Below are 106,807 nucleotides of genomic sequence, written 5' to 3'. Positions count from 1 at the left end.
TGCATGAGGGCAATTATATGGTAACTGTTAATGCAAAATCCAGTTGTCTGCGTTGTGGAAAAAATTCATTATTAACTGATGAAGTAACAGGTGAGCAATTTTGTTCAAAATGTGGTTATGTAATTAATGAAAAATCTCAAGAGTCTGGACCTGAATGGAGATCATTTCAAAAAGATGGTGGTTCAGATCCTGCAAGAACAGGAGCTCCATCGTCTCTAACAATCCATGATATGGGATTATCCACTGTTATCAATCCATTAAACAAAGACGCATCTGGAAAACCACTTTCTACTTCGATGAAGAGTACCATTGAGAGATTACGAACATGGGATAGCCGAAGTCAAGTTCATGAACCAATTGATAGAAATCTCAGACAAGCACTCAGTGAACTAAATAGACTCAAAGATAAAATTGCAATATCTGCAAATGTCTTAGAAAAAGCTGCTTACATTTACAGAAAAGCTTTGGAGAAAAAATTAGTTAGAGGACGTTCAATTTCTGCCATGATAGCTGCATCACTTTATGCTGCATGCAGAGATACTGAAACGCCAAGAACTCTAAAAGACGTTGCAGATGCAGCAAATGTAAAGAGAAAAGACATTGCACGTTGCTACAGATTACTTCATCACGAATTAGAATTAAAGATGCCTGTAGTTGATTCAATTCAATGTATCGCAAGAATTTCAAGCAAACTGGAAATTACTGAAAAAACAAAACGTTACGCAGTTAAGGTTCTCAAAGAGGCTCAAGAACGTAAAGAGTCTGCAGGAAAAGATCCTATGGGTTTAGCAGCATCTGCATTGTATTTGTCATGTGTTCACAACGGTGTGTCTGTTACTCAAAGAGACATTGCAGAAGCAGCTGGCGTTACTGAGGTTACAATCAGAAATCGCTACAAAGGACTAAAGGCAGAGCATACCCCAAAGGACGAATAAGAACAGTAGATTCTTATCTTAAAATTTTTGGTGCAAAATATGGATAAAATTAAGCAGAATTCTCCTGTATTGTTTTACTTTAACAGCTCAAAAAAATGGTTGGTAAAAATCTCAAAAAAAGAATCTCTTCATACTCACATCGGTGTTCTCAAACATGCTGATGCAATTGGAAAAGAATACGGTTCAAGATTAACCACTAACAAAGACAAGTATGTCTATCTTCTAAAGCCTACAACGTATGATTATGTCATGAAAATTCAACATGGCACCCAGATTGTATACCCTAAGGATCTTGGATACATTGTTGCAAGAGCTGGAATTGAGAGCGGTCAAAAGATTTTAGAGATTGGTACAGGGAGTGGCTCTTTGACCTCCTTTGTTGCAAGTATTGTAAAACCAAGGGGGCATGTACATACATTTGATGTTGATGAAAATTTTATGAAAATTGCTGAAAAAAATATCAAAAAGGCTGGTGTCTCAAAGTACGTAACACAGACAAACTTGGATCTTAAAACAGCCAAAAAAATGCCTTTGGAGAATATGGATGCAGCACTAATTGATTTAGGTGATCCTTGGACTGTAATTCCTCAAGTTCGTAAAATGCTCAAAGGAAGTGGGGCTGTTTTTGCTATCTGTCCAACCATGAATCAATTGGAAAAATTAACAATGTCTCTAGTTGAAAATGAATTTACTGACATAGAATCAACTGAGCACATTCTACGTACAATTGATGCTAGGGAAGGAAAAACTCGACATTCTTTTCAGGGAATTGGACACACCACTTACTTGTGTTATGCTAGAAAGGCGTTTTTTGAAAGAGGCTCAAAAAAGGTTGCTAAAAAATCAGAATCTAAAAAATCTACGGCTAGCAAAACCAATAAAAAAACAATCAAAAAATCATCATAATTAGTCTGGAAAACTTCAAAACAAGATTTATTCCTGTATTTTTTAGAGTATATTGATGAGAAAAAATCTTACTGCTCCCATTGTTAGAAAATTTATCCCTTCAAGAAAATTAAAATCTAGAAAAGGAGATAATGGAACAGTTCTAGTTGTTGGCGGAAGCTACATCTATCATGGTGCTCCTATACTATCTTCCATTGCTGCATTACGATCTGGTAGTGATTTAGTTTATACTTGTGTTCCAAAGATTAACGTAACTCCTACAAGAGCCATCTCTCCGAATCTTATCGTCATTCCATTAGTTGATCAAAAATTAACAAAGGGAGCAGTAAACAAACTTCTCGGTGTCATTCCTCATAATTTAGATTCAGCCACAATTGGCATGGGTCTTGCAATACAAGAAAAAAATTCATTATTACTTCTTGTAAAGTCTCTTTTAGATAGAGATGTAAGGTTGTCCCTTGATGCTAGTGCATTAATTCCTGAAGTTTTACCATTGCTTGCAAACAAAAATGTAGTAGTTACTCCACATGCTGGTGAATTTAAGAGATTATTTGGTCAAGCACCATCTAACTCAAAAAATGAACGAATCAAATTAGTAGAAAAATTTGCAAATGAATTTGGAATTACTGTTTTACTAAAAGGACCAACTGATGTTATATCTGATGGCTCTATGACTTATCTCTATGAAAAGAAGATACCTGCAATGACAGTTGGAGGAACTGGTGATGTCTTATCTGGATTGGTTGCTGGAATTCTTTCACGAAATAGAAATCCATTGGAATCCGCATCTGCGGCTACCTTCATTAATGGATTGGCAGGAAAGGCAGTTCAAAAGAAAGTTGGTCTTCACATGACATCTGTGGATTTGCTAGAGTTTATTCCAGCAGTCATGAAGCCTTTTGATAAACTTGTGTGACTAGAATGAACGCACTAAAGCACGTAGATTCTCATATGGGTGAATTAATCTCCGATCTTCAGACCCTGATTAGACAACCAAGTGTTTCTGCAAAAAATGAAGGAATTGAAGAATGTGCAACTCTGGTACAAAAAATTCTAAAAAAATCTGGAATCCAATCTGAAATTCTCCGACTAAAAAAAGGAGTTGCACCAATAGTTTATGGTGAAATAAAATCAAAACAAAATCCTACAAAGACTCTGATGTTTTACAATCACTATGATGTTCAACCTGCTGAACCCTTTGATTTATGGGATGATCCTCCGTTTAGTGGAGCAAGGAAAGGAAACAAGATTTTTGGGCGTGGTGCAACTGATGATAAAGGTGAATTAATTACTCGAATCAAAGCAGTTGAGGCTTGTCTTAAAACAACTGGTGATGTTCCTTGCAACATTAAATTTGTAATTGAGGGAGAGGAAGAAACTGGCAGTGCTCACATTGAGGATTATTTGAAAAAATACAAAAAGAAATTTTCATGTGATGGTGTCATATGGGAATTTGGTTATGTTGATGCAAAAAATAGGCCCATCATTGGACTTGGAATGAAAGGACTGTTGTTTGTTGAATTATCTGTCAAAGAATCAAAAATTGATGCGCATTCTAGCTTAGCTGTATTGATCAAAAATCCAGCTTGGAGGTTAATTGAAGCTGTAAATACTCTGCGAGATTCAAATGGGAAAATTCTCATCAAAGACTGGTATAAAGAAGTCACACCTTTTTCAAAAAAAGATTTAGAAATTATTAGTGAAGAACCATTTGATGAATCTGTTTTTAAAAAAGAATTTGGAATTTCATCATTTGTTGGAGGCAAGAAAGGATTAGATGCCAAAAAAGCACTAGTTGGCGGAGCTACTTGTAATATTGCCGGATTTGTTTCTGGTTATACTGGAGATGGAGCTAAAACTGTTCTACCTGGTAGTGCATTAGTTAAGATTGATTTTAGATTGGTCCCTAAAATGGATCCTAAAAAACAGATAATGAGATTAAAAAAACATCTCAAGGATAATGGATTTGATGATGTAGATATCAAAATATTTCATGGTGAGGCAGCTGCTAGAACTGATTCGTCTGAACCCTTTGTTAATCAAGTAAAGATGGCAGCCGATAAGACCTTTGGAAAATCAATTCTAAATGTCTCCAATGCTGGAACAGGTCCTATGTATCCATTTGTAGATATTCTAAAAGCCCCATGCATATCAATTGGCAGCACATACATGTTTTCAAGAATTCATTCGCCAAATGAGTTTGCTAGGGTTGACTTGTTAAAGAAAACTACAAAGTGTATTTGTTTGATTATGGAAAACTTTGGAAAATCCTAGTGAAGACATCTGGGAATTTTTTTAATGATTTGTGCAAGAGATATTCTTCCTGGACCCACAATCATAATTACAAGAACTGATGCAAGTAGAATCAAATCAATCTCAAATCCTTTATCCCCTGTGAGACTTTGAGCACCTTTTACGTGGAATATTGCACCTAACATAATAATGGAGAGTAACGCTGCTGATAATCTACTCAGTACACCTGCAATTAATAATATTCCTGGAACTAGTTCTGCTAATGCTATTGGTATTTGCATCTCTGCTGGAATTCCTAGACTTCCCAAAAAGTTTGCAAATCCTGGATTAAACTTTCCAATTCCATGAACAATAAAGATTACGCCAATGGCAGATCTTAAACCCATAAAGACAACATCATTTAGGATCTTTGGTTTAATTTCAGCCAGTGTCATGCGCTTACATGCAATTCTCAGTATAATTATTTTGCCCATAAATTACGCGTGAAATGTAGAAAGCCCTTTATTATGCTGCAAAATTATTTGAGTTATGTCAATGTACATGCCAGGAGCAACTGCTGTTGGAATTACTTTTGATGGTGGAGTAGTTTTTGCTAGCGAGAAGAGGATCGCATTTGGTAACTTTCTTGTAAGCAAATCTACAAAGAAAACATTTCCAATCACTCCTAAAGTTGGAGCAACTTGCGCTGGTCTTGTAGCTGATATGCAGATTCTTACATTGCAAATTGCAGCACTTGCTAAAATTAGAAAAATGGAACTAAAGCGAGATGTTCCTCCAAACACTGTTGCTAAAATGATGTCAAATATGATGTATGAGAGAAGATACTTCCCATTGTTGACTCAGGTCATAGTTGGTGGAGTCGTTGATAAACCAATAATGTATACATTGGATCCTTTGGGTTCTGTTCTTCCAGATGAATATGCGGCAGTAGGTACTGGTGCTGAAATGGCATTAGGTGTTTTAGATCCACAATTCAAACCAAACATGAGCAAAGACGAAGCAGTTGATTTGGCAAAACGTGCAGTTCGTTCTGCAGCACTAAGGGATTCTGCTAGTGGTGATGGCTTGGATATTCTAGTTATTACCAATGAAGGAACTGAAGAATTTACAGAAGAAATCAAATAATAATATCTAATCGTATATTGTTTTACCTGTTTCCCAAAATTTATCAGAAATATAATGCAAGTTTTTAATCACTTCTCCTTTCTCCATAGTTTCTAACTCTGAACTAGAAACTAGTGCTTTTCCAACTGCCAAAAATTTATGCTGTGATTCTTCTACAATGCATACTAGTTTCTCTTTTTCAAAATCTGTGAATGTTTTAATTCCTGGTCTCATAACATTTGCGCCTTTGCACATGAATTTCACTGCGCCCATGTCTACTGTGACATTTGGAAATCTTTCAAGCATTTTAGTCTCTGATAAAAATGGCAGATAGTCATCATTTACTTTTAGTATCTTCATTCCGTTTCCAGTAATGATTTGTGCTTCATCTGATATCTGATGGACTTTTAGATTCTTTATTTTTGGAAATTCCATTTCCCATCTTTCTGAAATTGTTTTCAAGAGTGCTGATGTCTCGCTCTTTGAAATTAAATTAGATTTCAAGTCCGTGCTATCTCTTGTCTTATTTCAAGCAAATCCCTTAGTATGGAACTGGCAGTTTCCATGCCTCCTGCCCCTTTTCCGATAATGGTTTGTGTTCCTGAATGCTCAGATGTAAATGCAATTGCATTAAGTGTACCATTAACACAAAGTGGATCATCTCTTGAAACTTCCTTGGGAGATACAATGAGATCCTTGTCACATGAAGCAATTAGTTTTACTGCGCAATTATTTTTTTCAGCCTTTTTGATATCATCTTTTGTAATATTTCTAATTCCAGTGCAATTGATATCTGGCATTGTAACTTTCATTCCCATAATCCAGTTTGCAAGAATTACAAGCTTTGCAGCTGCATCTAATCCGTCTAAATCCAAGGACTCATCAGCTTCGACATATCCTTTATTTTTTGCATCTTTTAGGGCCTCATCAAATGACATTCCTGTTGACATGTTTGATAGGATGTAATTTGTAGTGCCATTGAGAATTCCTGCAAATGATGTTATTCTTTCGCCCCTGAGACTTTTTTTAGCATAGTCTAGAATTGGAGTTCCACCACCTACGGTTCCGCTAAATTTGAACATGACCTGATTGTATGTGGCAAGCTCCAAAAGCGAAGGAAATGCTAATGCCAGCGGCCCCTTGTTGACAGAAATTACGTGCATTCCTTTCTTCATTGCAGTAGTGATGTGGGTCATTCCAGGCTCTGCATCTTTATAGTTGCTTGCCGTGGTTTCAATTAGGACATCAGCTTCAACATTCTTTAGCATCTCAATTCCTGACATTGAATTTTTTGAATTTGAATAATTTTTTACTGTCCCAGATTTTTTCTTCACTTCTACTAGTTTGTTAAAGTCTAATCCTGATTGATCTACTGCACTTCCTTTACTATCAAACACTCCTACAACTCTTGGTTTTAGTCCGTATTTTGCATACAAATCCTCTGCTCTGGAATCAAATAATTTCACTAAACTTTGGCCTACTACACCAAATCCACATAATATTATTCTCAAATCTTTTCAATCCTTTTTGGTGTGTTGTTTTGGTTCATTTTATTTCTCTTTTGATTTTCTTATCATTTATTGTGTTTTATTAATAATTTTTGAATAATATTTCACAAAACATAATGTTTGATTTTTGTGACTATAATTGCTCATCAGTATCTTTTTCATGTTTTAATGAAAGTGAATTGATGCAATATCTCTGATTTGTAGGCTGTGGGCCATCATCAAACACATGTCCTAGATGTGCTCCACATTTGTTACAATTGACTTCTGTTCTTACCATTCCATATGATGTATCAGAAATGTACTCTATCTTCTCATCTGAGATTGGTTTCCAAAAACTTGGCCACCCTGAGCCTGAATCAAATTTTGCATCCGATGAGAACAACTCTTCCCCACAACAAACGCATTTGAAGGCACCATCGAGTTTTGTGTTGTTATATTTTCCTGAAAATGGAGGTTCTGTTCCATGATTAATACAAATCTCGTATTGCTCAGGAGAAAGCTTTTCTTTCCATTCTTCTGGTGATTTTTTTATTTTTTCAGTCATGGTATACTTTGTATCTTTTGATATTAGAATATTATTCTATTTTTTCATCTTTTTTCTTTTCTCTTCAGTTCTTTTTTCAGCTTCAAATCTTTCTAAATCATATTCTTTCATGTCTACAAATTTCATAATCTTACTTAATGTGGGATGAACCTTGTTAATTTGATTAAACATTTGTTGTGCAACTCGTCTATAGTCTACATGTCCTTGAGGGACTGTTCTTAATTCAATTAAATGACATGCCTCCCTTAGATTAAACTTTATAAAATAAGGATAGTTGTATGCAAAATTTACCACATACTGTGATTGCTCTGGGAATTTTGTCCTTATTTTTTCAAATGTCTGTCTTGTCTTATCCATACACTCTTTGAAATCTTTCTCTATTCCTAAAATTTTAATTTCATTTGGAATGTTGTACCCGTGATCTGTAGTTAGCAATTGTCTTTCCAATGTTAATGCCCTGTGTCTGTGAAAGTCTCTGAACATTCCAAAATTATTGCATAAATCAAATGTATAGTAGACACTCTCAAAAGCCCTTGATGGTCTGTGTCGTCTATTTGATCTAATCTTTGCAAATTCATTGATGATGTTGGTTTTTTCCTTGCTTGATATTTTTTTGACTTGATTGAAAATATTCTGATATGATGTGCTTGGGGATTGTTCATAAATTACACTTGTAATGATTTTATCAATTGCCGATTTTTCTGATTCATAATCGACTAGCTTTGTAAACGATCCTTTTGTTGGATTTGTTTTGATATGTTTTGTTGCAATTACTTTTGATTTCTTTTTTACATCGTTTAGATATTTTTGAAATGCTTTTCCATATTTGTCGTCTGCCCTTCTGACAAATGACTTGATTGTTGTATCTAGTTCTTTTTTGATTTTTGAGGCTAAATCTTGCTCTTCTTTTAGTTCTGATGAGCCTAATACCGTTAGAAGATATTCAAATGCTCTTCCATTTCCAGTAATTCCCACATTGGTTAAAGTTGATGCTGGAAGTAATCCTCTTAGAATATCTAATGCTTTAGCTTTAGTTGAACCCTTGTAAATCATATTTGCAGATTTAATGTCTCCCTCAAGTTTTAATTTAGAAAATGATTTTTCTTTTCCATCTGATGAGTCTTTGAATGTGTATTTTTCAATTGGATATTTTTCTCTCACATAATTTATCATTGGCTCTATGTTGTCTGAATAAACATCAAATGAAAAATTACAAGTCTCTTCATACATGTCTGCAAATCGTGATTTAGAAATTTCTGGATCTCTGTAAAACCTGTATCTTCCTTTCTCTTTTTTACTCCATGCAACATAACGTGATGATTTTTCTAAATAAGATAAACCAATTCTTCTGTCTTCAATTTTTTTTACGGCAATATTTGATAACCCTTCAATTGCAATCTGTGCTTCTCCTAACTCTGCAACAGAATCATCTCCGTACTCTAGGAGAACTCTATTGTAAAATTCCTCACCTCTGTTTTTGTTTTTTAGAAATTCGTCAAGAAAAATCCGTCTCATGCTTTTGTCTGTTCGACTGTATCTTGACATGAGTGCACCGCGATCAACTTGTCGTGGAGTGATTATTGCAAAGACATTACCATCAGTGTTTGAAAAATGATCTGATAGGATCTTTTTTTCTTTAATTGAAAACTCTGACAATAACAGTTTGAAGGTTCTCAATTATTAATAGTCTATTTCTTTTTTCCAATTTGAATTAGATCGGGACCTTTGTCCTTGTCTTTGTTTTTTCCTTTGGCTTGCCATCTTAGCAACACTTCTTTGAATGCAGCTGCATCTGCCTCGTTTTCTGTATACATCAATGATGTGACCCAAAATCCTTTTTTTGCAGTTCTACCGCCAACAGAATTCATCCAAAAGTCATCTGGCAAATTCTCCATTAATTTACTGTCTGGCTCTTTTGTAACCTCAATCCAGCGATTTCCTACAAAATTCAAAATTTGTTCAAGTTCTTCTCTTTGTATCATATGCCTACTATTATGCCTCTGAATTTTAAAATTACTAAAAATCTCCTCCTGAAAACTTTGTGAATTTAATCTTACTAAAACCAAAAACATTACTTACACTTTGTCGGTTATACAAATCCCTGAATTACCACACATGACAAACGACGATATCGAAATTATCGGTAAAAACGTCAAAGACATGTACGGAACATTCATGGGAAAGGTCATTGGAACAATAACTGACATCGACGGAAGTATACAATCTGTCGGAATTGATTGCGGTTCTCAGGGATTACAGCAAATCCAATATGAGCAACTTGTAGTTCAAGGTGATGTTGTTATTTTTATTCCAAAATGGAGACTAGACTCTCAAAGACTCATTAGAGAAAAACAACTAACTCTACGTCGTCTAAAGGCATTGATTGATATTGTTTCAGAAAATGATGACATGAAAGCAGATGCAGAAATCATTCATGAAAAATACAAGTCGAAACTTGTATCATTAGATGAAACAGAAAAACAAATCAAAGCCAAACTTGAGGCAAGATTGACAGAGCTAGATGAACAAATGAAGTCTGCAAAAATGTTATTGTTTGATGCAAAAGTACAATTCAAGAGCAACGAAATCTCTGAATCAACATTTGAGACTGTCAAGGCATGCACAACTGAGGTAATTGAGCATGTTACACACGAGACATCTGAAATCTCAAATGTAAAGAGTAGAATCGCTGATCTTGCATTAGAAGTGCAAAACATAACAGCTCCTGCACAACCAAACATCCAAGAATCTGCCGTTTCATATCTGGAGACTTCTGAACAACAACAAGTAGTTCAGACAATACTTCCAGAAGCACCAACAGAACCTGTAGTTACATCTTCAGAACCAATTGAAGCTGAGGCAAAACCTGCCCCAAAGACTCCAACTGAAGCTGAAGTATCAATCGCATTCCCAGAACCACCCCAACAGGTGACAGCACAGACTTCAAATGATGATAACGACAATGATTGGCTAGCTAGAATGGAAGCACAATAATTTTTTTAATTTATTTTTTAACATTTAGAAAGATCTTAGCTCATACACTTTTTGATGTCTGAGAAATATGAGATTGGATTAGGCAATCACAACTCAGATGTTAGAAAAAGCGCAAATTCTGATTTTGTATCATTTTGGGGAGAACAGGCAAAACATCTCTCCTGGTTTTCCCCATGGGATTCTATTTTGGATTGGAATCCTCCATTTGCCAGATGGTTCTCAGGAGGCACGATTAATGCCTCGTATAATGCCCTTGATGTACATCAGAAAGACAGGGCTTCAAAGCCTGCCATATTGTGGGAGGGCGAAGATGGGGAATCTCGAATAATTACATATCAGCAAATGTTTATCCAAGTTCAAAAATTCTCAAATGTTCTAAAGTCACTTGGAGTCAAAAAAGGAGATAGAGTCACCATCTATCTTCCTATGGTTCCAGAACTGGTAATTGCAATGTTAGCTTGTGCTAGAATTGGTGCAATACATACAGTGGTCTTTTCAGGATTTAGTGCATCATCGATAAAGGATAGAATTGAGGATTCTCACTCCAAAGTAATCATTACTGCTGATGGCGGATACAGAAGGGGGAAAATCGTAAAACTCAAAGAAGTAATTGATGAGGCAACAAAGGACTTTGATTTTGTTGAACATGTTGTGGTTCTTGAGCGAACAAAAAATCAAATCACAATGAATTCCAAAGACAAACTTTGGAATAAATTAATGGATTCAGCATCTGAAGTTTGCGATGCTGAAAAATTAGAGAGTACTCACCCTCTTTACATTTTGTATACCTCTGGTACTACTGGAAAACCAAAAGGAGTATTGCATGGAACAGGTGGATATCTTACTCATCTGCATTCTACATTCAAGTGGGCTTTTGACATTAAGGATTCAGATGTGTTTTTCTGTACTGCTGATATTGGATGGGTGACAGGACATAGTTATGTAGTCTATGCTCCTTTACTTCATGGCGCAACAGAGATAATGTATGAAGGTGCACCTGACTTTCCTGACCCATCAAGAATGTGGGACATTTTGCAAAAATACAAAGCTACAATTTTTTACACAACACCGACTGCACTTAGAATGTTTATGAAGTTTGGAGATGACATTCCAAACTCTTTTGATCTATCGTCACTAAGATTGCTTGGAACAGTTGGTGAGCCAATTAATCCCGAAGTTTGGAGATGGTATTTCAAAACTATTGGAAAAGAAAAATGTCCTATTATTGATACGTGGTGGCAAACTGAAACTGGTGGAATGCTTATCTCTCCACTTCCTGGCTTGGAGACCATTCCACTAAAGCCTGGTTCAGGAACTCTTCCTATCCCAGGCGTAGATATTGCAGTAGTTGATGAAAATGGAGATGACGTTCCGGCAAATACAAAGGGGTATCTTGTAATTAGAAACCCTTGGCCTGGAATGCTTTTGACGCTTTGGGGTGATGATGAGAAATACCAAAAAGTATACTGGTCAAAATATGAAAATTGTTACTATCCAGGTGACTATGCACTAAAAGATGAGGATGGATATCTTTGGTTACTTGGACGAGCTGATGATGTACTAAAAGTTGCAGGACACAGAATTGGAACCGCAGAGCTAGAAAGCTGCATTGTGTCTCACAGTGATGTGGCAGAAGCTGCAGTATGTGGAATTCCTGACGATGTAAAAGGTGAAGTGATTATTGCTTTTGCAGTTCTAAAAGAGGGAATATCAAAATCATCAGGGCTTGAAAAAGAATTATCTGAAAAGATACGTAATGACATTGGTGCAATTGCAACTCCTAAGCAAATCTATTTTGTTTCACGTCTTCCAAAGACACGCAGTGGAAAAATTATGCGAAGATTGCTAAAAGCAATTGCAAACAATGAAAAAATTGGTGATGTCAGTACACTAGAAGATGGTGCTGCAGTACATGAGATTCAAAATGCATTTGATGAGATTACAAAATCAATTGAAGAATCCTAGTCTATCTCTTTTTTAATTCCTTCAAGTCCACTGCAAGTAGCATCTCAAACATTTTCTTTAATCCGTCATACTCTGACTTTGAATCCTTATCCAAATCATCGTATTCTTTTTCTTTGATTTCATCTAATCTACTATTTGCATCATGAAAAAATTTTTCATATTCTGAAATCTTGTCCTCAGTCATATCAGACAAGTTAAAGATTACAGTATTGCTTCCAATCAAATTATTGTTTTCATCATAAAGACTAGTTGCCTGCAGTAATCCTGGAAAAGTGGTCCCGTCTTGTCTTTTGAAGGTGATTTTCCTGTCTGTTACTTTACCTGTGTCAAACCATGTCTTGAGAGAATCATTCATCTCTGCCCATGACTCCTTTGGTACGTGCTCAAATATCGGCTTGCCTAAAATCTCTGATTTTGCATACCCTAAATTTGTAGCATATGTGGAATTGCAATCAAGAATAATCCCGATTGAGTTAATTCGCCTCCACATTATTGGGGCGTCTTTGAGCGTCTTTCTTGCTTCGGTTTGAGGCATTTTATAAAATTGGAATGACTAGTAATTAAACTCAAATAATTTTAGAACCACTGGTCTAAATTCTGACTCTTCTTCTCTAATGCTTTTTTTAGTCGATTAAGAGTTGATGCAACTCTGTCTTCAGAGAAACTTCGCTCCTTGACCAAATAATTTGTAATTGCATCATAGTCGATTTTATCAAAAACAATTTCATCTACATCTGCAACTTCTGGATTCAAAAAGATCTGTCTAATTTGCTCATAGTCAATCTCCTTTAATTGCTCTTGAATTTGTGGAATGTCTTCTAATCTTGAATGCTGTTTTATCATCTTGAGTGCTGTCTTTGGACCAATCCTCTCAAAGCCATTTGGATTAAAGTCTGTTCCAATTAAAATTCCAACATCAATTAATTCTTCTCGGGTTAATTCCAACTCATCTAAGGTTTTTTGTGTTTCAATAATTTCTGGCAAAATATCGATGTATGTGTTTCTGTTAGGAATCTTTCTTCTTCCACTGTTTGTAAAATTTCTCACCAGTCTTTTTGCACCACACAATATAGAATCAAAATCCTGACTTGCAGATGCATATGCTTGTCCTGTATTGGTAAGATGCGCAGCTGTTGCTTCTCCTTCTGATGGTGCCTCGATGAATGGTATTCCAAAATATGATAACAACTCTTTTGATTCTTTTACCATTCCGTCTTTCATACTAGTTGTTTGCTGTGCATATTTTCTTGCATCCTCCATGTTGCCTTCAGCAATTGCTTTTTCATATTTGACAGTAGCATCCCGCTTGATCTGTTTTCTTCGCTCAATCTCAGCAGTCTTCAGAGATGGAGGCTTGCCATCAAAAACATAGACTGGCTTTATGCCCAATGATAGAAAATTGACATTTCTGTATAGTAACCCACTCAAGTGGCTAGTGATTCTTCCTTCTGAATCTGATAACTGTAATCCGTCTGGGCCCCTAATGCTTGCTAGAAATTGGTATATGGCATTGTATGCATCAATTGCAATTACCTTATTTGAGAATGCCTCAAGTGTAGTCTTTTCTCTTACTACCAAATCTTTTAGGTTTAATCCCATTGAGATTCATTGAATTTTTGTTCTATTTTGTGTTTATCCTTTTGAGTAGATCTATTGTTTTACAAAATTGAATTTAATATGTGAGGAATAATTTCAAAAATACTGCCAAAGCTGAATATCTCTTCTCAATTGGAGGAGAAAATTTTTGATTTAAAGACAGACCATGACGGGATGATTACAAAGATTGTTTCATATTTTCCACTATCTGAGAACGAAAAGAAACAAGTACTTTCATCTTTGGGCGATGATTCTTTTGATAATTTCTCATCAATTTTCTCAGATACTGTTTCTGATGAAGAATGGAATAAAACCAAAGATCAGATCATAAAAAAATTCAATGACGAACTATTTGATATTGATAAAGTCTAGTAAACTATTTTCTGATTTGCTTTATTATGGAGAAAATCCCAGAGTTTGTGCCGGGATAGCCAAGTGGTAAGGCGGCCGTCTCGAAAACGGCTACGCGCAAGCGTGCAGGGGTTCGAATCCCTTTCCCGGCGTGAACATACATGCTTGTGTTTTTTGTTTTTTAATTTGAATAAAAATAGCATGCCACATCCAATTAGAAATTAAAATATTCTTTTTTGTCTATACCTTACTTGTGAGTGCTGCTATCTTGAGTACATCTATTCAAAAATCACACCTGCCATCTGCTCTAGTTAGAAGAGAAATTCCACCCTCTCTTCTAGCTAGAAGGCATCATACAAGTCCTGATTTGATGGGGCTTTCATGCTTGGTGTTTGATGACTTGATAGCAGATTATGCTTAATCAAATAGGAGGAGGTGAGTTCGTAATGATTTACGATATTTTAGAAGACATTGAAAAGTACGTTCCAAATAATATTGAGAAAACAAAGTCAAAGATACTTTTACCAGCATATGGAATTGTCAAATCAATTGATTTTGTAATAATTGCATCAATCATTACTTTACTGGTTGCCATCATGTTTTTGCCTAATGTGTATGGCTACCCACAAGATGAAATTAACAAAAATGGCATCAGAGATGTTAAAGTATACGATTTGAGTCAAAATACAAGCAATGTGACATTTGACTATTGCAAAAACAAGTACAGCCGTGATTCTGTCGGCGTTCTAGTGACTTCTGATCTTGATAGTATTCCAGTTCCAGTAAGTAGTGCTGGTTTCAAGTATAATGATTGTACCAGATATGGAACAAAGATTCTTGCTGATTCTAATGATGTGACACTAAATCTATTTCACAACAATGAGATTGACTTGCTGATTTCATCATTTAGTGCAAAGATTCATGAATTGCAAAATAAACTAGTGCAAACTGAGCAGAAGATAATCACAAACTATAATCAAAACAAATCTTATGATGAGTTAACCAAAAAATCAGAACTCTTACAAAAACAGATAAAATCAGCACAATCAGGAATTAAGACCTTGATTTCAATGAAGAATGGCTAATGCCATTCTGTATTTTTTATATCTTGAAAAGATTTGGTACATATGAATAACTCCATTCTTATGACTATCTGAATCTGTCTTTACTCATATGCTGAATCTCAAATTTATTTACAAGTATGATGACTAGTATTTTATGAATAAAATACTCTATGTGGTTTTTGTCGCATTGAGTTTTGTTTCTTTAAATTTTCTAATGGTTGATGCCCAAGAATGGACTGATAGTAATATCCATGATCCTGGAGTTGCCAGCAAAGCAATTCCTGATTGGATTGATAATAGTTTTAGATGGTATGCTGATGGCTTAATTTCTCAGCAAGAACTTTTGACTTCTTTTAATTGGATGCTAGATAATAATTTCATGCATCTATCTGACAAAGCAGCAAAAGAAGTAAACGATTTACGAACTGAAAATGTAAAACTTCGAGAACAACTCTCTGGTTTAGGACACGAAATGGGTCGTAGTCTTGGAACTCCTGATAGTAAAACCAATCACGATGAAATTATGGTACTACTTAGACCTGCTCCCGGTGTTTACACATTACACGATGAAATTATGGTACTATTTAGACCTGCACCTGGTTATGAAATATCTTTTGATGATGAAGTTGTAATTTTTCTAAAATCTGAGTCAAAGAAAGGTTATGATTACTATCGAGGTGCTGCAAATACTGGAAATGAACATGGTGAATTCTGGTTTGAAGGTTTGAAACCTGGAACTTATGATGGTGAATTTTGGTTTGAAGAACTTATTCCAGGCCATTCTCAAAATAACCAACAACAAGACTGTTCAATACAATGCCTAGTTTATGATCCTGTTTGTGGTGTTGATGGAATTACATATGGATGTGGATTTGAGGATGCAGCATGCCATGGAGTTGATGTTGATTATGCTGGTGAATGCAAAATTGACTCACAAGCTTGTCCAAAAAACTACTCTCCTGTCTGCGGAGTTGATGGTAATACTTACAGCAATGCCTGCTATGCAAAAGCAGAAAATGTAGATGTTGATTATGCTGGTGAATGCAAAATTGACTCACAAGCTTGTCCAAAAAACTACTCTCCTGTCTGTGGAGTTGATGGTAATACTTACAGCAATACCTGCTATGCAAAAGCAGCAAATGTGGATGTAGATTATGGTGGAGAGTGCAAAAACACATGTGAATCAAATGATCAATGTGATAATGAACTTGTTTGCAGAGATGGAATGTGTCAACCTGCCTGCTCAATACAATGCCTAGTTTATGATCCTGTATGTGGCATTGATGGAATTACCTATGGATGTGGATTTGAGGATGCAGCATGTCATGGGGTGGATGTAGATTATGCTGGTGAATGCAGAGATACATCAACACGTGCTGGTCAATGACTAGTCTTTTTGCTCATCTTTGATGTTTTGTTTTAATTCTTCGTAAGATTCAACATATTCTTTTTTCATGAGGTTTTCGGGCTTTGTCTTGTTATTTTTGTTAATCTGCTGTACTTGCTTATTTTGTTTTTTGGTCATGTTATAGTTTACACATAACTCACTAATATTGAAAACAAATTGGGTATGGCATGCCTCAAAATTCAAGTTTTTGGAGCATAAATGGATTTTCTAAAAATATTTAAAATCACATCTCAATCAATGCAATCATGACTAATGAAACTAGTTCAAAAATTGAAAAATCTGGAATCTCAAATGCTGAATTAATTTCACATTTCAGGGAAAAATGCAAGATTTGCGGACATCACAGAATCATGCATGATGATACTGGAAAATGTGAAGGAGTAATGAACAAACCATGCACTAGTGGTTGTGATTCATTTGAACCGGAATAAAAAATTCAAAAAATTCTTCAATCTTTATTAGATGATCTTTCCCATATGATTTATGGCTTCAGAAAAAGAAGAAAAGATTTACCCCTTAGGTTATGAACCCAAAGTTACTCCTGAAAAAACTGATCCCAACGTTCGAAATCAATTACTTGACTTTATCTTAAAGTCTGGACCAACTGAAGTTGTAGACACAGACCTGTTTGCAGTAATGGCAAAGAGACGTTCTACTAGAAAGTTCTTAGATAAACCTGTGGAGACTACAAAGGTCGATAAAATAATTGCAGCAGCTGATACTGCACCTACTGCAGGAAATTATCAAGGGTTTGAAATTTTTTATGTTAAAAGTCCTGAGAAGAAAAAACTTCTAGTTGAGGCTTGCAATAATCAACCATATGTTAATGCACCTGTTGTCTTGGTTTTTTGTAAAAATCCCTCTAGGGTCAAATTTGATTTTCCTGATTATGTTTTAAAAAAATTTGCAATACAAGATGCAACTCTTGCTGCTGGTTATTCTCAATTAGCAGCACAAGCATTAGGGTTGAGCTCAATTTGGATTGGAATGTTTGATGAGAAAAAGGTAATGGATGTTTTAGGGACCGACCTTATACCATCATCTGTATTATGCATTGGATATCCAAAGCAAACCAAATTCCCAAAACCAAGAAGAAATCTCAAAGACTTGGTACATGTTTCTTGGTAAGCTTTACCTAAAATTATTGATCTTTAAATAATAAAGAATCTCTGCTTATTTTATGACTGATGCTTATATAATGTTAAACTGTGAACTAGGAGCTGAAGCAGAAATTATTGAGAAACTAAAAGATCTTGAACAAGTCAAAGATGTCTTTGAAACTATTGGGACTCATGACATGTTGGTAAAATTGCAGGCAGAAAATTTCGAGAAGATTAGAGAGATTGTTTCTTGGAATATCCAAAAACTAGACAAGGTACGATCAACTTCAACCCTAATAAAAAAAGATAATTAAGATTAGAGACTAATTATTCTAATGCCAGATGAGCAAAATGAGATTGAGAAACTCATTGATAATATGATTACAAGTGGAGATGAACTTGTTGCCAATCTCAAAACTGTCTTACCTAATTCCTTAGCTGAATCGATGGTAATGTTCCATGAATCAAATGTTACAAATCTTAAGAAAATAAAGGAATTTCTGAATAAATAATTACAAAGAATTCATTCCTATCAATGATACTATATCTTTTTTAATCATTATCTGCAATTTGGTCTATGACTAGATCCAGGACCATTACTTTTACGGTAAATAAAAAGACAGGTGATGCCTTTGATGCAATACTAAATGTCCCACCAAAGATGATGCCTGATGCAAAAATTAACGAAGATGGATGGTGGTTTTTTACTGGACCTCATGGTAAATCTCAACTAAAATTCAATGAAGACAAATCTCGTGGTATTTTAGATCATCAATATATTGACGAAGAATCTTCCTGGGATGTTCCTATGAGAGTTGTTTCAAGTGGGGATTCCTCTGAAGTTACACTTACTTTGACAAAACCTGATAATTTGACTGATGAGCAATTTGATCAAAGAATGAGTGAACTAAGTGAGTTGATGAATAACATGAAAAAAATCATTGAAAATGATTTTTAATTTTTTGCTCTAAAACTATTAGAAATAAAACTGCCACAATTTTTTAAATTAATGTTTAATTTGCTTAAGTGGATAGAAAAAGACTGTGATACTTTTTCATGTCTTGATAGCATAAACAATGCAACAAACCCTTCAAAAAACATCATACTTCCTTCAATCACACTGATTTCAAAAATTCCTGTAACAAGTAGTGTGACTGAAATGATAATCACAAGTAATATTGCTGAATAATAAATAGCATATCTTTCTTTTTTTGGGTCATGCAATGATGAAAGGATTTTCATCTTAATGACTCCAAATCTGACATTCTTTTTTCATCTCGTTTATTTGCAGTGTATAGTATCAGAATCAAGCAAGCGCTAATTACGGCAATACTAATCCCAATCAAATGAATGCTATAATCACGCGTTTCAGGAAATATTACTGCTAAAAAGTGGAATTGAACACCAACTACAAAGATGATAACCCATGGAACCTTGTCTAATACTGTTTTTAATGACACCTCTCTATCTGATGCCTTTTTCTAGATAATGTTATGACTGTCTAAATAATTTCAGACATACTGAGTATGGCTATACTACAAATCAATCCTTAGGCTTAAATGTAAATTTTGTAATAATATACTAGAAAAAAAATGCCATATGAAGAAGTATATTTTCAAAGATTAGAAGAAGAGTTCTCTGAGGAAGAAAAACAAAACACTCAGAATGCCTCTTTAAAAAATCAAAGGACTAGGTAATAGATTATTTTCTACCTTCTCCTTTATTGTTAATTAAAAAATCACAATGACTCTAATCTTTTTCAGACTTGTCTGATTTTTCATTTTGAGATCCTCCGGGACCTACCATATCTTCAGGCCTTACCTTGTTATCCCAATCTCCTTTGGCACCTTTGATTAGTGAAATTATTCCAGAACCAATAAATCCGATAACTAGAGCAAAAAATAATGTTTGATCCATTATCTTAAATGAACAATTAATCTCAGCTGGTGGCCTGTCATCAAAATATTCATAGCATGTTCCAAACGCCTCTGATTCCAAAGTAGCTGCTTGATAATGGTGTCCCTGGGTTCCAAGAATGATAAATCCCACAAAAATTAATGCAATCCCAATAATGGTAAATCGCATATCGCTCATATTTTGAATCTCAATTTATCATATTTACACTTTAATCCAAACTTTCTATAGTGTTATTTTTCTAATGATGCTTTTAGATTCCCAAGTGATGCCACGTAAAATGAACCCAAATACTCAACAAATTCTGTAAACTGCTTTTTTGTCATTTTCTTGCTATTAAGATATGATTGCCAAGTAAGTTCAATGAGATTTTTTGATTTTACTTTCATTGAGATGGTAGCAACATATGCCCTCAGTGGCAGTCCTTCAGTTGCAATGTATGTGAAATATTCCCCATCTTTCCATGAAACCACATGCTCTTCAATCTTATTTCCATCTGCAAAAGTAATCAGTCTAACTGCACCAATACCCTTTCTCTTCTTTGAGAGATAGACTGTCTTTTTTACATCAATTAGCCATGTTGGCAATCCAATTAGGTTGCTGACTTTTCTCCATACTTTCTCTTTTGATGCTTTGATTTTGATTGTTTTTTTAACTACACCTGTATGAAATGATTTCTTTACTATTTTTCCCATTCATTTCCCTCTCTTTGGTGGGATTTTAAATTTTATTCTGTACAACCATTTTTAATCCCCCAAAAATAATATTATCAAATGGTCTTTGGATGGGGTAAAAAGAAGAAAGAAGAACAACCAGCTGAGGAATTCATTCAAAATAAAGAGATAAAATTATCTGATGTGCGCAAAGTAGTCACTGATCTTCTTGAGCTGAGAACCTCACAAGCTGTTTCTGAAGTTAAACATTTGAGAAATACTACTGCCCCGCTAGTTGATGAATTAATTAAAATTGGAAATCACTTGGAAAAGGATAGCCTTAATGTTGATGATATAGATAAACATCTTGCAATTATTGTAGTTCGTGGAAAAAAACAGGTTATTGATATTATAAAAAAAGGCGTAACGCCATTACCTAAAGTTTCATCAATTGATGATGCTGCAAAATTAAATGAATCATTAAATCACATTCTAAAAAAAATTGGTGATGTACTTGGAAGACAAACTAGAGTTATTCACATATTTGCAAAAAAATATGCGACCCAACTAAAGGAAAATCTTGAAGTAATGAATACCAACCATGCAGAAATTCGTAAAATACTTCAAAACCTTGAAACTTCTAAAAAGTCATCTGAGTATATTCTCAGCACTGTAGATGAGATTGCATCTCTTAAAGAAATGAAAATTGAGACAGCTCAAAAAATCTCTGATACAAATGACAACATAGAATCCTTACAAGAAAAATCTATCTCTCTACTGGATTCAATCGAGGAGATAAAATCATCTAAAGGCTATCAAAACTATATTAAATTAAAAAAGACCTTAGATGATTTTCAATCACAAAAATCACAAATAAAAAATGATATTGACGCTCAATTCACTAAAATTTCTAGACCATTAAGCAGATACGAGTATGCATCATCGCTAGAAAAAGATCAAAAAATAATCCTAACAAAACTTGTCAATAACCCAATTGATGTTTTAAATTCCGATAACAAAGATTCTGTAATTGTTATCCTTGAAAACATACGAAAAGCAATAACATCTGGTTCCATCTCTGTTAAAGATGTAGATAAGACTATGTCTAATCTTACTGAAACTGAGATGGCATTAGATGACTTTGTCAATAGAGTCTCAGACTATCAAGAAAAATATGACAAAATACTAAAGGACATGAAATCTCTAAAGCCTTCAAAATTGGATTCATTGGAATCGGAATTAACTAAAACATCCTCTTTCCGAGAGGACTATCTTCAAAAGTCCAAAACATTACAAAGTGAAATTGATGAAATTGATTCAAAGATTCCAAAACTTTTCAAAGAAATAGAATCAAAACTCAGAGCGTATTCGAATACAAAATATACCTTATTATCGTCTTGAGATTAATTTAGTATGTAGATAGGGTGGTTCTGTGATTTTTAAAACAAAAAAATTTGAACGTAAAGTATTGATGCAAAAAGATGTCCTTGATAGTATTCTCTCTTATTGCCAAATGAAGCATCCAAATGAAGGAATCTTGATTCTTAAAGGCAAATCAAAAAATGGTGAAATTAAGATTGATGGACTTGTAATTCCTCCCTTTAATTATTCAGGTCCTACATTTGCTGGTTTTCCACAATCATTTTTGCCATTTGATTTGAGCTACGTTGGAAGTGTTCACTCGCATCCTAGCGGCTCAGCTGAGCCATCTGTAACTGATCTTCACAATTTTTTTGGCCTGGTATCCATAATTGTAAAGTCACCTTATGATGAAAACTCTATTTTTGCATGGGATAGTAATGGAAACGCAGTTTCATTGTCAATTCAATAAATTAATTATTTCTAGGGTAAAAATGAAAAAAGCTGACAAAACTTTATAACCTTTTTTGGGGCTACTTTCATTGAATTGTTTAGTTACAAGTCATATCTGATATTCTTGTTTGCCTCGCTTGCCATTAGTATTGGCTTGCAAATGGTTCTTCCATTCCCATATGGATTGGGCGCAGCCCTGGCAATCTTCATTGCATTCCCGCTATTGCTACGAAGACGATACATGAGTCGTATGAGAGGATATGGTGGAGAATCCGGAACTGGCGGTGGTGGATTCTTTGGAATGGGTTCATCAGGTGGCTCTTCAGGAGTAAAGTATGTCTGTCTTGTTTGCAATAACAAACACAAAGGCGGTTCTTGTCCTCGCTGTGGCTCAAAGATGCAAAGAGCCGACTTTTAGTTGATGTAAAATGGCATTAGAAGAACTAAGAAAGAAAGTACTTTATCAAAATTCAATTGAGATCTGGATTGGGATTAGCAAGGAGAAAAACATAGACTGGGTAGATACTGAAAATTATAAAAAATTCATTGCATTTCTTTTAAAAAATGAATTAAACATGAAAAAAATGAATATTTGCTTTGATGAATCTGACAAAGCATCTGAAGGCGGTCACAGCAAAAAAGTATTTGCAAACAAATTGGCTGCAATCAATGACGAATACTCGTCATGCTATTCAATAAAATTAAACGACAAAGCAATAGAACTCATTCGCAAATTTGAACTCTAGATTTATCGCTTTAATTTTGGATTAACAATTGCATCCAGAGCATTTCCAATAAAAACAAAAGCCAATCCCGTAATTGCAATCATCACTCCGGGTGGCATTATCCACCACCATAATCCTCTTGAGGCCGCACCAAATGTATTTGCATCATGAAGAATTTGACCCCATGTTGGAAATGATGGATCTCCTAATCCTAGAAAACTAAGACCTGCCTCTGTTGTGATTGCAGCCGGTACTGATATTGCAATACTTGCAAATGCATATGGGAGTAATTGTGGCAAAATATGTTTGAATATGATTTTTGATTTACTCTGTCCCATCATTGTAGCTGCATCCACATAACCACGAGTTTTGATTTGAAGTGACATACTTCTTGCAACTTTTGCAATGCCGACCCATCCAAAAATCATCAAAAATCCTACCATTACAAAAATACTGTTACTAATTGTTACTGAGAGAATTATGAGAAATGGCAATGCCGGAAGTGCGTATATTACATCATTGAATCTCATCATGACCTCATCAGTCTTTTTACCCTTGTAGCCTGCGTAGACTCCGTAGAGCAATCCTGCAATCACTGAGGCAATTGATACTACTAATCCGATGAATAATGCAAGCGGGGTTCCCCAAAGAAGCCCAACTGCCAAATCTCGTCTTAACTCATCTGTTCCCATAACTCCAAATGCCTTTCCTCCGATGATGAGCTTTGATTCTGTAATCTGGTTGTCTTGGTGCACTCCATAGAGATTAATCAAAAAAATGTAATCTCCTTTCAGTGGGGCATTTGATATAGTCTGAGAAAAAATAATGTCTTCCACAGATAATCTGGATAAATCATGATTGAAATATTCAGATTGCAATGAAAGCCTCTTCTTTATTGCCTCATCAGTAGAAAAAATCCTTTCACTGTGAATAGTTTTTGAATCTGAATATGGAAGTGAAAGGGATGAAATGTCTAACTTTATCCCGTCTGGTCTAATCACTGATATTTGGAGCAGTGGTGATCCAGAATATTCTGCAGAATACTGGTAAATGAAATCATTTGGAAAGTCATCATAGATGTAATTGAATCCAAATTGATGTGATTCAAGATAAATTTCCCCCTCTGATATTCTTTGAACAATTGGGTCCTCGATAATTTTGTGCTCTGGAATTTTTTCTGCTAAAAACAAATTAACCCAAATTGGTATTGCAACCTTTGGATAAGAAATCCAATTTCCTGGATTGTTCCACTCTTGAAATGTTTCAATTGGAATCAGAACCATTGCAAGAATTGAAATTGCAATTAATATTCCTAGAATTAAGATTCCTGCAATCCCTAAAGTACTCTTGAAAAATTCTCTCTTGATTTCTTCAGGTGTAATTCCACTCATTGACCTGTCCTCACTCTAGGATCAAAGTAGCCATAAAGCAAGTCTGCAATGAAGATACTTACCAGGAAAAATACTGTGAGAATGTATGTGGCCCCAATAATTACTGGCAAATCCATTACAGTTATTGCCTCAAAATAGAGCCTACCCATACCTGGCCAATCAAAAACTGCTTCTGTGATGATTGCACCGCCAAGTGAACCTGATAGACTCAACGCTAAAATTGTTACAATTGGAGGTGCGGCATTTTTTAGAGCATGTGTGTATATGATCCTTTTTTGATTGATACCAATAGTTTTTTTTGCAATGATGAAATCCTCTTGCATGATTCCTACCATGAAATTTCTTACAAGATAAGCCCATGAGCCAAAACCAATCATTACAATTGTAATTAATGGCAATGCCATATGGTACAGTAACGCTACAAAATATCCAGGATCCGATGATGGAATGTCCGGCGTTGCTCTTGCTGGAAATATTTGGTATGTAAAAGAGAAGAGAAAAATCATCAACATTCCAATCCACCACACAGGAAAACTTGAACTAATAATTGCAAAACTAGACGTTATTCTATCGACAACAGATCCAACTTTGCTACTTGAGAATGCCCCAAGAAAAATTCCTATTATTGAAATTATGATGGTTGCAGTTGTAAAAAGTAGAATTGTTCTTGGAAGTTTCTCAAATATTATGTCTTTGACATTTGATGATCCAGAATCGCTTGTAAGAAATGTTGCATGTCCAAAATCTAAGAGTAGTATTTTGTACATTGTAACTCCGACTCTTTGAGGCGAATACCACGGCTCATCTAACCCGAGCACCTCAATTCTTTGATCAATTTGACTCTGGATGAACTCTTCGAATTCATCTACTGATGAGAAACTCTCTGCAATGGCTGGGTTTTCAGTTACCTCTGCTCTTACCTGAAAAACAATTCCTTGTTTCAATATGGTATCCATATTTGATCCAACTAGGAGGATGGTGATCAGTAGCGTTATCATTAAAACTCCAAACATAGTTGCCATTCTGGTGGCAACATATCTCTTCAGGCCCAATAGAATCAAGTAAGAAAATTAGTTTATAATTTTTTGATATGGTTTGTGCTCAAAAATCACTGATTTTTGGAAATTCTATTTCCCACAGTTTAATTACAGCAGGCGTTCACTCAAGTCAGAAATATGTCATACGATAGAGAACGAGAAATGTTTACTGCAACCTGTGGTGACTGTGGAAATGAATGTCAAATACCATTCAAACCAAAAGACGACAGACCTGTATATTGCAGAGAATGTTTCCAAAATCACAAACCGGCCCCACGTAGTGGCGGCTCTAGATTTGGTGGAAGATCTGGCGGAAGATCAAACTATGGAGACAATAGACGTTCCAGATTTGGATCACGAGATGATAGACCAAGAGAGATGTTTGATGCAACCTGTGGTGACTGTGGAAATGAATGTCAAATACCATTCAAACCAAGAGAAGATAGACCTGTATATTGCAGAGAATGCTTCCAAAATCACAGACAAAGTTAGAACTTGTTTTGAGTAAATTCAAAACTTTTTCATTTTATTAAATTAGTTTAGAAAAAACTGAATTTTTTATTTAAACAAAGATGACGAGAGTGAAACGAATTCCAGGCTCTACTGTTGGCAGAAAAGCAAATCTCTCGTCACATAGTTAAGGTGATAATATAATTTAAGTATTTTATGAATATGTGAGGAATTTTATTAAAATTAAACTGTTTTAACAAAGTTTGGTTTTAAAAATACATGAGCAAAAAACCTGCTTTTGATCCAGACAAGCTCGTTCTGACAAAACCTGAAATTTTGGAATTCTGTGACAGGGTATTGAAAAAATGGAACAAAAACCCTACTAAAAATACAAATAACATTCTTGCAATGAATGCCGTCAAAACTAGTATCATATGGACTGATGATGATTCTCTAAAAGCAATTTGGGGTGAAATACTTTCATGGACATTTGAATTACTTTATGAGAATGCAATGGCCCAAGAGGGAGAAGAATGGGCAAATATTAGAAAAAAATTAAAGAATAAAAATTGATTTACATTTGATGAAATAATGAGTGCAAATACAATAAGAAAGGCAAAAAAGCTTGTAGAAAGTGGCGGGGTTGTAAAGATTGAAGATGATTTGTTTCAGATAAAATCCTCTTCGGATCCTACAAAATCCTACTTTGTGACTTCAGATACATGCGAATGCCCTGGATTCAAAAACTTTTACAAATTTCATCATGGAAAAGGCCTAAAGGCAAATTGTTCTCATTTAGAAGCTATTCGAATATTCAAAAAAGAAAATCCTTGAGATTACTTTATCATTTTTGAGTTAATCTTTCCAACCAATGCTTTGTCTTTTGTAACAATTATTGGACGCAATATCAGTCCTGGATGTTTTACCATTAGCTGAATAATTTGACTATCTGTTTTCTTGCTATTCTCCAAGTCTAACTCTTTGTACATTTTGTCTCTTTTTCTGATCATCTCAGAGGGTTTCTTTCCTGTCATTTTGATAATTTTTGTTAGTTCTGCTACCGTAAATGGATCTTTGAAGAAATCACGCTTTTCAACATCTGCATTCATTCGTTCCAATTCCGTAATGGATTTCTTGCATGTGATGCAACTTGTTTTGTGGTATGCAATTATTTTTGAATTTTTTTCTTGCTTGTTTTTACTCAATATGATTTATCTGACGTAGTTGTATATACATCAAATTTTGGCACTAGGAATTACTGATTAATTTTTGACTTTGAAACAAGAAAGATTAATCCTGCGTATCTCTATATTGGTGGCAATGAGATAAGTGATATCTTGGTCGATTCAAAAATTCCTGGGAGTGCAGAATTAGAAGATAAGATTTCTTATTTGTTAAAAAGAGAAGGACTGACTGATTCGCATTATTCTGAATTATTGTCTTTTAGTTTGAAGAAATTCAACAAACAAAATTTAGATGATCAATACTATGGATTTCATAATGTAAATCACGAGTTGATCGTCACCTATAACACACTTTTAGCATCTCGAGGAGAGGAATTTGAGTCAACTATCTTAACAGATGATTTTAAACATCTTTTTGCAGCTGCATTATTTCATGACTATGAGCCTGATAAAAAACAAGACAAGCCCCATGAAATTTTAGCCTCTAATTTTGTTACTACTGATGATTCTTTGCTAAAGATATTTGAAAAGTGTGGAATTGATTCTAATTTGGTTGCCATTTTAATTTTAAAAACCACATACCCATGGGAATCACAAAAAAATGAAATCATGAAAATAATCTCAAAATATTTTTCAGAATCTGTTTATGCAAATGATTCAACTAAACAAGAACACTATCTCTACTTGGGTTGGTTCTTATCCGTCACAGACAGAATCGGAGCATATGCCTATGGTGAATTTTTAGATTCACTTGCATTGGCAAAGAAGAATGCTCACTCTATGGGATGGAATCCAGAATATTTAGTAAAGCATGCAGTTGAATACTTTGAACAGTTGATGTTCGTTGAGAAAGATATGACAGACAAAGTTCTTCGTTCATTTCCAAAAGAAATGCGTGAGATATTTGTAAACAACGTGTTGTCTTTTTCCAAGCTTCGAGAAAAAGAGATTCAAGTGCGAGCTAGTGTTGTTTATGATAAAATTCCACTAGTGCCATATCATGAAAAAGAAAAGAATTTTGATTCTGAATCAAAGAAAAGATTGTTTGAGATATATGATGAAATTCCAGACACACTACAATTTAACAAAAACGCATTCTTTGAATCCATTGAAGATTCTAAAACAATTTTGGTTACATTGCGATTTGGTTCTGAAACTGGCAAGATTATTGGATTTGCAAAGGGTGGTCCACTTGAAAACTATTCTCTGATAAGAAATATTTCTGATGAAAATTATGGGAAACAAAATACCATATTTTTGGAGCCGTTGGCCCTTGAGATGGGATATTGGGGTCATGGCGGGGGACCAAATATGAGAAAACTCTTCAATGAAATTGCAAAGAACCAGGGGTACACCTATCTGACTAGCCTGCAATTGCGTGATGTCATCCAAAACAGAATAGACAGACATGAAAATATTGAATTTGTGCAAAAATTGAATCCTGAGAGGCTGGATTACTACCGTGTTACCCTGTAATAGGTACAAAATTAATGATTTTTCGGAATTTGCTCAAAATTTTACTAAATAAGCCAGTTCATATAGTGAATAAATTAACCAATATTGGTCTTATTTTTGGTCTTAGAAACAATCAATGCCGACTCAGTATGTCGCAGATGCGGAAAAAAAGGGATGCTCACAGATAATGACACTGGAGAGCGATTTTGTGGTCAATGCGGATATGTAATTACTGAAACCCTTCAAGATTCAGGACCTGAATGGAGATCATTTTCTAAAGAAGGAGGAGCTGATCCTACAAGAACAGGGGCTCCAACATCTCTTGCAATGCATGATAGAGGACTTGCTACAATAATTAATCCAATTAATCGCGATTCATCTGGTAAACCTCTAACATCCACAATGAAAAGTACCATTGAGAGATTAAGAACATGGGATAGCAGAAGTAAAGTAAATGCATCTGCTGATAAAAATTTGCGTCAAGCCCTCAATGAATTGGCAAGACTCAAAGACAAACTATCATTATCTGATTCTGTTATTGAAAAAGCAGCTTACATTTACAGAAAAGCATTAGAGAAAGGCCTTGTTAAGGGACGCTCAATTTCTGCATTGATTGCATCTGCACTTTATGCAGCTTGCAGAGATACTGAAACACCTAGAACACTAAAAGATGTTGCAGAAGCAGGTAACATAAAGAAAAAAGATATTGCAAGATGTTACAGATTATTACATAAAGAATTAGAATTAAAGATGCCAGTAGTTGATCCTACACAATGTGTTTCAAGAATTGCAAGTAAACTTGGAATCTCTGAGAAGACAAAGCGTTATGGAATTAAAGTTCTAAAAGAAGCACAGGAACATAAAGAATCAGCAGGAAAGGATCCAATGGGATTAGCTGCTGCTGCACTGTATCTATCATGTGTAAAAAATTGTGAAGACCGAACTCAACGCGACATTGCTGAAGCTGCAAATGTCACTGAAGTCACTATTAGAAATAGATACAAAGGTCTTAGACTAGATCAGGATATGGAATTATAGGTAGAAAATAATAAAAGATGACTCAAACTAAACCATTAATTTCAATTGTTAACGTTGTTGCCTCTGCTACAATAGACCAAAAACTGGACCTTGTAGATATAACAAAAAAATTCCCTGATGTTGAATACAATCCAGAACAATTTCCAGGAGCTGTCTTTAGACTTCGAAGTCCCAAGACTGCGACATTGCTTTTTAGCACTGGAAAGATGGTCTGCACAGGCGCAAAATCTCATGAATTAGCAGAATCTGCAGTAAACAAAGTAGTAGGGATTCTCAGAAAAGGCAAGGTCAAAATAAAAAACGAACCTGTCGTTACAATCCAAAACATAGTCTCTTCAATTAATTTGGGAGGCAGAGTCAATTTAGAGCAAGCAGCCCGAACTTTGCCTAGAAGTATGTATGAGCCAGAGCAATTCCCGGGACTAATTCACAGAATGCTTGATCCTAAAACTGTGATTCTAATTTTTGCATCAGGAAAACTTGTTTGTGTTGGTGCAAAACTTGAAAAAGAAATCCATCGCTCTGTTCATCAAATTCATAGTCTGCTTGAAGAAAAGAACCTGATGGTTTATGACTAATTCTGCAATTACTCTCATTTAAAATAATTATTGTAATGTTAATTTAGAATCTTTAATACGTTCATTGGGACTCTTTATTGTAATGATTCACAAAATTCGTTATTTTGAAACAAAGCAATTATCGCAAGGCGTTTATTTGCAAGATGTTGTAAATGATTTTCTTGCTGAAAAGGGTGATAACATTATAGCAGTTCATCCTGTAATGGATAATACGATTATAGTTCATTACACCGAATAATTTTTTATTTTTTCTATTCTGATGAGAATTGAAATAGTTAATTTCTGAATCATTGTTTTTGAAAATTATGCCATATTGATAAACAATCATTGTATTATACTGGTAAACATCATTGAATGTATGGCAAATTATTTGGGTGATAAGAACAAAAAACAAGTTCATGATTTACTTAATGAAACTGATGACTGTTTGATGGATGAGATAATGATGGTTCATAAGAGATATTTTATTCCAGATACTTTTTCTCAGGCAAATTCTGAAGGATATCAAAACTGTATCTACTGTATTGTGGATTCAAAAGAATAATCCTTCTTCTTGATTTTGTTTATTCCTCTTTGTTAATTGGTGGAATATAGCAAAAAATAGAAAATGCTGCTATGCACAGCAGATGGATTTTTTAAAATCTTCAGAATTTCTTTCAAAACTGCATTCTTTACACACTTGCCAACTTCGTTTTTTTAGGATTGAAAATGCTGATTCGTAGCAAATTGAATACATTTTTCCGCCACAAGTTGGACATGGTAATGGAATATCTATTTTCATCAATTACATTGATGTAATTTTGAATATAAGGCCCGCGTAGAAATTATCAATCGTTCATTGGTTTTGTGGATTTGAATTTGTTTGATTTCCATCAGCAATTTCTTCTGCTTTTTCATTTAGTTTTTCCTGATTGAATTCTTCAAGAACTTCTTTTGGAATGCTAATCAGACTCAGATATACTGCTCTTGCCTCTTCATATGTTCCACCGTTTTCAAGAATATGATCCCTGACACTTTGTGCTTGCTCAAAATTATTTTTTGTAAAGTTTAACTGGCTTGCTATTAATTCACGTATCTCTGGATTAACACCATTGATGTAATCCTCATATTGGTATCCTGAATATACTCCAGGACGTGGATTGAACTCCTTAATTGCTTGATCACGAAGTGAATTTGAAATTTGGCGTTGTTGCTCGATGTAAACTTGGTCTGCAATTGGTTTTCTTGCCTCCTTTTGTTCTAAAATTAATTCATCCAGTAAACCATGATAATATTTGAATAATGTTTGACCGATTGGGTCTTTTGCAAAGTCATTTGCATCTGCACTCAGATACCTTACTGCTTGCTCCGTGTTTAATTTCTCTTGGAGTGCTGATATTTGTGAAATCTCTCCTTTAACTTGAATCTGTGTGCTTGTCAATCCCGTCATTCCATACCATGATGCTACTACGTTGACAGTGTATACTCCTGGTGTTCTCTGAAAGTCTTTGAACTCTGCTCTGAAAACCCCCCATGGGTCAGTAAATGTTTTAGTGGTGTCCGAACCTGTTCTGATAAGAACTTCTGCTCCTTGAATTCCTTTGTAAGAATGATCAACTACTTTGCCTGTAATCACTAATGATTCCCCTGAGTGGATGGTTGTTTTTTCTACGTTCATATCAATTACAAGCTCCCATAACTTTGCCTCAGAATTTGGAATAAATGATGAGAGAAGCATTACTGAGAATAAACCTATGATTATTGCCTTATTTTTGAGCACGACATGTATGCTAATTTTTGCAGTTAAGACAAGGGATGAATAAAATTTCGCCATTTTTCAATTTATTTTGAGCAATTTTTCTCCAAACTTTGAATAAAGTCATTCCCAGCTCATTCTTAAACCCCTAAAATTACCTTATCTTGAATTATGGATTTGGAAAAATTCCGAAATGATGTAAATAAGATGTGTGAAAATCTATCCAAAAATCTTCAACCAAAAGACGTCTCGAAATTAAACTATGTTCGCAACCAGCTAATTGAAATGTATCAAAAAAACTTGGTAAAAATCAACCACTCGATATTGGAATTGATTTGTGCATCCAATTTAATCTCCAGAGGATATGTTGTCGATGTTGAAAAAGATGTCTCTGAAATTCTTGTTTGTGATATATTTGCAAAAAAGGGTGGAGGAAACACAATAATTGAAATTGAAACTGGCTTTACTCCGCCAGAGCATGCAATGGATACTCTTGATTATTATGCTGCAAGAATAATGAGCAAGATTGCTAGATACAGTCAGCACTGCTCAAAGTTTTCGTTGGCAACTCCTGCTGTGGGAATATTGCCAATATCGAAGATCTTTTTGTTGCCCCCCAATGCAAGAAAGAAAGAAGACGTTGATAGAATCAAGAAATTATGTGATCGTTACTACAAGAACCCTCCAATAGAATACGATGATATACTAAATGCCCATCTTCATTCAATTTATCTGATAAATATAGACAAAGGATTTGCAAAAGAGTTAGATCCACAGGGTTATGTTGATTTGACAGATAATTTGCTTGGCAGAAGCGAAATAAACTATTGATTTGCCCCAAATTTAGAAAAAATTCAAATTCATCTACTGTTTATGTGAGATAAGATGATTTGTGCAGCTTGTGAGGGAAGAAAACATTACGAATGCATTGATTGCATGAATAATCATAAGGCACATCTTTGTTCATGTGATTGCCATGATGAAAATACAAAACCACATCCAATTGGAAAATCCCACTGATTACTAATTTTTGAACTTCCTTTCAATCTCTTGTGCCATGGCCTCAAGTTGGCTGGTATCTCCTAATTTTCTGTATGTCAGTTTTTCAAGAGTTTTGATAATGCTAATTGCTGCTCTATATTGTGGGATTTCGGGCTCATTTAGCTCCCCGTACATTCCTATTCCCTGAATGGAGTTCTTTTTTGCAAATCCCAATATCAGACCATTAAAGCCTGTTATGATTGATTTTTGTGGAGTGGTCTCAACATCTAATCCTTCCATCTGTTTGGTCAATTCCTTAGACGTTGTTGTGATGAATGTTTTTGGATTCTTGTCAAAAAATCTGTTTGTATGAAAACCACCTAGTGTGTAAATGAATTTTGCAGAATACTTTTTTGCAACATTGATTACATCCTGACATAATTCATTTAACTCACTAGTACTTTGGGGCTGGCCTTTTCCGCCACCAAAGACAATCAAGTCCTCTGTGAATTTGTATTCCCAACTTTCATTTGGAAGATCAATGTATCCTCCTCTGTCAACAACATATGTTGGAAATGGTGTGCTTGCAACTCTAAATGTTCTAGTCTTCAGAGAATCATTGATAAAATTTACAACAATGCTTCCGACATTTCCCATGTCTTGCATTGCAGCAATAATGATTGGTTTTTCCACATTTGGTTCTTCTTTTTGGTTAAAATCCACGTTTTCCTTGATATCTTATGAATTTTAAACATATATTGTGATTTGAGTATTTTTGATATCTAGAAAATTATAGAGTATCACTGTTCCTTCTTAGCATTTTATTTTTACAAATCTTGATTTTTTTAAAATTGTTTTAGAACTAAATCATTCTCTTAATGAGATCACAGTTGAAAAATAATTTATCAAAAAAGAATGAAATTGATCCCATGTTAAAATTTATTTTTTATTTTTTCTAAAAAATTCAAATTTCAAAGTCATATTTGGACCTGAACTCCAGTTTCTGTCATTGATTTTCCTTAAATTGAGCCTAGGTGCGAGATTGATATTTTTCCCTAAAGTTAACCTCTCCATCATATTTTAACTCTTGCAGATTTTTCTTTGATTATTTAATGATCGTCAAAAACATGAAGATTCATAAGGCAAAAAAACATTCTCTCGACAAATTATGGAAACATCCATGGAAAATATTGGAACTTTGGAATATGTTTTAGACAAATATTCCAAAATCTGGAGTTGGAAGATTACTGGTGAGCGTGCCGTAAGTATGATTTCCAGGCTGGTTCCTGAGGCATGGTATGGCGAAACTGCCAATGAGGTTATTGTTCCTGACAGCACTGAGAGTGTAAAGCAAATAAAACTAATTCTTGACCGCTATCCCCTTGAGATTCTATCAAAATCTGCATGGCAGAGAAAAATTATCAAAACATTTGCTCCAAAACCCACTTTGCCTCCAATCAAACACAAATTAAAAAAAGCAAAGGCCGGTGATCAATTTCGTGGCAAACTTCTAAACTTCCAAAAAGAAGGGTTGGATTTTTTGCTCAAATCCTCCGGAAATGCTTTACTTGCAGACGAGATGGGTTTGGGAAAAACTGTACAAACATTATCTTATGTGGCAACTGAAAAACAAACATTTCCTCTTCTTGTAGTTGCACCTCTTGTAACCCTGAATAACTGGGAAAGAGAGATTCAAAAATTTCTAAAGAAAAAAAGCAAGAATGGCAGAGTACTAGACTCTGAATCACCAAGTGTTACATTGATTAGAACCGGAAAATCAAAAGAACTTCCAAAGACTGACATTTACGTAATTAATTATGAATTACTTTACAAAAGACAAAACGATATTGCAAAACTTGGAATCAAAACCATTGTTTGTGATGAGGTACATAACCTGAGATCAAAGACTACTCAAAAGTACAAGTCTGTCAAAAAACTAGCTGCACTTCCATCTGTGTTATATAGAATTGGACTTTCTGGAACTCCAATCTACAATCGTGGTTCAGAAATTTGGCCTATTATTGATATTCTCAAACCCGGATTGCTTGGAAGCTTTAAGGAATTTTGTGAATACTTTTGCTATGTCAATGAAAAAGGCAAAGCAATTGTCTTGGAAAACAAACGTGATTCTCTAAGAAATGAATTACAAAAGCATGTGATGCTTCGAAGGAAAAAATCTGATGTACTAAAAGAGCTAAAAGATAAAGTTCGATACAAAGAGGTCATCGCATCTGATACTGATTACTATCTTGAAGAACTTGATAAAATCTGGAAGAAACTAGAAGAGGAACAAAAGGTAGCAGAGACTGAATTCTCAAAATCTGCATCATACCATAGGGCAATTCAGAGCGAACGACAGATTGCCGGAATTGCAAAACTGCCTCATGTGATTAATTTTGTAAAAAACATCATGGAAATTGAAGAAAGCGTTGTCGTATTTTGTCACCACAAAGTAATCCATAAACTACTCCATGAGAGTCTTCAGGAGTTCTCACCTGTCTCAATTATTGGTGGACAAACTGATACTTTCAGACAGGACCAGATTGACAAATTCCAAAAAGGCGAATCAAAACTTATGATTGCCGGGCTTCGTGCAGGAAATGTTGGTATCAATTTGACTCGTGCAAAGTATGTCATATTTGCAGAACTTGATTGGAGTCCTGCAATTCACCGACAAGCAGAAGACAGGTTGCACAGAATAGGACAGAAAAATACTGTCTTTGCATACTATTTGATTGGAAATGGAACCCTAGATGATCATGTTGCAAACATTCTAGTTGATAAGAGCTATGAGATTGATGCCATCATGGATGAGACTGCTGATAACTATGAAAACAAGAACAAGGCAGAGTTAATTCTTGCTCAAATTCAAGACAAAATTCGCTCAAAGTAATTAAATTTCTAGCTTTTCTTTTAACTTGTATAGTTTTTCTACCATGTTATCCTTTTTTGAGATCTCTAGATTGGAATCTTGAATCTCTTTGATTAGTTCGTCAATCAAACTAATTATCTCGATGCCTCCTTTGGATTCCTCGAAATTTATCTTATCAAAACCCAGAGTCTCTGTCTTGTCTATCTCCTCAATTCCTTCTGGTAGTATCTCAAAAATTTTTACCAGTTTTTCTTCTTGTCTTTGCGGTGACATTAGGATAAATTGATTCTTTCTTAATTTTTCAAGATCTTCTGTAATCTGCTCTTCTTTTATGTTCAGGATGTCAGTGATCTCAGCAATGCTGCATGATTTTATTTGAAGCAGTCTTAGGATTTTGGCCCAAATTGGAATGTTATTGCTCCAAAGAATCTCATTTGCTAGCTGAGTCATGGTAAAAGAGCCATCATCATTGAGTGAAATCATTTTTCTGTCTTTCAGTGATGCTAATGCATCAAGGATTCTTCCCACTCCTAGTCTCTTTAAATTGGAATTTTCTAGATTTTTTTCATTAAATGTTCCATTCTCTTTTTTTGCCAAGTGCAAAATTTCTAAATCAATTGTTCCTAACTTTCTCATGTTGTATGCTTGCCGCCTAGATTAATCATTCTTTGCACCTTTTGATTTCTTCGTGAATTTTCTCCAAGGAATCTCTTGTTTCTTTTAGGTTGGACATGTTTGAGGTAACCCATTTTTGGTATTCTTCTACTGAACTAAGGTTAGATTCTGGGTTTGTCAATTGCTTTGCTAAAAACCATGTTTCTCTGTATGCAAATATTATTTTTCCAATCAGTAATCCATTGTTGTTATGAAAAACTTTCAGTATTTCTTCAATCTCTATCTTCTTGTCTTTGTTTTCATCTATGATTTTTTTAAAATATGTGTCTTTTAGATGATGGAATCGCTCAAAAACCTGGTTGCTTGTATTTCTCATTTTACGAATCCTTTCCTCATAATTTTCTAAAAACTTGACTGCCCACTCCTTTGCAATTTTATTATTTGATAAATTGATTTTTTGTGTTTTGGCAATCTCATTGATTGTTTGATTGATAATATCCAAATGCCACATTACAAACTCGTTTAATTCATCGACATTGTCAATCTTTTTGCATATCCATGAAAACAGTGAGACTGTCTGCTGATTATTTGGAAAGACTATGCTAATACTGGGATGAATCATATTTTTTTCCAGATGTTTTTTCAATAAAAACTTGATTCAGAAATTGCTTCAAAAATATATGTGGAGACAAATTATTTGACTTATGGTTCATTACGAACTTCCAAGATTACCCTATGGTTATGATGAACTTGAACCCTTTATCGATAAAGAGACGATGCAAATCCATCACAAAAAGCACCACCAGTCATATGTTGATGGCTTGAACAAATCACTTGAGTCAATTGGCGGGGATGCTCATCCAAAGTACATCTCAGCAATACTCTCAGATCTGAGCAGTGTTCCAGAATCAGCTAGAAGTGCAATCAATTTTTTTGGCGGTGGTTTTGAAAATCATAGATTGTTTTGGGAGACGATGAATCCAAAAAATGATGGAATCCCTGGTGGGAAATTAGAGGATGCAATAGATGTGTATTTTGATAGCTTTGATAATTTTAAAAAAATATTTTCAGAGACTGCTGTCTCTATTCAGGGGAGTGGATGGTGCTGGCTTGTCTTTAACCCGACATACAACAAAATTGAAATCATGACAACATCGAATCAAACTAGTCCTTGGACAGTTCAAAAAACTCCATTGTTGGGATTGGATGTTTGGGAGCATGCATACTACTTACAATATCAAAACCGAAGACCTGACTATGTTAAAAATTGGTGGAATGTTGTAAATTGGGATTATGTTGGTAATCGTTTTTCTGAGCTTGCCTGAAGTTGTCTGATTTGGATAAATTCTTTTAAGTTAAAATTCGTTTTTGCACTCATGAACAAGAATCTAAGATACATTGCAATTCTTGCAATTCTTCCCTTGTTTACAGCAGGATTGACAACTGATTATTTTGCAGATGCCAACGCTCTCAAAAGCAAAGGTACTAGCACCAATCAATATGGTTCAAGTACTGGCGTCTGCGGAGTCCAGTTGTGTTCTGAAATCCCCGGTGGAAAAGCCGCATGGATGGAACAACAAAAATCAACTCCTGTAGCACCAGTTGCTCAAGAAAAACCAAAAATGGAAAAAGAAGCCATGATGGAGAAAGACGCCATGATGGAGAAACACCATATGGAAGAAGAGACTGATGCTGACTTGGGTTCTGTACTTAGATTATCAAGAGCAAACGTTCCAGCAACCATACCAATGCATCATGGTTACTATAACGGTGAGGATGTTTATTTTATCATCACTGATTCTAGTGACAAAACACATGCAGATATCATAACAAAGAATCAAGGATGGCAAGTAGAACTTGCACCTTTGTTGAAGAATACTCCAAAAGCTGCACTTTCTAAAACATTCATGTTCACCAACGGCGTTGAAGGCGGTGGTGTACATGGATTCCAAAGTGAAGTCTTCACTAGTACTCCTGCACAAGCAGAAAAGTATAGTGCATTGACTGCACATGTGCATGTTACATGGAAAGAAGGTACAACTCCAAGAGTACTTGATTCTGAAGAGCAGATTATGGATGCAGCTGAAGCAGAAGTAACATTGACCCCAGTTGATGTTGTAATTAACATGCCACAAATTGTTTGGCCACAAGGACAAATGATGGTCAAAGAAGACAAAACTTTGACTGATACTACTCCTTATGGTGGTGGACAAGTTCTTGATATCGATACAGAAGAGATGACAGTAACTTTCATTGCTCATCGTGGATGGGGGCCAGATGGTAGAACTATCTATTACATTGTAACAGATGCTACTCCTAGCGGTCCTGCAGATATGATGGGTGTTGTTAGTTCACCAACATCTGCAAAACTAATTGCAAACTCAGCAGCTGTAGATTTGTTTCAGTTCAAAAATGGTCTAAAGAGTACTGGTCCGTTAGGATTCCAACCGGGAATAGCAGCAGGTGCACCTGGTGATGCCAACTATTCTCCAATGTGGAGAATCTTTATGGTTGGATGGGATAATCCTGAGGAAGCCCAATTACTTGAAACCATTGATGACATTAATGCATACAAAGAAGCAGGATTGCTAGATATCGGAATTGCTCGTCCAATGGACAAAGATCACATTGTGAACTGTCCCTTCATTGATCCATTCCAATAAGTTCAACATTTTTTATTTTTTTATTCTTTACATCTGTTAATTTTGTTGTGTTTTATTTTACAAATTTTCAGAAAATCGACTTACTACTTTATCTCTGATAATGAGTATAATATTTTATGAGTATCACAGGAATGTACATGCTAAACACTGGAGGATATATTCCAGAAAAAATCACACAAGCACTTGACATGCTATACGTGGATAGAAAAAACGAGTTTCGTGAACTATCTCAGGTGTTGCTAAATGAGAAAGCCCTCAAGGCAATGCCTAACTGGAAAGAATTTGTCATGAACTTTTGTCTTGATGTGGAGGAGGCCTTTAAGGCATGGTCTGGACAGAGTCGCCTTTTGCCTAGTTCCCCGCAAAAGGCACTAACTATCTTAAGACAATTAGGACATGACAAGACATCGATGAACCAGCTTGCACATCTGCTAAATATGTCTTACAACTTGTCAGTTGAATTCAAAGAGATCTACAGGCGACTAAGATAACCTCTCTTTTTCTTTTCACTTTGAATTTTTGTGACTCTCCATAAAATGCCAACTAGTAATACTTAACACTGAATGCGCTTCTCAGTAACTATGATTGATGTAAAAGATTTGAAAGTATGCACTGATTGCGGAACCGTGTATAATGATAAATTCTCTAGAGGATTGTGTCCAAATTGTCATACCAACAACTATGAGCAAGTATCTGCTGATAGCGGTGTAGGAAATTTAGAGCGATAAAATACAATCAAAACACTAAACAATTTGGAATCTAATCTTTTTTGCATTCGCATTTTTGTTGTTTTTCAAATCTAGGAAACTTTAGCTTGTAGCATATTCCACAATACAGTTGATTTGACACACATACTACGGCCTGTCCTAGTATATCATCTTTTAACTGACGAGATTGTTTTTTCTAAAAGGTTGAACTTGTTATGATACAATAACGCATCCTTGCTCATCAAGTAAATTCCCACAAGTTTGGCATTCCCACTTTTCATTATTATCGGATTGTGTATTTTTTACAGCATTGCAAACCCTGCATCGAATAGTCATTACTTTGTTTTTCTCCTTGGTATTTTTACTTTGATGACATTGGCAACATGTGTCTTTTCATGATCACGAACTTTGTCAAAAGTGTATGATGTTCCTTCCCATTTGAAATTGCACTCTTTACAACTGTATTTCATTTCACTGAATTTTCATTTTTCTTTTGGTGTTCTTTGAATGAATTTACATCATCTACTTTTGCAGTTTTACAAGAACCGAATTTGAGTTTTTTAATTATTTTTTCGAACATACTATTGATGTTATTCTTGCTGATATATACCGGAGTAATTTTCTAACTCATGCCTGATTTTCTATATTTATTTTAATTAACTATAGACTATAATGCGCGGGTATATATTACTGATAAGATACTATATAGTATGACAAATGAAACAAACCCAACAATAGTCGTCGCAAATGATGACAAAAAAGAAGAACCAAAGAAAGAAGAGCCAAAGAAAGAAGCTCCAAAATCAGACAAATAGAATAACACACTATTACACCCTTTTCATGGGATAAAATAATTTTAAAAATTAAAAAATAAAAACATAATTACAAACTTAGATCATTATTATTGCAATTTTGATGATTACTTTTCAGTTCACCAATAATGTTTCTTAGCTATGTTGTGGTGAAGAAACACGTGGAGAATTTTTTTAAGATGAGGATTAATTTTGAAATTCATTAAATGGATTCCTTTTTCCAGACGTTGCATGCAGGGCATCTGTTTACTTCATTTTCATTGATTTGCTTCAAAAATACGTTGCCGCATTTCTCACAAGACCTTAGATTGTTCATTTCAAGCATGATTCTATTACACGTTACTCACTTAAGAACTAGCGTAATTGGTAGATGTGGGTTAATTAAGATGAAGTAACTACTAGTATTATGAATACTGCCCCTTCATGGAGACAAAAAACCTGCACTGACTGCAAGAGAGTCAGATGTCAGAATGGATGCAATTGCGATTGTCATTGGGAACCATGATAGTATGATGAACTTTTCACAAAACTTGATTTACAATTATTTGATAATAGAAAAAAACAGTAGGAATATTTTTGGATAATATTTCAAACCTTTTCTTGCAACTATCTGCAAGCATTGATTTGCCTATAATTGCAATTGTAGTCAGCTCCATAACTGCATCAATGTTTGTCTCAATGGTGATTATTACATGGAAGAGCATTCATGAAAATACAAAGGCCTCATATGCCCAACTGCTAAGGGGATTCCATGAGGACTTGACTACCCGTCTTAACAAAAATTCTGTTCTCAGAACTACTGAGGACTGTAAACGATATGCCTATGATTATCTGAATACCCTCGATGAGATTGCGTTTTTAGACATTAATGGCAAAATTCCGAAGGGAATCGGGAAATATCTTTGTAGGTTTTTTGCATATGGTCTGAGTATTATAGAGTGGCATGATGATATGATAGGAGAGAATTTTTTGGAATCTGCAAAAAATAACTGGCCAAACTATTTTCTATATTGTAAAAAATACGACATATCTAAAAATCCTGGAGATAGGCTTCCTCAAATTATGCTCGAGTATAACAAACTAAGTGATCGGGAATCCCACTGATTTGGGATAATTTCTTCTACTTTACATGCTGCAAATACTTCAAAGATCCAACAATCTCATCAATTATTGGCTCTATCTTTGTAGTGGATTTAGCAGAAACTAATACCAAATAATTGCTCACTGGAATCGTAATTATCTTTATGTTCTTTCTTTTTGATATTATGTATTCTAACTGCCCTAAAACGGCATCAAGATCCTTTTTCATAAATAATTCTAATGCGTGCCCCATACAGATCTTGTATTGTTCGATTTCTGCAATTGGAATGATTCCCTTTTTGTAATTACCTGCAATAAGATTGCCCATGTTGTTTATGACTCCAACAAATCTGATTTCTGGAATACTCAGAATATGCTTGCTTGTAGATTCCCAATGAGCTGTATTTTCAAATGTTACTTTTGACATCATATTGTTTGGTAGTTGTTTGTATTAAGGTTATAATGGATTGATTTGGAAAATTTTGAAACTGATTTGACACAATTCATTGGTATTTGTATCTGTAAACATGATAATTTTTCTCCTGATCATTTGAATAATGCTTCAAAGGATGTTCTAATTCATCTGTCATGTCCAAGAAAAACTCTTGCATGTATGGGTCTAGTTTATTGTATATGTCTTGACCAACTATGATCTGGTTTGGTTTTGCCAAATTTTGTATCTTTGATGCCACATTCATTGCAGGTCCAAGCAAATCTACATAAGCCTTTTGTTCATCCGCGCCATATCTGACCACTGTGTTATTGCCAAAATCAATTCCAATCTTTATGCTAATCTCAGAGAGCGCCATTTTTTCAATTAGGATTGGATTTATTCCTTGTTTTACTACCTTTATCATAGATTCTGCACAGGCTACTGTATTGTATGCAGCAGGTATTTTGTCTGCCTCATTTTCTACAAAATATCCAATCACTGCATCTCCGACAAATTTTAGAACAAATCCGTGAAACTGTTCAATCACGTACGACATTTCTTGAGAAAATGAACTAATTAGCGTCGATAGCTTGTCAGGCGGCAATGTCATACTCATTTTAGTAGAGCCTACAATGTCCACATACAGCACTGCCATGTTTATTTGTCCAAATACATTTTTTCTCAGAAATTTTTCAGACGAATCAATTACTCTAGTATATTGATATCCTTCTTCCAGTGCATTGTTAATTCTGTTTTGCACGTTTCTTATCAGCGTGTCCGAATCCATTGTTTTGTCCGGATTTTTGCTCAAAAGCATGTCAATTATGTTGGGTGTTTTTTCTTTGTCTGAATTGAAACTCATTGATTTGTATTGTATTACTAGTATATACACCATAATTTCCATTTGTTTTTTCATGCTTGTCATTTGACAATTTTGATAAATCGACTCAAAGAACAATAGTCTCTATTATTATGCCATGCATAGATTGGAACAATACTGTGTTGTTGAATGTTTAGTTTGGTGTACTGTTAATTAGTACAATATTTTCTGACTAATTTGAAAATAGATATACTAAAGAGTACTAAACTAAATTCAGATAGTGTGAACAAAGAAAAAATTATGAAGAATTTTATAAAATGTACCTTTTGTGGCAAGTCTGATAATGTTGAATACTTGGGCGGACTTGATTGGTTTTGTAATAAGAGATGTCATTACAATTTTAGGCATCAAAAGATTAATGGGTAATAATCATTATTTGACGGCAGATTTTTTAGATGCCATTTAGGTTGCAAAAGATTCTTTCAAGATCTTGTTTTTTGTACCTGAGACTCTTGATGGTTGAACCCTCTTGAAGAGTTAGCGCAAATTTTTTCAGCATTGATTTGTTTTCTTGGATAATCTCAGACGTTTTTAGAATATCGTTTAGTGAATTTGACTGGTGAACAAGTTTTCTTGAATCTGGTTTACCATCTGTACTTTTTACCAAGGAAATCTGACTTTCTAACTCAGTATTAATTTCATTTAATAGTTCTGTAATTTGATTTGATGTTTCCGCCATACATTACTAGGCTGCTTCTGGTTAATTAAGATGCAACAATTCGGTATGGTATGCTTTTTCACTTAATTGTGATTTTGATAATTCTATTTTTGCCGTATCAATAATTGCTAGAATGTGATTATTTGCCTACTTCTTGTGCACAAATAGATGAACATGTTGAATCATTTCGTAGACTCTCATATTCTATACCGCAATGAATGCATCTTCTAAAAGACATATTTACATTACATCCTCATACTATAAAAGACAATAGATTCTGTATATTGATTTTTTATTGTGGTTGTACGATTATGACAATGGGAAAAATAGATTTTTAGAAAAATAATTATCTTTGAAAAATATTGAATATTTTTAATCTGATGTTAAAATTGACATACGTGTACACAAAACTAACAAGTATGTCAGCGTAGGTTAATACTCTATAAAATAAGATCATGTATTGTCTATATCATCTAAATTACATACTACGAAAATGAATTTTACATATGGCTTTCTTATTGCAATTGTTTCTGTATTAGTCATGTCTAGTTTCAGTCAAAATACTTTTGCTCAGGAAGTCGTAATCCCTTCCCCTTTTAGTCTTGGTGCAAACCATGCAGGCTCTATGATAAAAATGGAAACCGTTTCATATGATGGTTCTACCTGGATATTTATTACATCTACAGAACCTGTGGAGAGAGAACACATGACGATCAATGTTAGATTCACTGATAAAAATGGTCTAGAGATTTATGATGTAAACTATGATATTTTGGTGACTCAAAACGATCAAGTGGTTTTAGATAAAACAATGATTAATCAAAAAATCGCAATTGGTGATCATCTTACACAGGCATTACCTAGCAATGAGAATGTAAACATCAAGATTACACTGCAAGGAACTGGAGTAAACATTCCTTTGACTGGCCCTCATGGAGAATCCCTTGAGGTTAATGTGGTTCCAGAATTTGGGACTATAGCAATGATGATTTTGGTTGTATCGATTGTAAGTATAGTTGCAATTAGTGCCAAAAGCAAGCTTTCTCTTAAACTGTAGAATTCTCATGCCTGTTATTTGAGACTAGGTTATAAGCAGTGAATTTGTTAAATAATTGGTTTCAATATTGGGGAAGATTGTCAATCCGAAAGTTATACAAATTCTAAAAACAAAATCTCTTGCAGCTTCTTTTGATCCAAGCATGAAAACTCTTATGCGTATAGTAAAATTTATGATGGAAAACCCCTCTAGTGGTAAAACACAGTTAGCCCTTGATACCAAACTAAACTATGCAAGACTTGCAAAACACATTGTTTGGATGGAGAAAAAGGGTCTAGTTGAATCTACAATTGAGGAAAATAAGATCAACATTACTCTAACAAAAACTGGTCGAGATTTTGCAAAATTGATTTCAAAAATTATTTGATATTCTATTGTTATAACTGACATATTTGTCCACATTGTTGACAAATGTATTATCTTCAATTACAATTATGTGCGGGTCACTTAATACCTAATTTTTTAAAATAATGTCATGACAAGTACAGAACAAAAAAAATCGTCTAACAAAATTTTGATTATGGTCATAGCAGTTATAGCTGTTGCAGCCGGAGGTATTGGCATATATGCAATGTCTGACCAAAATGTAGTTACTGAACAAGATGCAAAGGATCTGGTATCTGAGATCAAAACAGATGTTGAAAATATTGATCCTGGTTATGGTCAAGTGACTAAACAAGAGGGAGCTTATTCTCCATAATATTTTATTTTTATCTAAATTAACTCACACTAAAATTAAATTAAAAATAGACTTGCTCTGCAATAGATTTTTTTGGGATTTGTCCCTATGACACTAAGGAAATTGTTTATCTAAGTTTGGCCATAATCCGTTTGAAAATTTAATTGATGTAAAAAATTTGAAATCTGATAATTTTACGTAGCTGAGTAGTTAATTCAGTCCTTCTTTACAGATATGCAAACTCACACCACTACGTATTATTATTGGCGCAATTTTGCTTAAAGAGTTTTCTAAGTTACAGGTTAATTAGGTTGAACTGACTATTGACTGTATGAATACAATGCAATCATATGGTCAAAAAATTTGTTCAGATTGCAAGAGTGCATTGCCAAAGATGATGCAACTGTGATTGTCATTGGGATCCATAAAAGGTAATTTTGGAATATTGTGTAGTTGTTCGAGAAACTTGCTCTCATGAGGCCAAAGTTAGAATGGTAGGCCTCAAAAACATGTATGAATGTACAAATTGTCATAAATTCATCCCAATTGTTGAATTAAAAGAGATTGATCACACTGCTCCTCAATATTTGGAAAACAGTTGGGAAGATGACTGGAACTAGAAATCTATGCTAAAATATCAATCAGCCTAATACGTATGTGTTTTAGTTTTTATTGATTTTAACAGTTCTTTTCTCATTCTATAGAATGAGAACATAACTTAACTTTGTAATTACGGGAAAGACAAAGTTTACTGTAAGAAATTCAATTATGTGTTGACAGTTCCGTTGTATTTTGTATGTGTGATAGCTGGAACTAATTTTATTGGGGTTTAATAGACAAAAACTGTTATATGTAATATGTTACAGAAATGTCAATTAAATAATTATGATAAACACAATTTGATTACAGATACATTTAATGGCGAAATTTTTTGTTCTGATTGTGGTACTGTCATTGAAGAAAAACTAGATAATCATAATGGAATGTCTCTTCACAGTCTAGATGATTTTATGAGTAAGAGTCAAGTTGGTCCCAAACAATCCCTTACAATGTATGACAAAGGAATGTCATCAATCATTGGGAAAGATAAAGACTCTACAGGAAAGCCATTAAGCTCATTTAACAAATCAAAATTTAATCGACTTAGGCTATTGGATAATAGAAGTAAAACAAAAAAATCATCACAAAGAACACTTGTAAAATCTTTGACTTTTCTAAACGGGCTAAAAGAAAAACTAGGTGTTTCTGAGAATACATTGGAAATCGCATGCTCATTGTTTAGAAAAGCACAAAAACATCAATTGATCAAAGGCAGAAGTTCCAATCAGTTGATGGCTGCCTCTTTGTATATCTCATGTAGACAAACTATGACTCCTAGAAGTCTTGATGAAATTTCTGAGAAAGGTAACATTACAAAAAAGTATCTACAAAAATCCGTAAGAGTATTAATTGATGAATTTAATCTGAATCTGCCTCAATACAATATATCGTCATTTCTGACTAAATTATCCAATGATCTGGGTATTTCAGAGAAAACTAAACGTTATGCTTTGAAGATATTGTATGATATTGAAAAATGTGGCTCTGCTGCTGGAAAGAATCCAATTGGACAAGCTGCTGCATCATTATATCTAGCATCCATGCTGATGGGGGGAAATGTTTCTCAGAATGAATTCTCTGAAATTTCAGGAGTATCTACTGTAACATTACGTAATAGAAAAAATACCATACAAAAAATATTAAAATTATAAATTTGCTAGCGAGTCTCATAAATTGAATTAAAACTAAAGTCTCAATTTTAACTATATTTGTAGTTCTTTTAATGCCATTCTTGCAGCGACTCTAGCTGTTCTTGAAGCTATTGTAGCTTTGTGTGTTTCTTTTTCAGCAACTTTGGCCGCACGAATTGCTGCTTCTATCTGAATATTGTATGTCTTTTGATGCTTACTTACGAGTTGTGGATTTGTCATTTTCTTTGATGTAATCAATGCCGCACTAGCTGATTTTTGTGAAGCGATTGCAGCATATTTTGCATTTCTAGTATGGGTTATGGTTTTTGCTATTTCTTTTTTTACTGCTGCTAATCTGGATTTTGCTCTAGACTCTGCTAATTTGGCTCCCTTCATTGCTTTATCTGTATTTGAAATTACGCCTTGCATAATCTTTCTTAATTCTTTAATGTGATCAGGATTGTTATTTGATCTTTTTAATAGAATTTTTTTAGAAGAGTTTCTAACCATTTTTGCATTGTGAATTGCTCTTGCCGCATTTTCAATATGGGAATCTATGTTCATATGTTGTTTCAAACCTTGACAATGGAATTTATGCTTATGGGTTAAGTGTACCGTGTTAGTTATCCTTTATGATTTGTCATTTTACTCAATTATTGTATTGTTTGATGGAAATCTTGAGCAAAAATAGTAAAATTAAACAAATAGTGATATGCTCATATCTAATTGGATTTTTCAAGATCAAGGAGATGATCAAGGAATTTAGTATTGGTAATTGTGGAATATTTTTTCCGTGCAATTTTTACACTTTTTAAAAATTTCACAAAAGTTTTCACTTTGACGCTGATAGTTTTATAATCACTTCTTGACATGCCTTAAATCTGCATCTAGCATATTTAGAAAACGCTGATAATTCTGTATGTTTATTGACATAAACATAAGTTTCTCTTATTAGCGTGTTTTGATAACTATCTGCTTGATGAAGAAAAAGATTTCAGAATTAGAAAAAATAATTGAAGACAAGAAAATGAATTTGAACTTAAAGATCATTAAAGTATGCAAAGCTGACAAAACACATATGATTAAAATTATTGAGAATTCTAACTAATTGATTACACCTGTGTCGATAACTGTGATGTCGAATTTATCTGGTGATGATTCTTTGTTAGAATTTCCTTAATGCAAAATACGATATAATTATTCACAATATGATGTCGGGTGTTTCCAATTTTGTTAATTCATCTATTGACAATTATGTCCATGTTAATTTCAATTATGTACATTAAACCAACATTCATGTCAGCGTGAGTTAATAGCGAAATTTTCATAAAATATGCAATGACAAGAACAAAACAAATTCTAATACTTCCTGTATTAGCAGTATTGATTTCTATGGTAGCTTTTTCTGCTCAAGATGCAGCAGCATTAGTTACTACAATTAATAGTGAAATATCTTGTAAAGCTCCAGCAGTAGGTGGAACGTGGAACTCTGTTACTTCGACATGTACAGTAGCAACTTTGGTAATTGGCCCAACTGACAAACTAATCATTGGATCTGGTGTCAACTTTGACATTGGAACCGTAACTAGCAGTGGCGTTATCGTAAATGATGGAACAATCCACATCGCAAGTGGCGGTGTAATTACAACATCTGGTGAATTTACCAATAATGGTATTGTTGATAGCGCTAAGGGTACAATAACAAATAGCGGCCCATTTAGTAATTTTGGTGCGATAACCTCATCTGGAACTATAACAAATGGTCCAACAGGTGTTATCCAAAATAATGGTCATTTGATTAGTACTGGTGTAATTACAACATCTGGTGCTATCAAAGTAGGTCCAGACGGTGTACTGATTAGTAGCGGCACATTTACCAACTCATTGAACTTGGTTAACAGTGGCACCATCATGACATCTGGCACGTTTACCAACAGTGGTCCAGTTATGAACTTCGATACAATCCTAAATGAAGGGTTGTTTTCTAATAGTAATACAATCACCAATTGGGGAAACATACACAATTTGTGTAACGGATCAATTACAAATTCAGGAACAATAGCTATCCACAAAGTAATCGAACTTTGTATAGTATAGACACTCTATCTTTTTTTATTCTTAACTGCTCTACTTTCACCCAATAAATTAGATGAATCTATGTAAGTTCAACGAAAATTATCTTAAAGTGGAATTGTAATTTTGGCTGAAATCTCTACTTGTTCAGATATTAATGGAAACGTAATTCTAGGACCATCTAAAAACTAATGCTGTCTTCTCATTACTGTAAGCTTGTCCTCAAATGATTTTTGATGGTTTTTCTTCTAGAAACGATGTAATGCCAGATAATACTTTTTATCGCCTATGATGTAGACGTTTTTCATGGATTTCATGCTAGAAGAAGAATTAATCGATCTGATGACTTTTTGTCTACAAAACCCTAACTCTTCAGAGATTGCTGAAAAGCACAAGAGAATTTCAGAAATTGGAAAAGAATTGTATGATGATGGTGGAATTGATGCGCTAGAGAATTTTTTCTTTGTTTTAAAAAATAGAATTACAGAAGAAATAGAAAAAGATCCATCCCCAATGCGTTCACTATGGAATGGTCTCACTGATGAATGGCAGTACTAAAATTCTCTTGTGAAAATTTTATCCTCTACCGATTCTGAATATGGCTGTGCTGCATTTTGGGCATGTGCCTTTGATTGCAGGTTTGCCATTTTTCATGGTGTATGGTTTTGCGCCACCGATTTCTCGTTTGTCTCGGCACTTAACACAATATCCTATTGTCATGCTTGCAATAGGCTCAAACTTCTATTAGCGAGAACTTGTTGAACTTTTTTCACTAAGAGGCAAACCTCAGATCTTAATAGGAATGATTTCAAGCAGTTTTTTCTGTTTTGAACATATTTTGTACAAATTTGGGAATAAATTCTTCGTATTTGTTAAATAATTGACAAAATTGTACTTTTAAAATTTTGTAAAAAACTAACTAACTCTGATGACGAATGTAGAATAATCTGACAATGCACTAAAACCCAATTCATCAATTTTGTTTTTGAAATCATTCCAAACATAAATCTCTACATTAAATTCTCCTTCTTCAGTTGGTAACCATGATATTGATGGATTAAATTTTTGATTTGGAGTTAATTGTAGTCCTGCTATCCAACTAAGAGCAACAACAAAACCTTCTTGATCTTTAATCTGAACTGCGTATAAAAAATCTTGAACCTTATCTTGATTATTTTGTATGGTGGCAGAAATTTGAATATGTTGATTTACATTTACATCATTTCCCATTTTAACCCCAACACCATTTTCTAATCTTGGATCTGTAATTGTAACTCTTTCTAATTCTGTTAATGCAAATGCTGGGGTGAAACTAATTGTCACTACTAGTAATGCAATTACTAATCCGACGCCCTTACTTACCACGATATTTTGGACAAATTTTTTGTTAATAAAGCGTTTCTGAATTGATTTTTTTGATTTGGAATCAAAATGAGACAATTATTTGACTAAATTCATAACCACTGTACTGGTTTTTGATATCTTCTTTCCTGGATTCAGTATGTTGTATGGATCAAAGAAATCTTTGAGTTCCTTGAATATTTTGTAGTTTTTATCGCCATACTGGTTGCGCACAAATTCTGAGCGTGCCAACCCGTCTCCATGCTCAGCAGTAATTGTCCCTCCAATTTTGATAATTTCTTGGAAATACTCTATTGCAATTTTTTTGATTAACTTGGGATTTTTTCTATCTGACATTAATCGGACATGAATATTGCCATTGCCGGCATGTCCATATGCAATGGATTTTGTTTTGTATTTTGCATTGATCTTATCTAGAATTGAAAACAATCTTGGGAGTTTCTCCAGTGGAACTGCTGCATCTTCGATGATGTGGGGGATTCTTTTTTCTTTTTTGATCGCCTTTAAGCTGTAATGCAGTGAAGAGTCTCTGTATCTCCACCATTTTTGAATGTCTGATGTTTTTTGCAACTTTTGAATTATTCTTCCTGTAGTTATTGATTTGATTAATTTTAGATTTGAGGTGATATTATCATCGTATTCTACAAAAAGCAAGCACTTTGTTTTTTTGCTAAAATTATAATTGATTTGTCTCAGAGTTGTTTTATCTACAAATTCTATTGCTGATGGATGTGTTTTGTTGATATCAATGCAGTTCTCAGCTGCTGTTTTAATTGAGTCATATTCGATGATTAGCAAAATTCTTTTTTTGGGATTTTGTTTTATTTTAAGTGTCGCAGATAGTACTATTCCTAGTGTTCCTTCAGAGCCAATAATTATTTTGTGAGCATCACTTGTGTTTTTTATTTTGTCTAATCTGTACCCTGAAGAGTTTTTTGAAACATTTGGAAACTTTTCTAGCTGTGCACAAGATGAATGTTTTAAAATTTTTTTAGAAACTGTTTTGTTTTTTGGCAGTGTTATTATTTTTCCAACACCGTTTACAAATTTTATCTCTGAGACATTGTCAATTACACTTCCATACTTTAGACTTCTACTTCCACTAGAATTATTTCCAATCATTCCACCGACAGTACAAAATGAACCAATTGATGGATTTGGAGGAAAAAACATTTTGCTGCGATTCAAAATTATATCCAACTTTCCTTTAATCACGCCTGGGCCAACCTTGATGTAATTTTTTAAAATTTTAACTGAATCTAATTTTTTCAAATCAAGAATTATACCATTATTCAATGCGCTTCCCACAAGCCCAGTTCCTGCACCTCTTACAGTAACTGAAGTCTTGAATTTCTTTGCAATCTTGACTGTGTTTACAACATCGTTTTCATTATCTGCCACGACAATAATTTTTGGAATTAATTGGTAAGAGCTGGCATCCACAGAGTAGTAGTTCCTAAATTCATCACCAAATAGGACTTGCCCTCTAATTGATGATTGCAATTCTTGAAGAATGTTATTTTTCATTTGTTGAATCTAAATTTTGATTCTATAGTAATCCCAACGTTCAGGATCAAACAAGTTTACAAATTCTGCCTGCTCTTTGTCAATTCTTGCTCTGATGACATCTCTAAGTGCAAAGCTTGTCAGGTACTTGTATTTCATAGAATGAGACTGCATGATAAACAAGTGGCGCATTTCACTTCCTCCCTTTAATCCCCAGTAGCCCATCTTTAGTGCAAGTGGTTCAAGAAACACTGTGTTGTTAAGACCATAATTTTCATCTCTTATCTCTTCGCGCAGCTTGTAGTTCTCTAGTGGTCCACCTTTTGAGAAACCTACTATTTCTCCATGGCAGTCATTTAATCGAAGTGTGTTGAGAATTACCTCTGGATTTTTGACTGACTTCTCAAAATTTTCTTTTCCAAACTGCAATGGTGTTGGAAGCTCTTGAAATATTTCATACAGGTTTTTAATAAAATTTGGATTTGATCGTGTAGTCATGTTCTCAATTGTTGGTACTAGTTTGAGATTGTCATATGCATAGTTTGCCTGAATTGTAATCTCTTGTTGTCTGATTCTCATAAACGACAAAACAGTGTCAAAAAAGTTCTTTCTCATCTCTTTTGGAAGCACTTTGAGAACCTCTCTTGCCATGTCAGTTTCCTTGTTGAGCAGTTCTTCAAAATATGCAACTGCACTTCTGACAATTAGTGATGGCATCCATGCAAGTGCATGTGCATTCATCTTTGCCATGCTCATGGCTTTTGAAAAGTCACCTAATGCATAACCGCTAATTCTATCGACTACTGATAGATACCATCCCATATCCATGATGTGTTGTTGTTTTTGTTTGCTGTTCCTTGTCAAATCTGATTTCTCAAAGCATTGTTTGATTTGTGCAAGTGCGTTTCTTTTTAGCTCACCACTCCATGGATATGTTGTTCTCAAAATTAGAACCTTGATAATTTCCAAATCTACATTTGCACTTTTTAGTAAATCTTGGAGCTTTCTATCCATTGAGATAAATCTCAAGACACTTTCTTCGTGAGGTTTGTCTACATTTTTTTGAGGATCAAAGTCATGAAACAAAGCTGAGATGAATAGATACTTTACATCTTCAGGGGATAACAGAATCTTTTCTTGTTTTGCAGCTAGCAGTGATACGTATGTTACTTCTAGCTCATGATTGATGTTGTGATATCCATAGTAGTCTGTTCCGAGGCCTTGGCTCTCAAAAAGGTCGATGGTATAGTCTAGCATCTCGACATAACAATCGTCATCTAACCCGTTTTCTACCATCAGACTGAGAATTTCATTTCTCATCGAAACAGTGTTTGCAAACTGTTGCAATACTAAAATGGTAAAATTATTGTTTTTAAAGATGATCCGTCTTTTCTGGTTTTTTATGATATCTTAGAAAGATTCAATAGAATTATGAAATGGGTATCACTTGAATGTCAGTTAACCCCGATTTGCTTGAAAAACTAATGAAATCAAACGAGACTTCTCCTCTGAAATTCACACTATCTCTTAATGACAAGAAATACCCCATTACTGGCGTATCTATTACGAATTCTCCTATCCCTGTAAATGAGCCTACCACACGTGGCGGTGTCTACTTTTCAGAGAAATTTGCCTACAAGATGAAGGGGGTAATTGAGGATCTCTCAGTGGTACCGTTATTGACCAAAAAGATGCTAGGACCAAACACAGAGTTTGCAGATCTAAAAATTGAAACCAGCATTGATTCGGTGAATCTTGAAATCATTACAAATCTTACAAACAGTGTGCAGACTCCAACATCAATTGAGCTGAGTATGATTATTGTAAAGATAGAATCAGTCTAGCTTACTTTGAAGTATTTATCGTATCTTTCTCTGCTCTCTTTGTCTGATAGTATCTCGTAAGCTTTGTTAATTTTTGCCATCTCTTCTTCTGAATCTGCTTTTGTTTTATCTGGATGAGTCTTTTTTGCCAATTCTCTGAATTTACTTTTAATCTCATCTGGTGTTGCATCTGGAGTGACACCTAGAATCTCATAATAGTTTGGCAGCTCATCATTAAGAGCTGCTTCTCTGAATTTTTTATCCTCTGGCGTGTTCTTTCTCTTTCCCAACTCCTCATAGTCATCTCCCCAGTCAGAGTGATATTTCTCAAATGTCTTGTCTTTTTTTGATTCAAGATCATCTTTGTCATATGTTGTCTTTCTTCTCAGTATGATGTCTCTAGCTAGAAACAAAAACACTGCAAGTATTGCAATGATGAATCCTGAGAAGAGCATAATCTTTTCTTCATCAGTTACTTCCAACTCCATATCCAAAGTCTTTTGTGCATTGGCAGTTTGTGCAGTTGCAAAAATAATCATTACAAATATGAAGAGACTGGCCTTTTTCATGATTCTCACTTATGTTAATCTGAAATCTTCTTTTGTAGTATTTAGTACTACATGTGTAATTGTGTTCTCCACATTTGGAATTGCAGCCAAACTTTTTACAAAACTACTCAACTCGTTTCTCTCCTTGAACTTTGCAATAACTATGGTGTCAGTTGAGCCCGTAATATCGTAAACTCCGCAGACATTTTCAAACTTTGAGATTTCATCTTCAATTCCTAGAATCTTGTCGTTTTTTGCCATGACCTCAATTATTGCAGTTAATGAATATCCTAGTTTTTCATGATCAATAATTGCAGTATACCCTTTGATGATCTTTTCTTTTTCTAGCTTTTTGATTCTAGATAGGACGGTAACTGTTGACATTCCTAGTTTTAGTGCCATCTGTCTTGCAGACAGCCTTGCATCAACCATTAGATTTTTGAGAATCTTTTCGTCTGTCTTGTCCAGTGTCATACAATACCATATTGAAAAATTTATTTAAATTTTGATGGTTTGGCTGAATGTTTGTTTAGTTTTGAAGAGTATTTTTAGTGTGATTTCAGATTTAATAGAAATGATTGTCATTGTATGTTGTGAATGAGATAAAGGAACTAGTTGCAAAAGGTCAGAAATCCTTGGAAGATGGGGAGTTTGATGCCGCACTTGGCTTCTTTGAGCAGGCGCTACTGTTGAATCAGAATGATCCGGATTTGTGGAATCACAAGGGAGTTGCATTGAGAAGTCTTGGTAGATATGAGGAATCAATGGAGTGCTTTAACAAATCTTTGGAGATAGATCCTAGAGATAAACATGCATCATAATTGGAATACTAAATTTCCGCATCCTATTTTGAGGAATATTTGAAAAAATCTCCTTTTGTATTTCCTCTTCGCTTAAACACTCTGGATGAATCACTCTCTCTGAGAAGAGAATTTCTTTTAGAATCTGAGTTATCTCTTCTTGTGGTATTTCTTTTTGCTCATATTGGATTGAAATTTTTCTCTCTGCAATCTTTGAGACAAGACCTGTTATCTTGTAGTCCATATCAAAGATCATCTTTTCAATCCGGAGTTTCTCGTCAGTTTTTACACTATCTAGAATCTCAAGCAACCTTCTTCTCTGAATCTCTTGCCGCTCAATCTGCTTGAGAATTACTCCTCCAAGATCTTGACCTTTGAACTGTGATGCTATCTGCATCTGCCAGTATTTGATGTCCTCATTGATTGTATTCCGATTGACATCAAGTTGATTTGCAATGCTGAGTGCAGAAAATCCCTTCTCAAAATGAAGTTCGTACACCTGTTTTCTGCGCTTCTCTTGCTCTTGTTTTGGGTATGGTCCACCCCTTTTTGATTTTGTTTGTAACGCCATGCATATTGATAAGACTATTTTCCTTAAGAGAACTAATTTTTCTGCGACATTTGGCGTATTTTTTAATAGTTCTTTTATACTAGATTGACAATTTTTGAAAAAACTGCATAGTTCTGCATAGTTATGATATTCTACATCTAATGTCTGAAAAGGAATTCTTACAATTACACGTCTTTACTTAGTGTCTTTAATGCAAAATTACCACATTTTGGACATCGATGTTTCTTCAACAATTCCCCATGAGTCTGCATGGACTTTTTAGAATACATGATGTTGTGTCCACAATCAACACATACACCAGGTATGTCACCTTTTGGAATCATATTATTCTAAATCTTAATTGACCTTAAGAATATTGATATTAAATCTAATCTTTGAAAATCCCAAAATAAAATAATCAAACTATACAAAGATATCCTTTCCAGGAACCAGCTTGTATCGATTTGGAATGTCATGAATCTCAAGTGATTCCAAATATTTCAACTCCTTTGAAATCTCTTCAGAATCCCCAAATGAAATCATAATCCTATCGTTGTGTCTTATCTCATATGAGGAAATCTCGGAATAATATTTTCCATTAATCAAAAATGAAATAGACTTTTTTGAATCAGCGCAAAGCAAATCACTTGCAAGATATCTCGAACCAATACACTCTGGAGTAATCTCCAGTCCAACTGATGAGAACAGCATGTCTAATGGAACGCCAGTTGCATGCTTGTGAATCAGATATGGATTGTTATTCTCAAAGTGAATGTACTTGCTTTGCAGCTGAAAATCAGGCAGTCCAAAGTTTAACTGCACTCCATCAACAAAGACTGCAATTGCAGCATGTGCATGATCACTGCCAAACTCTCCTACCCCATACTGACTGACCATCTTTTGCTCAGCAGTCAGTGGCAAGGTATTATCTAGAATCTCCGAATCAATCTGACTTTGATTCATAAAATAGTACGAAAAGAATCCTGCTGAAACCAGTACAAAGGCAACTATAGCAATCCCTAAGGTTCTGCTTTTTGGTTTGACTGGAACATCATAGTATCCAAAATTACTATCCTCTACTCTTCCAGGCAAATTGCTATCTGTATTATCAGAAGGAAGGGTTTTCTCAGACAATAACACACATACTCATTGCATCGTATAAATTTCCAGTGTCAAGACCTAATCATATAATTTGTAATATTTGATCGCAGATACTAGATCAGATTTAATTAATTAGATTTCACTACAACGCTAATGAACAAACAACTAGCAATCCTGTCCTTTTGCTCCATTGCCGCAGTTATGATTCTAGCTGGCTCTGCTCCTGAAGCAGATGCTGCTGCATTCATGAAACTTGGCGACATCAAAGGAGAGGCAACTGACCGTGAACACAAAGACTGGATTATCATAGAGTCAATGAGTTCACCAATTTTTAGAAGTGTCGATGAAAAAGCAAAGGACGCACAAAGATCTAGAGGTGATACAACTCTTGGAGATATTGTGGTAGTCCGAGAACTAGACAAGGCAACTCCAAAAATTGCTGAATCCTGTGCAAACGGAAAATTCTTTGACGAAGTAGAGATTCACTTTACTCGCTCAGTTGGAGAAACAAGAGAAGAACCATACTTGACTTACAAACTCAAGGATGTAATTGTGACTAGCTATTCTTTTCATGGAAATGCAGCAGGTGATCCATTACCAACTGAAGAGATAACACTTGGTTATACCGAAGTGGAATGGACATACATCACAGTTGATCCAAAAGGTGAAAGACAAGAAATAGTAGGCAGTTATTCTCCAGATAAAAAGAGATAACCACCATTCTTTTTTATTTTTAAAAATTAGGCCTCATCAGTTCTGCAGTCCTCACAGGGACAATGCCAATGACACTGAAGGTTCTGGCGCTGTTTTAGCTCCTTTTTCTTTCGTGCCATGAATGGAATCTGTGATATGCCAACTTAAGGATATTGGAAAATAAAAAAAGGAAAAAATAGAATCTCTAAAATTCTATTACAGAGCCTGCTGAAATAGTGAATTTCTGGCTTTGCTGCTCTCCGTGAACGTCATACCATGAGACGTTCAGGTTTACCTTGTTTCGCAGAGCAGACTCTACTGTAATGCTGCTTGCATGTCTTAGTCTATCTTGAATTGGTCTTTCAGGAATTGTCTCTATTGATTTATCCATATGGTATGATTAGTAGTAGTGATTTAGCCCCCGGAGTGAATATTAATTTTTGATCGCAGGATCATTTTTGACAAAGCCCAAACCACACAAAGAGCATTGAATCAATTTTGATCACATGTCTACTCTAAACTTTTCATATCTTCATTAATGGTATTTTTACTCCAAAACTCATTCATGAAATTTTGCTCAACTTGTGACACTAAACTGACTCAGAACTTTGAAGACCTTGGCGGACCTGGGATTTGTCCCAAATGCAATCCAGAGCTGGTTACTCCAAAAAGGCCAACGTATGGCATGAACTATACTGGAAGAACAAAGCCTTGCTCCAAAGGATGCGGAGCTGAAATCTACTGGGACGACCAGTTCAAATCAGACAGTGGAAAGTTTATCCCAATTGATTCGCGAACTGATGAGCCACACCAGTGCAACGGACCTGAAGAGTCTGGAACATACTATCCAGACGAGATAAAGAAATTTGCAAAGAAAAAAGAGACTGTACAAAACAAGATTCCAATCCCTGAGGAAATTCTATTTGATATCTCTAAGATTCCAAAGTCGCTAGCTGAAGATGATTATATCATTCGCGAGATTATTCAGGGCCACAAAGAAGAATCGCTTGCAATAGTCCACTATGAGAATATGGTCTCAGGCGAGCCTGAAAAGATTCCAACTGAGACCCTAAGTGATGTGTTATCTGAGAATATTCTAAAGGGAATCAAAAAGTATGGCTTTACTGGATTGCTTGCGTTTCAGGAAGAGTCGATTCGCTCAATCCTTTCAGGAAAGAATTCTATAATCTCAGCTCCGACTGGTTCTGGAAAGACCGAAGCTTTCAGCATTCCAATTCTCCAAAAAATCTCAGAGGAGACAATACCTGGTGTCTTTGCATTACTAGTCTATCCACTTAATGCACTAATTGATGATCAGGTATCTAAAATCTCAAATCTAATTGATGCATGTGGATTGCAAAACAAAGTTGGAGTCTACTCAATTCACGGGGGACAAAGCTCAGAATACAAAGACATGATAATTGATGATGCTGCAAAAAAATCCCTAATCATTGCAACAAACTTTGATTTTATCAATTATCATTTGATTTTGCAAGACAAGAAATGGAATGAGCTATTCAAAAACGCAAAGATAATTGTAATGGATGAAGCACATTCTTACACAAGCTTTCATGGCTCTAACGTGTATCATGTACTGAGTAGAATGAAGCGATACATGGGAGAAGTTCAGTATGTCGGATCATCTGCAACACTTGACAACTCTAGAGAGTTTTTCTCAAACATGTTTGATTTGCCCCAAGAGTCATTCTCTTACATCAAAAGTGACACGGGAAGAAAAAAGAACATGCACATGTTATTTGTAATGCCGCGAAAGTTTGGACAGAGAACTACAATGGAGATGCTAGCATCAATTTGTTACAAGAATCATTCAACACAGCTAATCTTTAGCAACTCACACAATGACTCGGAATTTCTTGCATCAAATGTAGAGTCTGCAAATGAGGGGATACGAATTCAGATTCACAGGGGTGGCCTTGATCAAAATAACAGAAAGCTCTACGAAGCACAGATGAAGGCAGGTGAACTTGATGCACTATCTTGCACCCCGACACTTGAGCTTGGAATCGATATTGGGCATGTGGATGTGGTGATTTCAGCCTTCAAAAACGAGTATGACTCTTTTGTGCAGAGGATTGGCAGGGCAGGTCGCATGGGCCAGAAATCATATGCCATCTGTGTCTTTGATCCTGATGATGCAGCATGCCACTATTTTGCACGCCACATTGACCAGTATTTGTCACAAGACCACGTCATTCCAATTAACAAGAAAAATTCTATCATATCAGAGAAACACACTGAATCAGTAGAGATTGAAGCAGAATCTGCCCAGACCTCTGAGAAATCCCAGTTCTTTGACTTTGCAAACAGCATAAATCTTAGAGGAGCATCTGGCGAGATTGCAATTTATCTGAATTCAAAAAAAATTGGAACACGTGGCGTTCCAGTTGGATATTACCAGCTACATCAGAATGCAATCTATCATTTTAACAAGCAAAACTATGAGGTAATCTCTTTGAGAAAATCTCAAAACGGCGCAAGAGCATATCTGAGAAAGTCATATGAGAATCAAAAAAGAACAATACCTATAGTTAGAACTTCAATCCTGCAAACATCAGAGAGAAACGCAATACACAGAGAAATTATTTCAGGTTCTAGAAAACTATCTATTCGTTATGGGATAATTGAGCTTAGCAGAACCATCACTGGTTATCTGAAAGGAAACTATAATGATTCGACAGACACATTCCAGACATTTAATGGAAACAATGTATCGTCATGGAGGAATTTTAACTGGAAGTCAAAGCACTCCTCTGTAAGTATCGTAATTCCTTCAGAGTTTTTAGTCAAATCATCTTCAGATTCAAAAAGTCAGATATCAATTGATCCTAGAATTCACACCCTCTCTCACGTACTGATTAATGCTGCAAAAATTATTACAAAATCTGAATCAAGTGACATTGATGTATACTATGAGAATGGCATCATCTATCTGTATGACAATTCCTCAGATGGTTTCAATGGATGCAGCAAGATAATCTATGAAGAGTTTGAAAAGATTCTCAAGACCTGTCACTCTCTGCTATCTGATTGTGACTGTCCAACTGATCCTCAACAGAAAAAGCTAGTCTTACAAGGGGAAAGATGGGGAGGCTGCCCAAAATGCACGTTTACAAATAATTACTGCCAGACAAAAAACAAGGACCTGTCAAAAAAAGATGCTCTGGATTTTTTCACACTTTTTTTAACACAAACATAATTCACTGAGAACCTATCTGTTTTACTCGCTACTGAATTTACCCAATAAGATTTTGAACATATTTTATAATTTTTACAATTCTATGTCCGAAACACATCTTTTTCGCCATCCTTAAATTTATGATCAAGTATTTCGTTTTTAATTGATGTTATCTGATTCCTACTGTTATATCATGCAATGTTTTTAGAGAACTGCCCACTGATCCTTTAGACGTATCTCCAGATCCGATATCTTCAGACACATTCCAACAACACCTTCCACCAGTTCCTCTTGATACTTTACCAGAACAACTTCCACCTGAATTTCTAACAATGAAAGTTCAAGATTATATGGTGGCATTCTCAGGTCAGACAAAATCGTACTGTGTAGGAATTGTTGACATGGTTGATTCCACAAAAATTTCATCAAAATTATCCATTGCAAAGACTTCGAAATATTACGAAATTTTTCTTAATACAATGGCACGTGTGTTAAATCGATTTGGTGGAATGATAATAAAAAATATTGGTGATTCTCTTTTGTTTTATTTTCCAGAGTCTTCAAAAGGACGAAAGTATGGATTTATGACATGTCTTGAAGGTTGTCTTGCTATGATTGACTCTCATGATTTTGTTTGTATGTGTGCAACACGTGAAAATCTTCCACCAATTAATTATAGAATAAGCTGTGATTATGGACAAATTATGATGATGAGTAATAATGGTTCCAATTCCCCTGATATGGTGGGACCTCCCTTGAATATTTGTTCAAAAATTAACCATTTTGCATTTAGTAATGAATTAGTCATTGGTGGAGATCTATATGAAATGGTAAAAAAATTATCAGACTATGCTTTTTCATTAGCAGGTAGTTATGATACGGAATTAAAATTCAGTTATCCTGTATACAAGACGACAAGGCGATGATTTGAATGGATTTAGATTTTATTCTGGTTGAAAGAATGCCAAAGTCAGGATATGATTGGTAGTAGTTTTTGAGTTTGCTAATATGTTTTATTATCTGAATCGGATGGTGAATCATTTTGTTATATTGGAATGGAGATAATTCCTTTCTGAATTAAAAATTCCAGTCCTGCAACAAACGTCTCATTATCAATAGCGCCTTCTGCCCACCATCCTGCATTGTTTTTAATCCATTGTGGAATTGGTTGTATTCCTGTTGTATCTTTTTGAGTTTCAGGAATTATGATTATTTTATTTTCAATCAAGTACTCTATCCCCTGAATGAATGTGGCATCATCTATTTGCCCATATGACCACCATGCAGCAGTGTTGCGAATCCAATCAGGAATTATTGGTATGCTTTTTGGATTTTCTAATTCTATAATTTCAGATTCAGGAGATTTTTTTTGAAAATAAAATCCATTCGGATACATATCAATGACATTTTTTACATCTCCAGTAGTTATTTTGCCCTTGTAGCTAATCAATTCAAAAGTTGGATGCATCAGTGATGTATTGATATTCACATGACCCAACCCAAGTGCATGTCCAAACTCATGGCGAAATATAGAACCAAACTCTTCAGTGGTAGCAAGATCAATTGGACTTCTACAAATTCCATAATAGATGTACTGTGAGTCTCGATTAATCTCACAAGAATATGGTGTAAAATAATACATGTTGATTACTCCCACCGAATCGATTCTCTGAAAAGTTCCCAGTGTTAGTTTACTGTCCTCGCCCTCAGGCTTGTCTTTGAATTTTATGATAATGTTGCAATTGATATCGTCTTGATAGTCTACAATGTCAATATCCCATTTCCAGTTATCTGCTCTTGGGAGTGGAGATTGTTGCTTTAGCATGTTTACCCATTCAGTAATGCCTGCCTTGATCTCTTTGATGTAGAGTTCTTTTTTTACCTGCGATAGACTCGAGTCTTTTGGAAATGGCTCTAGGCATACCTGGGGCGCAGAAGCTGCATATGCTGTAGTGGAGAGCACTGCAACACCGAGCAGTCCAGCAATAACTATACTGAGAATCATTACAGATTTCATTATGATCAAAAATGCTTGGTTCGTATAGTTATGTTTTGATCCATTGTATGGTTGATTGTTCATTAACTATTGGTGAATCTATATTATTAACGAAATATTATCAGTCACATTGGTTGAGAGATTAGATAAGATGCTTGCCCAAGCTTTTGAATGTGTTGAAGATGGGAATTATGATAAAGCACTCAAGCTATATGATAATGTCCTAAAAGAAGATCCAAAAAATGTCTCAGCACTAATTGACAAGGGTGCAACACTGCAAAACATGGGACGAGTAAAACTTGCTATTCGCTCATATGACAAGGCCCTGTCTGTCAAACCCAATCATCTAGATGCACTGCTTAACAAGGGTGCAGCATTGCACTCTGATGAAAAATACCAAGAGGCAATTGAATGCTATGATGCAGCATTGAAAATTGATAAAAAATGTGCAATGGCGCTTGCTTACAAGGGATTGTCCCTAGGTGAGATGGGAGAATTGCAAAAGGCAATCACTCATTTCAAAAAAGCACTATCAATTGACAAGCACTATGACTTGGCACATATCTCAAAAGAGATTGCCCAGGAATTGCTAAAATCAATTAACAAGAAAAAATCTAAAATACAGTAACGTCGCCAGGTGCAGGCTCTCTTTTGTTCTGTTTCTCATTTTCTTTGAAATAATCACTGTGTGCCAAATTCTGGTGCTCTCGCAGTTTCTCTATGTTTTCAAATCCTTCATGACACAGGTAACATTTTGGCTTGTTCTCATCAACTAGAGGTAGGACCATATCTGAAATTACCGCACGGATACTTATCTCTTGAGAATAGAAGGAATATATCATGATGGGCGATGCATAGTTCATGCTAGAACAACTAGTACGCGAATCCCAGGCCCTAGATCGTGCATTAGCAGGAGAAGAACTATCCTATAACGATGGCATGGAATTGATGGATTATGATAATTTGCATTTACTTGCAGCAGTGGCAGACAATGCTAGAAAAAAACTAGTTGGCGATACTGTGACATTTGCAGCATCATACTACATGAACTACACAAACGTATGTGCTGCTAGCTGCCAGATGTGTGCATTTTACAGAAAAGATGGTGCAGAGGATGCATACACGCTAACTCCACAAGAGATTGAGGGACGGGTTGCAATTGCAAAACAGATGGGTGCAACCGAAGTTCATATCGTTGGAGGATTCCATCCAAAGCTTCCACTGGAATACTATGAGGACATGATGAGGACGATAAAGAAGAGTCATCCACAACTAAACATCAAAGCACTTACTGCAGCTGAGATTTACTATTTATCAAAACTAACAAAAAATTCTACTAAAGAGATCTTGTCTCGTCTCAAAGACGCAGGACTTGATTCGATGCCAGGTGGTGGTGCAGAACTATTCCATCCGGATATTCGTGACAAGATTGTCCGAGGAAAATGCACAGGCCAGCAGTGGCTTGATGTAATTGAAGAAGCACATACTATGGGAATTCAAAGCAATGTTACAATGCTTTATGGCCATATAGAAAAGCCAGAGCACATCATTGATCATCTCATAAAGATTCGAGACCTTCAAAAGAAGACAAATGGTTTTCTGACTTTGATTCCATTAAAGTTCAGTCTTGATAACACAGAGCTAGAGCAAGAGCATCTGGTAAACAATGAGTGCTCATCAGTTTATGATTTGAGAATCATTGCACTATCAAGATTGATGCTTGCAAATGTACTCAATAACATCTCAGTTTACTGGGTTGCATATGGCAAGAAACTAGCTCAGGTTGCACTATCTAATGGCGGCAGTGACTTGGTTGGAACTGCTTTCTCCGAAGAGATTTACCGAGCTGCAGGAAAACCAACTGCATCATCAGTAGAAGAATTGGCAACAATGGTAAAAGAGGTAGGCCGAGTGCCAGCTCAGAGAAATACTCACTTTAAAGTATTAAGAAAATTCTAACTCAGATGTTTCTTTATTGAATCAAGCTTCTCTTCCATTCTGACATGTTTGTCTTGTCTTGAATCGATTTTAATTATCACCTCAACTCTTGCAATACCCAGATTATGAACTGCCTCCATCATCTTTTTTGCAGCAGAGTTTATCGTGTCAATGTTATCTGATTCTAGGATGGTACCCATTGGGTTTATCTCGTATCTGAGATTCTCCATTTCTTGAATTGACTCGATTGCTTTTGCAATGTAGAAACTTGCGCTAGTTGTTTTTGTGGCCATTGGGTAGATGCTGATTTCAGCTTGAATCAATAAAAATTACAAGGCAATTTTGGATTAAAATGTTTTAATTATTCGGCAGGCTTTTTCTCTTCTTTTGTAACACTTTTGCCCTTTTTGCGTCTTGCACCAAAACTAATCAATACGAGCAAGAATCCAACTCCGATTAAAATTCCAGATAATGTGTTATAGTCTTGTATCTCTTGCTGGGCAATCATCAAATCAATTACCTCTTCTTCAGTCATTCCAGATTGTCCTGCAGGCATGTTTGAGCTAACACTTACTGTAAGAACAATTCCTACAATGATCATTGCAAGCCCTCCGCCTAGAATTCTTTTATCGACTAGAACCATTTCACTAGTTGTTATTTTTTATCATATATTAGGTATTTTCTAAAATCCTTCTGGTGGTTTTTGCACAAAGACATTGCAAACTAGTGCATCTGTCTTTGAATCCCTATACTGGACATTACATGAAACAAATTTTCCTTTTAGTGCCCGCTCCAAGTCTTCTTTTGTAGTCTCGCCATACTGTGGTTGCTCCGGATCATCTACTTTGCCAATGATTATCTTTTCTGTTTTACCATAATCGTCTTGGTTGTCTTTTCTTGTATGACTGACTAGTAATTCAAATGCATTATTTGTTAGAATTGCAATTACTGGACCGCCGATACCGTCTCCCATAATCTCTAAATTTTTTTCGTTCTATAATTACTTGGTGGCAATGCTTAGCTCAAATTCTGGAACTAGGTTTTTTTCTTTTGCCATCTGGAATAGTTTTCTAATTGACTCTTCTCCAGGATCTCCCATGTTTACAGTTACATTATTTACATACATTTTGACAAATTTCTCAATCAAATTCCTTGGCTTTCCTCTGGAGTACTGCATTGCATACTCTATTGCATCCTCAAAGTTCTCCAAACCAAACTCAATTGAGGCCTGAAGATACTTGTCAAATTTGCCGATAGTATCCATGCCCAAATCTGTTCTCATGACATTGATTCCAAGCGGTACTGGCAGACCATTAGTTGTCTTGTTCCACCATTCTCCAACATCTAGGATTTTGACATTTCCTTCTTGCTCATAGGATAGCTGGGTCTCATGAATTACTAAACCCACATCGACTTTGCCTGATTTTACAGCTTCTGGGATGTCGCTAAAATTCATCTCTACATAATCGAACTTTCCAATCATTAATTGTAATAGCAAAAATGCAGATGTCATCTTTCCTGGAATTGCAATCTTGCATTTTTTTATCTCATCTATGCTCATCATCTTTTTTGCAGTAACTATTGGACCATAACCAATTCCAAAACTTCCGCCACTTCTAAGAATTGTATATCCTGGAATGTATGCACATGCATGAACTGATACTGCAGTGACATCAAGTTGCGGATCTGTTGCCTTGCGATTTAGTTTCTCAATGTCCTCAATTACATGATTTACCTTAAAGTCCGGTGATGGAACTTTGCCTGTAAACATTCCATAAAACATGAATGCGTCATCTGAATCAGGAGTATGACCTACAGAAATTTCCATATTTTTGCCTAAAATGGTCGTAATAAAAATCAAAACCTATCTGAATAGTTTTTCTAATATATGTCTGAAATAATTTATTGTTATGAATTCAATTGAGGCATATGAAAAAGATATTTTCCTGCAATTAGATTTTCTCAAAAAATTTCAAAAACAAAAACCACTTCCAACAAATCTTCAAAAAAATATTCTCTTTACTGGAAGTGGAGATTCACTTGTATCTGCAATGTTAGCCGAATCATTTTCTGACGGAATGATAAAGGCAATGGATCCTCTGGATCTTTTCAAAAATAAACACCTGGTAAAATCAAAGCATGTCTACTTTGTATCAATTTCTGGAAATACCATTACCAATATCAAAGTGGCAAAGGTTGCAAAAAAATCCACTGCAATAACTGCCCAGCCTAAAAGCAGGCTTGCAAAAGCCTCAGATAAAGTAATTCAACTTGCATCTCCTAATAGCGGAATATTTACTGCTGGCAGCATCTCATTTTTAGATAGTGCCCTTACATGTATCTCGCTTGTAAGAAAAATAAAAATTCCTAAAATCAATACAATATTTTCGCAGGCAAAGTCTGATGCTGCAAAACTAAAAATCTCAAAGCTACTATTCATCCTTGGAAACTATGAGACATTCCCACTTGCAATGTACTGTGCTGCAAAGTTTTACGAGATTCTAGGATATGATGCACACTATTGCAGAATTGAGCAGTTCTCTCATATGGAGTTATTTTCTGCAAACAAAGGTAACACTGTAATTATCTTTGAGGAAAAAAACCCTCACTCTGAGCAACTCACATCTAGTCTGAAAAAAATTGGAATGAATGTGATTCATCCCGAGATTCCAAAAGAGAAGATCTCCCAAACTCTTTACTGTATCTTCTTTTCTCAATTTCTAACACTCTTTGAGGCCAAAAGGAAAAAGAAGAGGGACTGTCATTTTGTTACGTCAAAAAAGATTCGCAATGTTAGCAACCAAATGATCTACTAGAATTGCAAGGCTAAGGTTTAATAGCTGAATACTTGGGTTTGCGAATATGGTAAAATTCAAGTCAACTGGTGAGGTTCTTAAAATTATCAAGAACAAAGAACAGATTAGAAACTTTGGTGTTATTGCTCATGTTGACCATGGAAAAACTACTATGAGTGACAGCCTTTTGGCAAACTCTGGAATCATTGCACCATCAGCAGCTGGAAAAGCATTGGCAATGGATTTTGATAAAGAAGAGCAGCAAAGAGGAATTACAATTTACCAAGCAAACGTAACATTACACTTTACACAAAAAGGCAAAGAATACGTCATTAACATGATCGATACTCCAGGTCACGTAGATTTCAGTGGAAGGGTTATTCGTTCACTGAGGGCAATTGATGGCGCAGTAGTAGTTTGTGATGCAGTTGAGGGAATCATGACTCAAACTGAGACTGTAACTAGAATGGCCTTAGAAGAGAGAGTAAAACCAGTATTGTTTATCAACAAAGTAGACAGACTCATCAAAGAACTCAGATTAACTCCTGAGAAGATGCAACAGCAACTTGCAGAAGTTGTATCAAACTTTAACCAACTAGTTGACACATACGCCGAACCTGAATACAAAGAAAAGTGGAAAGTATCAATTCAGGATGCAAGTGTGACATTTGGTTCTGCCAAAGACAAATGGGCAATTAACATAGATGTCATGAAAGACAAAGGAATCACATTCAAAGATGTTATTGATGCATATACCAATGAAAAAGTAGATGACTTGGTAGCAAAGGCACCATTAGCAGAAGCTGTTTTGGGAATGGTAGTCAAACATCATCCGGCACCACATGAAGCAGTAAAGTACAGAATTCCACAAATCTGGAAAGGCGATTTAGAATCTGATGTTGGAAAGGCATTACTAGCTTGTAGTGATGATGGGCCAACAATTATGATGATAGTTAACATGGTTTTAGATCCTGCAGCTGGTCCTGTTGCAATTGGAAGATTATTCTCTGGAACCATTAAAGACGGTCAAACCATTAACATTATTGATTCAAAAAGAGAGGGAAGAGTTCAATCAGTTAATTTCTTTATGGGAAACCAGAGAGAACAAGTTGCAGAACTTGGTGCTGGTAACATTCCTGCATTGTTGGGACTCACAGAAGCTCGAGCAGGAAACACATTGTCTTCTGTTAAAGGAATTCCAATGTTTGAAGGAGTCAAGTATGTTTCTGAACCTGTCGTTCAAATTGCAATAGAACCAAAACATCCTAAAGATTTGCCTAAACTAGTAGAAATTCTCAAACAGTTAACCATTGAGGATCCAAACCTTATTGTAAAAATTGACGAGGAAAGTGGAGAAACCATTGTTGCTGGAATGGGTGTGTTGCACTTGGATGTTGCAACTCATAGAATCCAAGATGCAAAATGTGAAATTGTCACTTCAGAACCATTAATCAATTACAGAGAAACTGTCAAAGGTGGTTGTGAGCCAATCATGGCAAAATCACCAAACAGACACAACAAGATTTTCATGAAGGTCGAACCTTTAGAGCCAAAAATTGCCAACATGCTAAGAACTGGTGAGATCAGTGACATGAAAGACAAGAAGGTAGTAGCCGATTTACTCAAAGAGGCTGGCTGGGATACTGATACAATTAAGAGAGTTATGAAATTTGATTCACGAGGAAATGTTTTGATTAATGGAACAAAGGGTGTTCAATTTGTCCAAGAATCAACTGATTCTATTAATTCTGGATTTGAAGAAGTGATGAAAGAAGGACCTCTATGTAAAGAGCAGATGAGGGATTGCAAGTTTATCTTTACTCACTTTGTTCCACACGAGGATACTGCTCACAGAGGCCTATCCCAATTGGGTCCTGCAGCTCGTAGAGCATGTATGGGAGCATTACTCACTGCTGGAACTGCAGTTTTAGAGCCAACACTTGCAATTGAGGTTCGTGTCCCAACTGATTTAGTTGGAAACGTTGCAACAGTTCTTTCTGGTAAACGTGGTAAGGTACTTGACATGCAGCAAAAAGGTGCATCAAGTATTATTATTGGCGAAATTCCAGCTTCTGAGACATTTACTTTGTCTGAGGAGATGAGGGGACAAACAGCAGGACGTGCAACATGGAATACATCCTTTAAGGCATGGACTGAAGTTCCAAAATCAATGTTGGCTGCTGCAGTAGCTGATATTAGAAAGAGAAAGGGATTAGCTCCAGAACCACCAAGTGTTTCAGAATTTATTGATAAAGAATAAAAATAGAATATCTTTCAATTGGTCAAATTATGCGATTGAAAAGTTGTCACTAATTAACAGAGTAATTCGAACATCGTCAAACCAAACTGACATTTCTGTATGGTTTGGTACTGGTTTTACTTGCTTCTCCCAAATCACTTCACCGTCAGAATTAGTTTTAACATCAAAAGGTTCAACGTTTGGGTATTTCCCGCCCCATGAAGTAAATGGAGTATATCCATTTGATACAAATACCGTGTAGGTTTTATCGGGTTCAAGTCCGCTCATCTCACCATGTAATATTACAAGGTTGTTAGCCAAACTAACTTTTAATTTTGATTTCTGATCAGAGTTTGGTATGTCTTTTGATCCTGCTGGAGGTACAGGCATCACTGCACCAGAAAGATACCATTTTACTTCTTTTGTACATGGAATCTCTGACATATGTTCACCATCATTTTTACAGGATATTGATTGTATCTCTATTATCAATTCTGAATCTGATTTATCTATTGATTCTGTATGAATAATTGAATTTTCTGACTTGTCTATCCCTTCAAATTTAATCTCAGTATTTGGAGACAAACTAATTACAGTAGCAAAAATTACAATTACTGGAATCACAATTAATAAACCAAGAATTAAAGACCTCATGAAAGAATGGTAAAAAATACACCCTTAAAATTTTTGACAGATTTCATTTAAACTATTTTTCAATTCTTCCACATTGTTAATTTCTTTATCTTTGATTTTTAGTTTACAATCCTTACTTAGAATTTTTCTTTGGAACCATTCACTTGCTTTATCCAAGCTTGCCTCGCTCAATATTTTTTTTGAACCAAAGAGAACATAATTGTACTCTGAGTATTCTGATTCTTTATTTGGATTAAAAAATTGGTTTTTACCATGAAGTAGGGTTAATCCTTTGATGATCATCGTATTCTGATTTACCACTCTTGTGTTTTTTAGGCCTGGAACTTCAAGAAGTAGTGGTGCCTTGAGTGTTTCACCTAATCCAAATACATCGATTTCAAAATCTCTAATTTGTCCTTTAACTGAAATAACTATTGGAATTGCAAAATTGTCTTTTTCTGACCTTTTATTTCCCTCTTTGAACTTGTTGAGAAACGATATGGTACTGAATTTTAACTCAAGCATTACTTCTTGCATGGTGTCTCGATATTCTTTTCCTATATCTTCTACCATCAATTCCCTTCTAACATCCCCATTATCTTATTTTCTGAAATTGTATTAAAAATAATGGAATAATTCATCCTATTGAATTTCCAATTTGGCACTAATAATGGGGATTATTTTTCAAATAAAAGATCGATTTAATTCAATTTATTATGACAACTGCATTTGCAAACAGTGCTTTGACATTTACTACATCTATCTAACATGCAGTAAAAATTTAATTTTGAAATATCGGGGATTTTGCGATAATCACTTTGGCTCCAATCTCTTTCTAACTTTTCATAAATGCTATCCTCAAAACTCATACTGATTTAGATTGTAATTATTGATATTTAGTCTCTAATTGAAAATCTTACTAGTGCCAATCTTATGGATAAAATTATTCTACTTCTTAACACAATCTTTGATACCATAACCTGTGATTTTCTCCATGATAGTTTAAAAGGGAAGGAAATTCTAATGGTTGTTAGTAAATGCAAAATAATGATAAAGAACCTGTTGAAATTTCTGGCGCAAAGAAAAAACAAAGCAAAATCGTTAGTGATGTCACCAAAAATTATGATCAAACTTTAGAAATTGGTAAACAACTTGGTAAAGAATCTCTAGATAAAATAACTGAAGTCACTTCATCTGGAACAAATTACATAAAGTCAAGACCTTACTGGAAATCAATTAAAGACAACTCTTCAAAAATATTGGAAAAAGGCCTGAATTCAAGAACCTCCTTAAAGAAGAAGAGCCCTAAATTTTACAAAAAAATAAGCAATGGTTTTTTTAATTTCTTTGAACTATTTGTGGGCAGGATTAAACTTGGAACTCAATATGGTGCTTCCAGTCTTGATATTTTAGAACGATTGGCAAAATTAAAAGAGCTTGGAATTTTAACTGATGAAGAATTCCTAAAGCAAAAGAAAAAGATCTTAGATAGGATATAAGAAAACTTGTCAAAAAATCTTACCATTACAATTTTGGCACTGATAATCTCTATTTTGGTGGGAGTAGTTATTGTCTCCAATTACGACTTGTTCACTCAAGAGTGGTCAATTGGATTGGTAATTGTAATTGCAGGACTGGCAGGGATGGGGCTGCTGATTTATTTTAAAGTTATTAGAAAATAGCAAATAGTATAATCCTTTTATTGAAAACATATCTTCAATAGGATATGGAGATAAAGTCTGAAAAATCAATTAAAGAATATCTGACAAAATTACCTGATGATACGATAATCAAATATTATCTTGATGTTGAATATAGCCCATTTCCAGTACTACTCATTGAAGAATACACTAGACGATTCAAAAGAAAGACCAAAAGTCAGCTAATCAAAGATCTAAAATTCCAAGCACATCTTGCTAGAAAGAAGACTAGGGAGATAGGCAATATGGCTAGAAGAAAAAAATTCATCGATGATGTAACAAAAGAAAAAACTGATGAAATGATTCATCAGGCAAAGAAAAAGGGCTATGTTATTAGTGAAAAATTATCTAGACAAAGTACAGCAATTGGTTCTAAATTAAAAAAGAAGACAAAATCTGGAATAAAAAGCAGCATAAAGGCTAGTCAAAAACTAAAAACTCCTACAAAAGCAAAACTGGGATTGCTTGAAAAACTTAGTGAATTGCACAAGAGTGGAATAATCACCAAAAAAGAATTCGAAGAAAAAAAGAAAAAGATACTCTCTACAATATAAAATTCCTGGGAATTTGATGATTACTCACCAAACCCCATGAAATGTGTTAGGTAATTTCACTGACAAAATTTGTATTTAATCCCGATGGATGATTTCTACGTAAATGTATGGTGGGAACTTTAATTTCTAGAGCCTAATAATCGTCAAAGTACTTATTTCTTAGAACTGCTATTATACATTGAATTCATTTGGTGAAAAACTATTGGGAAAAAAAATTCAAAAAAGAACTTGTTGAAGAAGAAGAAAGACTAAAGCAAGAGGTTGCCCAGGCAGTTAGAAAAAAATTAGATGAAATTAAGGATTCTGAATCTCAATCATAGATGTAAAGGCCGTCATTTCCCAATTCTAATGGGTGAACTTTTTCACTATGCTCAATTCCTCGAAGTTTTATAATTTTGATTGTTCGCTTCATTGCATTATCTACAATTTTGTTATCTAATTGGATAATTCCTGATGTGACAAACCACTCTGATGGAATTTGGTTACTTTCAGAAAACTCTGAAATTAAAAGTGATGTTCCATCAATATTCTCCAACGACTGAATCATTCCTTGCAGTCCCTGTCTCATGTAAAATTTATCTGAATACTGCATTCCCAGTATGGAAATCGAGTCAATCACTATTCTTTTTGCTTTGATTTTTTTAACGCTGTTTAAGATAAATGTAGTCAGGTGTTCAAATGGTATCTGTTCGCCGCGATAAAGTGAATCATCTTTTCCGATTATCTCGTCCTTGATTTTAAATGGTCTCAAGTCAATCATCAATATTTTTTCTTTTGAAATTAAATCTTCAACATCCCATCCAAATGACTTGCAGTCTTTCTTAATCTCATCAATGCTTTGTGACATTGAGATGTACACTCCTGGCTCGTCGTATTCTTTTGCACCTGCATAAATAAATTGAAGCCCAAAAGTTGTCTTTCCACTTCCGGGTGGACCAGAAACTACGACGGAGCTATTCTTCTTTAGTCCTGCTGATAATGCTGAATCAAATCCTGGAATTCCAACTTTGACAATTGATGATTTTTTTGCTTTTTTGGGAAAAATCTTTGATTTGAAAATCACTAGATACAAACCAGTTCCCACAACTGCCACTGATGAGGAAAAGATTTCTCCACCTAGCAAATATGTAGAGCCAACCAGTGATGCTAGAAGGCCTCCAGAATATGCCATCTGTGCATTAGTTGTCTTTGATTCAATTCTAACTGCCTGCTTTATGATTTTAGGTGCAATTTCTATCTCAGGTGCAATCTGTGATTTTTCTATAGTTTTGACTATTGGTTTTGGACTGACACGTTTTGGTTCAAATACAACTTTTTGAGAGACTTCTGATTTGACAATTGGGATTTTCTCAAAGCATCTGTCGTGAAACCAAAAATTATTTTTCCTAATTGATTTCTCATCGAGTTGAATGTTCAAATCACATTGATAGCACTTTATCAAGTCTTCAGAAGAAATATTCTCTTCGATTTTCTTTGGTTGAGTAGGAATTTCCTCTGGCCGGCATGATTTTACCATTCGTTCGACATAAAGCTGATCAGATTTTGGTAGTTCGGCATTTTTCTTTAATTTTTCAATGACATATATCGTTCTTCCATAGTCTCCAAAGTCCCTTTTTAGACTCTCACTTAACTTTGAGATGATCTCTTCTTTCTCCAATTGATTTTTTCTTGGTTATTTTCAAGTAATTGTTTACGTATAAGCAAAATTCTCTTATGAGTCAAATTATTGCACGATCAAAATAGACAATTTCATGGAAAAATGATCTATTAATCTTCACCAAAGAATTTACTGATGTTAATTTCCTTTTGGAAATAATATGTAAACTATGAAATTTCATATTGAATATTACTAAATTTCTAATAATTTCCTTGGTTTTTGCGATACTTCTAGTTGGATTTACTCCCTTATCTTATTCATCAGAGGAATCCGAAGCAAGAGAAGATATCCAAGCAGGATGCCGTGATGGAAATACTCTAGTTTTCAGATATGCCTACAAGGATTATGTATGTGTAAGTCCTGATACTGCAAAGAGATGGGCTGAGTTAGGTTTAGCTGAAATTTATCAAGAATTCACTCCTGAAAAACAAGAAAAAAAACCCGTACCACTAAAACCTCAATTTAATGAACAGCCTGCTACACCTCCACCAAAGAAGACTACAAGTTCTGCAAGTGATGATTCTGAATGCCGTGATGGATATTCCCTAGTATTTCGATTTGTTCACGGTGATACATTTTGTACTAGTCCCTCAACTGCTGCATCCTGGGAAAGATTAGGACTAGCGGAAATTTTAGTAAAAGCAAATGAACCTAAACAAATTGAATCTACCTCAAAAGTTTTACCAGAAAAAGAAATGATAAAAGAAGATGATGAAACAGAAAATGAAATTGATGAAATAGAAAATGAAATTAAAGAAAAAATAATCCCCACACAAAAATCTCCAATAAATCAATCTTTAATTCCTGTCTTACCTGATTATCCTTCCCAACCAACAATTCATCCTGAAATTGAAGCATCTAACAGTTTTTGGAATCCTCCTGAGATTCATCAGGTTAATGATCGAATTTGGGTTGCTGTAGGATTTGATTCTGCAAATAGTATAATGATTGAAGGGGAAAAAGGAATCCTCATAGTTGATACTTTAAGCTCATATGAAGCAGCCAAGAATGTTCTAAGTGAATTTAGAAAAATTACTGATAAACCAGTAAAAACAATTATTCTTACACATGGGCATTTAGATCATGTACAAGGCACAAAAGCATTTTTGGAATCAGGTGACGGTAATGTGGAAATCATTGCACATGAAACTATGCTTGATCTTTATCTGAATGAAAATGGTATTCTTGGACCAATTAATGAAAAACGAAGTGCATATGCCACAGGGTTATTCTTACCTGATTCTGGAAGTGATAAAGCGAATTTAGGGGTTTTTCCACCAATGATTCCTGGGACTAACGGCTTTGTATCTCCAACACATACATTTTCAAAAACTTTTTCCCTTGATATTTCAGGAGTGAAAATGGAATTAATTCATGCGGGAGGTGAATCTCCTGATCAAATTTTTGTTTGGTTGCCTGAAGATGACACTTTACTAACCGGTGATAATCTTTATGATGTTTTTCCAAACATCTATTCCATTAAAGGCACGCCATATAGGGATCCGTTAGATTACATCGCTGCTTATGATCAGGCTTTATTACTAGAACCTGAATATTTAGTCCCCTCTCACTCTAAACCTATTCTGGGAAGTTACAATGTGAATTTAGTTTTGATTACTACAAGAGATGCTATTCAATTCATCCATGATCAAACTATTCGAGGAATTAATGATGGCTATTCTGTAGATGAATTATCTAGAATGATTGTTTTGCCTGAATGGCTTGAGAATAGGCCTTGGCTTACACAAGTAAGAAGTGAAATACCATGGCATGTCAAACAAATCTATTATGGAACTGTTGGTTGGTATGAAGGGGATCCGGCATCTCTTATTACAATTTCATCAATGGATAGAGCTGAAAAAATTACTAATGCCTTTGGTGGCATAGAGGACACTATTGAAGAAATCTATGATTCCATAGAAAATGAAGAGTACTATTGGGCAGCTGAATTATCTTCACATGTATTAGAAATTGATCCAGAAAATACTGAAGCAAAATCTCTAAAGGCATATGCATTACGAGTAATTGGACAACAGATGATTTCTGCAGATGGTAGAAACTGGGCATTGACAAGTGCATTAGAACTTGAGGGAAAAATTGATGTCACTTCTGCTTTATCAGAAAATTCTAGTTATGATGCTTTATCTAATATTCCGTTAAATAATTTGTTACAAATATTGCCAACTAGGGTTAATCCTGCTGAAATTGATGATGATGTTTATGTGATTCATGCAATTCATTCTGATGATGAACAAGAGTTTACATTGTATTTTAGAAATGGAGTGTTGTTGATCTTTGATGAACTAATCTCTGATGCTGATAATTCATTGACTCTTAGTTCTGATATGCATAGAAAATTAGTTTCTGGAAATCTGGATTTATCTGATGGGATTAAATCTGGACAAATTTCTATTACCGGCAATCCTGATGAATTAAAACGATGGATGTCCTCAATAGGGCCTATATCATTTAGTTCTACTGGATTGAGGGATTAAATGTCTCATTATTATGATGAATAATCTTTTATAGATGACCCACCTAATATAGGTCGACCTAGTAATAATGAGTCAATTTGAGCCTCGTAAAAACCAGCATGAGCGTGAAAGAATTCTTTTGCAGAGTATAGAGGATAATCCTAATTTGCATCATAATTCTCTCGTAAAAAAAATAGTTCCGGAATTTATGGCCAAAACAACTTTTGAGAAAACAAGAGATTCTCTGCTTGAAAAAGAGATAATTTTTGTAGAGAAAAAGGGTAACAGAAATTTTTACCGTCCAACTGAAAATTATGAATTAAAGTCTCAGCAGCACATAGAACGTAATACCAATAACACATTTCATGATTTGAAGATGAAAATTAAAAACATCGATACTGATTTTCCACATAAGGATATTGATGAGAAAATATCATTTGCTTCTTCATTGTTGCGTGATTTAGTTCTGACTGATAATGGATTTACTATTTTAGATTCAGCCAAAAATCCTAATAGAACACTATATCGCGATGAACACCTCACTATTCAACAATTGATATCGCAGATTTTTGAAGCAATTCGAAAGGATAAAGATTCCAAGATCTTATTTCCAGCAATTTTAAGTTATGTGGGGATAATCATGCCAAAATTGGCATCAGATTAAGAGTAAATTATCTAGTTATTTATTCGGGCTAATATTGTCACTAATCATGGGATTGCTCTATACCAAATTTTATATGGATTTTGATAATGATGAATGGAAACAAATTTCAAATGATCCTATAGTGTTTCAAACACTAAAAGAAAATGTTTCAATAGATATTGAAGATATCTCCCATAAATCATACAAACTAATTTTCAAAGAGGGTGGAAAAATTAACATGTTTAGGGTTACTGGAAAATTTCGACTTACTTGGAATGATGATGATATACTAAAGTAAACAAAATAATACTGGAAAAATTATTTTTAAATCATGTCAATAGAGTCACAAATAAAAGACATTCTTGATGATTTTGGTAGTTCGTCACCTGAACAAATCTTTGCGGTTTTAACTGAAATCATTCCTAAATTTAGGAGTAATTTGACCTCAGAGTATCTGTTAGAAAAAATTAAAAAAATCCAATCAATTGATGATGATGCTGAAAAAAAGAAACAATGCAAAACACTACTACCTTATTTTGATTGGTATGTTCAGGGATTGTAATACTAGTCTGAATATTGTTTGATTTTGATTAATGCATTTTTAATTAAATCTAGTTGATTCTGTGATTTGCTCATGTCTCCTACTAGTTTTACAAAATACTCGTGTCCTGTATCTTGCGCCTTGTGAATATCTGCATCATAACAAGACAGAGCTTTTTCTAAAAATGGAATTTCATCTTCTAATTGACGTACTGATTCTATACTGTGCAAACTCTCTTGAATTTTTTTAATTACTTCATTAATTTTTGGAATAGTTTTCATCGCTTGAGAATTTAACACTGATGCAAACATTGCAGCCGAATCTTTTAGCTCTGGACTATTTCCAAGTGTTTTTAATCTATTTTTATAGTGGTTTAATGATTTTAGAATAATTTCATATCCTCCTTCATCCTTAAGAAAAATTGCCCCCAACCAAACTCTATTGCTCATTTCTAACACTAGTTTGTGCTATTATTATAATTTAAATTCTAAACTTACCACTAGTATAATTTCTTCTTGTTGCTAATATATTAGAAAAACAAATAGGAATTAATGAAATTAAAAAATGAATTTGGAATGAAGAGTTTACTTGCAAGTTGTCCTAATTGTAGTATCGCATCACTTTATTGTGGAATGATACCAACTGAGATCAAATCTCTTGCTAACAAAGAGGTGTTATTTTGCAAGAGTTGCAAGTTTGTTATTCCTGTGGATGAATACAAAAATTTACTATTGTCTGTTTAAACATCAAAGTTTTCTTTTACTGCAGGCTCGTTTCGATTAATTAGATATATCAGAATTCCGGCCAAAGTGACCCCCATCCCACTAAATCCAATAAATGTTCCCATGTTTTTAATAAATCGTAAAAGATGGTCTTTTTGTCCTAGTTCTATGGAGTAATACAAAATTAAGCCTGTGACAAACATTACAACACCTACTGAAATAATTATCGTGCCCATTTTCATGATTGGGGTTTTTCTTTCTAATTAATAAACAGAAAGAACAGCATTGTATGAAATATTGAACACAGTAAACCCTTTTAATTATATTATTTCAATAATCTATATGAAAGCCTTTTTTGGATTTTTACTACTTGGATTTTTGTTAACCGTTACTATTCTACCTGATGCCTTTGCTGAAAATACTTACTCCGTTAAAATCCCTACAGGTGCTGCAAGTCCTGACGCTCCATATTTTTGGCAAAGTGAAAAAGATGGTGCAACTAATGGCGTAGTTGAAATTCTTATTGGCGACACCATAAAATGGGAAAATGCCGACACTGCTGCTCACACTGTTACTTCTGGAAGTGCATCTGATGGTCCAAATGATATTTTTGATAGTGGATTATTTCCACCAGGTCAATCCTTTTCATACACATTTGAAGAAACTGGAAATTATCCGTATTTTTGTATAGTTCATCCATGGATGGAAGGTAACATAATTGTCACTGAAGGATATTCTATAATTCCTGATGTAGGTAAACAAGTTGGTAATGGTGAAACATTATTTGATGTGGAATACAAATTTAATCGATTACTGAGTATCTCATCAATTGATGTAGAACAGAAATCTCTAATTTTTAATGTGGTTGGTAATCCAAAATCTGATAATCATAATTTGGAAATTAAATTAGATTCTCAATTAATTGATGGACCATTTGTTGTATGGTTGGATGGTGATAAGATTTCTGATTTTAGTTCAGAGAAGGATGGTGATTTCAACATTTTATCAATCCCATTATCTGCTGATTCCAAAATATTGACAATTATTGGAACTACTATAGTTCCAGAATTTGGACCCTTGGTGATGATGATTTTGAGCATATCTGTTATTGCAATGATTACCTTGAGTAAGAAATTTGGAATGAGGGTTTGATTTTATTACTGTCTACTATTTTGAACCCAAATAACACTTGTAAATTCTAAAATTTTATCTAATAATGGAATTTGAGCCTATTTTATTAATATTAATATTTGATTTTTTAGATCTGAATCACCTAAAATTCATGACTGTGTAAATTTTTTTTAAAAAGTTATTTTTACTATGTTCATAGAGAATCATCAAAAGATAGATGATTTAATTGACACAAATGACATTAACTGAGACCATTGAAAAAGTATCTTCATTAATTGATTCTGGAAATGGAGATGCTGGACGATTGTATCACATTCTTGAATTTCTAAAAAATAACAAGCCGTTATATCATTCAGATCAAACGTATCTTGAAAAAAAACTAAATTCATCATTTTCATTACACGATGAAATTCATGAGGAGCATCCATATCTTCCTAAAATAAAGAGTTTGATTGATTCTGGAGTAGGGGATCCTGGAAGATTACAACATATCTATGATATGCTTGAAAGTAACAAACCCCTGTATCACTCAGATCAAGTTTACTTGGAATCAAAATTAAATCCCAGTACAACTCAAAATATTACTTACATAGAAAGAGACATTCCAAAAGAATCCAACTCTAAAAAAACATCTACTCTGCAAATTAATCCTAAATCTGTCACTAGGGGTAGTATGCCTAAAGGATGGATGGAAAATACTTCTGATGATTTGGGGCAAATTTCTACTCTAATTAAAGATGAAGAAGACAAACTTGAAAAACAAAAAATGGTTTCAGATGAAATACTAATTCAACGCACAAAGTTATCTGAATTGACATCTCACCGAAAAGAATATGAAAAAAAAGTTTTACAAGAAAAAACATCACTTGAATCTGAGATAAAAAATGAACGATTAAGAATTGAAACTCAAACTAGGTTATCTGATGAAATTATTGCACAAAAAGAAGAATTAGAAAAAATAAAAAAAGAAAGAAATGATATAATCAAAAAAATTGATTCTGAAAAATCAAAAGTATCTAAAGAATTATTCTTGCAAAAAAAGCAATTGGTACAAGCTCAACTTGAACAAGAAAAAATAGAGAAACAGGTTCAAAATGAACAAATTTTATTGGCAGAAATGGCTCGTGAACAAAAAGATAGGCTTGTTGAGCAGGCAAAAATAGCCCATGAGATCAAATTAAGACAGGCTGAACTTGAAAAAACAAAGCAAGATTATGATGAAATAGTCTCCCAAGTAAACCAAGAAAAAGCAAAATTTACTGAATCTGAAAAACTCAAGAGATTAATAAAATCCCAAGAACGTGATTTAATCAAAGCAAAGGAAGAACGATTGAATCTCATTAACGCTATAGCAAGTGAAAAGGAAGCAATTGCAAAAAAAACACTAGAAGAAAAAGAAAGACTTCGCTCTCAATTAAATCTGAAAAAACAACTAAAGAAGGAAGAAAAAATTTTTGAATCCCTTAAAAAGAAACGTGAAAAAATTGAAAAACAAATAAAAGCTAAAAATAAAAAGTTGAAAGAAGAACAATTAAAAATTAAAAAACAAATTCAACTCAAAGATAAAAAATTAAAAACATTAAAGAAACCATCTGCCGTTAAATCAAAACCTATTGAGAAAAAATCTATTCCTAAAATAACACCTAAAAATTCTACAAAAAACACTGAAAAAGTCACTAAAAAAAGAAAATAATTGTCACCTTATTTTTATTGTAATCTCTTCTCCATTTCCTATTGGCGATGTAATGGTTCTAAGATTGGGATTTTTTCTTAGATATTTTGAGAATTCCTTCATTTCCTCCCTGTATTTTTCTGGGTATAACATGTTATCTGTAATGATGACTCCGTTTGTGGACACTAATGGTAATATTAAATCAAAATACTCTTTTACGTTTTCTTTATCTGCATCAATTAGAACACAATCAAAAAATTCAGTATGTTCATTACCTAAACTGAGTTTTGTTAATATTTCAAGTGCCTCACCTTGCATTATTGATATAGTGTCTGATATGCCTGCTTTTTGAAAATTTATTTGAGCCATTTTGATTTTATTTGGATTCCTTTCAATTGTTATAATTTTACCTGATTGTTCTGATATTGCCTCTGCACACCAAATAGTAGAATACCCTACTGACATTCCAATTTCAAGCATATTTTTTGCATTTTTTAGCCTTAAAATCATATTAATCAACTCGCCAGTTTCTTTTGTTATTGCAAGCATTCGATCTTCAGGTAGTACGACTACCTCTCTTGATTTCTCTTTTCTTGATTGCTCTGTCAATTCATCGAGAACCTGGATTATGGAATTTTTCATTATATGTGATTAATTTCAAATAATTTAACCCTGTCTGGGCTCTTTATGTGAATTAAAAATTTTTTTAATAGATTATATTTAGTAATTTTGAATTTTATACTAGATATGTCTGTGAAGCAGAAAGTAGATCTATTAGAAACTGTCCAACATATTCTCAATTTAGATCCTAAAATGAGGTTTGCAGCAATTATTGACTCTAAAGGAAATATACGAGAAGCAATTATGAAGACAGGAAAAACTAATCTTAAAACTCAAAAAGAAGAGGAGCATTTCTGTAAACAAGTTGCACAACGACGTGCAATGCGTAAAGAATTTGATAAATCTCTTGGCAAAGTTAGATATGTTCATGTCGAGCGTGAAAAAGTTTCTCAAATGGTGATTTACACTAAAAGAAATATCGTGTATTTTACTATGGAGCCTGAGATGCCAATAAATACAAAAATCCGATTGGTGACAAAAATCAAGAAAATCACTTCTAACCTATAGAAAATATTTAGATAATCTCCTAATTTTCTATTAACATGACATTTCACAAATATCTTGGTGATTCAAAAATGTTTGAATACGACAAGCATTATAGGGAATGTCAACAACTAAACATACCCTTCATCAAAGCAAAAATTGATCCTAGACATGGAAATTATTTTGTTCAAATCGATTTAATGACTTGTGATTATGATTTATCTGAAAAAGAAATGAATTTGATTAAAAAACTTGTAGATGTAGAAGTCCTATATCTGAAAAATAAATCAGATGCTGATATTCAAGGATATCATATTGATAAGGAAATGGCTTGGTTTGATGGGATTTCATCAGAAAATGTACATGAATTTTGTGAAAAATTATATGATATTACACTAGAAAATCATCCTTGAAATCTGATTAAGTTTTTCAAAATTTTATCGATTACTAATAGTTCCTGTTTTCGCTCTTTTATTGTAGTTTCATTCCATTTTTTTGCAAACTCTGATTGCTGATCTAATTTTTCTAATCCTTCGATATACTTTACAAGATGAATTTTGTATTCTTGAAGTAAATCCAGATGTTTGTTGTGATTTTTTTCACCCTGTGTGACCATTCCAGTCCTCCTCTTTCATGTCTGGAAACATATCTTTGATTCTTTTCTTATCTTTTTCCATAGCTTCAATTCGACTCTTAAGATGACTTTTTACAGTTGAATTTGATTCCGAATTAATTTCATCTTGAATTTCTTGTATAACTTTGCATAATGATCTATAGTAGGTAATGTGGTTTTTTCGTGATTCCTCAGACCTATCTTCTTTTTTCTCATCCATTACAATTCTTTGAATTTTTGAAAATAAGTACTTGTTCCTAAATTCTTGATTTACACTAATATTGAAACATGGAGTTAAAAAAATATGAAAATTTTAGTTGATGAAAATTTAGATGGAATGGATGAAAGACTTAAAGAAAAAGGGTATGAGGCTTACAGCGTAAGAAAATTACAACTAGAAGGAAAGAAGTTAGGTTCTGATTATTCAATTATTAATTATGCTCGTGAGAATAACATGATAATAGTTACTAAAGACACTGAATTTCGTAAGGCAAGTCAAGAAAATAATTTCCCTTTGATTCTTTTAGATGATGAGGAAATGCTTAAAGTGATTGTAGAAAAATTACAGAAATTCTAATTCAGGTTCTTTATATCGTACTGAGAAATTCTTAAATTTCCTAGGACTTCGTTTAAAAAATCATCCTCGGGTTGATGTGCAACAATATTCATAATTGTTTGCCAACAATCATTGATTTTTCGATTTATTTGAGAATACATTTTATCTTTTTTAAACGTGGGATAAAATGATAATAATCTCATTATGCCGTCAGTTGCTTGAACTATGTGAATTAAGTGGATTAGCCCTCTTAATCTTTCGTGAAACGAATATTTATTTTCCTTATTTAGAATTTCAAAATTTATTATTTCTTCATAAATCATTTCAATCTCATTATGTAAATTTTTAAGTTGATTGTTAACGGATTCATAAAGATTAATCAGTTCATATTCAATATGTGATCTGCTGTGGACTTTTTTTTCTATTTGGCCCGATTCAACTAGTGAGCTAATTTCTCTGTATACCATTTTTTCATTTCCAACTTTTTTGATTACTCTCTTAGCAAGCTCTGTACCACGAATTTTTCCATTTTCGTTGAGTATCCTGATTATCTCCGTTTTTATAATTTCTGTATTTTTATCCATTGTTTCTCCAAGATACTATTTTTGATATTTTTCTAACACTGCTTTTTCGCCCAACTCATTAATTTCCCTTGCTAATTTTTCTAAGAATCCAATTCCATTTCTGATTGGTTCTTTTTCTAAATTTTTATATTCTAATTTTTGCTTTAGAACTAGTTTTTCATTATTGATAAAACTCAGTAAACTAACATTTGGTCCCATGTTAAGTTTGATGAAAAAATCAACGTATTCATCAGCTGATTTTATTCCCATAAAGTACTACAAGATTACTGATATTTGTTTGAAACACCCAAATCTAGGTTTATTTACAATTTTGATCTACATTTGTTATGGATAGCTGTGATAGAAGGGTTCGTGCATACAAAAATGGAAAAACTTTTGATCAGTGTAGGGATATTGCTGAATCAATGAATCCTGATTTTAAAAGACAGATTGATGAAAATGGCAAAGTCTTATGGACTGAAATTTTAGAACAAGTAGATCATGATGAATTAATTTACAAATTAACTCTGAAATTCTTACGTCGTGATGGATATGATATTGGCAATCACAAAATTCCAGAAGTTAAAAAATTCACTTAGTTGGATCTATCTTACAACTTCCATCTGCATTTTGTAATTTTTTTGCCATGATGTATGGTGTTACTAGTAAAACTGGTATGGATATTGCAATGAATAGTGTTTGTAATTGAGTTAGTGCAATTGATAATGCTATTCCACTTGCAGTTCCGATAAAAATTGATAGAAAAGTCCCCGCACATGTAGGACATGCAATGAACAATCCTGTGGCAGCTCCAATAGTACTTACACCTCTGCCCTTTTTTGAAATTGTATATGCATTTACTGCAATTGCCATATTCAGAGCAACCAAATATGACACAATTACTTGTAAGACTAAATTAATTGGAATTATCTGCAATCCTACATGCTCTGTCAAATAGATTATGATTTTTGGCATATATCCAGGGCCATCACAACATGGTGCTACAAAACCTGAAGGAATTTCTGCGCCATAATGAATAGCAAAATTTACTTCTGGTTGATACACTAACGTTCCTGATACTAGGGCAAAGAAAATTCCATACAAAATAAATGTTAAAACAAAAATTTTTCGTGCTCTTGGATTCCAAGTAGTTAGGGCTATTGTAGTGGATATGTCGTTTTTCTTTCTTTCAACTTTCTCCATTTGGTATCTGTGCAGCCCAAATGCAATAGCTCCAAACGATACCATTAGTGTGATGTAAAATCCATAGGCTATTCTTTGAATTGAATCCATTGCACTAGGCGTAAAAACTTCCGGATCTTGATATCGTCCATATAATAAAAATAAAATTGCTATTGAGGCAAACCCTACAACAATCAATTTCTTTCCTTTGTGAGAACTTTTAGTCATATTCTTCATATGTGGATTTTTTTGTTGAAATTAAATTCTATCTAACTTAATTTAGGAATAAAGATGTAAATGATTGCAATTATTTCTAATCTGCCAAATATCATTAAAAATCCTAGAACAATCTTGGTTGCAGGATCCGTATCAAAATCAATAACTCCTGCTGAAAGTCCTCCCGTGGTAATAACTCCTACAGACTCAAAGAATGCCTCTTGATATGAAATATTTTCTGAAGCTGCTAAATGTAATCCCGTTATTCCAGCTATGGTTGGAAATAATGCGATAATAATTAATGTGGCAATAATGTCTTTTTTTGCTAGACTGGACATTTCGATCCTTTTAGCTTTACTAAATAAATTTCTACAATCTTTCAAATGGAATAATCTGAATATTTTCAAACCCCCCGCAGTTGAAAATCCACAACCACCAATGAACATTAGTATGATCAAAATTGTATGTGCTGCACCGCTTAGTCCAGCTAAGCTTTCTTTTTGTAATCCTGCAGTTGTACTAGCAGAGACTGAATAAAATGCACTTTGTAATGGGTCTAATCCGCTAACTCCTATGAATAAAACTGTGGCACTTCCTAAAATCGCAAAATAAACAAGAACTTCTTTACCAAGTTTTGGTGCAAGGAATTTTTTTCTTACAAATGCATAATGGAATGTAAATGGTAAAGCTCCTAAAATCATTGCACCCATTAAAATTAAGTCCTCTTGCCAAAGCAAATCGTCTAGAATTTCTGAATGGGGTACGAATCCTCCAGTTGCAAGAGTGCTCATTGCTAATGCAAAATTATCAATGATGTTTCTTTCCCCAAAGAAGTATAGTAAAACTGCTACAATGATGATGTATACTGCAAAAATGATAGTAATTGTAGAAAAGAGCTCCTTCATGTGGAGGGTTCTGCCAGAAATAAATCCACGCATGGATTGCAATTTTGATTCTGGATAAAATGCAGTAATCACTAGGTAAATGAAACTCATTCCTCCTACAAGTTGGGTGTAACTCCGGTAGAATGTAAAACTCTGAGATAAATCCTCTGGATTAGAATATAATGATATTCCCCCCGTCGTAAATCCTGCTGCACTTGAAAAAAATGCATTTCCAAAGACTTCTATGCTTGATTCATTACTAGGTTGAACATACAGATACGGGACAGTCCCAAATAATGATAGCAGAAATAGACTTGAAAAAACTAAGATTGATGCTTGTTGGAGATTAAGACTTGATTTTTCACCATATGAGTTTAGGAAAAAACCTGTCACAAGTAAAAGAACGGTTGTAAGATAAATTCCAGTTGCAGTGGTTGTATCTTCTAGAATAGTTGCCACAATTGCTGGTACCAAAAGCAATACTCCTGCAAATTGTAATACAAATCCTAGATTCCCTAGAACTGCTTTTACTGGTGGACTCAATAAACGAGGTGCAATAGCAGTTGCATCTCTAATTGCATTAGCTATTGCAGTTTGAAATATCATTCCAATAACTTCATTTTTCTTTGATAATACTGGGAGTTTTCTAATATGTCCATCTCTCATTTTATGTAAGGCATCCTGAAGAGTTGCCTTTTCGTTAATTGTAATGAGTGGTTCACTCATAATGTCTTTTAGTGTTGTAGTTTCTGCGTAAACTGTCACATCACTAACCTTGCTAAGAATATCTTCATCAGTAACAATTCCTACTGGCATTCTATTTTCATCAGTTACAATAATATCGTCTGTTTCATAATGTCGTAGCATTCTAGCAGCTTCTCTTGTTAGTGTTTTCTGACTTAGAATAAGGACATCTTTATCCATGTATTCGGTCACATATTTGCTCAGAACATATGATACTGCACGTTCTGGATTTGTTGACATAAAGCTACCCATAGTTGGGGATTTTAAATAATTTGGGGTTACGCATTAGTCTTGATCGTTAAAAAATTCTTTACCTGAGTAAAGCAATCTACTGATCTCAGAATTTTTGCTATCTTTATAAGGATTGAATAGAAATTATGCGTATTACGATGGAGATTAATCAAGCACAAGAACCAGATTATGAATCAGTAAAAATAGATTATGTAGGATTTGTAGACCCTTATGCTGTTGAAGGAATGGTAATTCTCAAGGCAGATAGCGGAAAAGAATTTCACATGAGGGCATTCTCTGGTGAGGTAGCAAGACATATCTCGAGTTTTTCAGAAACAGAAAGTGAGCCAGTTCCATCCATTTACAAAATGATAGAAGAAATTTGTGAGGAAAACGAGCTTGTCTTAGTTAAAGTCAAGATTTATGAAAGTGGAGAGGTTCTAAGGGCAAATCTGTATTTTACTGGAAAAAAAGACCTTGTTTTACGAAACTATCGGGCTTCAGATGCTATGGCATTGGGTGCCTTTTACAATATCCCTATTCTAGTTAGAAAGAATCTGCTCAAAGAAAGCATGGAAGCATAGGTTTCCTTAATTCTTTAGATTAGTTTTTGTGGTAGTAATTATTTGAATAATTATGAGCGAACAAGAACAAATTATGGATAATCTACTAAATGTTGATTTAGAAATTATTGACGCCATTAGAGAACTTCATCAAAAACATTGGGATTCTGATTCTCTAAAACAACAAGTTGGTGATTTGCTAAAAATTCGTGATGAGATGGTAGAGCAACTAATTACATACAATGATGATTCACATCAATGTGGTTGTGGCCATGAACATGAATGATCATTCCGGATTCTCAAAAAATTTATCTGGAAACATCTCCTCTATTTTGTCTAATTCTCTTTGATATTTTTTAATTTTAAATTGGGTTGCTTCAAAATCTGATTTTTTACATTCAGTATTCTTTAATTCTTTGATTTTTTTTGTTAGTGTTTTGTGCATTATTGAATATTCGGGAAATTTTTTAGGCAAGTTATTCATTAGCTAGATTAAATATACATGATGCTAATACATGATATGAAAGTTCTGTTTTTTTCAATATTTTTAATTTTATCTGGAACTAGTACTGTTTTTGCAGAAGACATTACTGCCAATGTTGTTTCTGAAGAAAAAATACACATAGTTGATGAGCAAATAATGATTGCTGCTGATATAACAAATAGTCAGAATATCCCGCAAATTTTTGCATATATTACTCAAGTAACTAATGAGGATGGTGTTGTAATCTCTCTTTCATGGTTGACAGGTTCACTATCTCCAAAACAATCATTTTCACCTGCACAGTCTTGGATCCCAACTGAATCTGGTATTTATCACATACAAGTTTTCGTTTGGGAGAGCATTGATAATCCTGAAGCATTATCTCCTCCTTTATCGATGACAGTCAATGTTCATGACAGAACATCCTAATTTTTTAAAAACATGCTTCATAATTCGGCAAACTCATCAACAATCAGTTATAGCTTATTTTGATTAATCATCAGCATTTTTGTTTACTTCTTTCATAGTATATTATTCTTGTATCTAGTAAATGCCAACCTTTTTGATGAGTTTTGATTTTATAATCTCATGGTAAATTTTGAAAAACTCTATCACAAAATTGCTTTACAGGTAATCAAAAGATGTCATGGGGCAATCAAAATCACCAAACATGGAAAAATCCTTGAGGTTTATGATCCAAAACGACATATTTGGAGTAAGGGTCTTGCCGGTCTCATAATTAAAGAAGAATGCAAAAATGCTAATCTGAGGGAATGGGAATTTGCAAATGTTAGGACTTACATAATCAAAGAATTATTGAACAAATCTGATTCTTAATATTCTACTTTTCTAATAATGTGGGGTTCTTTCAGCATAATGGTGTCATCTTTTCTTGATGATAATTCTACTTGTCTTAGATTGTTGGTGGTGATGACAATTAATGCCTCACACCGTGAACATAAAATTGTTTTTCCACATGATCTTTCTTCTCTGATTAATTCTTTCTCTAGCTTGTCATCTTTTTCACATGTGGGGCATAATTTTGGCTCTTTTGAAATGCTGATAATCTCCTTAATGAAAATAGTTCTACCCACAGAATTACTATAAAATTAGCACAAAAAAGAGTTTGTATCGCTAATTGGCATCCAGCAGTTTTCTCTCAAACATCAAACCGTTTTAATTATTTGAGAGAGAACGTTGAGTATTCAATATATTTCTCAATCTAGCCAATTAACATTATGATTGATTTTTTGTGAAAATATATTTTTGTTGATCTTAGATGCACTTTTTGATTATATCATTTACAGCTCTTGAGTAGCTGTATGCAGAGTTTTGTTTTTGCATTTTTTTTGCTTGGATCACTCTTATTTTTTTATCAAGTTCATCTTCGATCATTATTGTAACACGTCGAGTCATGTTATGTTTTTCTTAAATTCTGTATTTATGGGATACATAGTTTTTTTTCTAGTGCCAAATATTTTTTAAAATTTGTAAACAAATAATTACATAATCTTTGATATTTTATTGAAATTATTCATACTAAATGTTAAATAGTAAAATTGCATATAGTAAATGATGTCGTTAGTTGTAAAATCTGGCGATTAGACTGCGCTGCCCCGCAGAACAACAAAGGCAATCAAACGTTTAACGTTTGACCACGAGAGGGAATCTCTCAAAGTTCTGCAATAAGGGGGTTTGCGCCTTTTTAATTTCTTAATTTTGTGAGATGATTATTGATAATGAATTTCTAGAAATTTATGTTACAATTTCGTCAAGACGATCTTCTTCTTGCGCTCTTTTAATTTCCATGGCAATCCTTCGTCCTACGCCAAAAGTTTTTCCATATTGATATTTTGTATATGGACTTGTGGTTGCAACAATTGGGTTTCCCGGAACGCGTAATGATACATCATAAACAATTAGCTCCAAATCTTTTGTGATTACGCTTTGTAGTGAGAATGGGCCAATGATTCCAGGGGCATATTCTTTCTTAACTGCAGCCACAAATTTGTCCCCCATTTTGATAACCTTCTCAAGAAGTGATTCTCTAATGCTTGCTGGTGTGTGCCCAACCTCGATATTTTGTAAATCCACATCGATATCTAATTGCTGCTTGGCTGGAAGTGCATTATAGTCGTGAATATTGGTTTGTAACCTTCTCTCAATTCCAATAAAATCTACATGATCAGAAATTGGTGTGTGAAAGAAATTAAAATTCATATAAGTTCCAATTGCTAATTCTTCAATACTTGACTTTTCAAGATCCTTTCTTGCAATAATGCCTTGCTTGATTTTAGCTTCGGATTTTTCTTTAAAATCTTTGTAAGATGATACTGTGAAGAAGGCTCTCTCAAGAGGTCGATTTTTCTCTTGAACTTTAACAATACATGGTTTGTTGATTTGTTTTGGATCTTTGAACAATTTTGGATATTTTATTTTGGCTTTTTCAAGTAGGTAGTATTGTCCTTTTTTAGCTGTTCTTTCTTCAGCTTGGAATAATTTTCTATTGCCAAAGATTGGAACTTTAAATGAATTCTCAATGGTTTTGTATCCTAGATAAACAGTAAGTGATCTATGTGGAACAATTATTGTATTTGTATCACGTATTTTTTTTTGGTTTTGAGCCGAGGCCATATCTTTGAATTTATCTAAAATTATTATCTCATCTGCAATTCTGTTGAATCTTTGATATGGTCCTTCTCTGCCTTTTTGACAAAAAACCATTGTTTGAAAATCCTCATCTTTTGCTCCATCCATTACTTCTAGTGCTGAATGACTTCCTAAAACCCCAATTTTTACATCTGTATAGTCATTTACTATTTTCTTAATCTCAGAACTTTTAATCACATTATGCCTAGATTAGAGGATCTAATATAGCTAATTTTCCATTTGTTCAGATCGTACATAATCACAAGATTTTTCATGAAAGAGATGTGATATTTGTTGTGCTATACCATTTTGAACTTCAGATGGCAGGAGTGATTTTACTTACTGCCATGGCTATTGGAGGCATTTCATTGTGGCTAAAGAGAAGAAAAGAGCAAAATGATTTGATGAATTTGGATAGTGAATATTCCAAAAATCTCTAGTGCTAAGCATGTATGGTTATCTAATAGATAAAATACTGTGAACTGGTTAAGTAATTATGAAATTAGTTATTGGAATCACAGGCAGTACTGGTGTTATTTATGGAATTAGAATGTTGGAGGTATTAAAAAAATTAAATGTTGAAACACACTTGATTATGTCTGAATGGGCTACAAAATGTATTGCTATGGAGACAGAGTATTCACTTGATTATGTAAAGTCACTTGCAACCACAATTTCAGATGAAAAAAATATGGCCTCAAGCGTATCAAGCGGAACCCACAGAATTGATGGGATGATAGTAGCACCATGTAGTATGAAGACACTGTCTTCTATTGCAAATGGATATGATGATACATTAATTGCTAGAGCTGCCGGTGTGACAATAAAAGAATCTAGAAAATTAATTCTAATGGTTAGGGAGACTCCAATGTCTGCAATCCATCTTGAAAATATGCTAAAACTATCTAGATTGGGAATTGTGATTTTGCCCCCTGTAACAGAATTTTATACAAAACCAAAAACAATCGATGATATTGTAAATCATGGGGTTGGAAAGTGTTTAGACCAATTTGATATAGAGCATAACTTATACCCTCGATGGGGTACTTTCTAAATCAAGTTTGCCTAAATTTTCCTTAGAAAAAATAATTCATGCTAATAGGGATAAAGTATTTGAAATCTTTTCAAATTATGAAAAATATCAAGAAAGATTCTCGCAACATTATCCATCAATACGAGTTAGGTCTGTGCGAAATAATGTGGCAGTTGTAGAGGAGCACGTGAATTTTGATGACAAAGAATTTGTAATTATGGCAAAACATGTTTCTGAGGAACCTGTATTACATGAGATTTTTGTAATTGGTGGTGATGCTAAAGGAAGTTACTTTAAACAACAATTTGTAAAATTGGACGAGAATACCAAAGTTATCGTTGACGTGGACATAAAAATAAAAGGAAAACAAAAGATAATGACATTGTTTGGGAAAAATGATTTTAAAGAAAATTATTCTAAAATACTAGATGATTTTGTAAAAATCGCTGAAAACTAGTCTGATTTTAATTCTTTATCTTTGAAATCTTTGAGTTCTTTTTCGCCTTCAATTTTACCCTTTTCAAACTCACCTTTTGCTTTACCAAAGGTTTTAGCAAGTTCTGGGATCTTTTTTGCACCAAAAATGAAAACTACTGCAATGATAATGATGAAGATCCATTCCTGTCCTGCAATGAAATTGGCCAAGCCCATTCCTAACATTATATATCTAATTGATTAAATTTGGATTTAAGTGTTCAACTTTTTGCGTTCTTTACGCTCAATGATAATCATGCCTGCCGAATAGAGTGCAATCATAGGTCCTGCTATAAACCACATAGTAACCCCACTTCCATCAGGAGTAATTACCGCTCCAAAAATAACAATGGCAACAATCGCATATCTAATATTCTTTCTCCAAAAATCCGAATCCACCATTCCAGAAACTGAAATGGCATACATTACAAGTGGAAGCTGAAATGAAAAACCAAATGCTAGCAAAAACTGTAAAACAAATGTTACAAAATCAATTACATTCAAAAATGTAACTAGCCCTGCTGATTCTCCATATCTATACAAAAAATCCAAAATGTATGGAATGACAAAATTATATGAAAATAAACATCCAGCAATAAATAGTCCCAAAGCTGGAATTGTAATGCTTCTGCTAACATTGATCTCATTTTCTTTTAATGCCGGTTTGATGAAGCCTACAAATTCTTTTATTATTATTGGCATTCCAACCACGATTCCAACCAATGCTGCAATGTATACTTGAGCAAAGAATGCCTGTCCTGGTGCGGTTTGAATTAATTGCACGTCTTGTGGAACTAAATTATTTTTCATGTGGTTGGTAATTTGAGCTGCTATGTTGTTTAGTGGCTCTAGAGTCGGATAATAAAGAGTTACAGAATTTAGTTCAATTGGTTCAAGATGTAGTGAAAGTATTAACACTGTAATAATTCCCACTACTAAAACAATTCGTAGGATTCTTTTTCTTAATTCTTCAAGATGTTGATTGAATCCTTCCAATTCTGACATTGGGTATCTTTATGCTTTAAACTATATCAATCAAGTGGGAATAGGCAATAATTTTGCTTCAGGAAGACCTGCTTCTTTTAGCTGTTCTGCAGTAATGCCTTCAAATTCCAAAGAAATGATGGCCTTGGTGTTGAATTTTTCTTCCATAGCCTTTGCTAAATCTGAAATGTCTTTTGCAGAATAGATTTCTTTAGAATCTTTGAGAAATATCCTATCTCCTTTCTCCATCTCCTTGCCGTTGAATTTCCCTTGGAGAAAACTGGTAATCGAAGGAAGTTCCTTTCTATCTATATTGTTATGAAAATAACAGATTCCTTTTACTGATTGATAATCATAAGCAGTACCGTGCCTATACATGAAAACGCCAATGAATTGGGCAGCATCATCTGGTTCTCTCACACATTTAATTTCCCAATTAAGCAAGTTTTTCTCATCGTATGAATATCCTGCCAATTCTTCAGATGTGATCTTCCAATATCTCATTCTACCTTTTGCCATTATCTATTATCTAAAATAATCATCTATAAATTCCAATATCAATCAAATGGCTTAATTCCTAACCTGTTTTTATAGGAAATCAGATAATTTACAATATGAGTAATAGAATCACTGTTGTTTTGACTCCTTTGAATGTTGAAAAACTTCGTACAATTCAAGCAAAGATGATCAAATCATCTGAAAAATCAGTTAGTTTCTCGCATGTACTAAATTTAGTTGTGAGTGAAGGACTGAAGAAATTTAAATCATAAGAAAAAAATAATTCCCTGGATGGTCTTTATTCCTACACATGAATGCTGATCAAAATAATCCTCTGGCACCAATTGAAATTAATGATTATCCCAAACTTTTTGATTATGTAGTCACTGCAAATGGTTTGGTTTATTTTCAAACTTTGAAAAGAAATTACCTTTTAGGCAAATCAATGTCTTTAGATGAATATAACAAACTTCGATTACTGTATGTGTATTATGCAACTGGAAATAAAAATCCTAAAGAAGTCCAGATATGGCAAGATATTTGCTTAACACTTGAAGAGAAAGGAATCTTTGAGAAAAACATGTATGAATCAAAAGAAGATTTGAAAGAAAAATTACTAATCACTAAAAATCCTCATTATCAATCGGGTCTTTACAAGATCCATATTGATTACATCAAAAATAAAACCAAATCAAAGTAACTGATTCTGGGCAGGGGGATATCAATTACAATACATGTCCACAGAATCAGATACCTGGCATTTATTGCAAAATAAGTATAAAAACACAAAATTATTCGGAAGTAAAACCATCTTGCTAAATTAATTCTAATATACTTTGTACCCATTTTTGTTTGTAATTTGACGAATAGATGCTACCAAGTCTTAGAAGAATATGACCCAAAGAAACACAATGTCAAACTAAGACCATCTGTTTTGAAATGTATTACACTATTGAAAAAGGGTGATACCTTTGAACCAAAAAACCTGATAGTTGAAAATGCTGATTATCTAGCATCAAAGAACGCCAAGAGTAAACTAGTTGCATCAAAGCACGTTGTAGATAATACCCTCAAAATTGCTAAGGAATTGGGTATCATCAAAGAACCTGAATCTATTGGATTGTCATTTGAGGATTTTTGCCAACTAGACACAGTACAATACTTTAGCGAACAGTTGAAAGGCACAAAAACCAAATACCTCAAATCAGTAAGTTATGATAGTTCTACTAAGAGAAATTACCTATACAGGACATGGGAATTTAATAATTGGCTACATGGCAAAACCTTTGAGTTTAAACAAACAAAGCATCTAACTGAAACTCAATTTGAAATAGTTACTGAAAAAATCACCATTGAGGGATTAGAGCATTTCTTAGAATTATTCAAAAGGTCGTTTAACTCTGATTCTGATTTTATCAGGGTAATCAAGCGATTCCTCAATGATGAGATGAATAGAAAGTGTAGTGTTGGATATATGAAGATGAAACGAAATGCCATTCTATCCTACTTTGAGAAAAATGAATGTGAGTTGAAATTCAAGTATGATCCAAGAATCAACCATCAAGATTTTAGTGAAGAAAGTAGTAATGCCACCTTATCCCTAACTGATTTGTATGCTATGATTACATCAGGTGGAATTACAACAAAAGAGAAAGCAGTAATTTTATGCAAATTTCATAGAGGTTTGGATAATTCTACATTTTGTGACCGATTCAACTTTCAAGCATGGGATCAATTAGTAGAATATTTCGGTACAGAAAATTATGATAATTGGGATATTTCTAAATGTCCTGTACCAATCAGATTAACCAGAATTAAGACAAACTATACCCATGTTGGTTATCTTGATGTTGATGCAATTCAAGCACTTCAAAAATGGTTCAAAGTAAGATTTTCTAAAACAGGTGAAAATATGAAATCAAACCAACCAATATTCATTGGTAGATTCAATCAACCAATCAGGGTTCAATGGCTTACTAGCCTAATTCCTAGACTTGCTGAAAATGCAGGGATTCAGAAGAAAATCAACAATTCTAATCTAACTGTAAAGAATGAGAAAACATCACATGAGTTGAGGGATTTGTTGAAATCCACATTGATAGTAAATGGCGTTGCATCATACGTTTGTGAATTGGCAATAGGTCACAAAGTGGGTGATAGTTATGAGAAGCAAGATAAACTATATCCTGACAAATCTAGAGCAGAATTTATGAAGGCATCTGAACATATCAACATCTTTTCAAATTATACCAACTATCTCAAAGAGGGTAATGAACTCAAAGAGAAAGAAAAACAGGTAAAAGAATTAGAAGCAAAACTATCAAAGTTTGTAGATTTGGAATCTAGATTTGATGAGAAAATGAGATTGATTGAAAGTAGGATTGATTCAAAGATGATAGATATTAGAACCGTTGAGGAACACGCCAAAGAAGATGAATTGGAAATCAGAAGAATTGAAAAAGAAAAAGGAATTATCTATAATATGACTACTGATCAAGCAAGATTCAAACATGATGAATTAGTTGGAAAATTGGAAAAGAATAAAAAATGAATAGAGAATCAGTTGGATTCCTCTAAACCAGATATTCCCATTTGAAGATAGTATTTTCTGAAATTATCTCCATTTGCATCATAGAGATTTAATGTTCTTCTATCATCAATCCAAATACCATATCCTTTAGGTGGTGAACCATCAAGAACTAGATAAGTAGAATCACCATACCCCTCTTTTTGTTTCATAATGATCAAATCTCTATTTCCTGAACCACCATGAGTTTTTGCATATTTTTTCAGTAGTTTTTCTTTGACTTGTTCTACTGTCATTGAATCTACACATTGCAATTTCAATACCATTGTAATCATAGAATATTGGTTATTGTAGATATAAACTTCATGCAAAACAACATAAGTATACTATGAAATCCTGATCCATATCTATTGAAGAATATTGATTTAGGTAGTTCTAGCCTTTGATTTTGAAGTGTTTTTCAAATTGGACATTTCCATTTTTACAAATTTCAAACTGACACCATCAAAAGCCTACTGACACCATCAAATTGATTTTAATGGTGTCAAAATCTAGGCAGGGCTTAGGCGTGTGACACCGTTGACACCGTTGACACCGTTGTTTTCGCAAAACTTTCAAACTGTTGATTTTTCATTCAGATTTCAAGTTACTCAAAATTGATGGTGTCAATGGTGTCATGGTGTCAATTAAATACTCTAGGCATAATTTACTGACACCATCAAATTTCGTTTAATGGTGTCAATGGTGTCAAAATATTTTGAAAATGTCCGATATGATTCATCAAATAATACGGTAAAATGACATAGTTAGGTAGTTCCAACTAAGCAAAATTACTGATCCAACATTATAGTTAGCATGATCCATATATTGAAGAAAAATGAAGTAATATTCTATGAGTTTTGATGAAGATACTAGTTTTCAATCTGATGCAGGTTCAGATAATAACGGTGGTCAATGTGTAAGACAAAAACGATTATTTGAAAAATTAACTAATACTGATAAAGATGATTGGACAACCGTTTCAATTATTGGTAGATTGAAAGATGCACAAGGTAGAGAGTATTATCAATTCAGTTTAGAGGGATTAGAAGATTATGAAGAAATAGAACCATTCTTTGATTTATTGGAAAAAGAAGAACCTGATAGATTAGGTCGAATTAAACAAGAACATGAGGATAACAAAAAAGAAAACACTACATCAAAAGCCCGAGATAGTTGTCAATATTGTGGACATGGAATGATATATGAATACAGAATTAAAAACGATAAGAAAAAACTGATAATGACCATTGGCAGTCATTGTATTGAGGGATTCGATAACGTTGATCCTGCATTAGAACATCTACGAAAAAGAGATGAGAAAACATTGAGAGATGCAATGAGAAAATTTATTCCAGAAGTATCTAATCAAATTTGGACAGATAGAAGATTTGCCTTAAGAATTTACAAAAGAGATGGTGTTGAAAAAATGTTACCTAAGCAAAAGCATAGGGATTACTACAATCTACTAAAGGAATTAGATGTTGATAATTGTTCAGTTCAAGAACTCAAAGAAACATTTAAGAAAATTGACAATCTTGAATTTATCCGATACCCTGAATTTATTGAGGATATAGTTCACCCACAACTAGCAAAAAAGAAACATGGTGGTCTAGATGAATTTTTTTGGCGTTAGTTAGAACTACCTAAGAAAATACCTCTATTTTGTGCCTATTTATCACTATTTTGATATATGCTTAAGTTTAGAATATTTGTAGCAAATTAGTGAAACCTGTAATAATTATTTTAATGGCATTTGTTTTGTTAATTCCTACTACTGTTTTTGCACAAACGTATTCATATGAACCAAGTGATGAATGTCCTGATCCAGAATTTCCATATCTTTGGGAAAATGGGAAATGTCATAAAACATCAGAATATGATTATAATTGTAATGTAGGTTTTGAAGAATATTGGAATGATGAATGTTATTTAGATAATGGGTGTCCTGTAGATTATCCAAATCTTTGGGAAGATGGATTGTGTTATGATTTGCCAGAACCTAAACCTGCAATAATGGGATTTTATGAAAATGAACGATATGAATTTTCTTTTGAAATACCTACAAATTGGCGTTATCAAGAGGGCATAACAACCGAAGATGGTAGAACCTATGAACTGTTGGCATTTCCAGAAGAATTTAGTTTAGAAAATGTAGATGATGATGCAAATATGATGGATTTGCAGATGGCATTATCGGGATTACCATTTCAATTTGAATCACCATTAATCGCTGTAAATTTTGAAAATATACCAACATCTAAAGTTTCTACATTATCCGAAAAAAATCTCAAAGAATATGTTTTAGATAAAATAATGATTGAACAACCAAGTGCCAAGATAATGGATTCATGGGTAAAATCTAATTCATGGGGTTGGGAAGTTTATGTGATTTATAATTATGATTTGGATATGGGAATTGACAAGGGTATTCCTTACATGGGGGAAGAATCTACATATTTTTTCAAAGATAGAGAATCTTATGTAGTTGAATATGGAGCTCCTCCAATTCATTTTGACGAATATAGACACGTATATGATCATGTTCTTGAAACTCTCATTATCAAATCAGTTGCAGTTCCAGAGTTTGGAAGTATTGCAATATTGATTCTAATCACATCTGTTGTGAGCATAATTGTAGTTTCTAGAAAATTTACGCCTAGAATTTAGGGAAACAATCAATCTTTGATATTATCGTAAATCAGAAATCACTCGATTTACTTGTTCAATCTGATTGTAGAAAAATACCAATTCATCAAGATTTGTGAGATTTTGCCATTTACCTACCAAATCATCATACTGAATTTCTGTTTTGATATCTCTATCCATGTACGTTATCTTCATCTTTTTATTTACTGTAAATGAAGAATGTGCTATCGCATTTCTTATGTGTTCATCATATCCATCAAAAAGAATTTCACTATCTTTTATTCCATCAAAATATTCAATAATTCCATTTTGACCTGTTAATTTCATCTTTCTAATTTCTTCCATGTCCACATTTTGACCTTTTGATAGTTTATCCCAAATTACAACATCTTTTAGATTTCTACCATAAACCCCATCAATATTAGCTAAATAGAGATAACTTACTGCTACTGCATAGTCAAAATTGGTGTCTCTACCTTTTTCAAGCATTGTTTGTAGACTATCATTTACTTTTCTTGCATCTAATCTTTTTTTGATCAACTTACCCCATTTTATATTTAGATGTAAATTGTTTAATCCTGAAACATTATTTTTCATTGTATTGATGATTCTTTTCTTGTAAAATTTACTTAGTAATGTTCTATGTTTAATCCATGCATTATTGTTTTGATGATTGTATTCAAGAATGAATGTGGTTTGTAAAACCTTGAATGTAGAGTTTAATATTGGAAAATTATTTGTTGTTTTTAATATATTATCAATAGTATCGATTTCCTTGACACATAATGGATAGTCATATTTATCAAACAATTCTCTAACTTGAGCAAGATGTTTCAAACCCTGAATTTTTGTAAGTTTTGGTGCTTGTTTTGCCAAATCTATTCCTATCCTTATCAATTTCTTAGGTAGTTTTAAGCAAATTTAGTAATTTCATGCCTAAAACTAATAGAAAAAATCAATCTTTGATACAATCTGATTCAAAAAGCAGGGGGAAACTATGATATGTTATAGTAATTATTCCTAAAATCAAGACCCCCATCAGTTTTGAGGAATTTGGATTTTTTAAAATCCAATATGCTTAAGTTAACATGGAAATTATGAAAAATATGGGCTTTAAGAAAATATTTGGTAAAGTTGCTGAAAAAATTGAAGATAAGGCTCAAGATATCAAGGTGAAGCGAGAAGAACGTAAACGTATAGAAGCAGAGGAAAAAGCACAGATCGAATCACAGATTAAGGAATTTGAAAATATTTTAGATAAATTTGAAATTAAACATCTTCAATCATATTGTGCAGATATTTTAGGAATGGAACCACGTGAATTTGAAAAAGATAATGATGGCAATAAACGAGAAATAAAACCCAACAGAAAAACATTTGAATATTTCATAATCGAGCAATTCAAAGATGGGAATACCAAATTAAATCAATTAAAAGATTTTGCACTTAAAAGAAAGTTAGTAGTTCCTAGTTTTTTTGGAATGGGTTCTGATGAATCGGGAGATGAAAGAGAATTTCAAAATATTATAAATGAAATTGAACACAGTTTTGAACCTGAAAGAATTTTAGATGAAAAAGAGTTACAATCTCAATTAACAATATTTTTGAAAGCAAAATATCCAAATAGAAAAATTGAGAGAGAGGTAATTACACAAAATAAAGATAAACTCGATATCGTCATAGATGGCAAATTTGTCTTTGAGTTAAAAGTTCCCAAGAGTAGAACAGATCTTCGTAACTTAAGCGCACAATTAGAAGAATATTCTGAGCAATATCCTAATGTATGTGCAATAATTGCAGATACGTCTAAGATTGCAGAAGATGTTGAATCAGGTCTTACTCAAAACATCAAACAATATGCAGATAAATACAAAGTAAAATTAGACATTCAATCATTAGTATTCGAGATTGTTACTCGAAAATAGATTTTGTTTGTAATATGTTAAATTCATAAGTTCTTCATTTTTGGAAAGGATGTGTTTGATACAAGTATGACCATAGAGCAATTAGTTCAAATTGCGACTATTTTTGGTGTTATAATTGCATTAAGCACATTAGCATGGCAAATCAAAGGGCAAAGAACCCAACTCAAAGAGGATAAAAAAGCAAGATCGATAGAAATCGCTAGTAATTACATTCAGCGAATTTTCTCTGAACCTTATGCCATAATCATTCACACTATCTCTTATTCAGAATTGAAAAATAAGCCAATTACAATAATTGGAAATGGTAAAACAGATGTATCAAGTTTAGTAATCAATGAATTTGAATTAGTAAAATTTTTAGTTGAAATGGAAATGCTATCATTATTTATTAATGAAAACAATATTGAAACAAAATATGCCTACGAAGTATTTAGCTCAGTAATTTTCAAAATTTTTAATAACAATGCCATAAAGGATTACATGAAACAAAACACAGATGCACAATCAGATAATCATGATCAGTTAAAAAATGCTTATAGAAAACTTTTAGAATATAGGAATAAAAAATTAAAATTAGATAAATGATTAGATTTTTGGATTCTCAAAAATATCTGCATTAATAATTTCCCAAGTTTGATTAACTGATACAAGTTTCTTGGTAATTGCAATCATAGTATTCTTATCTTTTTTCTTTGTACATTTCTTACAGTTGTAAATTCTAATCCGATAATCATTTGGTGCTTTGTTGTTTGATATTATGTAATCTAAAACAGATTTACATTCAGGACAATAAGGCATTTCAGTAACCTATTTTCTTTCTTGCAGTGTCTCGTTTGTGGTAAACTGTAGCGTATGGTAATTCAGTAAATTCTTCAAATGTTTGAATTAATGCAGATTTCACATGATCAGATAATTTACATTTCTCACAGTATCTACGCAATCCCCCTAAAGATGAAGTTGTAGGGAATCTATAATCCCCCCTCATTACTTGATAAGATAATCTATGATAATCATCTTTCTTAGCATTTTTCATCAAATATGCGTTGAACTTCATTTTTAGAAATATCCTTTGACTATATCAAAAATTAATTGCCACGATACACCAATGACTACGCCAAACCCGAATATCATAAATTTCATCATGGAAAACCACCCTTTAGAGCATAAATTACGCCTAAAATCGATACAATTATCGTAGTATCAAGAATTAGAATTTGTTTCTGATGTTTCATATCTGATTACCACTCAATAGAAACAAGAAAGATAGTGTTGCGATAACACCGACAATAAATCCAATAATTAATTTCATAAGAAAAACATCTAATCAAGAATAAATAAAGACCCTATGCCTAAACAAATAAAATTAAAATCAAAAAGACATTTGATAAATTAATTCTTTTATTCTTTGAAAACTGTTTTTGATTATGTAAAATGAAAATTAAAGTAGTTTTAACAAAACGAAATTAGTTAAATCAAAATGAAATTATTTTCATTGTAAAATTAATTACAACTTTATTGTTAGAACTACCTTATTCGTACCTAAAACAAGTGTTGTTTTCTTTTGTTGTAATACAACTTAGAACCACCTACTACTTTATTGTTAGAACTACTTTATTCAATACGATTATCGTTAGGAATTTGTTTTTAGTGTGCCTTAAATAATCCTCATGTACAAGATTGAACATGAATACAACATCATTCAAAATTAATGTAACTGCCAATGATTGCATTGATTTCAAAAATTCTTCATTGGTGAACATTGCTACCAATGAAAACAAAATTAATTTCATTGGTGGTATGAATGATTAGACCTAGTGTTTCTGAAAATACAATACATGAAATTTCTAAAAGAATTTTTGTACCCTCTGAACTAATATCATTTGAAAAATTACTAATCCTTTTCATAGAACGATTTGATCAATTAAAAAATGAGGTATCACAGAAGTGACCTCACTTACACTCGCTAAAGTAATAGCAACGGTTCAAACCAATCAGGTAGGGTTAATCGGTCTTGCCCTGCCTGATTTTTTATTAATTCAAAATAAAAAAGAAAGAATGGAATTGTTAGGATTCCAAACTTCAACCAAAACGACCAATCTTCCACAAAAGGTGTTTCTATGTCATTAAAGATAATACAACGATATAAGCACCTCACGCTACGAAAAGCATCACATAATGATACTAGAATTGATGTAATATGCCCATACTGTGACCGTTCTAAGACCTATCATTCTATTCAGAGTTTGTACATTCATTTCTGTAAAGTTCACAAAGATGAAGATAATCCTGACATTCCAAAAAAGAAGTTCTGCAGAGCATTGAATGAATTTTCAATGATTGTAGATTTGGGCGTGATACTAAGATGAGCAAATGGATTGAGGGTAAATGGTTTGATGGTAGAACCATAAAAGCAGAACGTCATATATGGCAAATCAATATTCATCAGAAATTCTTTATTGATGTTTGTTTGATTATTGTTGATAGATTCAAAGATAATTTGTGTAAAATTTGTTTGGAAAATCATGTTTCACAAAGTGGTTTGATCAACTGTTTAAAATCACATAGAAAAAAAACCGTAAACTACTATCTTGACTTCTTGCTACATGAGGATATGTTCTAATGCCTTTAGACGTTTGTGATCAATGTTCTCAAAAGAGAGAACTTCATTTTGTTACCTGTGTAATCCCTACAGTATTTGGTGAAATGGAATATGAGGGTACTATTTGTGATGGTTGTAAATCTAGTTTAGACTATGTTCAGTATTGCCATATTGAACTCTATGAAGAATTAATGAAAAAACTATCAAACAGAATGAAGATTGTTTCTAACAAACTAAAGAGGAATTTAAGATAAGATGGATTGATGTTAAATGACACATACCGATTCTGCGATAACTGATATTTTCAAAGAGTTTTTCAATTCTTTTAAGATTGATGAGAAATACAAGTATATTATTTTGATAGAGGGAATCCCCGTTAGTAATTCCCCTATCGAGATTGATTATGATGATTTTGATGATGAAATTAAAGAATTAATCACAATCTACAGAAAAGAAAGAATCCATAAAACCCTGTACCGAGCAATCGCAGAAGTTCTACAGGTTAGTATTGGTTCTAGTGTGGATTCTATGATGAATGAAAACATAATCAAATTCAAAATAGCAAATTATGACAGATATTCAGGTGTATTTGAAAAACCACAAGAATTAGTTGAACCACCTAAAGTAGTTCTAAACAAAGATGATGATGATAAAATACCTGCAACTGTTAAGGTGTTCAATGTAGGAAATTCAATCATTGAGAATCAAATCAAATCAGAAAATGATACTAGTCAAATTATCATTCAAGTAAAACTAAATGATAAACCCCATTGGATTGATGTGTTTTCCCCTACCTTTGATCAAATGATTAGAGTGAAAACCCAAAATGTCTATGATGAAATTTATTCTGAAAGTACATACAAATCAGGAATTACAAACTTACACGCTTATGCTTTATTGAATGGTACAGTTACAAAACCTGTTTTTAGTAGAAGTGCATTTCTTGACAATACTCTATACTATGATTTACAAGATGATAATGGTACAATCTACAAAATATCTACAGATGAAATAACCAAATCTGAAATAGATGATAATACACCAATCTTTCTAAAATCACCTAGTGCAAAAACAAAACAAAGTATTCAACAAGAACCTAACTTTGATAATCCTACTGCATTAGATGAATTTGTCAAACTATGTAGGATTCAAGAATCAGATAAAGTAGTCTTTACATCTCACTTAGTAGCATTTTTCCTAAAGGGTTTTCCAATTCCTATTAAAATTTTACATGGTGAACAGGGTTCAGCAAAAACAACGGTATCAGGTGCTATCAAATCATTAGTTGATCCAGAGGGTGAAAACGCATTGTCATTACCTGATAATGTAGATGATTTAGCAATCATGTTATCTAAAAGAGATTTATCTAATTTTGATAATATTGATGTTTTGATAAAAATATTATCTCAATTTCTTTGCAAAGCAGTTACAGGTACACAATATATCAAACGTGGACTTTACACAAATGATTCAGAATTTTGTCTAATTCTAATGTCAAAAATCATTCTAAATGGTATTGACCCTAGTATCAATCAACCTGATTTGCTAGAACGTTCAATCTTCTATGAATTGCCAAAAATTGACAAAACTGCAAGAATGACAGATAAGAAATTCCATGAGAAATTAGAAGCATTACGACCATCTGTTCTAGGTGTTATCTTTGAAACTATCCAAAAGGCAATGAAAATAGTTGATGCAGTAGAAGACGAATTAGATGGTGTATCATTGCCTAGAATGGCTACATTTGCAATTTGGGGTGAGGCAATATCCAGAGTATTAGGTAATTCAGATAATGCTTTCTTGAACAGATATTGGGAAAAGATTGACGATACCAATCTAAGTCTGAATGAAGAATATCCTTTGATTCCATTATTAGTTGCAATGATGAAAAGAAACTCAAAGATTGATGATACTACCAAAGAAATCATACCCTTAGCAAAAACTGCAAGTCTGAATGAATTGTTTGGTATATTGGATTTAGGGTCAGATAAAAAAGATAAAGGATTACCAGAAGATGTCAAGATGTTAGGAAAACAACTCAAACAACTAACACCACCCATGAGAGCAATGGGTTATGAAATTAGTGTTGTCAAATATAATAAAAGAGATGGTGATTACACCAGAGGTTCTAGAATTGTAACCATCACACCAATATCTGAAAAAGGATTAGATTCATTTGCCTGATGATAAAGTATTGACATTTTTTGAATGGATAATGCAGTTTGTAGATAAAGAGATTGCTTATGGTGATTTGGCAAGAGATATGAAAGATGATAGTGATTTACCTGAAACAAATAAGAGAGATGAATATGAATGGTATTTCTCAACGATTAAGAATTGTTGTAATGATGCGTTCTTTACATTTCATTCTGCATTTGATGAATATGAAAAATATCTAAAGTCATTAGATGAAACAACTTAGTGTGATGTTTCACGCACACGACATACATGACGGTTTTGTTATGGCTATAGATTACTCTAACTTAGTAGCAGAATTGGAAAAAAATAATCCTCATTTCATTCATCAATTCATCATACAACATCTATAGGGAAATCAAATGAAAAAATGAATGATTAATGAATTTAGGCATGGATTATTCATCAAAATTCATCAAAAAATGCCCTTATTCACGCAATATTGAACCTAGATTATGCAGTTTGTTTCTTTTTCCAAGTTCCGTAAAAATTTGAAAGATAGACAGTTGTTTTGGTTGAAAAGCCCATATCGGGTATAATCCCCTCACTTTCTTGCAATGTTAGTTCATCTTTGATCAATTCCCAACTCTTTTGCTCTTTTTCTCGCCAAACTTGGATTTTTTTACAAATATCATCTTTAATCTGTTTTTTTGCTTGAACTGATTTCTTTTGTTCAGATTTTGTCAATGTCTTACTTTCTGTAGGTTTTTTGTTTTCTACAGTTTTCCAATGAATACCTGTATCATTGATGAAATCTTCTGTAGATTGTTTATGATGAAATTTTGGCATACCGATTGTTTCTCGTCTAAACTCATTATTCACATAGGTAACATATCCCACATTATCAGGTAGATTATCGGGTGCAGGTCTTCTATCATCT

At 33.8% G+C, this 106,807-nt stretch carries 155 protein-coding genes and 1 tRNA gene (2 of these 156 only partly in view); 90 read left to right on the top strand and 66 right to left on the bottom strand.

Features of this window, described 5'->3' with window-relative positions:
- The 5 genes in view from ACX119_RS06285 to ACX119_RS06265 are tightly spaced (at most 52 nt apart) and all read left to right on the top strand, a layout consistent with a single transcriptional unit that may run on beyond the window.
- Positions 1 to 7: the end of a DNA-binding protein gene (locus ACX119_RS06285; RefSeq protein WP_459350444.1), read on the top strand. It extends 278 nt beyond the left edge of the window; the window shows 7 of its 285 coding nt (coding positions 279-285); its start codon lies off the left edge, out of view; it ends in the stop codon at positions 5 to 7.
- Positions 8 to 17: 10 nt separating this feature from the next.
- Positions 18 to 935, top strand: a complete 918-nt coding sequence (locus tag ACX119_RS06280) for a transcription initiation factor IIB (protein WP_459350443.1) — start codon at positions 18 to 20, stop codon at positions 933 to 935.
- A 39-nt stretch (positions 936 to 974) separates the two neighbouring features.
- Positions 975 to 1,841: a tRNA (adenine-N1)-methyltransferase gene (locus ACX119_RS06275; protein ID WP_459350442.1), complete on the top strand. Its 867-nt coding sequence runs from the start codon at positions 975 to 977 to the stop codon at positions 1,839 to 1,841.
- Positions 1,842 to 1,893: 52 nt separating this feature from the next.
- Entirely contained in the window at positions 1,894 to 2,757 is an 864-nt protein-coding gene (locus ACX119_RS06270; protein ID WP_459350441.1) for an NAD(P)H-hydrate dehydratase, read from the top strand.
- A 5-nt stretch (positions 2,758 to 2,762) separates the two neighbouring features.
- Positions 2,763 to 4,115 (top strand): M20/M25/M40 family metallo-hydrolase, encoded by a 1,353-nt coding sequence (locus ACX119_RS06265; RefSeq protein WP_459352006.1) that lies wholly within the window; start codon positions 2,763 to 2,765, stop codon positions 4,113 to 4,115.
- Here ACX119_RS06265 and ACX119_RS06260 read toward each other — a convergent pair.
- Positions 4,112 to 4,528 (bottom strand): DoxX family protein, encoded by a 417-nt coding sequence (locus ACX119_RS06260; protein ID WP_459350440.1) that lies wholly within the window; start codon positions 4,526 to 4,528, stop codon positions 4,112 to 4,114. The genes ACX119_RS06265 and ACX119_RS06260 overlap by 4 nt on opposite strands.
- A gap of 94 nt (positions 4,529 to 4,622) precedes the next feature.
- Between ACX119_RS06260 and ACX119_RS06255 the strand changes: the two genes are divergently transcribed.
- The gene (locus ACX119_RS06255; RefSeq protein ID WP_459350439.1) at positions 4,623 to 5,219 is read left to right on the top strand and encodes an Ntn hydrolase family protein; all 597 of its coding nucleotides are present in this window, start codon (positions 4,623 to 4,625) and stop codon (positions 5,217 to 5,219) included.
- Positions 5,220 to 5,225: 6 nt separating this feature from the next.
- Here the strand turns inward: ACX119_RS06255 and ACX119_RS06250 are convergent, their stop codons facing one another.
- The 5 genes from ACX119_RS06250 to ACX119_RS06230 form a co-directional block, all read right to left on the bottom strand.
- Positions 5,226 to 5,702, bottom strand: a complete 477-nt coding sequence (locus ACX119_RS06250) for a PUA domain-containing protein (RefSeq protein WP_459350438.1) — start codon at positions 5,700 to 5,702, stop codon at positions 5,226 to 5,228.
- Positions 5,699 to 6,709 carry a homoserine dehydrogenase gene (locus tag ACX119_RS06245; RefSeq protein WP_459350437.1) on the bottom strand — a complete coding sequence of 337 codons (1,011 nt, stop codon included), beginning with the start codon at positions 6,707 to 6,709 and terminating at the stop codon, positions 5,699 to 5,701. Before ACX119_RS06245 ends, ACX119_RS06250 begins: the two co-directional genes overlap by 4 nt.
- A 130-nt stretch (positions 6,710 to 6,839) precedes the next feature.
- Positions 6,840 to 7,250 carry a peptide-methionine (R)-S-oxide reductase MsrB gene (gene msrB, locus ACX119_RS06240; protein ID WP_459350436.1) on the bottom strand — a complete coding sequence of 137 codons (411 nt, stop codon included), beginning with the start codon at positions 7,248 to 7,250 and terminating at the stop codon, positions 6,840 to 6,842.
- Between the two features lie 36 nt (positions 7,251 to 7,286).
- Positions 7,287 to 8,906 carry an FAD-dependent thymidylate synthase gene (locus ACX119_RS06235; protein ID WP_459350435.1) on the bottom strand — a complete coding sequence of 540 codons (1,620 nt, stop codon included), beginning with the start codon at positions 8,904 to 8,906 and terminating at the stop codon, positions 7,287 to 7,289.
- A 32-nt stretch (positions 8,907 to 8,938) separates the two neighbouring features.
- On the bottom strand, positions 8,939 to 9,232 hold the full coding sequence (locus ACX119_RS06230) for a hypothetical protein (protein WP_459350434.1): 294 nt from the start codon (positions 9,230 to 9,232) through the stop codon (positions 8,939 to 8,941).
- A gap of 133 nt (positions 9,233 to 9,365) precedes the next feature.
- On the opposite strand from ACX119_RS06230, the gene ACX119_RS06225 reads away from it, so the two are divergent.
- Both ACX119_RS06225 and acs read left to right on the top strand, forming a co-directional pair.
- Positions 9,366 to 10,244 carry a CdvA-like protein gene (locus ACX119_RS06225; RefSeq protein ID WP_459352005.1) on the top strand — a complete coding sequence of 293 codons (879 nt, stop codon included), beginning with the start codon at positions 9,366 to 9,368 and terminating at the stop codon, positions 10,242 to 10,244.
- Positions 10,245 to 10,298: 54 nt separating this feature from the next.
- The gene (gene acs / locus ACX119_RS06220; protein WP_459350433.1) at positions 10,299 to 12,209 is read left to right on the top strand and encodes an acetate--CoA ligase; all 1,911 of its coding nucleotides are present in this window, start codon (positions 10,299 to 10,301) and stop codon (positions 12,207 to 12,209) included.
- 1 nt (position 12,210) lies between these two features.
- Here the strand turns inward: acs and ACX119_RS06215 are convergent, their stop codons facing one another.
- Both ACX119_RS06215 and fen read right to left on the bottom strand, forming a co-directional pair.
- Complete coding sequence (locus ACX119_RS06215) at positions 12,211 to 12,744, bottom strand: PAS domain-containing protein (protein WP_459350432.1); 534 nt, start codon at positions 12,742 to 12,744, stop codon at positions 12,211 to 12,213.
- A gap of 41 nt (positions 12,745 to 12,785) precedes the next feature.
- A complete protein-coding gene (gene fen, locus ACX119_RS06210; RefSeq protein ID WP_459350431.1) occupies positions 12,786 to 13,808 on the bottom strand; it encodes a flap endonuclease-1 in 1,023 nt (340 codons plus the stop codon).
- A 129-nt stretch (positions 13,809 to 13,937) separates the two neighbouring features.
- Between fen and ACX119_RS06205 the strand changes: the two genes are divergently transcribed.
- The 5 genes from ACX119_RS06205 (at position 13,938) to ACX119_RS06185 (ending at position 16,607) form a co-directional block, all read left to right on the top strand.
- Positions 13,938 to 14,177: a hypothetical protein gene (locus ACX119_RS06205; RefSeq protein ID WP_459350430.1), complete on the top strand. Its 240-nt coding sequence runs from the start codon at positions 13,938 to 13,940 to the stop codon at positions 14,175 to 14,177.
- Between the two features lie 49 nt (positions 14,178 to 14,226).
- A tRNA-Ser gene (locus ACX119_RS06200) sits at positions 14,227 to 14,308 on the top strand.
- A 116-nt stretch (positions 14,309 to 14,424) separates the two neighbouring features.
- A complete protein-coding gene (locus tag ACX119_RS06195; protein WP_459350429.1) occupies positions 14,425 to 14,577 on the top strand; it encodes a hypothetical protein in 153 nt (50 codons plus the stop codon).
- A complete protein-coding gene (locus ACX119_RS06190) occupies positions 14,570 to 15,241 on the top strand; it encodes a hypothetical protein (RefSeq protein WP_459350428.1) in 672 nt (223 codons plus the stop codon). The genes ACX119_RS06195 and ACX119_RS06190 overlap by 8 nt, the downstream gene beginning before the upstream one ends.
- 166 nt (positions 15,242 to 15,407) lie before the next feature.
- Positions 15,408 to 16,607, top strand: coding sequence for a Kazal-type serine protease inhibitor family protein (locus tag ACX119_RS06185; RefSeq protein WP_459350427.1), 1,200 nt, complete (start codon positions 15,408 to 15,410; stop codon positions 16,605 to 16,607).
- On the opposite strand, the gene ACX119_RS06180 is transcribed toward ACX119_RS06185, so the two are convergent.
- A complete protein-coding gene (locus ACX119_RS06180; protein ID WP_459350426.1) occupies positions 16,608 to 16,745 on the bottom strand; it encodes a hypothetical protein in 138 nt (45 codons plus the stop codon).
- 128 nt (positions 16,746 to 16,873) lie between these two features.
- On the opposite strand from ACX119_RS06180, the gene ACX119_RS06175 reads away from it, so the two are divergent.
- The 5 genes from ACX119_RS06175 (at position 16,874) to ACX119_RS06155 (ending at position 18,686) form a co-directional block, all read left to right on the top strand.
- Positions 16,874 to 17,059, top strand: coding sequence for a hypothetical protein (locus tag ACX119_RS06175; protein WP_459350425.1), 186 nt, complete (start codon positions 16,874 to 16,876; stop codon positions 17,057 to 17,059).
- Positions 17,060 to 17,111: 52 nt separating this feature from the next.
- Positions 17,112 to 17,756 (top strand): nitroreductase family protein, encoded by a 645-nt coding sequence (locus ACX119_RS06170; RefSeq protein ID WP_459350424.1) that lies wholly within the window; start codon positions 17,112 to 17,114, stop codon positions 17,754 to 17,756.
- A gap of 52 nt (positions 17,757 to 17,808) precedes the next feature.
- Entirely contained in the window at positions 17,809 to 18,042 is a 234-nt protein-coding gene (locus ACX119_RS06165; RefSeq protein WP_459350423.1) for an Lrp/AsnC ligand binding domain-containing protein, read from the top strand.
- 21 nt (positions 18,043 to 18,063) lie between these two features.
- Positions 18,064 to 18,240 (top strand): hypothetical protein, encoded by a 177-nt coding sequence (locus ACX119_RS06160; protein WP_459350422.1) that lies wholly within the window; start codon positions 18,064 to 18,066, stop codon positions 18,238 to 18,240.
- Positions 18,241 to 18,305: 65 nt separating this feature from the next.
- Positions 18,306 to 18,686, top strand: coding sequence for a hypothetical protein (locus tag ACX119_RS06155; RefSeq protein ID WP_459350421.1), 381 nt, complete (start codon positions 18,306 to 18,308; stop codon positions 18,684 to 18,686).
- Here ACX119_RS06155 and ACX119_RS06150 read toward each other — a convergent pair.
- The 4 genes from ACX119_RS06150 to ACX119_RS06135 form a co-directional block, all read right to left on the bottom strand.
- Positions 18,683 to 18,970 (bottom strand): hypothetical protein, encoded by a 288-nt coding sequence (locus ACX119_RS06150; protein WP_459350420.1) that lies wholly within the window; start codon positions 18,968 to 18,970, stop codon positions 18,683 to 18,685. The genes ACX119_RS06155 and ACX119_RS06150 overlap by 4 nt on opposite strands.
- Positions 18,967 to 19,188 carry a hypothetical protein gene (locus tag ACX119_RS06145; RefSeq protein ID WP_459350419.1) on the bottom strand — a complete coding sequence of 74 codons (222 nt, stop codon included), beginning with the start codon at positions 19,186 to 19,188 and terminating at the stop codon, positions 18,967 to 18,969. Before ACX119_RS06145 ends, ACX119_RS06150 begins: the two co-directional genes overlap by 4 nt.
- Before the next feature lie 289 nt (positions 19,189 to 19,477).
- The gene (locus ACX119_RS06140) at positions 19,478 to 19,813 is read right to left on the bottom strand and encodes a hypothetical protein (RefSeq protein WP_459352004.1); all 336 of its coding nucleotides are present in this window, start codon (positions 19,811 to 19,813) and stop codon (positions 19,478 to 19,480) included.
- 62 nt (positions 19,814 to 19,875) lie between these two features.
- Positions 19,876 to 20,337: an SRPBCC family protein gene (locus ACX119_RS06135; protein ID WP_459350418.1), complete on the bottom strand. Its 462-nt coding sequence runs from the start codon at positions 20,335 to 20,337 to the stop codon at positions 19,876 to 19,878.
- Between the two features lie 78 nt (positions 20,338 to 20,415).
- Between ACX119_RS06135 and ACX119_RS06130 the strand changes: the two genes are divergently transcribed.
- The 4 genes from ACX119_RS06130 to ACX119_RS06115 all read left to right on the top strand — a co-directional run bounded on the left by ACX119_RS06130 (position 20,416) and on the right by ACX119_RS06115 (position 22,853).
- Positions 20,416 to 21,696, top strand: a complete 1,281-nt coding sequence (locus tag ACX119_RS06130; RefSeq protein ID WP_459350417.1) for a coiled-coil domain-containing protein — start codon at positions 20,416 to 20,418, stop codon at positions 21,694 to 21,696.
- A 31-nt stretch (positions 21,697 to 21,727) separates the two neighbouring features.
- A complete protein-coding gene (locus tag ACX119_RS06125; protein ID WP_459350416.1) occupies positions 21,728 to 22,126 on the top strand; it encodes a Mov34/MPN/PAD-1 family protein in 399 nt (132 codons plus the stop codon).
- A gap of 222 nt (positions 22,127 to 22,348) precedes the next feature.
- Positions 22,349 to 22,525, top strand: coding sequence for a hypothetical protein (locus ACX119_RS06120; RefSeq protein ID WP_459350415.1), 177 nt, complete (start codon positions 22,349 to 22,351; stop codon positions 22,523 to 22,525).
- A gap of 10 nt (positions 22,526 to 22,535) precedes the next feature.
- Complete coding sequence (locus ACX119_RS06115) at positions 22,536 to 22,853, top strand: hypothetical protein (RefSeq protein WP_459350414.1); 318 nt, start codon at positions 22,536 to 22,538, stop codon at positions 22,851 to 22,853.
- A 2-nt stretch (positions 22,854 to 22,855) separates the two neighbouring features.
- Here the strand turns inward: ACX119_RS06115 and ACX119_RS06110 are convergent, their stop codons facing one another.
- On the bottom strand, positions 22,856 to 24,223 hold the full coding sequence (locus ACX119_RS06110; RefSeq protein ID WP_459350413.1) for an ABC transporter permease: 1,368 nt from the start codon (positions 24,221 to 24,223) through the stop codon (positions 22,856 to 22,858).
- Positions 24,220 to 25,269 (bottom strand): ABC transporter permease, encoded by a 1,050-nt coding sequence (locus ACX119_RS06105; RefSeq protein WP_459352003.1) that lies wholly within the window; start codon positions 25,267 to 25,269, stop codon positions 24,220 to 24,222. Before ACX119_RS06105 ends, ACX119_RS06110 begins: the two co-directional genes overlap by 4 nt.
- A 129-nt stretch (positions 25,270 to 25,398) precedes the next feature.
- Between ACX119_RS06105 and ACX119_RS06100 the strand changes: the two genes are divergently transcribed.
- From ACX119_RS06100 to ACX119_RS06090, 3 genes are all read left to right on the top strand, one after another.
- The gene (locus tag ACX119_RS06100; RefSeq protein ID WP_459350412.1) at positions 25,399 to 25,752 is read left to right on the top strand and encodes a CxxC-x17-CxxC domain-containing protein; all 354 of its coding nucleotides are present in this window, start codon (positions 25,399 to 25,401) and stop codon (positions 25,750 to 25,752) included.
- A 237-nt stretch (positions 25,753 to 25,989) separates the two neighbouring features.
- The gene (locus ACX119_RS06095) at positions 25,990 to 26,283 is read left to right on the top strand and encodes a hypothetical protein (RefSeq protein ID WP_459350411.1); all 294 of its coding nucleotides are present in this window, start codon (positions 25,990 to 25,992) and stop codon (positions 26,281 to 26,283) included.
- An 18-nt stretch (positions 26,284 to 26,301) separates the two neighbouring features.
- Positions 26,302 to 26,544, top strand: coding sequence for a hypothetical protein (locus ACX119_RS06090; protein WP_459350410.1), 243 nt, complete (start codon positions 26,302 to 26,304; stop codon positions 26,542 to 26,544).
- A 2-nt stretch (positions 26,545 to 26,546) separates the two neighbouring features.
- Here the strand turns inward: ACX119_RS06090 and ACX119_RS06085 are convergent, their stop codons facing one another.
- A complete protein-coding gene (locus ACX119_RS06085) occupies positions 26,547 to 26,915 on the bottom strand; it encodes an arsenate reductase family protein (protein WP_459350409.1) in 369 nt (122 codons plus the stop codon).
- A 132-nt stretch (positions 26,916 to 27,047) separates the two neighbouring features.
- On the opposite strand from ACX119_RS06085, the gene ACX119_RS06080 reads away from it, so the two are divergent.
- From ACX119_RS06080 to ACX119_RS06060, 5 genes are all read left to right on the top strand, one after another.
- Positions 27,048 to 28,370, top strand: a complete 1,323-nt coding sequence (locus tag ACX119_RS06080; RefSeq protein WP_459350408.1) for a hypothetical protein — start codon at positions 27,048 to 27,050, stop codon at positions 28,368 to 28,370.
- A 153-nt stretch (positions 28,371 to 28,523) separates the two neighbouring features.
- Positions 28,524 to 29,387 carry a transcription initiation factor IIB gene (locus ACX119_RS06075; protein ID WP_459352002.1) on the top strand — a complete coding sequence of 288 codons (864 nt, stop codon included), beginning with the start codon at positions 28,524 to 28,526 and terminating at the stop codon, positions 29,385 to 29,387.
- A 17-nt stretch (positions 29,388 to 29,404) separates the two neighbouring features.
- Positions 29,405 to 29,965 (top strand): TATA-box-binding protein, encoded by a 561-nt coding sequence (locus ACX119_RS06070; protein WP_459350407.1) that lies wholly within the window; start codon positions 29,405 to 29,407, stop codon positions 29,963 to 29,965.
- A gap of 82 nt (positions 29,966 to 30,047) precedes the next feature.
- Complete coding sequence (locus ACX119_RS06065) at positions 30,048 to 30,203, top strand: hypothetical protein (RefSeq protein ID WP_459350406.1); 156 nt, start codon at positions 30,048 to 30,050, stop codon at positions 30,201 to 30,203.
- A gap of 120 nt (positions 30,204 to 30,323) precedes the next feature.
- On the top strand, positions 30,324 to 30,509 hold the full coding sequence (locus ACX119_RS06060; protein ID WP_459350405.1) for a hypothetical protein: 186 nt from the start codon (positions 30,324 to 30,326) through the stop codon (positions 30,507 to 30,509).
- Positions 30,510 to 30,578: 69 nt separating this feature from the next.
- Here the strand turns inward: ACX119_RS06060 and ACX119_RS06055 are convergent, their stop codons facing one another.
- Positions 30,579 to 30,746, bottom strand: coding sequence for a hypothetical protein (locus ACX119_RS06055; RefSeq protein ID WP_297592075.1), 168 nt, complete (start codon positions 30,744 to 30,746; stop codon positions 30,579 to 30,581).
- Between the two features lie 54 nt (positions 30,747 to 30,800).
- Positions 30,801 to 31,778 carry a carboxypeptidase-like regulatory domain-containing protein gene (locus tag ACX119_RS06050; RefSeq protein ID WP_459350404.1) on the bottom strand — a complete coding sequence of 326 codons (978 nt, stop codon included), beginning with the start codon at positions 31,776 to 31,778 and terminating at the stop codon, positions 30,801 to 30,803.
- Between the two features lie 93 nt (positions 31,779 to 31,871).
- Between ACX119_RS06050 and ACX119_RS06045 the strand changes: the two genes are divergently transcribed.
- Positions 31,872 to 32,531: a hypothetical protein gene (locus ACX119_RS06045; protein WP_459350403.1), complete on the top strand. Its 660-nt coding sequence runs from the start codon at positions 31,872 to 31,874 to the stop codon at positions 32,529 to 32,531.
- A 192-nt stretch (positions 32,532 to 32,723) separates the two neighbouring features.
- Here the strand turns inward: ACX119_RS06045 and ACX119_RS06040 are convergent, their stop codons facing one another.
- Entirely contained in the window at positions 32,724 to 33,404 is a 681-nt protein-coding gene (locus ACX119_RS06040) for a PAC2 family protein (RefSeq protein ID WP_459350402.1), read from the bottom strand.
- A gap of 445 nt (positions 33,405 to 33,849) precedes the next feature.
- Here ACX119_RS06040 and ACX119_RS06035 point away from each other — a divergent pair, with 445 nt between their 5' ends.
- Positions 33,850 to 35,574 (top strand): DEAD/DEAH box helicase, encoded by a 1,725-nt coding sequence (locus ACX119_RS06035; RefSeq protein ID WP_459350401.1) that lies wholly within the window; start codon positions 33,850 to 33,852, stop codon positions 35,572 to 35,574.
- Here the strand turns inward: ACX119_RS06035 and ACX119_RS06030 are convergent, their stop codons facing one another.
- Together ACX119_RS06030 and ACX119_RS06025 are read right to left on the bottom strand one after the other, a co-directional pair.
- A complete protein-coding gene (locus tag ACX119_RS06030) occupies positions 35,575 to 36,189 on the bottom strand; it encodes a hypothetical protein (protein WP_459350400.1) in 615 nt (204 codons plus the stop codon).
- 25 nt (positions 36,190 to 36,214) lie between these two features.
- The gene (locus ACX119_RS06025) at positions 36,215 to 36,790 is read right to left on the bottom strand and encodes a hypothetical protein (protein WP_459350399.1); all 576 of its coding nucleotides are present in this window, start codon (positions 36,788 to 36,790) and stop codon (positions 36,215 to 36,217) included.
- Between the two features lie 82 nt (positions 36,791 to 36,872).
- Between ACX119_RS06025 and ACX119_RS06020 the strand changes: the two genes are divergently transcribed.
- From ACX119_RS06020 to ACX119_RS06005, 4 genes are all read left to right on the top strand, one after another.
- Positions 36,873 to 37,493 carry a superoxide dismutase gene (locus ACX119_RS06020; protein ID WP_459350398.1) on the top strand — a complete coding sequence of 207 codons (621 nt, stop codon included), beginning with the start codon at positions 36,873 to 36,875 and terminating at the stop codon, positions 37,491 to 37,493.
- Positions 37,494 to 37,544: 51 nt separating this feature from the next.
- On the top strand, positions 37,545 to 38,831 hold the full coding sequence (locus ACX119_RS06015) for a DUF7482 domain-containing protein (protein WP_459350397.1): 1,287 nt from the start codon (positions 37,545 to 37,547) through the stop codon (positions 38,829 to 38,831).
- 116 nt (positions 38,832 to 38,947) lie between these two features.
- Complete coding sequence (locus ACX119_RS06010; protein ID WP_459350396.1) at positions 38,948 to 39,322, top strand: hypothetical protein; 375 nt, start codon at positions 38,948 to 38,950, stop codon at positions 39,320 to 39,322.
- A gap of 90 nt (positions 39,323 to 39,412) precedes the next feature.
- Complete coding sequence (locus ACX119_RS06005; protein ID WP_459350395.1) at positions 39,413 to 39,559, top strand: hypothetical protein; 147 nt, start codon at positions 39,413 to 39,415, stop codon at positions 39,557 to 39,559.
- 314 nt (positions 39,560 to 39,873) lie between these two features.
- Here the strand turns inward: ACX119_RS06005 and ACX119_RS06000 are convergent, their stop codons facing one another.
- The gene (locus ACX119_RS06000) at positions 39,874 to 40,008 is read right to left on the bottom strand and encodes a hypothetical protein (RefSeq protein WP_459350394.1); all 135 of its coding nucleotides are present in this window, start codon (positions 40,006 to 40,008) and stop codon (positions 39,874 to 39,876) included.
- 918 nt (positions 40,009 to 40,926) lie between these two features.
- Here ACX119_RS06000 and ACX119_RS05995 point away from each other — a divergent pair.
- Positions 40,927 to 41,454 carry a hypothetical protein gene (locus tag ACX119_RS05995; protein WP_459350393.1) on the top strand — a complete coding sequence of 176 codons (528 nt, stop codon included), beginning with the start codon at positions 40,927 to 40,929 and terminating at the stop codon, positions 41,452 to 41,454.
- A gap of 16 nt (positions 41,455 to 41,470) precedes the next feature.
- On the opposite strand, the gene ACX119_RS05990 is transcribed toward ACX119_RS05995, so the two are convergent.
- The 3 genes from ACX119_RS05990 to ACX119_RS05980 form a co-directional block, all read right to left on the bottom strand.
- A complete protein-coding gene (locus ACX119_RS05990; protein WP_459350392.1) occupies positions 41,471 to 41,857 on the bottom strand; it encodes a DUF6659 family protein in 387 nt (128 codons plus the stop codon).
- 76 nt (positions 41,858 to 41,933) lie between these two features.
- A complete protein-coding gene (locus tag ACX119_RS05985; protein ID WP_459350391.1) occupies positions 41,934 to 42,725 on the bottom strand; it encodes an adenylate/guanylate cyclase domain-containing protein in 792 nt (263 codons plus the stop codon).
- Positions 42,726 to 43,134: 409 nt separating this feature from the next.
- Positions 43,135 to 43,422, bottom strand: coding sequence for a hypothetical protein (locus ACX119_RS05980; protein ID WP_459350390.1), 288 nt, complete (start codon positions 43,420 to 43,422; stop codon positions 43,135 to 43,137).
- A gap of 472 nt (positions 43,423 to 43,894) precedes the next feature.
- Here ACX119_RS05980 and ACX119_RS05975 point away from each other — a divergent pair, with 472 nt between their 5' ends.
- From ACX119_RS05975 to ACX119_RS05955, 5 genes are all read left to right on the top strand, one after another.
- Positions 43,895 to 44,458: a PEFG-CTERM sorting domain-containing protein gene (locus ACX119_RS05975; protein WP_459350389.1), complete on the top strand. Its 564-nt coding sequence runs from the start codon at positions 43,895 to 43,897 to the stop codon at positions 44,456 to 44,458.
- 172 nt (positions 44,459 to 44,630) lie between these two features.
- Entirely contained in the window at positions 44,631 to 44,825 is a 195-nt protein-coding gene (locus tag ACX119_RS05970) for a winged helix-turn-helix domain-containing protein (RefSeq protein WP_459350388.1), read from the top strand.
- Between the two features lie 153 nt (positions 44,826 to 44,978).
- Entirely contained in the window at positions 44,979 to 45,158 is a 180-nt protein-coding gene (locus ACX119_RS05965; protein WP_459350387.1) for a hypothetical protein, read from the top strand.
- Positions 45,159 to 45,574: 416 nt separating this feature from the next.
- Positions 45,575 to 45,757 (top strand): hypothetical protein, encoded by a 183-nt coding sequence (locus ACX119_RS05960; protein ID WP_459350386.1) that lies wholly within the window; start codon positions 45,575 to 45,577, stop codon positions 45,755 to 45,757.
- Positions 45,758 to 45,994: 237 nt separating this feature from the next.
- Positions 45,995 to 46,888: a transcription initiation factor IIB gene (locus ACX119_RS05955; RefSeq protein WP_459350385.1), complete on the top strand. Its 894-nt coding sequence runs from the start codon at positions 45,995 to 45,997 to the stop codon at positions 46,886 to 46,888.
- 51 nt (positions 46,889 to 46,939) lie between these two features.
- Here ACX119_RS05955 and ACX119_RS05950 read toward each other — a convergent pair whose 3' ends face one another.
- Complete coding sequence (locus ACX119_RS05950) at positions 46,940 to 47,431, bottom strand: hypothetical protein (protein WP_459350384.1); 492 nt, start codon at positions 47,429 to 47,431, stop codon at positions 46,940 to 46,942.
- A 415-nt stretch (positions 47,432 to 47,846) separates the two neighbouring features.
- On the opposite strand from ACX119_RS05950, the gene ACX119_RS05945 reads away from it, so the two are divergent.
- From ACX119_RS05945 to ACX119_RS05935, 3 genes are all read left to right on the top strand, one after another.
- The gene (locus ACX119_RS05945; RefSeq protein WP_459350383.1) at positions 47,847 to 47,975 is read left to right on the top strand and encodes a hypothetical protein; all 129 of its coding nucleotides are present in this window, start codon (positions 47,847 to 47,849) and stop codon (positions 47,973 to 47,975) included.
- Positions 47,976 to 48,205: 230 nt separating this feature from the next.
- Positions 48,206 to 48,964: a transporter gene (locus ACX119_RS05940; RefSeq protein WP_459350382.1), complete on the top strand. Its 759-nt coding sequence runs from the start codon at positions 48,206 to 48,208 to the stop codon at positions 48,962 to 48,964.
- 282 nt (positions 48,965 to 49,246) lie between these two features.
- Entirely contained in the window at positions 49,247 to 49,498 is a 252-nt protein-coding gene (locus tag ACX119_RS05935) for a hypothetical protein (RefSeq protein ID WP_459350381.1), read from the top strand.
- 18 nt (positions 49,499 to 49,516) lie between these two features.
- Here the strand turns inward: ACX119_RS05935 and ACX119_RS05930 are convergent, their stop codons facing one another.
- The 4 genes from ACX119_RS05930 to ACX119_RS05915 form a co-directional block, all read right to left on the bottom strand.
- Positions 49,517 to 49,660: a DUF5679 domain-containing protein gene (locus ACX119_RS05930; RefSeq protein ID WP_297592095.1), complete on the bottom strand. Its 144-nt coding sequence runs from the start codon at positions 49,658 to 49,660 to the stop codon at positions 49,517 to 49,519.
- A 195-nt stretch (positions 49,661 to 49,855) separates the two neighbouring features.
- Positions 49,856 to 50,305, bottom strand: a complete 450-nt coding sequence (locus tag ACX119_RS05925) for a hypothetical protein (RefSeq protein WP_459350380.1) — start codon at positions 50,303 to 50,305, stop codon at positions 49,856 to 49,858.
- A gap of 75 nt (positions 50,306 to 50,380) precedes the next feature.
- Positions 50,381 to 51,829: an FAD-binding oxidoreductase gene (locus ACX119_RS05920; RefSeq protein ID WP_459350379.1), complete on the bottom strand. Its 1,449-nt coding sequence runs from the start codon at positions 51,827 to 51,829 to the stop codon at positions 50,381 to 50,383.
- A gap of 9 nt (positions 51,830 to 51,838) precedes the next feature.
- Complete coding sequence (locus ACX119_RS05915) at positions 51,839 to 53,155, bottom strand: HD domain-containing protein (RefSeq protein ID WP_459350378.1); 1,317 nt, start codon at positions 53,153 to 53,155, stop codon at positions 51,839 to 51,841.
- Between the two features lie 104 nt (positions 53,156 to 53,259).
- On the opposite strand from ACX119_RS05915, the gene ACX119_RS05910 reads away from it, so the two are divergent.
- A complete protein-coding gene (locus ACX119_RS05910; RefSeq protein WP_459350377.1) occupies positions 53,260 to 53,652 on the top strand; it encodes a hypothetical protein in 393 nt (130 codons plus the stop codon).
- Here the strand turns inward: ACX119_RS05910 and ACX119_RS05905 are convergent.
- A complete protein-coding gene (locus tag ACX119_RS05905; protein ID WP_459350376.1) occupies positions 53,649 to 54,200 on the bottom strand; it encodes a DnaJ domain-containing protein in 552 nt (183 codons plus the stop codon). The two genes, ACX119_RS05910 and ACX119_RS05905, sit on opposite strands and share 4 nt — an antisense overlap.
- A gap of 9 nt (positions 54,201 to 54,209) precedes the next feature.
- Positions 54,210 to 54,653, bottom strand: a complete 444-nt coding sequence (locus tag ACX119_RS05900; RefSeq protein ID WP_459350375.1) for an Lrp/AsnC family transcriptional regulator — start codon at positions 54,651 to 54,653, stop codon at positions 54,210 to 54,212.
- A 119-nt stretch (positions 54,654 to 54,772) separates the two neighbouring features.
- Here ACX119_RS05900 and ACX119_RS05895 point away from each other — a divergent pair, with 119 nt between their 5' ends.
- On the top strand, positions 54,773 to 55,000 hold the full coding sequence (locus ACX119_RS05895; RefSeq protein ID WP_459350374.1) for a tetratricopeptide repeat protein: 228 nt from the start codon (positions 54,773 to 54,775) through the stop codon (positions 54,998 to 55,000).
- Here the strand turns inward: ACX119_RS05895 and ACX119_RS05890 are convergent.
- The 3 genes from ACX119_RS05890 to ACX119_RS05880 form a co-directional block, all read right to left on the bottom strand.
- Complete coding sequence (locus tag ACX119_RS05890) at positions 54,978 to 55,550, bottom strand: hypothetical protein (RefSeq protein WP_459350373.1); 573 nt, start codon at positions 55,548 to 55,550, stop codon at positions 54,978 to 54,980. The two genes, ACX119_RS05895 and ACX119_RS05890, sit on opposite strands and share 23 nt — an antisense overlap.
- Before the next feature lie 164 nt (positions 55,551 to 55,714).
- Positions 55,715 to 55,873, bottom strand: a complete 159-nt coding sequence (locus tag ACX119_RS05885; RefSeq protein ID WP_459350372.1) for a hypothetical protein — start codon at positions 55,871 to 55,873, stop codon at positions 55,715 to 55,717.
- A gap of 79 nt (positions 55,874 to 55,952) precedes the next feature.
- Positions 55,953 to 56,669: a hypothetical protein gene (locus ACX119_RS05880; RefSeq protein WP_459350371.1), complete on the bottom strand. Its 717-nt coding sequence runs from the start codon at positions 56,667 to 56,669 to the stop codon at positions 55,953 to 55,955.
- Between the two features lie 114 nt (positions 56,670 to 56,783).
- Between ACX119_RS05880 and ACX119_RS05875 the strand changes: the two genes are divergently transcribed.
- The gene (locus ACX119_RS05875) at positions 56,784 to 57,344 is read left to right on the top strand and encodes an Hcp family type VI secretion system effector (RefSeq protein ID WP_459350370.1); all 561 of its coding nucleotides are present in this window, start codon (positions 56,784 to 56,786) and stop codon (positions 57,342 to 57,344) included.
- 184 nt (positions 57,345 to 57,528) lie between these two features.
- On the opposite strand, the gene ACX119_RS05870 is transcribed toward ACX119_RS05875, so the two are convergent.
- Complete coding sequence (locus tag ACX119_RS05870) at positions 57,529 to 57,714, bottom strand: hypothetical protein (RefSeq protein ID WP_459350369.1); 186 nt, start codon at positions 57,712 to 57,714, stop codon at positions 57,529 to 57,531.
- Between the two features lie 174 nt (positions 57,715 to 57,888).
- Between ACX119_RS05870 and ACX119_RS05865 the strand changes: the two genes are divergently transcribed.
- Positions 57,889 to 60,540, top strand: a complete 2,652-nt coding sequence (locus ACX119_RS05865; protein ID WP_459350368.1) for a DEAD/DEAH box helicase — start codon at positions 57,889 to 57,891, stop codon at positions 60,538 to 60,540.
- Between the two features lie 311 nt (positions 60,541 to 60,851).
- Positions 60,852 to 61,445: an adenylate/guanylate cyclase domain-containing protein gene (locus tag ACX119_RS05860; RefSeq protein WP_459350367.1), complete on the top strand. Its 594-nt coding sequence runs from the start codon at positions 60,852 to 60,854 to the stop codon at positions 61,443 to 61,445.
- A gap of 119 nt (positions 61,446 to 61,564) precedes the next feature.
- On the opposite strand, the gene ACX119_RS05855 is transcribed toward ACX119_RS05860, so the two are convergent.
- Complete coding sequence (locus tag ACX119_RS05855) at positions 61,565 to 62,536, bottom strand: matrixin family metalloprotease (protein WP_459350366.1); 972 nt, start codon at positions 62,534 to 62,536, stop codon at positions 61,565 to 61,567.
- Positions 62,537 to 62,666: 130 nt separating this feature from the next.
- Between ACX119_RS05855 and ACX119_RS05850 the strand changes: the two genes are divergently transcribed.
- Positions 62,667 to 63,143: a tetratricopeptide repeat protein gene (locus ACX119_RS05850; protein ID WP_459352001.1), complete on the top strand. Its 477-nt coding sequence runs from the start codon at positions 62,667 to 62,669 to the stop codon at positions 63,141 to 63,143.
- Here ACX119_RS05850 and ACX119_RS05845 read toward each other — a convergent pair.
- Entirely contained in the window at positions 63,130 to 63,303 is a 174-nt protein-coding gene (locus tag ACX119_RS05845) for a hypothetical protein (RefSeq protein ID WP_459350365.1), read from the bottom strand. The genes ACX119_RS05850 and ACX119_RS05845 overlap by 14 nt on opposite strands.
- A gap of 73 nt (positions 63,304 to 63,376) precedes the next feature.
- On the opposite strand from ACX119_RS05845, the gene ACX119_RS05840 reads away from it, so the two are divergent.
- Positions 63,377 to 64,474 carry a CofH family radical SAM protein gene (locus ACX119_RS05840; RefSeq protein WP_459350364.1) on the top strand — a complete coding sequence of 366 codons (1,098 nt, stop codon included), beginning with the start codon at positions 63,377 to 63,379 and terminating at the stop codon, positions 64,472 to 64,474.
- Here the strand turns inward: ACX119_RS05840 and ACX119_RS05835 are convergent.
- The 4 genes from ACX119_RS05835 to ACX119_RS05820 are packed head-to-tail and all read right to left on the bottom strand — an operon-like array spanning position 64,471 to position 66,281.
- Positions 64,471 to 64,776: an MTH1187 family thiamine-binding protein gene (locus tag ACX119_RS05835; RefSeq protein ID WP_459350363.1), complete on the bottom strand. Its 306-nt coding sequence runs from the start codon at positions 64,774 to 64,776 to the stop codon at positions 64,471 to 64,473. The genes ACX119_RS05840 and ACX119_RS05835 overlap by 4 nt on opposite strands.
- Before the next feature lie 38 nt (positions 64,777 to 64,814).
- The gene (locus ACX119_RS05830; protein WP_459350362.1) at positions 64,815 to 65,096 is read right to left on the bottom strand and encodes a hypothetical protein; all 282 of its coding nucleotides are present in this window, start codon (positions 65,094 to 65,096) and stop codon (positions 64,815 to 64,817) included.
- A 39-nt stretch (positions 65,097 to 65,135) separates the two neighbouring features.
- Positions 65,136 to 65,426, bottom strand: coding sequence for a hypothetical protein (locus ACX119_RS05825; RefSeq protein ID WP_459350361.1), 291 nt, complete (start codon positions 65,424 to 65,426; stop codon positions 65,136 to 65,138).
- 27 nt (positions 65,427 to 65,453) lie between these two features.
- Positions 65,454 to 66,281 carry an MqnA/MqnD/SBP family protein gene (locus ACX119_RS05820; protein ID WP_459350360.1) on the bottom strand — a complete coding sequence of 276 codons (828 nt, stop codon included), beginning with the start codon at positions 66,279 to 66,281 and terminating at the stop codon, positions 65,454 to 65,456.
- Positions 66,282 to 66,363: 82 nt separating this feature from the next.
- Here ACX119_RS05820 and ACX119_RS05815 point away from each other — a divergent pair, with 82 nt between their 5' ends.
- Positions 66,364 to 67,269, top strand: a complete 906-nt coding sequence (locus tag ACX119_RS05815; protein WP_459350359.1) for a sugar isomerase — start codon at positions 66,364 to 66,366, stop codon at positions 67,267 to 67,269.
- Between the two features lie 46 nt (positions 67,270 to 67,315).
- Complete coding sequence (locus tag ACX119_RS05810) at positions 67,316 to 69,508, top strand: elongation factor EF-2 (protein ID WP_459350358.1); 2,193 nt, start codon at positions 67,316 to 67,318, stop codon at positions 69,506 to 69,508.
- A gap of 27 nt (positions 69,509 to 69,535) precedes the next feature.
- Here ACX119_RS05810 and ACX119_RS05805 read toward each other — a convergent pair whose 3' ends face one another.
- Together ACX119_RS05805 and ACX119_RS05800 are read right to left on the bottom strand one after the other, a co-directional pair.
- Complete coding sequence (locus ACX119_RS05805) at positions 69,536 to 70,141, bottom strand: hypothetical protein (RefSeq protein ID WP_459350357.1); 606 nt, start codon at positions 70,139 to 70,141, stop codon at positions 69,536 to 69,538.
- Between the two features lie 24 nt (positions 70,142 to 70,165).
- A complete protein-coding gene (locus ACX119_RS05800) occupies positions 70,166 to 70,693 on the bottom strand; it encodes a hypothetical protein (protein ID WP_459350356.1) in 528 nt (175 codons plus the stop codon).
- A 464-nt stretch (positions 70,694 to 71,157) separates the two neighbouring features.
- Between ACX119_RS05800 and ACX119_RS05795 the strand changes: the two genes are divergently transcribed.
- The 4 genes from ACX119_RS05795 to ACX119_RS05780 all read left to right on the top strand — a co-directional run bounded on the left by ACX119_RS05795 (position 71,158) and on the right by ACX119_RS05780 (position 72,694).
- The gene (locus ACX119_RS05795) at positions 71,158 to 71,619 is read left to right on the top strand and encodes an SHOCT domain-containing protein (protein WP_459350355.1); all 462 of its coding nucleotides are present in this window, start codon (positions 71,158 to 71,160) and stop codon (positions 71,617 to 71,619) included.
- Between the two features lie 6 nt (positions 71,620 to 71,625).
- Positions 71,626 to 71,802, top strand: a complete 177-nt coding sequence (locus ACX119_RS05790) for a hypothetical protein (protein ID WP_459350354.1) — start codon at positions 71,626 to 71,628, stop codon at positions 71,800 to 71,802.
- Positions 71,803 to 71,846: 44 nt separating this feature from the next.
- Positions 71,847 to 72,374: an SHOCT domain-containing protein gene (locus ACX119_RS05785; protein WP_459350353.1), complete on the top strand. Its 528-nt coding sequence runs from the start codon at positions 71,847 to 71,849 to the stop codon at positions 72,372 to 72,374.
- A 191-nt stretch (positions 72,375 to 72,565) separates the two neighbouring features.
- A complete protein-coding gene (locus ACX119_RS05780; RefSeq protein WP_459350352.1) occupies positions 72,566 to 72,694 on the top strand; it encodes a hypothetical protein in 129 nt (42 codons plus the stop codon).
- Here the strand turns inward: ACX119_RS05780 and ACX119_RS05775 are convergent.
- Positions 72,685 to 74,031, bottom strand: coding sequence for an RAD55 family ATPase (locus ACX119_RS05775; protein ID WP_459350351.1), 1,347 nt, complete (start codon positions 74,029 to 74,031; stop codon positions 72,685 to 72,687). The two genes, ACX119_RS05780 and ACX119_RS05775, sit on opposite strands and share 10 nt — an antisense overlap.
- Positions 74,032 to 74,243: 212 nt before the next feature.
- On the opposite strand from ACX119_RS05775, the gene ACX119_RS05770 reads away from it, so the two are divergent.
- The 4 genes from ACX119_RS05770 (at position 74,244) to ACX119_RS05755 (ending at position 77,710) form a co-directional block, all read left to right on the top strand.
- The gene (locus tag ACX119_RS05770) at positions 74,244 to 76,526 is read left to right on the top strand and encodes an alkyl sulfatase dimerization domain-containing protein (RefSeq protein ID WP_459350350.1); all 2,283 of its coding nucleotides are present in this window, start codon (positions 74,244 to 74,246) and stop codon (positions 76,524 to 76,526) included.
- 67 nt (positions 76,527 to 76,593) lie between these two features.
- Positions 76,594 to 77,169: a hypothetical protein gene (locus ACX119_RS05765; protein WP_459350349.1), complete on the top strand. Its 576-nt coding sequence runs from the start codon at positions 76,594 to 76,596 to the stop codon at positions 77,167 to 77,169.
- A 46-nt stretch (positions 77,170 to 77,215) separates the two neighbouring features.
- On the top strand, positions 77,216 to 77,446 hold the full coding sequence (locus ACX119_RS05760) for a hypothetical protein (RefSeq protein ID WP_459350348.1): 231 nt from the start codon (positions 77,216 to 77,218) through the stop codon (positions 77,444 to 77,446).
- 33 nt (positions 77,447 to 77,479) lie between these two features.
- Positions 77,480 to 77,710 (top strand): hypothetical protein, encoded by a 231-nt coding sequence (locus tag ACX119_RS05755; RefSeq protein ID WP_459350347.1) that lies wholly within the window; start codon positions 77,480 to 77,482, stop codon positions 77,708 to 77,710.
- Between the two features lie 2 nt (positions 77,711 to 77,712).
- On the opposite strand, the gene ACX119_RS05750 is transcribed toward ACX119_RS05755, so the two are convergent.
- Complete coding sequence (locus ACX119_RS05750) at positions 77,713 to 78,138, bottom strand: hypothetical protein (protein WP_459350346.1); 426 nt, start codon at positions 78,136 to 78,138, stop codon at positions 77,713 to 77,715.
- A gap of 102 nt (positions 78,139 to 78,240) precedes the next feature.
- Here ACX119_RS05750 and ACX119_RS05745 point away from each other — a divergent pair, with 102 nt between their 5' ends.
- Positions 78,241 to 78,432: a hypothetical protein gene (locus tag ACX119_RS05745; RefSeq protein WP_459350345.1), complete on the top strand. Its 192-nt coding sequence runs from the start codon at positions 78,241 to 78,243 to the stop codon at positions 78,430 to 78,432.
- Here the strand turns inward: ACX119_RS05745 and ACX119_RS05740 are convergent.
- Positions 78,429 to 78,653: a hypothetical protein gene (locus ACX119_RS05740; protein WP_459350344.1), complete on the bottom strand. Its 225-nt coding sequence runs from the start codon at positions 78,651 to 78,653 to the stop codon at positions 78,429 to 78,431. The two genes, ACX119_RS05745 and ACX119_RS05740, sit on opposite strands and share 4 nt — an antisense overlap.
- Before the next feature lie 100 nt (positions 78,654 to 78,753).
- Here ACX119_RS05740 and ACX119_RS05735 point away from each other — a divergent pair, with 100 nt between their 5' ends.
- The gene (locus ACX119_RS05735) at positions 78,754 to 79,563 is read left to right on the top strand and encodes a plastocyanin/azurin family copper-binding protein (protein ID WP_459350343.1); all 810 of its coding nucleotides are present in this window, start codon (positions 78,754 to 78,756) and stop codon (positions 79,561 to 79,563) included.
- Positions 79,564 to 79,777: 214 nt separating this feature from the next.
- A complete protein-coding gene (locus tag ACX119_RS05730; protein WP_459350342.1) occupies positions 79,778 to 81,235 on the top strand; it encodes a hypothetical protein in 1,458 nt (485 codons plus the stop codon).
- 3 nt (positions 81,236 to 81,238) lie between these two features.
- On the opposite strand, the gene ACX119_RS05725 is transcribed toward ACX119_RS05730, so the two are convergent.
- Entirely contained in the window at positions 81,239 to 81,856 is a 618-nt protein-coding gene (locus ACX119_RS05725; protein WP_459350341.1) for an O-methyltransferase, read from the bottom strand.
- A gap of 105 nt (positions 81,857 to 81,961) precedes the next feature.
- On the opposite strand from ACX119_RS05725, the gene ACX119_RS05720 reads away from it, so the two are divergent.
- Together ACX119_RS05720 and ACX119_RS05715 are read left to right on the top strand one after the other, a co-directional pair.
- Entirely contained in the window at positions 81,962 to 82,342 is a 381-nt protein-coding gene (locus tag ACX119_RS05720; RefSeq protein ID WP_459350340.1) for a DUF6659 family protein, read from the top strand.
- A gap of 35 nt (positions 82,343 to 82,377) precedes the next feature.
- On the top strand, positions 82,378 to 82,731 hold the full coding sequence (locus tag ACX119_RS05715) for a hypothetical protein (protein ID WP_459350339.1): 354 nt from the start codon (positions 82,378 to 82,380) through the stop codon (positions 82,729 to 82,731).
- On the opposite strand, the gene ACX119_RS05710 is transcribed toward ACX119_RS05715, so the two are convergent.
- Complete coding sequence (locus ACX119_RS05710; protein ID WP_459350338.1) at positions 82,722 to 82,934, bottom strand: hypothetical protein; 213 nt, start codon at positions 82,932 to 82,934, stop codon at positions 82,722 to 82,724. The two genes, ACX119_RS05715 and ACX119_RS05710, sit on opposite strands and share 10 nt — an antisense overlap.
- Positions 82,918 to 83,151, bottom strand: coding sequence for a hypothetical protein (locus ACX119_RS05705; protein ID WP_459350337.1), 234 nt, complete (start codon positions 83,149 to 83,151; stop codon positions 82,918 to 82,920). Before ACX119_RS05705 ends, ACX119_RS05710 begins: the two co-directional genes overlap by 17 nt.
- A gap of 84 nt (positions 83,152 to 83,235) precedes the next feature.
- On the opposite strand from ACX119_RS05705, the gene ACX119_RS05700 reads away from it, so the two are divergent.
- Positions 83,236 to 83,508: a DUF5615 family PIN-like protein gene (locus ACX119_RS05700; RefSeq protein ID WP_459350336.1), complete on the top strand. Its 273-nt coding sequence runs from the start codon at positions 83,236 to 83,238 to the stop codon at positions 83,506 to 83,508.
- Here the strand turns inward: ACX119_RS05700 and ACX119_RS05695 are convergent.
- Positions 83,505 to 84,071, bottom strand: a complete 567-nt coding sequence (locus ACX119_RS05695; RefSeq protein WP_459350335.1) for a hypothetical protein — start codon at positions 84,069 to 84,071, stop codon at positions 83,505 to 83,507. The genes ACX119_RS05700 and ACX119_RS05695 overlap by 4 nt on opposite strands.
- A 15-nt stretch (positions 84,072 to 84,086) precedes the next feature.
- Positions 84,087 to 84,320 (bottom strand): hypothetical protein, encoded by a 234-nt coding sequence (locus ACX119_RS05690; protein ID WP_459350334.1) that lies wholly within the window; start codon positions 84,318 to 84,320, stop codon positions 84,087 to 84,089.
- Between the two features lie 77 nt (positions 84,321 to 84,397).
- On the opposite strand from ACX119_RS05690, the gene ACX119_RS05685 reads away from it, so the two are divergent.
- Positions 84,398 to 84,649: a hypothetical protein gene (locus ACX119_RS05685; protein WP_297592149.1), complete on the top strand. Its 252-nt coding sequence runs from the start codon at positions 84,398 to 84,400 to the stop codon at positions 84,647 to 84,649.
- Here the strand turns inward: ACX119_RS05685 and ACX119_RS05680 are convergent.
- Both ACX119_RS05680 and ACX119_RS05675 read right to left on the bottom strand, forming a co-directional pair.
- Positions 84,642 to 85,460, bottom strand: a complete 819-nt coding sequence (locus ACX119_RS05680) for a hypothetical protein (RefSeq protein WP_459350333.1) — start codon at positions 85,458 to 85,460, stop codon at positions 84,642 to 84,644. The two genes, ACX119_RS05685 and ACX119_RS05680, sit on opposite strands and share 8 nt — an antisense overlap.
- A gap of 41 nt (positions 85,461 to 85,501) precedes the next feature.
- Positions 85,502 to 87,316, bottom strand: coding sequence for a potassium transporter TrkG (locus ACX119_RS05675; protein WP_459350332.1), 1,815 nt, complete (start codon positions 87,314 to 87,316; stop codon positions 85,502 to 85,504).
- Positions 87,317 to 87,465: 149 nt separating this feature from the next.
- Between ACX119_RS05675 and ACX119_RS05670 the strand changes: the two genes are divergently transcribed.
- Together ACX119_RS05670 and ACX119_RS05665 are read left to right on the top strand one after the other, a co-directional pair.
- Positions 87,466 to 87,891 (top strand): bifunctional nuclease family protein, encoded by a 426-nt coding sequence (locus tag ACX119_RS05670; RefSeq protein WP_459350331.1) that lies wholly within the window; start codon positions 87,466 to 87,468, stop codon positions 87,889 to 87,891.
- 52 nt (positions 87,892 to 87,943) lie between these two features.
- The gene (locus tag ACX119_RS05665; protein ID WP_459350330.1) at positions 87,944 to 88,156 is read left to right on the top strand and encodes a hypothetical protein; all 213 of its coding nucleotides are present in this window, start codon (positions 87,944 to 87,946) and stop codon (positions 88,154 to 88,156) included.
- Here ACX119_RS05665 and ACX119_RS05660 read toward each other — a convergent pair whose 3' ends face one another.
- Positions 88,157 to 88,354, bottom strand: coding sequence for a hypothetical protein (locus ACX119_RS05660; protein WP_459350329.1), 198 nt, complete (start codon positions 88,352 to 88,354; stop codon positions 88,157 to 88,159).
- 36 nt (positions 88,355 to 88,390) lie between these two features.
- On the opposite strand from ACX119_RS05660, the gene ACX119_RS05655 reads away from it, so the two are divergent.
- Together ACX119_RS05655 and ACX119_RS05650 are read left to right on the top strand one after the other, a co-directional pair.
- Positions 88,391 to 88,783 carry a hypothetical protein gene (locus ACX119_RS05655; RefSeq protein ID WP_459350328.1) on the top strand — a complete coding sequence of 131 codons (393 nt, stop codon included), beginning with the start codon at positions 88,391 to 88,393 and terminating at the stop codon, positions 88,781 to 88,783.
- Between the two features lie 159 nt (positions 88,784 to 88,942).
- Positions 88,943 to 89,191 (top strand): hypothetical protein, encoded by a 249-nt coding sequence (locus ACX119_RS05650; RefSeq protein ID WP_459350327.1) that lies wholly within the window; start codon positions 88,943 to 88,945, stop codon positions 89,189 to 89,191.
- Here ACX119_RS05650 and ACX119_RS05645 read toward each other — a convergent pair.
- From ACX119_RS05645 to ACX119_RS05635, 3 genes are all read right to left on the bottom strand, one after another.
- On the bottom strand, positions 89,188 to 89,448 hold the full coding sequence (locus ACX119_RS05645) for a hypothetical protein (RefSeq protein WP_459350326.1): 261 nt from the start codon (positions 89,446 to 89,448) through the stop codon (positions 89,188 to 89,190). The two genes, ACX119_RS05650 and ACX119_RS05645, sit on opposite strands and share 4 nt — an antisense overlap.
- Before the next feature lie 181 nt (positions 89,449 to 89,629).
- The gene (locus ACX119_RS05640; protein WP_459350325.1) at positions 89,630 to 89,770 is read right to left on the bottom strand and encodes a hypothetical protein; all 141 of its coding nucleotides are present in this window, start codon (positions 89,768 to 89,770) and stop codon (positions 89,630 to 89,632) included.
- Between the two features lie 339 nt (positions 89,771 to 90,109).
- Positions 90,110 to 91,201, bottom strand: coding sequence for a DUF1297 domain-containing protein (locus tag ACX119_RS05635; RefSeq protein ID WP_459350324.1), 1,092 nt, complete (start codon positions 91,199 to 91,201; stop codon positions 90,110 to 90,112).
- A gap of 98 nt (positions 91,202 to 91,299) precedes the next feature.
- Here ACX119_RS05635 and ACX119_RS05630 point away from each other — a divergent pair, with 98 nt between their 5' ends.
- The 3 genes from ACX119_RS05630 (at position 91,300) to ACX119_RS05620 (ending at position 92,493) form a co-directional block, all read left to right on the top strand.
- Positions 91,300 to 91,443: a hypothetical protein gene (locus tag ACX119_RS05630; protein WP_459350323.1), complete on the top strand. Its 144-nt coding sequence runs from the start codon at positions 91,300 to 91,302 to the stop codon at positions 91,441 to 91,443.
- 56 nt (positions 91,444 to 91,499) lie between these two features.
- Entirely contained in the window at positions 91,500 to 92,057 is a 558-nt protein-coding gene (locus ACX119_RS05625; protein ID WP_459350322.1) for a UbiX family flavin prenyltransferase, read from the top strand.
- Between the two features lie 145 nt (positions 92,058 to 92,202).
- On the top strand, positions 92,203 to 92,493 hold the full coding sequence (locus ACX119_RS05620) for a hypothetical protein (RefSeq protein ID WP_459350321.1): 291 nt from the start codon (positions 92,203 to 92,205) through the stop codon (positions 92,491 to 92,493).
- On the opposite strand, the gene ACX119_RS05615 is transcribed toward ACX119_RS05620, so the two are convergent.
- Genes ACX119_RS05615 through ACX119_RS05605 form a run of 3 tightly spaced genes read right to left on the bottom strand, consistent with a single transcriptional unit; the run spans position 92,490 to position 94,013 of the window.
- Positions 92,490 to 92,696: a Sec-independent protein translocase subunit TatA/TatB gene (locus tag ACX119_RS05615; RefSeq protein WP_297592162.1), complete on the bottom strand. Its 207-nt coding sequence runs from the start codon at positions 92,694 to 92,696 to the stop codon at positions 92,490 to 92,492. The genes ACX119_RS05620 and ACX119_RS05615 overlap by 4 nt on opposite strands.
- A gap of 27 nt (positions 92,697 to 92,723) precedes the next feature.
- Entirely contained in the window at positions 92,724 to 93,515 is a 792-nt protein-coding gene (gene tatC / locus ACX119_RS05610) for a twin-arginine translocase subunit TatC (protein ID WP_459350320.1), read from the bottom strand.
- Positions 93,516 to 93,545: 30 nt separating this feature from the next.
- Positions 93,546 to 94,013 (bottom strand): hypothetical protein, encoded by a 468-nt coding sequence (locus ACX119_RS05605; RefSeq protein ID WP_459350319.1) that lies wholly within the window; start codon positions 94,011 to 94,013, stop codon positions 93,546 to 93,548.
- A 95-nt stretch (positions 94,014 to 94,108) separates the two neighbouring features.
- Between ACX119_RS05605 and ACX119_RS05600 the strand changes: the two genes are divergently transcribed.
- The 3 genes from ACX119_RS05600 to ACX119_RS05590 all read left to right on the top strand — a co-directional run bounded on the left by ACX119_RS05600 (position 94,109) and on the right by ACX119_RS05590 (position 96,543).
- The gene (locus ACX119_RS05600; RefSeq protein ID WP_459350318.1) at positions 94,109 to 94,264 is read left to right on the top strand and encodes a hypothetical protein; all 156 of its coding nucleotides are present in this window, start codon (positions 94,109 to 94,111) and stop codon (positions 94,262 to 94,264) included.
- A gap of 38 nt (positions 94,265 to 94,302) precedes the next feature.
- Positions 94,303 to 94,692 (top strand): hypothetical protein, encoded by a 390-nt coding sequence (locus tag ACX119_RS05595; RefSeq protein WP_459350317.1) that lies wholly within the window; start codon positions 94,303 to 94,305, stop codon positions 94,690 to 94,692.
- A 159-nt stretch (positions 94,693 to 94,851) separates the two neighbouring features.
- Entirely contained in the window at positions 94,852 to 96,543 is a 1,692-nt protein-coding gene (locus ACX119_RS05590) for a hypothetical protein (RefSeq protein ID WP_459350316.1), read from the top strand.
- 8 nt (positions 96,544 to 96,551) lie between these two features.
- Here the strand turns inward: ACX119_RS05590 and ACX119_RS05585 are convergent, their stop codons facing one another.
- Complete coding sequence (locus tag ACX119_RS05585) at positions 96,552 to 96,815, bottom strand: hypothetical protein (RefSeq protein WP_459350315.1); 264 nt, start codon at positions 96,813 to 96,815, stop codon at positions 96,552 to 96,554.
- A gap of 596 nt (positions 96,816 to 97,411) precedes the next feature.
- Here ACX119_RS05585 and ACX119_RS05580 point away from each other — a divergent pair.
- A complete protein-coding gene (locus ACX119_RS05580) occupies positions 97,412 to 98,194 on the top strand; it encodes a hypothetical protein (protein ID WP_459350314.1) in 783 nt (260 codons plus the stop codon).
- Positions 98,195 to 98,283: 89 nt separating this feature from the next.
- Entirely contained in the window at positions 98,284 to 99,228 is a 945-nt protein-coding gene (locus tag ACX119_RS05575) for a PEFG-CTERM sorting domain-containing protein (protein ID WP_459350313.1), read from the top strand.
- A gap of 21 nt (positions 99,229 to 99,249) precedes the next feature.
- Here the strand turns inward: ACX119_RS05575 and ACX119_RS05570 are convergent, their stop codons facing one another.
- Positions 99,250 to 100,083 carry a hypothetical protein gene (locus ACX119_RS05570; protein WP_459350312.1) on the bottom strand — a complete coding sequence of 278 codons (834 nt, stop codon included), beginning with the start codon at positions 100,081 to 100,083 and terminating at the stop codon, positions 99,250 to 99,252.
- A 212-nt stretch (positions 100,084 to 100,295) separates the two neighbouring features.
- On the opposite strand from ACX119_RS05570, the gene ACX119_RS05565 reads away from it, so the two are divergent.
- Entirely contained in the window at positions 100,296 to 101,132 is an 837-nt protein-coding gene (locus ACX119_RS05565; protein WP_459350311.1) for a hypothetical protein, read from the top strand.
- Positions 101,133 to 101,183: 51 nt separating this feature from the next.
- Positions 101,184 to 101,717 (top strand): hypothetical protein, encoded by a 534-nt coding sequence (locus ACX119_RS05560; protein ID WP_459350310.1) that lies wholly within the window; start codon positions 101,184 to 101,186, stop codon positions 101,715 to 101,717.
- On the opposite strand, the gene ACX119_RS05555 is transcribed toward ACX119_RS05560, so the two are convergent.
- Positions 101,718 to 101,930: a hypothetical protein gene (locus ACX119_RS05555; protein WP_459350309.1), complete on the bottom strand. Its 213-nt coding sequence runs from the start codon at positions 101,928 to 101,930 to the stop codon at positions 101,718 to 101,720.
- A 1-nt stretch (position 101,931) separates the two neighbouring features.
- The gene (locus tag ACX119_RS05550; protein ID WP_459350308.1) at positions 101,932 to 102,186 is read right to left on the bottom strand and encodes a hypothetical protein; all 255 of its coding nucleotides are present in this window, start codon (positions 102,184 to 102,186) and stop codon (positions 101,932 to 101,934) included.
- 629 nt (positions 102,187 to 102,815) lie between these two features.
- On the opposite strand from ACX119_RS05550, the gene ACX119_RS05545 reads away from it, so the two are divergent.
- The 7 genes from ACX119_RS05545 to ACX119_RS05515 all read left to right on the top strand — a co-directional run bounded on the left by ACX119_RS05545 (position 102,816) and on the right by ACX119_RS05515 (position 106,153).
- On the top strand, positions 102,816 to 102,941 hold the full coding sequence (locus tag ACX119_RS05545) for a hypothetical protein (protein WP_459350307.1): 126 nt from the start codon (positions 102,816 to 102,818) through the stop codon (positions 102,939 to 102,941).
- A gap of 135 nt (positions 102,942 to 103,076) precedes the next feature.
- Positions 103,077 to 103,259: a hypothetical protein gene (locus tag ACX119_RS05540; RefSeq protein WP_459350306.1), complete on the top strand. Its 183-nt coding sequence runs from the start codon at positions 103,077 to 103,079 to the stop codon at positions 103,257 to 103,259.
- Positions 103,250 to 103,498, top strand: coding sequence for a hypothetical protein (locus ACX119_RS05535; protein ID WP_459350305.1), 249 nt, complete (start codon positions 103,250 to 103,252; stop codon positions 103,496 to 103,498). The genes ACX119_RS05540 and ACX119_RS05535 overlap by 10 nt, the downstream gene beginning before the upstream one ends.
- On the top strand, positions 103,495 to 103,752 hold the full coding sequence (locus ACX119_RS05530) for a hypothetical protein (protein WP_459350304.1): 258 nt from the start codon (positions 103,495 to 103,497) through the stop codon (positions 103,750 to 103,752). Before ACX119_RS05535 ends, ACX119_RS05530 begins: the two co-directional genes overlap by 4 nt.
- On the top strand, positions 103,752 to 103,985 hold the full coding sequence (locus ACX119_RS05525) for a hypothetical protein (RefSeq protein WP_459350303.1): 234 nt from the start codon (positions 103,752 to 103,754) through the stop codon (positions 103,983 to 103,985). Before ACX119_RS05530 ends, ACX119_RS05525 begins: the two co-directional genes overlap by 1 nt.
- Before the next feature lie 16 nt (positions 103,986 to 104,001).
- Positions 104,002 to 105,915: a hypothetical protein gene (locus ACX119_RS05520; RefSeq protein WP_459350302.1), complete on the top strand. Its 1,914-nt coding sequence runs from the start codon at positions 104,002 to 104,004 to the stop codon at positions 105,913 to 105,915.
- Positions 105,908 to 106,153 carry a YozE family protein gene (locus ACX119_RS05515; RefSeq protein WP_459350301.1) on the top strand — a complete coding sequence of 82 codons (246 nt, stop codon included), beginning with the start codon at positions 105,908 to 105,910 and terminating at the stop codon, positions 106,151 to 106,153. Before ACX119_RS05520 ends, ACX119_RS05515 begins: the two co-directional genes overlap by 8 nt.
- 227 nt (positions 106,154 to 106,380) lie before the next feature.
- On the opposite strand, the gene ACX119_RS05510 is transcribed toward ACX119_RS05515, so the two are convergent.
- Positions 106,381 to 106,807 carry the 3' portion of a hypothetical protein gene (locus tag ACX119_RS05510; RefSeq protein ID WP_459350300.1) on the bottom strand. Its footprint extends 1,313 nt past the window's final position, so only the last 427 of its 1,740 coding nucleotides appear in the window; its start codon lies beyond the right edge, outside the window; its stop codon occupies positions 106,381 to 106,383.

The sequence above is a fragment of the Nitrosopumilus sp. S4 genome (genome assembly GCF_054515835.1).
Note: the sequence above shows the minus strand (reverse complement) of the source record. Positions and strands in the feature narration are given on the sequence as shown.

Excerpts from the sequence above, each read along its gene's own strand:
- ACX119_RS06280 (WP_459350443.1), top strand. The coding sequence starts at position 18 with ATGGTAACTGTTAATGCAAAATCCAGTTGTCTGCGTTGTGGAAAAAAT.
- ACX119_RS06275 (WP_459350442.1), top strand. The coding sequence starts at position 975 with ATGGATAAAATTAAGCAGAATTCTCCTGTATTGTTTTACTTTAACAGC.
- ACX119_RS06265 (WP_459352006.1), top strand. The coding sequence starts at position 2,763 with ATGAACGCACTAAAGCACGTAGATTCTCATATGGGTGAATTAATCTCC.
- ACX119_RS06260 (WP_459350440.1), bottom strand. The coding sequence starts at position 4,528 with ATGACACTGGCTGAAATTAAACCAAAGATCCTAAATGATGTTGTCTTT.
- ACX119_RS06255 (WP_459350439.1), top strand. The coding sequence starts at position 4,623 with ATGTCAATGTACATGCCAGGAGCAACTGCTGTTGGAATTACTTTTGAT.
- msrB (WP_459350436.1), bottom strand. The coding sequence starts at position 7,250 with ATGACTGAAAAAATAAAAAAATCACCAGAAGAATGGAAAGAAAAGCTT.
- ACX119_RS06230 (WP_459350434.1), bottom strand. The coding sequence starts at position 9,232 with ATGATACAAAGAGAAGAACTTGAACAAATTTTGAATTTTGTAGGAAAT.
- ACX119_RS06225 (WP_459352005.1), top strand. The coding sequence starts at position 9,366 with ATGACAAACGACGATATCGAAATTATCGGTAAAAACGTCAAAGACATG.
- acs (WP_459350433.1), top strand. The coding sequence starts at position 10,299 with ATGTCTGAGAAATATGAGATTGGATTAGGCAATCACAACTCAGATGTT.
- ACX119_RS06215 (WP_459350432.1), bottom strand. The coding sequence starts at position 12,744 with ATGCCTCAAACCGAAGCAAGAAAGACGCTCAAAGACGCCCCAATAATG.
- fen (WP_459350431.1), bottom strand. The coding sequence starts at position 13,808 with ATGGGATTAAACCTAAAAGATTTGGTAGTAAGAGAAAAGACTACACTT.
- ACX119_RS06190 (WP_459350428.1), top strand. The coding sequence starts at position 14,570 with ATGCTTAATCAAATAGGAGGAGGTGAGTTCGTAATGATTTACGATATT.
- ACX119_RS06180 (WP_459350426.1), bottom strand. The coding sequence starts at position 16,745 with ATGACCAAAAAACAAAATAAGCAAGTACAGCAGATTAACAAAAATAAC.
- ACX119_RS06175 (WP_459350425.1), top strand. The coding sequence starts at position 16,874 with ATGACTAATGAAACTAGTTCAAAAATTGAAAAATCTGGAATCTCAAAT.
- ACX119_RS06170 (WP_459350424.1), top strand. The coding sequence starts at position 17,112 with ATGGCTTCAGAAAAAGAAGAAAAGATTTACCCCTTAGGTTATGAACCC.
- ACX119_RS06165 (WP_459350423.1), top strand. The coding sequence starts at position 17,809 with ATGACTGATGCTTATATAATGTTAAACTGTGAACTAGGAGCTGAAGCA.
- ACX119_RS06160 (WP_459350422.1), top strand. The coding sequence starts at position 18,064 with ATGCCAGATGAGCAAAATGAGATTGAGAAACTCATTGATAATATGATT.
- ACX119_RS06155 (WP_459350421.1), top strand. The coding sequence starts at position 18,306 with ATGACTAGATCCAGGACCATTACTTTTACGGTAAATAAAAAGACAGGT.
- ACX119_RS06150 (WP_459350420.1), bottom strand. The coding sequence starts at position 18,970 with ATGAAAATCCTTTCATCATTGCATGACCCAAAAAAAGAAAGATATGCT.
- ACX119_RS06140 (WP_459352004.1), bottom strand. The coding sequence starts at position 19,813 with ATGCGATTTACCATTATTGGGATTGCATTAATTTTTGTGGGATTTATC.
- ACX119_RS06135 (WP_459350418.1), bottom strand. The coding sequence starts at position 20,337 with ATGGGAAAAATAGTAAAGAAATCATTTCATACAGGTGTAGTTAAAAAA.
- ACX119_RS06130 (WP_459350417.1), top strand. The coding sequence starts at position 20,416 with ATGGTCTTTGGATGGGGTAAAAAGAAGAAAGAAGAACAACCAGCTGAG.
- ACX119_RS06120 (WP_459350415.1), top strand. The coding sequence starts at position 22,349 with ATGAGTCGTATGAGAGGATATGGTGGAGAATCCGGAACTGGCGGTGGT.
- ACX119_RS06115 (WP_459350414.1), top strand. The coding sequence starts at position 22,536 with ATGGCATTAGAAGAACTAAGAAAGAAAGTACTTTATCAAAATTCAATT.
- ACX119_RS06110 (WP_459350413.1), bottom strand. The coding sequence starts at position 24,223 with ATGAGTGGAATTACACCTGAAGAAATCAAGAGAGAATTTTTCAAGAGT.
- ACX119_RS06100 (WP_459350412.1), top strand. The coding sequence starts at position 25,399 with ATGTCATACGATAGAGAACGAGAAATGTTTACTGCAACCTGTGGTGAC.
- ACX119_RS06095 (WP_459350411.1), top strand. The coding sequence starts at position 25,990 with ATGAGCAAAAAACCTGCTTTTGATCCAGACAAGCTCGTTCTGACAAAA.
- ACX119_RS06090 (WP_459350410.1), top strand. The coding sequence starts at position 26,302 with ATGAGTGCAAATACAATAAGAAAGGCAAAAAAGCTTGTAGAAAGTGGC.
- ACX119_RS06075 (WP_459352002.1), top strand. The coding sequence starts at position 28,524 with ATGCTCACAGATAATGACACTGGAGAGCGATTTTGTGGTCAATGCGGA.
- ACX119_RS06070 (WP_459350407.1), top strand. The coding sequence starts at position 29,405 with ATGACTCAAACTAAACCATTAATTTCAATTGTTAACGTTGTTGCCTCT.
- ACX119_RS06065 (WP_459350406.1), top strand. The coding sequence starts at position 30,048 with ATGATTCACAAAATTCGTTATTTTGAAACAAAGCAATTATCGCAAGGC.
- ACX119_RS06060 (WP_459350405.1), top strand. The coding sequence starts at position 30,324 with ATGGCAAATTATTTGGGTGATAAGAACAAAAAACAAGTTCATGATTTA.
- ACX119_RS06055 (WP_297592075.1), bottom strand. The coding sequence starts at position 30,746 with ATGAAAATAGATATTCCATTACCATGTCCAACTTGTGGCGGAAAAATG.
- ACX119_RS06050 (WP_459350404.1), bottom strand. The coding sequence starts at position 31,778 with ATGGCGAAATTTTATTCATCCCTTGTCTTAACTGCAAAAATTAGCATA.
- ACX119_RS06045 (WP_459350403.1), top strand. The coding sequence starts at position 31,872 with ATGGATTTGGAAAAATTCCGAAATGATGTAAATAAGATGTGTGAAAAT.
- ACX119_RS06035 (WP_459350401.1), top strand. The coding sequence starts at position 33,850 with ATGGAAACATCCATGGAAAATATTGGAACTTTGGAATATGTTTTAGAC.
- ACX119_RS06030 (WP_459350400.1), bottom strand. The coding sequence starts at position 36,189 with ATGAGAAAGTTAGGAACAATTGATTTAGAAATTTTGCACTTGGCAAAA.
- ACX119_RS06025 (WP_459350399.1), bottom strand. The coding sequence starts at position 36,790 with ATGATTCATCCCAGTATTAGCATAGTCTTTCCAAATAATCAGCAGACA.
- ACX119_RS06020 (WP_459350398.1), top strand. The coding sequence starts at position 36,873 with ATGGTTCATTACGAACTTCCAAGATTACCCTATGGTTATGATGAACTT.
- ACX119_RS06015 (WP_459350397.1), top strand. The coding sequence starts at position 37,545 with ATGAACAAGAATCTAAGATACATTGCAATTCTTGCAATTCTTCCCTTG.
- ACX119_RS06010 (WP_459350396.1), top strand. The coding sequence starts at position 38,948 with ATGAGTATCACAGGAATGTACATGCTAAACACTGGAGGATATATTCCA.
- ACX119_RS06005 (WP_459350395.1), top strand. The coding sequence starts at position 39,413 with ATGATTGATGTAAAAGATTTGAAAGTATGCACTGATTGCGGAACCGTG.
- ACX119_RS06000 (WP_459350394.1), bottom strand. The coding sequence starts at position 40,008 with ATGAAATACAGTTGTAAAGAGTGCAATTTCAAATGGGAAGGAACATCA.
- ACX119_RS05990 (WP_459350392.1), bottom strand. The coding sequence starts at position 41,857 with ATGTCAAAAGTAACATTTGAAAATACAGCTCATTGGGAATCTACAAGC.
- ACX119_RS05985 (WP_459350391.1), bottom strand. The coding sequence starts at position 42,725 with ATGAGTTTCAATTCAGACAAAGAAAAAACACCCAACATAATTGACATG.
- ACX119_RS05980 (WP_459350390.1), bottom strand. The coding sequence starts at position 43,422 with ATGGCGGAAACATCAAATCAAATTACAGAACTATTAAATGAAATTAAT.
- ACX119_RS05975 (WP_459350389.1), top strand. The coding sequence starts at position 43,895 with ATGAATTTTACATATGGCTTTCTTATTGCAATTGTTTCTGTATTAGTC.
- ACX119_RS05970 (WP_459350388.1), top strand. The coding sequence starts at position 44,631 with ATGATGGAAAACCCCTCTAGTGGTAAAACACAGTTAGCCCTTGATACC.
- ACX119_RS05965 (WP_459350387.1), top strand. The coding sequence starts at position 44,979 with ATGGTCATAGCAGTTATAGCTGTTGCAGCCGGAGGTATTGGCATATAT.
- ACX119_RS05955 (WP_459350385.1), top strand. The coding sequence starts at position 45,995 with ATGTTACAGAAATGTCAATTAAATAATTATGATAAACACAATTTGATT.
- ACX119_RS05950 (WP_459350384.1), bottom strand. The coding sequence starts at position 47,431 with ATGAACATAGATTCCCATATTGAAAATGCGGCAAGAGCAATTCACAAT.
- ACX119_RS05945 (WP_459350383.1), top strand. The coding sequence starts at position 47,847 with ATGAAGAAAAAGATTTCAGAATTAGAAAAAATAATTGAAGACAAGAAA.
- ACX119_RS05940 (WP_459350382.1), top strand. The coding sequence starts at position 48,206 with ATGACAAGAACAAAACAAATTCTAATACTTCCTGTATTAGCAGTATTG.
- ACX119_RS05935 (WP_459350381.1), top strand. The coding sequence starts at position 49,247 with ATGGATTTCATGCTAGAAGAAGAATTAATCGATCTGATGACTTTTTGT.
- ACX119_RS05930 (WP_297592095.1), bottom strand. The coding sequence starts at position 49,660 with ATGACAATAGGATATTGTGTTAAGTGCCGAGACAAACGAGAAATCGGT.
- ACX119_RS05920 (WP_459350379.1), bottom strand. The coding sequence starts at position 51,829 with ATGAAAAATAACATTCTTCAAGAATTGCAATCATCAATTAGAGGGCAA.
- ACX119_RS05910 (WP_459350377.1), top strand. The coding sequence starts at position 53,260 with ATGTCAGTTAACCCCGATTTGCTTGAAAAACTAATGAAATCAAACGAG.
- ACX119_RS05905 (WP_459350376.1), bottom strand. The coding sequence starts at position 54,200 with ATGAAAAAGGCCAGTCTCTTCATATTTGTAATGATTATTTTTGCAACT.
- ACX119_RS05900 (WP_459350375.1), bottom strand. The coding sequence starts at position 54,653 with ATGACACTGGACAAGACAGACGAAAAGATTCTCAAAAATCTAATGGTT.
- ACX119_RS05890 (WP_459350373.1), bottom strand. The coding sequence starts at position 55,550 with ATGGCGTTACAAACAAAATCAAAAAGGGGTGGACCATACCCAAAACAA.
- ACX119_RS05885 (WP_459350372.1), bottom strand. The coding sequence starts at position 55,873 with ATGATTCCAAAAGGTGACATACCTGGTGTATGTGTTGATTGTGGACAC.
- ACX119_RS05875 (WP_459350370.1), top strand. The coding sequence starts at position 56,784 with ATGAACAAACAACTAGCAATCCTGTCCTTTTGCTCCATTGCCGCAGTT.
- ACX119_RS05870 (WP_459350369.1), bottom strand. The coding sequence starts at position 57,714 with ATGGATAAATCAATAGAGACAATTCCTGAAAGACCAATTCAAGATAGA.
- ACX119_RS05865 (WP_459350368.1), top strand. The coding sequence starts at position 57,889 with ATGAAATTTTGCTCAACTTGTGACACTAAACTGACTCAGAACTTTGAA.
- ACX119_RS05860 (WP_459350367.1), top strand. The coding sequence starts at position 60,852 with ATGAAAGTTCAAGATTATATGGTGGCATTCTCAGGTCAGACAAAATCG.
- ACX119_RS05855 (WP_459350366.1), bottom strand. The coding sequence starts at position 62,536 with ATGAAATCTGTAATGATTCTCAGTATAGTTATTGCTGGACTGCTCGGT.
- ACX119_RS05850 (WP_459352001.1), top strand. The coding sequence starts at position 62,667 with ATGCTTGCCCAAGCTTTTGAATGTGTTGAAGATGGGAATTATGATAAA.
- ACX119_RS05845 (WP_459350365.1), bottom strand. The coding sequence starts at position 63,303 with ATGGTCCTACCTCTAGTTGATGAGAACAAGCCAAAATGTTACCTGTGT.
- ACX119_RS05840 (WP_459350364.1), top strand. The coding sequence starts at position 63,377 with ATGCTAGAACAACTAGTACGCGAATCCCAGGCCCTAGATCGTGCATTA.
- ACX119_RS05830 (WP_459350362.1), bottom strand. The coding sequence starts at position 65,096 with ATGGTTCTAGTCGATAAAAGAATTCTAGGCGGAGGGCTTGCAATGATC.
- ACX119_RS05825 (WP_459350361.1), bottom strand. The coding sequence starts at position 65,426 with ATGGGAGACGGTATCGGCGGTCCAGTAATTGCAATTCTAACAAATAAT.
- ACX119_RS05820 (WP_459350360.1), bottom strand. The coding sequence starts at position 66,281 with ATGGAAATTTCTGTAGGTCATACTCCTGATTCAGATGACGCATTCATG.
- ACX119_RS05815 (WP_459350359.1), top strand. The coding sequence starts at position 66,364 with ATGAATTCAATTGAGGCATATGAAAAAGATATTTTCCTGCAATTAGAT.
- ACX119_RS05810 (WP_459350358.1), top strand. The coding sequence starts at position 67,316 with ATGGTAAAATTCAAGTCAACTGGTGAGGTTCTTAAAATTATCAAGAAC.
- ACX119_RS05805 (WP_459350357.1), bottom strand. The coding sequence starts at position 70,141 with ATGAGGTCTTTAATTCTTGGTTTATTAATTGTGATTCCAGTAATTGTA.
- ACX119_RS05800 (WP_459350356.1), bottom strand. The coding sequence starts at position 70,693 with ATGGTAGAAGATATAGGAAAAGAATATCGAGACACCATGCAAGAAGTA.
- ACX119_RS05795 (WP_459350355.1), top strand. The coding sequence starts at position 71,158 with ATGCAAAATAATGATAAAGAACCTGTTGAAATTTCTGGCGCAAAGAAA.
- ACX119_RS05785 (WP_459350353.1), top strand. The coding sequence starts at position 71,847 with ATGGAGATAAAGTCTGAAAAATCAATTAAAGAATATCTGACAAAATTA.
- ACX119_RS05765 (WP_459350349.1), top strand. The coding sequence starts at position 76,594 with ATGAGTCAATTTGAGCCTCGTAAAAACCAGCATGAGCGTGAAAGAATT.
- ACX119_RS05760 (WP_459350348.1), top strand. The coding sequence starts at position 77,216 with ATGGGATTGCTCTATACCAAATTTTATATGGATTTTGATAATGATGAA.
- ACX119_RS05755 (WP_459350347.1), top strand. The coding sequence starts at position 77,480 with ATGTCAATAGAGTCACAAATAAAAGACATTCTTGATGATTTTGGTAGT.
- ACX119_RS05750 (WP_459350346.1), bottom strand. The coding sequence starts at position 78,138 with ATGAGCAATAGAGTTTGGTTGGGGGCAATTTTTCTTAAGGATGAAGGA.
- ACX119_RS05745 (WP_459350345.1), top strand. The coding sequence starts at position 78,241 with ATGAAATTAAAAAATGAATTTGGAATGAAGAGTTTACTTGCAAGTTGT.
- ACX119_RS05740 (WP_459350344.1), bottom strand. The coding sequence starts at position 78,653 with ATGAAAATGGGCACGATAATTATTTCAGTAGGTGTTGTAATGTTTGTC.
- ACX119_RS05735 (WP_459350343.1), top strand. The coding sequence starts at position 78,754 with ATGAAAGCCTTTTTTGGATTTTTACTACTTGGATTTTTGTTAACCGTT.
- ACX119_RS05730 (WP_459350342.1), top strand. The coding sequence starts at position 79,778 with ATGACATTAACTGAGACCATTGAAAAAGTATCTTCATTAATTGATTCT.
- ACX119_RS05725 (WP_459350341.1), bottom strand. The coding sequence starts at position 81,856 with ATGAAAAATTCCATAATCCAGGTTCTCGATGAATTGACAGAGCAATCA.
- ACX119_RS05720 (WP_459350340.1), top strand. The coding sequence starts at position 81,962 with ATGTCTGTGAAGCAGAAAGTAGATCTATTAGAAACTGTCCAACATATT.
- ACX119_RS05715 (WP_459350339.1), top strand. The coding sequence starts at position 82,378 with ATGACATTTCACAAATATCTTGGTGATTCAAAAATGTTTGAATACGAC.
- ACX119_RS05710 (WP_459350338.1), bottom strand. The coding sequence starts at position 82,934 with ATGGTCACACAGGGTGAAAAAAATCACAACAAACATCTGGATTTACTT.
- ACX119_RS05705 (WP_459350337.1), bottom strand. The coding sequence starts at position 83,151 with ATGGATGAGAAAAAAGAAGATAGGTCTGAGGAATCACGAAAAAACCAC.
- ACX119_RS05700 (WP_459350336.1), top strand. The coding sequence starts at position 83,236 with ATGAAAATTTTAGTTGATGAAAATTTAGATGGAATGGATGAAAGACTT.
- ACX119_RS05695 (WP_459350335.1), bottom strand. The coding sequence starts at position 84,071 with ATGGATAAAAATACAGAAATTATAAAAACGGAGATAATCAGGATACTC.
- ACX119_RS05690 (WP_459350334.1), bottom strand. The coding sequence starts at position 84,320 with ATGGGAATAAAATCAGCTGATGAATACGTTGATTTTTTCATCAAACTT.
- ACX119_RS05685 (WP_297592149.1), top strand. The coding sequence starts at position 84,398 with ATGGATAGCTGTGATAGAAGGGTTCGTGCATACAAAAATGGAAAAACT.
- ACX119_RS05680 (WP_459350333.1), bottom strand. The coding sequence starts at position 85,460 with ATGACTAAAAGTTCTCACAAAGGAAAGAAATTGATTGTTGTAGGGTTT.
- ACX119_RS05675 (WP_459350332.1), bottom strand. The coding sequence starts at position 87,316 with ATGTCAACAAATCCAGAACGTGCAGTATCATATGTTCTGAGCAAATAT.
- ACX119_RS05670 (WP_459350331.1), top strand. The coding sequence starts at position 87,466 with ATGGAGATTAATCAAGCACAAGAACCAGATTATGAATCAGTAAAAATA.
- ACX119_RS05665 (WP_459350330.1), top strand. The coding sequence starts at position 87,944 with ATGAGCGAACAAGAACAAATTATGGATAATCTACTAAATGTTGATTTA.
- ACX119_RS05660 (WP_459350329.1), bottom strand. The coding sequence starts at position 88,354 with ATGAATAACTTGCCTAAAAAATTTCCCGAATATTCAATAATGCACAAA.
- ACX119_RS05655 (WP_459350328.1), top strand. The coding sequence starts at position 88,391 with ATGAAAGTTCTGTTTTTTTCAATATTTTTAATTTTATCTGGAACTAGT.
- ACX119_RS05650 (WP_459350327.1), top strand. The coding sequence starts at position 88,943 with ATGGTAAATTTTGAAAAACTCTATCACAAAATTGCTTTACAGGTAATC.
- ACX119_RS05640 (WP_459350325.1), bottom strand. The coding sequence starts at position 89,770 with ATGACTCGACGTGTTACAATAATGATCGAAGATGAACTTGATAAAAAA.
- ACX119_RS05625 (WP_459350322.1), top strand. The coding sequence starts at position 91,500 with ATGAAATTAGTTATTGGAATCACAGGCAGTACTGGTGTTATTTATGGA.
- ACX119_RS05615 (WP_297592162.1), bottom strand. The coding sequence starts at position 92,696 with ATGTTAGGAATGGGCTTGGCCAATTTCATTGCAGGACAGGAATGGATC.
- tatC (WP_459350320.1), bottom strand. The coding sequence starts at position 93,515 with ATGTCAGAATTGGAAGGATTCAATCAACATCTTGAAGAATTAAGAAAA.
- ACX119_RS05605 (WP_459350319.1), bottom strand. The coding sequence starts at position 94,013 with ATGGCAAAAGGTAGAATGAGATATTGGAAGATCACATCTGAAGAATTG.
- ACX119_RS05600 (WP_459350318.1), top strand. The coding sequence starts at position 94,109 with ATGAGTAATAGAATCACTGTTGTTTTGACTCCTTTGAATGTTGAAAAA.
- ACX119_RS05595 (WP_459350317.1), top strand. The coding sequence starts at position 94,303 with ATGAATGCTGATCAAAATAATCCTCTGGCACCAATTGAAATTAATGAT.
- ACX119_RS05585 (WP_459350315.1), bottom strand. The coding sequence starts at position 96,815 with ATGACAGTAGAACAAGTCAAAGAAAAACTACTGAAAAAATATGCAAAA.
- ACX119_RS05580 (WP_459350314.1), top strand. The coding sequence starts at position 97,412 with ATGAGTTTTGATGAAGATACTAGTTTTCAATCTGATGCAGGTTCAGAT.
- ACX119_RS05565 (WP_459350311.1), top strand. The coding sequence starts at position 100,296 with ATGGAAATTATGAAAAATATGGGCTTTAAGAAAATATTTGGTAAAGTT.
- ACX119_RS05555 (WP_459350309.1), bottom strand. The coding sequence starts at position 101,930 with ATGCCTTATTGTCCTGAATGTAAATCTGTTTTAGATTACATAATATCA.
- ACX119_RS05550 (WP_459350308.1), bottom strand. The coding sequence starts at position 102,186 with ATGAAGTTCAACGCATATTTGATGAAAAATGCTAAGAAAGATGATTAT.
- ACX119_RS05545 (WP_459350307.1), top strand. The coding sequence starts at position 102,816 with ATGAATACAACATCATTCAAAATTAATGTAACTGCCAATGATTGCATT.
- ACX119_RS05535 (WP_459350305.1), top strand. The coding sequence starts at position 103,250 with ATGTCATTAAAGATAATACAACGATATAAGCACCTCACGCTACGAAAA.
- ACX119_RS05530 (WP_459350304.1), top strand. The coding sequence starts at position 103,495 with ATGAGCAAATGGATTGAGGGTAAATGGTTTGATGGTAGAACCATAAAA.
- ACX119_RS05525 (WP_459350303.1), top strand. The coding sequence starts at position 103,752 with ATGCCTTTAGACGTTTGTGATCAATGTTCTCAAAAGAGAGAACTTCAT.
- ACX119_RS05520 (WP_459350302.1), top strand. The coding sequence starts at position 104,002 with ATGACACATACCGATTCTGCGATAACTGATATTTTCAAAGAGTTTTTC.